The sequence below is a fragment of the Nocardia sp. BMG111209 genome (assembly GCF_000381925.1).
In the GTDB taxonomy this organism is placed as follows: Bacteria; Actinomycetota; Actinomycetes; order Mycobacteriales; family Mycobacteriaceae; genus Nocardia.
Genome location: NZ_KB907309.1, coordinates 461371 through 572924, shown reverse-complemented (window position 1 = coordinate 572924; position 111554 = coordinate 461371). Strand labels below are relative to the sequence as shown.

Genomic DNA, 111554 nt, shown 5'->3' with positions numbered 1-111554 from the left:
AGGTGGAACACGTCAGCATGGGCGTCGCCGACGTGTCACTGGAGAACTACCTGAAGTACGGCTTCCGCACGGAATTCGAGACGGTGTCGAATCCGGACAAGATCGCCGCCAACATCACCGGCGAGATCCCGCGCTACGAGGAGTACGCCCGCAACGGCGATATGGTCGAGGTAGCCGTTCCGGACCACGTTCGTGCCGCCTACGAGGCGGTGAAGGACATATTCCGGCCGCTTCCGCCCAAATTCTGAGCGCCGCAACCTATTTCGCGATCGCGGGCAGCGTCACCACCTGACCCGCGTAGGCCAGGCCCGCGCCGAATCCCAGCAGCAGCGCGGTGTCGCCCGGTCGTGCGGCGCCGGTGCGGAGCAGTTCCTCCATCGCCATCGGGATCGAAGCGGCGCTGGTGTTACCGGTTTCGGCGATGTCGCGGGCGACGACGACGCTGTCGGGTACGTGCAACGCCTTGATCAGCGCCTCGGTGATGCGAATGTTGGCCTGGTGCGGTACGAATGCGTCCAGCTGGTCGACGGTGACGCCGGCCAGGTCCAGGGCGTCGCGGCATGCCTTCTCCAGAAAGGTCACCGCCCAACGGAATACGGCGGTGCCGTTCATCCGGATGTACGGCCGCACCGTGGTGCCGGCGCTCGCCTCCGCCGCCGCGACCTCGGCGAAATACTGCTGGAAGTCCTTGTCCTGCTTGATCGCCGCGGTCTGGCTGCCGTCCGAGCCCCAGGCCACCGGGCCGATGCCCTCCTGCTCGGCGCGGCCGACGATCGCCGCGCCCGCACCGTCGGCGAAGATGAACGCACAGGTGCGGTCGCTGGTGTCGAGCAGATCCGACAGCCGCTCCACGCCGATGACCAGCACGTTGCGTGCCTGCCCGGCGCGCACCAGATTCGCCGCGTTCGCGAGCGCGTAGCAGAATCCGGCGCAGCCCGCGGAGACGTCGAAGGCCGCGGTGTCGTGCATCCCGAGCGTGTCGGCCACCACCGCACCCGCCGACGGACCCAGCACCATCTGCGAGGACGTGGCCAGGATGACCGCGTCGACCGCCTCCGCCCCGAGATTCGCGGCGGCGAGCGCGCCGCGGGCCGCCTCGGCACTCATCGAGACGATCGTCTCGCCGTCGTCCGCCCAACGGCGAGAAGCGATTCCGGAGCGGCTGCGAATCCACTCGTCCGAGGAGTCGATCCGTTCGATGATCTCGGCGTTGGGCACGATCCGGCGGGGGCGGTACACCCCGAGGCCGAGTAGGGCGGCGTGGGCGACGGGGGTGGCGGTGGCGATATGCGCGGGCATGACGGTCCTCTCTCATGTGAACCAATCGGTTCACACCTGCTAGATTTAACATGGAACGATCGGTTCAATCAACAGATCGGTTCATTCCAGGGAGAGGAGCGCGACGTGGCGACGGCCGGCCCGCGAGCCCGACTGCTCACGAACACCATCGCCACGGTGCAGGAGCACGGTGTGCACGCTGCCGGGCTCACCGAATTGCTCAAGCGCAGCAACGCCTCTCGCAATTCGCTGTATCAGCACTTCCCGGCCGGTAAGTCCCAGTTGGTCGAGGCCGCGGCCCGCATCGTGGCGCGCGTGGTCTACTCCCACGTGAGCGCCACCGCCGACGCCCTGCAGACCGCCGCCGGCCCCGAACAATGGCTCGACCAACTCTTCGGCTTCTGGCGGGTTCCGCTCGAGGTCAGCGATTATCGCGAGGGTTCGTTCATGATGGCCGCCGCCCTCGACGAACTCGACCCCGACGTCCAATCCGTCGCGGGCCACGCCTTCGCCGAATGGACCGCCCGCCTCGCCGACGGCCTGATGGCCGCCGGCATCGAGCAGGCCCCCGCCTGCGCCATCGCGGGCCTGCTGCTGTCGGTCATCGAGGGCGCCATCGTCCAGAGCCGGGCCCTCAAGTCCACCCGCCCCTTCGACGACGCCCGAACCCAACTCGCCCTACTCCTCAACCACCACCTGGACCGGCGCTGAGCGTGGTGGTCAGCCCCGGTGCCCGGTGATCTGCGAGACCCGCTGCGGACTGATGCCGAGGATCATCGCGGTATCGCGCACGCCCATACCGTGTTCGGTCAGCAATCGCACGGCGTCGGCGGTTCGTTGCGCGGCCTCGGCGGCGAGAGTGTCGGCGCGAGCGCGAATTTTGCGCACCGTGAGCGCGGTGGCGTCGATCAGGCGGTCGCCGGTGTCGAAGGCCCAGTCCAGCCGCAACTCCGGCAGGTTTTCCTCCGGCAGGTCCGCGGTGAGGACGATCACCTCGCGCACCGATTGCTCCAGGCCGGACAGGCTTCGCGAGAAGGTGTGCGCGCCGGACAGTTCGGGAACGTCGGCCAGCCAGTTCTTTCCCTCGCGGGTCACCACGACCAGATAGGTTCGGTCGACGTCGTTCACGGGCGCTCTCCTCTCAACCATCCTGATCCGAACGCGGGCGCGAGGTCGCGCTCGATCGCCCGCAGCGTTCCGATCGGCATATCGCCGGAATGCTGGGGCACGGTTGTGTGCGCGGTCGCCGACTGTCCAGTGTCTAGCTCATAGACGATTCGGTACCGTCTATGTGATCCTACCTGCCGGACGGACACGCCACCAAGCTGCTCGATTCTCCGATTTACTCCCCTGGCGTCCATGCCGCATGTCTACTGCCCCGGATCTTTTCTATCAAATGGATAGACGAATTTTGAGCGTGTTGTGTGGTGCGTCGAAAAAGTGGTCTGTTATGAGGATCGCGGCGGCGCTGTCCGCGGGGTTCAGGCCGTGGGCTGGGTGGTGCGCAGGGCGGCGAGGGCGTCGATGCGGGCCACGGCGTCGGTGACGATGTGGTCGATGAGTTCGGCGACGGTGGGCAGGTCGTCGATGATGCCGGTGACCTGACCGGCGGCCAGCACGCCGGCCTCCGTATTGCCTTCCACCAGACCGGCTTTCAGCAGCATGGGGGTGTTGGCGGCCATGATCACCTGGGACCAGGTGAGGTCCTTGGTCTTTCGCATGGCGAGGCCGTCGCGGATCAGGGCGGACCAGGTCATGCCGGTCATGCTCTTGAAGCGGGCGGCGTTGGCGACGGCGGCGGTCAGGCCGCGCCAGCTGCCCGAATGTTCCAGGCGGTCCACCAGTTCCGTGTTCAGGACGCGGTGGGGCATGCCGTCCACCTTCAGGGAGACGACGGTGTCCCCGAGGCCGCGGCTCAGGTATTCCTGTTTGATCGCGTCGGGGACGGTGCTCTCGCGGGTGAGCAGGAAGCGGGTGCCCATCGCGACGCCCGCGGCGCCGTAGGACAGGGCCGCGGCCAGGCCGCGGCCGTCGAAGAAGCCACCGGCGGCGACCACCGGGATGTCGACCGCGTCCAGGACCGAGGGCAGCAGCAGGGTGGTGGCGACCGGGCCGGTGTGGCCGCCGCCCTCGCCGCCCTGCACGATCACGGCGTCGGCGCCCCAGGAGGCCACCTTCACCGCGTGCTTGGCGGCGCCGATCGACGGAATCACCACCACACCGGCATCTTTCAGCCGCGCGATCAGTTCCTGCTTCGGGGCCAGGGCGAAGGAGGCCACCTTCACCTGTTCGCGGATCAGCAGTTCGATGCGCTCGGTGGCGTCGGCGGCGTCGGCGCGGATGTTGACGCCGAACGGTTTGCCGGTGTGCGCCTTGGTCTTCGCGATCGCCGCTTCGAGTTCGGCGAAGGTCATCGTGGCCGAGGCGAGGATGCCCAGACCGCCGGCGGCCGCCGTGGCGGCCACCAGCCGGGGACCCGCGACCCAGCCCATCCCGGTCTGCACGACGGGGTGTTCGATGCCGATCAGATCGGTCAGCGGGGTCCGCAGCCGCGCCGTCACGCCGAGACCTCCTTGTCGCGAAGTCCCTTGGGATCCAGCACGTTCCGGATCAGCCGCAGTTCCTCCTCGGTGGGCCACCGGGTCGGCTCGGCGGTATCCAGGCCCGCGACCTCGAAGGAGGTGTTGGCGGCGACCTCCTCGGCGGTGACGCCGGGATGCAGCGACAGCGCGCGCAACGTGTGGTCCGGGCCGCCGAAATCGAACACGCCCAGATTGCTGACCACCCGGTGCAGGTGGTGGAACCGGAACGCCGGATTCGCGGGATCGACCTTGTCGTAACCGATTCCGGAGACGATGTCGACCCGGTCGGTGAACACCCGGGTGGTGTGGCGGGGCACGAAGTAGCTGGTCGGGTGGTTGATCGTATTGCCGGGAGCGCCACGCACGCCGAACATCTGGCGCTTCGGCTGTTGCAACGGGCCGAAGGCCGAGAGGTTCTGATTACCGTGCCGGTCGATCTGGTTGGCGCCCATGACGACATGACGGCGGCCGGAGGCCACCACGTCGAAGACCTTGCCGAACGGGATCCAGCCCTCGATCGGGGCCTTGGCGCCCAGCGCGGGGGTCTCGGCCAGCAACAGCGCCTCGCCGTCGGAGATCAGCAGATCCGGTTCGAAGGTGAGCCGGGCCAGCCGGGCGCCGATGATCGGCGTCGGCGACATCGGGCTGGCCATGATCTCGCCGGCGCCGCGGAAGATCTCGGCGCAGGCGATCGCGCACACCTCGGCGCGGGTGCCGGTGGTGGTGTCGTTCACTGCTGCTCCTCGGCGAAAGTGCGGACGGCCGACTGGTATTCGGCCTCGGAGACGTCCAGGTACCGGGACTTGAACTCGGCCCACGACTCCGCGGTCGCGGCGGCGGCCACGTAGTGGCGCTGGAACCGCTCGTCGCGGCCGTAGCTGCCGGAGAAGGTGAAGTGCGCGCCGCCGGGCGCCTCGACCACCGCGTCGACCATCATCCGATTGAGGATGATCGCTTGCTGCGGAACGGCTTTCACCAGTTCCTCGGTCTCCACCACCCGGTCCACCGACAGATAGCGGCGCTCGGCCGCCAGGCAGAACAGGTCGTCCATGTACGGGTCGACGCCGGTGTAGGCCGCGTTGCCGTGCTTGTCGCCGAGGTCCAGGTGGACGAAGGCGGCGTCGAGAGGTAGAGCGGGCATGGCGATCAGGGTTTCGGTGCGGCCCTCGGCGTCCGGATAGGGGGACTGCACGGTCCGCAGTTCGCCGTCCCAGAAGTTCACGACATCGGAGCCGAGGCCGGCCCGGATCGGCAGGAACGGCAACCGCGCGGCGGCGGCCTGCAGACCGCATTTCACCATGCCCTCGTCCATCTCCCGGGCCACGATCTCGCCGCCGGTGCGGGCCGCGGCGAACCACGGATCGTAGAAGGGCGCCGAATCCAGGGATACGAAGCCGTAATACGCCTTGCGCACCTTCCCGGCCGAGCACAGCAGGCCGAGATCGGCGCCGCCGTAGGTGACCACGGTGAGATCGGTGACGTCGGAGCGCAGGATCGCGCGGACGAAGGCCAGCGGCTTGCGTCGCGAACCCCAGCCGCCGATACCGATGGTCATACCGCTGCGCAGGCCGGAGACGGCCTCTTCCAACGAGATTCGCTTGTCCCGCATATCAGTTCCCCGCCTTCCGGGCCGCCAGGTCGGCATCGAACCGGGCGCGGATCTCGTCGGCCACCCCGGCCAGATTCAGTTCGAAGGTGAAACCCTGCTCGTATCGGTAACTCCGGTGCACGTCCTGCGGGTCGATACCGTTGAGTGCGCGTTTGGCGGCCCGGATCACCCGGCCGTCCTTGGCGGCGATGTCCTTCGCCACTTCCATTGCCGCGGCGTCCAATTCGGCCCGCGGCACCACCTTGTACACCGAGCCGAAGTGGTGCAGCTGGGCGGCGGTGACGGTGCCCGCGGTGAAGAACAGCGTCCGCATGAGGTGCTGCGGTACCAGCCGGGACAGGTGGGTGGCCGCGCCGAGGGCGCCGCGCTCGACCTCCGGGAGCCCGAAGGTGGCGTCGTCGGCGGCCACGATCACATCCGCGTTGCCGACCAGGCCGATCCCGCCGCCGAGGCAGAAGCCCTGCACCGCCGCCACGACGGGGACCTCGCAGTCGTACACCGCGCCGAAGGCCGCGTAGCAGCCGGTGTTGTGGTCGATCAGGGTCTGATGCCCGGGATTGCGCTGGATCTCCTTGATGTCCACCCCGGCGTTGAAGCCGCGGCCCTCCGCACGCAGCACCACGACCTTGGTCTCGGGATCGCGACCGGCCTCGCGAACGGCGTCGGCGAGGGCGAACCAGCCCGCGGCCGGGAACGCGTTGACCGGCGGGAAGTCGATCGTGACGACCTCGATCCCCGAGGTCTCGGTGTGACGGTTGATCCCCATCGCATGTCCATTCGTTGGCCAAACAAGCAAGTGCTTGGTAGGTTAGCACGGTGGCAATCGAATTGGATCTCTCCGGATCCGTCGCCCTGGTCACCGGTGGGGTGCGGGGCGTGGGGGCGGGCATCAGCCGGGTCTTCCTGGAGGCCGGGGCGACCGTCGTGACCTGCGCACGCCGCCCTCCGCAGGCGCCGATCACCGGCGCCGGCGGTACGGCGGAGTTCCTGCCGTGCGATGTGCGTGACGCCGCCGCCGTGCAGGAACTGGTCGAGGCGATCGTGGCGCGGTACGGCCGCCTCGACCACGTGGTCAACAACGCCGGCGGAGCGCCCTTCGCGCCCACGGCCACCGCGAGCCCGAACTATCACGACAAGATCGTGCAGCTGAATCTGATGGCGCCGCTGTGGGTTTCGCGCGCCGCCAATACGGTCATGCAGCAGCAGCCCGCGGGCGGTTCGATCGTGATGATCTCCAGCGTGTCCGGGCACCGCCCGTCCCCGGCCAGCGCCGCCTACGGTGCCGCCAAGGCCGGACTGGACAGCCTGGTCACCTCGCTGGCCGTCGAATGGGCGCCGAAGGTGCGGCTGAATTCGGTGATCGTCGGCATGGTGCGCACCGAGAACAGCCATCTGCACTACGGCGACGAGGCGGGTATCGCCGCCGTCGCCGACACCGTGCCGCTGCGCCGGCTGGCCACCCCCGAGGACATCGGCCGTTGCGCGGCGTTCCTGGCCTCACCGCTGGCCGGCTACGTCACCGGCGGCACGCTGCTGGCGCACGGCGGCGGCGAGCGTCCGGCCTTCCTGGACGCCGCCACCGCGGGCAACGTGGAGACGGCCGGGCACTGAGCCGGAACACCGTTTCGCGCAACGACATCCGACAGCGCCCGAATACGCAGCGGGCACGAGGGAAACGAGAACAGCCGACATGACCGAGAACACCCCCCTGTGCGCCGGGCGCACCGTCATCGTGACCGGCGCGGGCCGCGGCATCGGCCGCGCGCACGCGCTGGCCTTCGCCGCCGCGGGCGCGAATGTCGTCGTCAACGATCTGGGCGCCGAACTGGACGGCGCGCCGAGCGCCGATTCGCCTGCGGCACAGGTGGTCGCGGAGATCGAGGCGCTCGGCGGCCGGGCCGTCGTGAACGGTGACGACGTCGCCGACTGGGCCGGGGCGAAGCGGCTGATCGCGCAGGCCGTGTCCACGTTCGGCGGCCTCGACGTGCTGGTCAACAACGCGGGCATCGTCCGCGACCGCATGCTGGTCAATCTCGGTGAGGACGAATGGGATTCGGTGATCCGCGTCCACCTCAAGGGGCATTTCGCCACCATGCGGCACGCCGCCGAGTACTGGCGCGGTGAGTCCAAGGCGGGCCGCCCCGTCGCCGCCCGCATCGTCAACACCAGCTCCGGCGCGGGCCTGCAGGGCGCCGTCGGCCAGGGCAACTACGCCACCGCCAAGGCGGGTATCGCCGCGCTGACCATCACGGCCGCAGCGGAATTCGGGCGCTACGGGATCACCGTGAACGCCATCGCGCCCAGCGCGCGCACCCGCATGACCGAGGCGGTGTTCGCCGAGACGATGGCCCGGCCGGAGGAGGGCTTCGACGCGATGGCGCCGGAGAACATCGCACCGCTGGTGGTCTGGCTGGGCAGCACCGATTCGGCCGGTGTCACCGGCCGCATGTTCGAGGTCGAGGGCGGCAAGGTGGCCCTCGCCGACGGCTGGCGGCACGGCATTCCGGTGGACCGCGGCGCGCGCTGGGAGCCCGCCGAACTCGGCGCCGCGGTCCGGGATCTGATCGCGAAAACCGCGCCGCCCGAGGCCGTCTACGGGGCCTGAACCGGCTACCAGGGCAGGGTGCCGTACTCCGTACCGTCGGAGGCGCCCCACAGGTATCCGGTGAACTGCCCGCTGGGGCCGCCCGCGGGCCGGGTGAGCGCCGCCACGATCGGCTCCGCACCCTGCGCGGCGGTGCGGAAACCGCTGTGGCCGTTGAGATCCGTGGCGGTGTAGCCCGGGTTGACCGCGTTCACCCGAATCGGGGTGTCCCACAACTCCTTCGCGTACTGCGCGGTGATCATGTTGAGCGCGGTCTTCGAGGTCGGATAGGGGATGGCCGCCATCGGCCACAGCGGGCCGGCGGGATCGGTGGTCATCGTGATCGAGCCGACCTCGCTGGACACGTTGACGATGCGGGCCGCCGGTGCGCGCCGCAGCAGCGGCAGCATCGCGTTGGTGACGGCGACGACGCCGAAGACATTGGTCTCGAAGACCTGTCGCAACGTAGCCAGGGTGGTCGTGGAGGGCTTGCCGTCGCCCTCGAACGCGCCGGTGACGGCCGCGTTGTTGACCAGCACGTCGAGTGCGCCGAAGCCGGTCTCTACCGTCGCCGCGGCCGCGGCGACGGAATCCGCGTCGGTCACGTCCAGCGGGACGAACCGGGCGTCCGCGCCGCCCGCCCGCAGTTTCGCGGCCGCGGCCTCGCCGCGCCCGGCATCGCGGGCGCCGACCAGCACGGTGAAGCCGTATTCGGCCAACTGCCGGGCGATTTCGTAGCCGATGCCCTTGTTGGCACCGGTGATCAGAGCTGTTTCGGTCATGCCCCCACTGTTCGCGCCGCACCCGGCGCGTGGGAGGACCAAGCTGTACCACCCAGGGCCGCTCCCGATCGCCGACACTGGAACGGACACCGACCGGGCGAAGGGAATGCGGATGAGTGATCGCGCCGAACTCGCGGCCTTCCTGCGCACCCGCCGTGGCCGGCTGCGTCCCGCCGACGTCGGCCTGCCCGACCTCGGGAATTCCAGGCGCACACCGGGTCTGCGCCGCCAGGAGGTGGCCCAGCTGGCCGGGCTGTCGGTCGACTACTACATCCGGCTGGAGCAGGCGCGCGGCGCCAACCCGTCCCGGCAGGTGCTGGCCGCGCTCGCCCGCGCCCTGCTGCTCACCGCCGACGAACGGGAGTACCTGTACCGCATCGCGGGGGAGCAGCCGCCGCTGATCGCGGGGCCGAATCGCACCGTCCCGCAATCGATCCGGACGATGATGGACAATCTGACCGCCACTCCCGCCTATGTCGTGGACGCCACCTACGACATCCTGGCCTGGAATGCCCTGGCGGTGCATTTCATCGGAGATCTCGACAGCCTGCCCGGGGCGGAACGCAACATGGTGCGCTGGATGTTCCAGGCGGCCGCCGCCGGTGGCGTATGGCCGGACGAGGCGGCCCTGGCCTTCGCCCGTGCCACGGTCGCCGACCTGCGCGCCGCCTACGCCCGCTATCCGGGCAATCCCGGCCTGGTCGCGATGGTCACCGAATTACTCGGCACCGCACCACAATTCGCCGAGCTGTGGGCCGCCCACGACGTGGCCGTGCGGCGAGCGCACCACAAGCGGGTGGTGCACCCCGAGCTGGGGCCGCTGGAGTTCGAATGTCAGGTCATGCACATCGCCGACACCGATCAGCGGATGATCTTCTATTGCGCCGCACCCGGTTCCCGCACCGAGGCGGTCTTCCGCGCGCTGGCGGCCCATCCCACCCCGTGATCGGTGCGCGTTGATTGCTGACGGAAATCAACAATCTCCGACGGGAAGAGATGTCTGAAAAGTAGCCGGACTCCGACTGTTCGGGGCGGCGAACCGTGTCCGGTCATTCTGAAAATGTTCGATCCGCGGGTACCTCCGCGCCGAATAACCCTGTGCGAGTTGCGATGATCGGTCGAAGGCGGTGTGCCGAACCCGGAACCCACGCGCCCCGCTGCGATCTCGTGTCCGGTTTGTTGCGCATGGGATGAGGCCGTGGCAGGTGAATCATGTTGTCGGACTCGAAAAGTGGGGCAAATCATACAAACTCGCTCACATGGCAAACGTTCGGCAGCTACGATGGCGTCGGCTCGATCGAAGTCCCGGATGAGCTCGCGGCCCGGGTGAAGTTCTGCGCTCTACACGATGAGGGGAAAGGTAAGCGCATGGCCCTGGGTCGCATGGTGCGTGTCACGGCAGTCGCCGGGATGGTCGCCGGTTACGGGTTCCTGGGGCCGCTCGCCGCCCCGGCCCGCCCCGAACCACCCTGTCCGCAGTGCTCCACCGGTGACGATCCGGGCGAACATGCCCTGCACATCCCCGGCCGCGCCGCCCCGCCGCCCGGTTCACCCCATTCCGCCCACGAGATCGAACTACCGCCCCCGACCCCAGGTCTCGGCGCCCTACTCGGCACCGGTTCGGCCGCCCTCGGTTCCGCAGCGCTCGGTTCGGCGGCCCTCGGATCCGCGAGCACCGGTTCGGCGATGATCGGCTCCATCCCCGCCGCCGTCGAATCCACCACGCCCGACCCGGAATCGACACCGGAACCCGAGCAAGCCGACCCTGGCTTCACCGTCGCGACCGCCGTACTCGCCACCGGTGCCTCCGGCTTGACCGCCCAACTCGGAGCGCTCGCCGCAGATTTCAGTTCATCCGGAACATCCGGAGCACCAACAGGTTCCGAACTACCGGGTGCGGGATCGACCGCCCTGGCGCAGTTCTTCCCTTCCCTCGCACCCGACCCGACCGACCGGTCGTTCCGTGATTCGAATCCCGAGACCACCGAGGTCGACGACTCGGCCGACCTACCCGGGAACGCACCGGCGACAGCATCATTCACGATCCGGCGGACCACCGAGCACACCGTTACGACCGATTCATCCGGTCCTGCCGCGCGTATCGAAGCGCCACAGGCGAGCCCCGCATCCGCGGCGACGAGCGCCGCCACATTACTCGGCATCCTGGGAACCGGTTCGGCCTCCGGCATCGTGCTGCCGGGTGCGCTGAGCACGGGACCCGCCGCGGCGAGCGGCATCCCGTTCCTCGGCGCGCCGGGTACCGGATCCGCTGCGCCGGACGTCGGCGACGGTGCCGTGCCGGCGGGGCCGGACGAGACGAGGTCCGACCGCGCGGAGGCGGCGGACGCCACCGCCGAGCCGGGTGATCACGGCCCTGGGCACGGCATTGCGTTGTCGACCACTTCGGAACCGGATTCGGCTGGATCAGAGGGCATTTCGGGCAGCCACAGCCGACCGGGTGCATTCGCTGCGGATCCGGACGATCCGGGCAGTGTCAGCCGGCTGTCGGGGAGGCCGGGATCGAGTCCGTCCGGGGCGACCGGCGCTGCCACCGAGTCCGTTCCGGGTGCCTCGGACCCGCGTTCCAGGGCAGCGGATTCGGTGGATGCCGCGACCGGATCGGCCCTACCGGGTACAGGTTCCGCCGCTCTGGGTTCGGCAGGTGCGGCCACCGGATCCGCGCTGCTGGGGACCGGTTCGGCCGGTGCAACTGCGGGCTCTGTGCTGTTGGGGATGCTGGGGACAGGTTCGGCGGCCGTGGGGTCCGCCGGTGCTGCTGCGGGTTCCACTCTGCTGGGAGCGTTGGGGACCGGTTCCGCTGCCGCGGGTTCGGCGGGTGCTGCCACCGGGTCCGCGTTGTCGGAGTCCGGCTCGGCGGCCGTGGGGTCCGCAGGTGCTGCCACCGGGTCGGCGCTGTTGGGGTCCGGTTCGGCTGGGGTGGGGTCCGCAGGTGCTGCCACCGGGTCGGCGCTGTTGGGGTCCGGTTCGGCTGGGGTGGGGTCCGCAGGTGCTGCCACCGGTTCCGCGCTGTTGGAGTCCGGCTCGGCGGCCGTGGGGTCCGCCGGGGCTGCCACCGGTTCTGCATTGCTGGGCACGGGTTCGGCCGGAGTCGGATCCGCGGGTACTGGTTCCGCGCTGCTGGGGACCGGTTCCGCCGGGTTGGGGTCCGCAGGTGCCGCAACGGGTTCTGCGCTGTTCAGAGCGTTGGGGACAGGTTCGGCGGCGGTCGGGTCTGCCGGTGCGGCAACCGGTTCCGGGCTGGTCGGGACCGGGTCCGCGGCGGTGGGGTCGGCGGCGCTGGCGTCGCCGCTGTTGTTGTTGCTCCTGTTGCAGCCGCCGCCCGCGCCACCGGTGCCGGAGTCGCCGTTGCTCATTCCGCCGCCGCCCGGACCGGTGCCGTCGGTGACGGCGCCCGTGCTGCCGGTGGTGGTCGTGGCGCCGCCGGCGGCGGACGAGGTGCCGGTTCCGGTGGCGCCGGGGCCCGCGCCGAAGCCCGGGTTCCGGGCGGTGCCGTCGGTGCGGCCGGCCTCGAATTCGAATGGGCTGCCGCCGGTTCAGGCGCTCGCGGTGATCGGTGGCCTGATCGCCATGGCGCTGGCGGCGACCGGGTCGGGGGCGGTCGGATTCCAGAGTGCGGCAGCGGCGCAGGCGCGCGTCGACGCCGCCCGCGCCGCATTCTTCCCGCGGGCCGGAGCGGAGCGGCAGCGATGACCCACATCCGGACCCAGAGTCGTTCTCATCGCCGGGTGGCGGCCGCGGTCGACGCGGTGTGCGCGGTGGCGGCCGACTTCGACGCGACCACGCTGGACGAGGTGGTGCTGGCCGTCTCCGCCGAGCGGCGCCGCCCGATCGAGATCGTCAGCGGCGAGCTCGCCCCGGGGGTGTGCGGGCAGCGCCGGATCTTTCCGGACAAGGAGATGATCATCCTGGCCACGGCCCTGCCCAGCCGCGAGCACACGCTCGCGCACGAGTTGGGGCACATCGTCTTCGATCATCCCGGTGAGGTAACCGCCGAGGTCACGCTGGCGGCGAGTGACGATCTGATCGCCTACATGCTCAACCGGCGCGCGTACCAGCAGATGATCGCCGACGGCCCGGACGAGCTGGCGGAATGGGAGGCGGAGACCTTCGCCAGCATGCTGATGACCAGGTTGCGGGTGTTCCACAACCGAGGCGCCGGCGTCTCGGTCCTTCGATTCGACGAGGCACTGGGATGACGTTCTGGCTGGTGGCACTGGTGATCTGGATGGCCGCGGGGGCGCGGGTGGGGCGGGTGCTGGTGAAACCGGCGACCACGGCCCGGCTCGCGATCGTGCTGGCGGTGGCCGCGGTGGCCGCCGCCGCGACCGCGGCGATCCCCGAGGTGGCGGTGGCCGTCGACCACCTGCTGCCGGCCGGTGTCGACGGTAGGCCGCTGGCCGAACGGGTGGTGGCGGCGGCCTGGCTGGTGTTCGCCGTCGCCACCTCGGTGGTCGCCGCGGCCGCCTGGCCGATCGTGTCCCGGCGCAATCTGCGCAAGATCGCGGCGGCGATCTACGCGGCCGGCCTGGCCGCCGTCGTCGCCACGGTCGGCTGGTCGTTACTGCTCGGCTGGGGAATCACGCTGCTGGCCTGCGGATTCGTCGCGATCACCGGATTGCGCAATCTGGACTGGACGGCGCTCGGACGCGGTATCGCCCTCTACACCTCCGGCACCGTCGTGGTGGGAGTGCTTGCGGCGTTGTCGATTCGGCGGCTGGCCCTCGGCGAACCACCGGCCCGGCCGGGCGCACCGGGCTGGTTCTGGATCGCCTGGCAGGTGGCGGGGCTGTCGGTCGCGCTCGGCGCGGTATGGATCGTGATCGAGCTGTGGACGCGGGCGCGCCTGCTGCTGCGGCGGATCCGGGTCCTGCACCGGACCCTGACCGGACGCTTCCCCGAGGTCGTGACCAGCGACAAGGCCGCGACCACCGCACAATTGCGGGCATCCGATCAGGTCACCCAGATCATGGACGCGATGTATCTGCAGTCCGGCGGTGGGGTGGAACTCGTGGCAGTCGGGCCGCCGCCGGCGTCGGTGACCGAGCGCGCGAACCTGGTCGCGCGCTGGGCCCGTGACCCGTCCGGCGGGGTCGCCGTCGACGCTCGCTGGATCGCGCCGCCGGAGGGTCTCAGCCCGCGCGGGTGGGTCCGAGTGATCGCCCGCGCCCTCCGGACGACGGCCGGTTGAGGCGCACCGATGGGATGCAAACGAAAAGCGTACGAACAATTGCAATCACATACTGCCGGGCGTTCGCCGGACCGACTGGTTTTATGTCATGGATCACAGTGCGGCGTTCTGTCCCTTCGTCTGTCGACCACATCGATGGTGGCGCACAGACACGGCTCACACCGAAGCGGGTCACGCTTCGGTGTGAGCCGAAATCACCCCCAAAACAAACACAGCGCGGTGGTCACCGCACTGTGTGTTGCCTCGAGGACCCTGCTATTCCGTGCCGTCCGGCGGGATCTCGGGCAAGCCTTCGCTCGCCCGCAGCTTCTCGGCCATCGAGGTCAGGAGGTTCTGCGATTCCTCCGACAGATCGAAGGCCCTACTCGACAACCGACGAAGTCCGTAGCCCTGCAGCTGGGACAGCAGCTCGAGATCGTGATCGATCTTGGCCGCGTAGATGTCGTTGAAGAAGTAGTCCGGCTTGACCTTGAAGAACTTCGCCAGCGCCGCCACCGTCTCGTCGGACGGATTGGTGCGCTGTCCCGACCGCAACTGCGAGAGGTACGGTTTCGAGATCGGATGGCCGGAGGCCGTCAAGGCAGCCGCCACCTCCGCGTTGGTGTGCGGCTTGCGCCCCGGGGGATGCACGGTTTCGAACAGCTTGTTCAGCCGCGCCGCGAAATCAGCCATTGTGAGCCGCCCAATTCCCTTCGCTGTACTAACAGTCGTTATCTCGGATACGTATCATTGATATTAGCGGCTGAGTAACTGAAAACCTACGCCTGATTCGCGATTTCCTTGAAGCTTCCAGACGTCCGGTTCCGGAACCGATGTCGGTCGCGGCGTTTGCGGGGTACCCCAACGGCACTGGAGAACCGCAGGCCGGAGTGGGTTTTCGCCCGTCGCGGGGGTGCTCGGGACCCATCGAATGGTAACGCAAAGATAGCTGACGTCTCATACGAGACTCTGTACCGCATATTGTGTGGCGTACGCCACCCGAGGGTCCACGGGGATGAACGTTCAACAACGCCCACGTGAAGCGCCTGTTTCTACAACCTCTCCAAGATCGTGCCGGTCGCAAGTGCGCCACCGGCGCACATGAGGACCATCGCCGTGGTCCCGCCCGTCCGCTCCAGTTCGTGCAGCGCGGTGGTGATCAGTCGCGAGCCCGTGCTGCCGACCGGATGGCCGAGTGCGATGGCGCCGCCGTTCACGTTGACCTTGTCGAGATCGGGTCGATGCACCGAGGCCCAGGACAGCACCACCGAGGCGAAGGCCTCGTTGATCTCGAACAGATCAATATCACCGATGCTCATGCCCGAACGTTCGAGCAGTCGGGTGGTCGCCTGCACCGGACCGTCCAAATGGAATTCCGGTTCCGCGCCGACCAGCACTTGTGTGCGGATTCGCGCCCGCGGCCGCAGTCCGTGCCGAGCGGCGACCTCCTCGTCCATCAGCAGTACGGCGGCCGCGCCGTCGGAGATCTGCGAGGAGGTACCGGCGGTGTGGATACCGCCCTCGAGGACCGGCTTCAGCTTGGCCAGGCCCGCCGCGGTGGTGTCGCGCAGGCCCTGGTCGCGCGCGACGTCGAGCTTCTCGCCGGTGAGCACGCCGGTCTTGTCGACCTGCGGCGCGGTCACGGTGAGCACCTCGCGCTCGAACCGGCCCTCGGCCCAGGCCCGCGCGGCCAGTTGTTGTGAGCGCAAGCCGAATTGGTCGATGTCCTCGCGAGTGATGCCGCGCCGCTTGGCGATTCGTTCGGCCGCGCCGAACTGGTCCGGCATGTCCAGGGTCCAGGACGCCGGTCGGCGCGGTCCGGCCTGTTCGGTGTTCAGGTTGGCGCCCAACGGAACATGGCTCATCGCCTCCACACCGCAGGCGATCCCGATCTCGATCGCGCCGGTGGCGATCAGGCCGGCCACCAGATGATTGGCCTGCTGGGCCGATCCGCACTGCGCGTCGATGGTGGTGGCCCCGGTCTGCCACGGGAGTCCGGCGTGCAGCCACGCGGTGCGGGTGACGTTGTTGGACTGCTCGCCGGCCTGGGTGACGCAGCCGCCGACGATCTGCTCGACCAGCGCCGGGTCCAGATGGGCGCGCTCGAGGACGCCGCGCTGCGCGGCTCCCAGCAGTTCGGCCGCGTGCAGTCCGGCCAGCAGGCCGCCGCGCTTCCCGATCGGGGTCCGTGCCGCCTCGACTATCACGGGTGTGCCCATGAGCCTTCCTTCCCCTTGTATGCAGCAAAAACTGAAACAAGTTCGATGCTAACTCAGGCCGAAAATGCCGGTGTCTTTACTAGTCGATCCGCCTGTGCTGCAATGGCCGTAGAACGTGTTCCAATTACTGGAGGAGTCAGCTGGTGGTAGAGGCTGGTGCCGCGCGGCCGAACGTGCCGGACGGTTTCGACGTCACCGATCCCGCGATGTGGGAGCAGCGAGTGCCGGTCGAGGAGTTCGCCGAACTCCGCCGCGCCGCGCCGATCTGGTGGAATCCGCAGTCCCCGGAGATCGGCGGTTTCCACGACGAAGGGTTCTGGGTGGTGTCCCGGCACGCCGACGTCAAGGAGGTCTCGCGGCGCAGCGAGGTGTTCTCGACCTACGAGAACACCGCGATTCCGCGTTTCCAGGACGACATTCCGCGCGAGAACATCGAGATGCAGCGGCTGATCCTGCTCAACATGGATCCGCCGGAGCACACCAAACAGCGCAAGATCATCGCCCGCGGCTTCACCCCGCGCGTGATCAACGGCCTGCGCGCGGAACTGTCCGCGCGCGCCGAGCGAATCGTCAAGGCGGCGGCCGAATCCGGGACCGGCGACTTCGTCGAGCAGGTCGCGTGTGAGCTGCCGTTGCAGGCCATCGCCGACCTGATCGGCGTGCCGCAGGAGGACCGGATGAAGGTCTTCACCTGGTCCAACGAGATGACCGGCTACGACGATCCGGATATGGACGCGGATCCGGTGATGGCCTCGGCGCAGCTGCTGGGCTACGCCTACCAGATGGCCGAGGACCGCAAGGCGAATCCGGCCGGGGATATCGTCACCGATCTGGTGCAGGCCGAGATCGACGGCGAGGCACTGACTTCCGAGGAGTTCGGCTTCTTCGTGATGCTGCTGGCGGTGGCGGGCAACGAGACCACCCGCAACGCCATCTCGCACGGTATGCACGCCTTCCTGGAAAATCCGGACCAGTGGGAGCTGTTCAAGGCGCAGCGTCCGGCCACCGCGGCCGACGAGATCATCCGCTGGGCCACCCCGGTGAGCATGTTCCAGCGCACCCTGCTCGCCGACGCCGAACTGTCCGGGGTGCAGATGCGCAAGGGGGAGCGGCTGGTGCTGTTGTACCGCTCCGCCAACTTCGACGAGGACGTGTTCGAGAATCCGTACGCCTTCGACATCCTGCGGGATCCCAACCCGCACTTGTCCTTCGGTGGTACCGGCGCGCACTTCTGCATCGGCGCGAACCTGGCCCGGCTGGAGGTCGACCTGATCTTCAACGCCATCGCCGACCACCTGCCCGATATCACCGCCGTCGCCCAGCCGCGCCGCCTGCGCTCCGGCTGGCTCAACGGCATCAAGGAATACCGCGTGGACTACAAGCACTAGGGCGGTAGTGCCGCGAAGGGGGCCACCCACCGGGTGGCCCCCTTCGGTCGTCGCGAGCCGCTACGCCGGTCGCATGGTGGCCATCGCGCGCTCGGTCTCCCAGAACGCGCGCAGGGCGGCGATCTTGCCGGAATCGTCCACGCGATAGGTGAATACGCCGTGCGCGTCGACGATCTGGCCGCCGATGGCGGTGCGGATGAGGCCGGTGTAGGCGACCTCGTGACCGCAGGCGAACGAGTCGTCGAAGAGGAATTCGATCGAGTCGGCCATCGCGATCGCCTTGTCCCAGAACGCCGCGATGGCGTCCCGGCCGCGATGGCCGACACCCTCGGGGTCGAACAGCGAAGGGCCGACGGGATCTTCGACGATGCCGTCGGCGGCGAACAGATCCAGCCAGGCGGCCTTGTCCCGGGCGCGGACCGCCGCCTGCGAGGCGCGGCCCGCGACCCGCGCGGGATGATCGAGTGCGGTGTCCGTCATGGCTTCTCCGATCCCACTACCCACATCGAAAAGTATTGCGAGCCACCGCCGTACGCGTGGCCCAGGGCCTTCTTCGCGCCCTCGACCTGGTAGTCGCCGGCCCGCCGCATGACCTGTTTGGCGGCCTCGGCGAAGCGGATCATGCCGGACGCGCCGATCGGATTCGAGCTCAGCACGCCACCGGAGGGGTTGACCGGCAGCTTCCCGCCGATCTCGGTCTCCGCGGACTCGGTGAGCATCCAGCCCTTGCCCTCCGGCATGAAGCCGAGGTTCTCCAGCCACATCGGCTCGAACCAGGAGAAGGGCACGTAGATCTCGGCGGCGTCGATCTCTTCCAGCGGGTCGGTGATTCCCGCCTGTTTCCACAACGCCGCCGCCGCGTCCCGGCCGGCCTGCGGATTCACCTGGTCGCGGCCGGCGTAGGCGAGCGGTTCGGTGCGCATCGCGGTGCCGTGTATCCACGCCACCGTGCGGCCGTCCGCCTCGGCCGCCGCCGCGGCGGTCTCGTTGCCGAGGACGAGCGCGCACGCGCCGTCGGAGGACGGGCAGGTCTCGTCGAAACGGATGGGGTCCCAGAGCATCTGGGAGGCCAGCACCGATTCCATGGTGATGTCGGCCTGTTGTAGATGGGCGAGCGGATTCTTGGCGCCGTTGCGGCGGTCCTTCACCGCGACCATGGCGCCGACGTGCAGGGGAGCCCCGGAGCGGCGGATGTAGGCGCGCACGTGCGGTGCGAAGTACCCACCCGCGCCGGCGCCGACCGGTTTGGTGAACGGCACCGGATTCGACAGTGCCCACATGGCATTGGATTCCGACTGCTTCTCCCAGGCCACGGCCAGCACCCTGCCGTGTACGCCGGCCTGGATCAGGTTGGCGGCGACGACACCGGTGGAGCCGCCGACCGAGCCGGCGGTGTGCACCCGCAACATCGGTTTTCCGGTGGCGCCCAAGGCATCCGCGAGGAACAGCTCGGGCATCATCGAACCCTCGAACAGGTCCGGCGCCTTGCCCACCACGACCGCGTCGATGTCGGTCATCGTCAGCTCGGCGTCGGCCAGTGCGCGATCGATTGCCTCCCTGCACATTCCGGCCATCGACACATCGGCGCGTTTCGTCACATGATGGGTCTGGCCGGTGCCGAGTACTGCGGCGAGTTCAGTCATGCTGATGTCTCCCGATGATGATTCGTCTCCTGGTGGTGCTCATCGCGCTTCCAGGGTGGCGACGAGGTTCTGTTGCAGCGCCGGGCCGCTGCTCGCGTGGGCGAGGGCCCGGTTCGCGCTGCCGTCGATGATCGCGGTGGCGGCGTAGCCGATGCGCTCCAGACCGGCCGCGAACATGGGGTTTCCGGCGAGCGCGCCGCCGGAGGGGTTGATCCGGGTGCCGCCGCCGAGTCCGATGGCCTGCTTCAGGATCAGCTGTTCGTGGCTGTACTGCGCGTGCAGTTCGGCGACGTCGAAGCCGGAGGCGTCGCCGTCGGTGACGGCGCGGGCCGCGGCGCGGGTGGACGGCGAATCGGTCAGATCGCGGGCGCCGAGCACCGGGGTGTCGATGCGGTGCGCGATACCGGTGAGCCAGGCCGGCCGCTCGCACAGTTCGCGGGCCCGGTCACCGGTCGCCAGCACGATCGCGGCGGCGCCGTCGGTGATCGGGGCGATATCGTGCGCCCGCAGCGGATCGGCGACATACGGTGCGGCCAGCCGCTTCTCGATCTCGGCCGCGTCGGCGGCGCCGACCGCGGCCAGATCGCGTTCGGTCCAGCGGCCGCTGTCCAGCCCGGCGCGGGCGGCCATCCCGGCGATCGAATCGGCGTCCGGCCACAGCGGGCCGACCAGATACGGATCCAGCTGCATGGTCAGCACCTGGCGCAGCGTGCCCGCCGACGGCTTGCCGAAGCCGTACACCAGTGCCGTATCCGCTTGTCCCGAGCGGAGTTTCACCCAGGCCTCGTACAGGGCCCAGGCGGCGTCCATCTCGACGTGCGATTCGTTGATCGGCGGTACCGCGCCGATCGAGTCGATCGCCGAGATGAACGAGAAGGCCCGTCCTGCCAGGTAATCCGAGGATCCGGAGCACCAGAAGCCGATATCGGCGACGGTGATGCCCAGCTTGTCGTACAGGTTCCGGAAGCACGGCGTCAGCATCTCCACGCCGTTGGTGGTGCCGAAGGTCTCCCGGACGTGCGGCGCGTGGGCGAAACCCACCACCGCGATATCGGTTGCTTTGTCGCTCAAGGTAATCCGCTCTCTACAAATGGTGCGAGTAGGTCTCGTATTCGGCGTCCGGCTCACCGGTCGGCTCGAAGTGCGAGACGTTGTCCAGCCCGTCGTAGGTCCACTCCGCGCGCGGCTTCCAGGAAGCCTTGACCCGCATGCCCATTCGGACCTCGTGCACATCGCAGCCGAGCACCAGGTGCAGGAACGGGATGTCGGCGCCGTCGAGCAGTACGTACGCGGCCACATACGGCGGTTTGATGCGCTGGCCCTGGAACGGCACGTTGACGATGCAGAAGGTGGTGACGATGCCGGCGTCGGACAGTTCGACATAGTCGTCGGTGGCCTCACCGGTGCGCGGATCGGCGCCACGCGGCGGGAAGTACACCTTGCCGTCGGTGGCGCGCGCGCCGAGCAGCCGGCCGTCGGCGATGGCCTTCAGGAATTCGGTCTCCTGCGGCGAGGCGGTATGCTTGTAGCGCAGATCGACCGGGGTCACGATCGCGGTCACCGGTGCGCCCTCGTCGGCGGAATCGACAGGGGCCGTGGATATTTCGCCGGGCTCGAAACATTCGATGTCGTGGATGCCGCCGCTGCGCGCGGCCGCCCAGCGCGCCCGGACCCGCAGGCCGGTGTGGATGTCCCCGGGAGAGGCCACGTCCACCGCGTGCAGCAGGCCGGTGTCGGCGCCGTCGAGCCGGATCAGGGCGTAGGCGAACGGACGGTCGAAGGGCTGGCCCGGTAACGGTTCCCGCACCCACGACCAGGTCTGTACGGTACCCACATCGGCGACGTCGACGAAGTCGGTCAGCGGTGCGGCGGTGACCGGATCGTATTCGGCCGGCGGCACCAGAACCCGGCCGTCGGAACCGCGCACGCCCACGACCCGCCCGGCACGCAGCCCGGTGAGGAAGCGTCCGATGGTCGGACCGACGGATCTGGTGTAGTCGAAGGTGAGCCGCAGCTCCGCGGCGAGCACCTCCGGCGTGGCGCCGCCGTCGTCGGAGATGGTGCCGGCAATGGTGTTCCCCTGAGTCACGACATCGAGTAGAACAGGTTCTTATTCTGGAGGCAAGGGTTCCCGGGCATAGTAGGAGCCGTGCAGGTGAAGGCGGCAGGCCGTGATCGAGGCCCCGCGAGAAAGGACATGGCATGCGTTTCGGATTGCAGCTCGGGTACTGGGGTGCGCAGCCGCCGGCGAACGCCGCGGAATTGATCACGGCGGCCGAGGAATCGGGCTTCGACGCGGTGTTCACCGCCGAGTCGTGGGGATCGGACGCGTTCACGCCACTGGCCTGGTGGGGATCGTCGACCCGGCGGGTGCGGCTGGGTACCTCGGTGGTGCAGTTGTCCGCGCGCACGCCCACCGCGACCGCGATGGCCGCGCTCACCCTCGACCATCTCAGCGGCGGCCGGGCGATCCTGGGACTCGGGGTGTCCGGGCCGCAGGTGGTGGAGGGCTGGTACGGCGAGCCGTTCGCGAAACCGTTGGCGCGCACCCGCGAATACGTCGGCGTGGTGCGGCAGGTGCTGGCCCGCGAGGCGCCGGTGGTGAACGACGGTTCGCACTACCCGCTGCCCTATCGGGGCCCCGGCGCGACCGGACTGGGCAAGCCGCTCAAGCCGATCACCCATCCGCTGCGCGCGGATCTGCCGATCTGGCTGGGTGCCGAGGGGCCGAAGAATGTCGCGCTCACCGCCGAGATCGCCGACGGCTGGCTGGCCATCTACTACACGCCGCGGCTGGCCGGGACGTACAACGAATGGCTGGACGAGGGTTTCGCCCGGCCCGGGGCCCGGCGCACCCGGGCGGATTTCGAGATCGCCGCGACGGCGCAGGTGATCCTCACCGACGACGTGGCCGGGGAACTCGATCGGCTGCGGCCGTTCTCGGCCCTGTACATCGGCGGGATGGGGGCCGAGGACGTCAACTTCCACGCGGAGGTGTACCGCCGCATGGGATACGGCGAGGTGGTCGACGAGATCACCGCGCTGTTCCGGTCCGGTCGCAAGGCCGAGGCGGCGGCCGCGGTACCCGACGAACTGATTCTCGACACGACCATCATCGGCGACGAGGCGCACGTCCGGGAACAGCTCGGGGTATGGGAGAAGGCCGGGGTGACGATGCTGCTCGTGGGGGCGCGCGACATCGAGCAGGTGCGGCGGCTCGCGCCCCTGCTAGCGCATTAGTAAACCCCGTAAATCAAGTCTTGTCAGCCGAGTGAACACGTTCTATTTTTGTCGTGTGGGTTACAACATCGCTGATCTTGTCGAACACGCCATCGATCTCGTGCCGGAACGTGTCGCGCTGGCCGACGACACCCGCTCGGTAACGTATGCCGAATTGGAGGAGCGAACCAACAAACTGGCGCACTACCTGCAGGAACATGGTGTGCAGCCGGGCGACAAGGTCGGCATCTACTCGCGCAACACGATCGAGGCCGTGGAGGCTATGGTCGCGGTGTTCAAAGCGCGCGCCGTGATGATCAACGTCAACTTCCGCTACGTCGAGAACGAGTTGCAATACATATTCGAAAATTCGGATATGGTCGCGTTGATCCACGAGCGCCGCTACACCGATCGGGTGGCCGGTGTGCGCTCGAATGTGCCCAAGTTGGGGACGGTTCTGGTCGTCGACGACGATACCGCCGGGCAGTTCCCCACCGCGCCGGATTCGGTCGAATACGAAGCGGCGCTGGCCGCTTCGTCCGGTGAACGGGACTTCGCCCCGCGCTCGCCCGACGACATCATGATGATCTACACCGGCGGCACCACCGGCCTGCCCAAGGGCGTGATGTGGCGGCACGAGGACTGGTGGCGGGTGCTCGGCGGCGGCATCAACTTCGTCACCGGCGAGGTCGTCCAGGACGAGTGGCAGCAGGCGAAGGTCGGCGCGGGTAATCCACAGCTGGTGCGGTATCCGATTCCGCCGATGATCCACGGCGGTTCGCAGACGGCCACCTTCCACAGCCTCTTCGACGGCGGCAAGGCGATCATGCTGCCGGAGTTCAGCGGACACGGGGTGTGGCAGGCCATCGACCGGCACACCATCAACCTCATCTTCGTCACCGGTGATGCGATGGCCCGGCCGATGCTCGACGCGCTGCAGGCCGGCAACCCGGAAACCGGTGAGCCGTACAAACATTCGAATCTGTGGGCGATGGCCTCCAGTGCCGCGCTGTTCTCGCCGGCGCTCAAGGACCAGTACCTGGAACTGCTGCCGACCACGATGATCACCGACTCGATCGGCTCCTCGGAGACCGGTTTCGGCGGCCTGTCGGTGGCGGCCAAGGGCGCCACCCACACCGGTGGCCCGCGGGTGAAGATCGACGCCTCCACCGATGTGCTCGACGAGGCGGGCAATCCGGTCGCGCCGGGCTCCGGGCAGGTCGGGCTGCTGGCCCGCCGCGGGCACATCCCGCTGGGCTACTACAACGACCCGGTGAAGACCGCCGCGACGTTCAAGGAGTTCAACGGGATTCGCTACTCCATCCCCGGTGACTACGCGCGGGTGGAGGCGGACGGGTCGGTCACGATGCTCGGCCGCGGTTCGGTGAGTATCAACTCCGGTGGCGAGAAGATCTACCCGGAGGAGGTCGAGGGCGCGCTGAAATGTCATCCGGACGTCTTCGACGCGCTGGTCGTCGGCGTGCCCGACGAGCGCTGGGGGCAGCGGGTCGGCGCGGTGGTGCACTGCCGCGACGGCAAGCGGCCGAGCCTGGAGGATCTGCGTCCGGTGCTGACCCGGGAGATCGCCTCCTACAAGCAGCCGCGCAGTCTCTGGTACGTGGACGCGATCCAGCGCAATCCGGCCGGCAAGCCCGATTACAAGTGGGCGCACGCGGAGGCCGAATCCCGGCCCTCGGACGAGGACGCACCGGCGTCGACCGCGAAATAAACCTGCTTTCCGGACAATTCACCCTCCGTTACCCGGTCTGTCCCTGATACGCCGTGGACGTCCGGTCAGGATGTCTGCGGTTTCGGGGATTACCTGTCGGTGCCCTGTGCCACAGTGGGACCAGAGCGGGGGTGCTGCGCGGCGATCGCGCACCGGACCGGGCCCAGAGGCCCCCGCTCGTGCGACGAGAGGAACGACGAGCATGAGCACCAGCGGGGGCGCCACCGGGGTCGAGGAGATCCTGCCCGAATTCGAGGGCTACCGGCGCGAACTGTGCGCCTACGCCTATCGGATGCTGGGTTCGTCCTTCGAGGCCGAGGATGCGGTGCAGGAGACGCTGACCAGGGCGTGGAAGGCCTACGACTCGTTCGAGGGCCGGTCCAGCCTGCGCTCCTGGTTGTACCGCATCGCCACCAACGTCTGCCTCGACATGCTCGACGGGCCGCAGCGGCGCGCCATGCCGATGGACCTCACCGGTCCCTCCTCGGCCGATGCGCAACTGCCGCCGCCGCGCACCGATCTGCCCTGGATCGAGCCCATTCCCAACGGGCTGGCCTTCGGCTCCGACCCGGCCGATCGGGCCGCCACCAAGGATTCGCTGCGGCTGGCCTTCCTGGCCGCCATGCAGCATCTGCCCGCCACCCAGCGCGCGATCCTCATCATGCGCGAGGTGCTGCGTTTCTCCGCCAACGAGACCGCCGACATGCTGACCATGTCGCCCACCTCGGTGAACAGCGCACTGCAACGGGCCCGCGCCACCATCGCCAAGGTGCAGCCGACGGCCGAGAAGGCCTACGACGAGACCGACGACGAGCAGCGCAAATTCGTCGAGGCGTATGTGCAGGCATTCGAGGCGTTCGACATGGACGCGCTCACCGCCCTGTTGAAGAAGGACGTCGACATGCAGATGCCGCCGTTCGACTTCTGGGTGCGCGGCCCGCAGGAGGTCGCGGCGTTCATGCTCACCATCGGATCGGCTTGCCGCGGTTCGAAACTCGTCCCGCTGGCCGGTGCCAACGGCCTGCCGGCCTTCGGCCACTACAAGCCGAGCGAGCACGATCCCGCGGTACTGGAGCCGTGGTCGATCACGGTGCTCGAACTCGACGGCGATCGTGGCATCAGCGGGCTCAACTACTTCCTGGACACCGAGAAGCTGTTTCCGCTGTTCGGCCTGCCGCCGGAGCTGCGGGTGTAGGGCGCGGGCGGAAGGGTTGTGCCACAACCCGTTCGCGCGCTGGATGCGTCACTGACCGCGCATCCAGAACGCTTCCCACTGATGACCGTCCGGATCGAGGAAGGTGCGCCCGTACATGCCGATCGCCATCTCCTGCATCCGCCGGTCCGGGTGCAGCTCCTCGACTCCGCCCGCGGCCACCGCGGCGGAGACCAGAGCGTCGACGGCGTGCACACTACCCAGCGCCAAGGCGTAGACCGCGCCCACGGTGGCGGTGGTGATCGCGCGCGGTCGCCGCGCGAAGTTGTGGAAGAAGTTCTGCGACAACAACATCACGCTGATGTTGTCGTCGATCACCACACAAGCGGCGGCATCGTCGGTGAACTCCTGATCGATCTTCCAGCCCAGCCGCTCGTAGAAGCCCTTCGACCGCTCCAGATCGGCCACCGGTAGGTTGAGGAAGATCATCGTGCTCGGCATACCCGAGTCCTCTCGGCCATGGGACAGTACGGACAGGTATATCGACGGTTCAACCAACCAGAACTCATCGCTGCTGTGTCCGATTGCTTCGGCTCCGCCTCGCTGGTTTGCGGCCTGTAACCCCGGCGTTCCGGCACCCGCTGCCTGCTCCTTCGTCGCATCGCATCGGGCACCGGAACGCCGGGGGCGGCCGCAAACCGCGCGGGGGTACCAGGGTGCGCAGCACATCGGGATTCGGGTCGGCCGTCGGGTGGACACCGCTGGCCGGTGAGCGGCTACCGTACCGGCATGTCCGATCCCGATAGCGGCGTGTACCTGATCACCGGGATTCAGGCGGCCGGTAAGTCGACCGTGGCGCAGGCGCTGGCCGAGCGGCTGCCCCGCTCGGTGCATGTGCGCGGGGATGTGTTCCGGCGCTTCGTGATCGGTGGCCGGGCGGAGATGTCGCCCGATCCGTCGGACGAGGCGCTCGACCAGTTGCGGCTGCGTCATCGTCTCGCCGCGCGGGTCGCCGACGACTATGCCGCCGCCGGATTCACCGTGGTGCTGCAGGACGTGGTGCTGGGTGCGATGCTGCCGTACCTGATCGGGCACATCCGGACCCGGCCGCTGCGGGTCGTCGTCCTGGCGCCGCGGCCGGAGGTGGTGGCGCGGCGTGAGGCCGGTCGTCCGAAGCGCGCCTACGGCCCGTTCACCGTCGAGGATCTGGACGCCGGTCTGCATCGCGATACGCCGCGGCTGGGTCTCTGGCTCGACACCTCGGACCTCACCGTCGAGCAGACCGTCGACGAAATCCGTACCCGCGCACAGCCGCTGGTGGTGGACTAGCGCGCGGGCCGGATCGGCCGGATCAGCCGATGCGCAGGGCTACCTCCACGCCGGGCTGGGTGGCGGAGGAGAGGTAGCCGGGGCCGCCGCGCAGGTATTCCATCAGTTCGGGGCTGGAATCGGAGTTGTCGGCGATGACGAGGGCGCCGGGGGCGAGGCGCGGCTCGAGCAGCCGCACGATGTCCAGGTACATATGCTTGGCGCCGTCCAGGAACAGGATGTCGACGCCGGCGGGTACATCGCGGGCCAGGGTCTCCATGGCGTCGCCGAGCCGGATCTCCACCAGATCGTCGAGCTGGGCCTCGGTCAGCGAGGCGAGGGCCGCCTGCGCCTTGGATTCGACGAATTCGGTGCCGATCACGCGGCCGCCGCCGTTGTCCCGGACCGCCGCGGCCAGGCACAGGGTGGACAGGCCGAAGGAGGTGCCGAATTCCACCACGGTCTTGGCGTGCCGGGTGCGGGCCAGGATGTACAGCAACTTCGCGGTCTCGGGACGGACCGCGAGGTACAGGTCCTTGGCGTCCTCCTCGAAGAAGGTCCGCCAGTTCTCCGGCTCGGGACGTCGCCCCTGGTCGGCGGACCAGTTCTCCCAGCGGGCGCGCATCGTCTCGCGCTGGTCGTCGACGTCGGCCTGCATCCGGGCGAGGACATCGGCCGCGGGGGAGCTCGTCAGAGTCGTCATGGCTACCAGCATCACACGACTCGGCCGCCGCGCGGTGTCCCAGCGGCCGTTCACAGCAGACCCGAAGGTCTCATATGCGCGCCGGGCCGGTGATTCAGTCGCGGGCCAGCAGCGCGCCGAGGGCGCGCAGATGGTCGGTGGCGCCGCCGAGCGCGAACTCGTTGTGCTTGGCGGCGATGAAGTAGTTGTGCACGATGTGGTCGCGGTCGATGCCGACACCGCCGTGCACGTGGACGGCGGTGTGGGCGACGCGGTGACCGGCGTCGGCGGCCCAGAACTTGGCGGTGTGGATCTCGGCGGTGGCGTCGAGCTCCTCGGACAGCCGCCAGGCCGCCTGGGTCACGGCCAGGCGCAGGCCCTGGACGTCGATGTAGCCGTCGGCGAGGCGCTGCGCGACCGCCTGGAAGCTGCCGATCTTGCGGCCGAACTGCTCACGCTCGCGCGCGTAGTCGGCGACCAGTTCGAGCGCGCGCTCCACCGTGCCGAGTTGCCCGGCGGCCAGGCCGAGCCAGGCGCGGTCCAGCAGCCAGGCGACCGCGCCGTCGTCCACGGCGCCGATCAATTCGGCCGGGGCCGAGTCGAATTCGAGTTCGGATTCCGGGGTCTTGTCCACCACGAGCTGTTCCGCCGACCGGACGCCGGGGCCGGCGGGATCGGCCAGGAACAGCGCGACCTGTTCGCCCGAGGTGCCGGATATCGTGGCGGGCACCAGGATTCGCGAGGCGTGGGCCGCGTACGGGACCGCGGTCTTGGCGCCGGTCAGCAGCCAGCGGTCGCCGTCGGCGGTCGCGTGGGTGGTCGGCCGGGCCGGATCCCAGTTGCGTTCCTCGGCCAGCGCCACGGTCAGGATCTCCTCGCCCGCAGCGGCTTTCGCGGCCCGCTCGGCCTGGGCCGGCGAGCCGAAGCGGGCCAGCGCGGCGGCGCCGAGCGCGATCGACCACAGGTACGGCACGGCGGCGACGTGGCGGCCCAGTTCGCGCAGGATCGCGGTCTGCTCCAGCACGCCGAAATCGCTGCCGCCCAGCGCCTCCGGCAGTGTCGATGCCAGCACCCCGGTCTCGGCCAGCGACCGCCACAGCGGTTCGTCGAAACGGGCCGGCGCGTGGTCGAGTTCGCGCAGGCGGTCGGCGGTGACGAGTTTGCCGCACACTTCACCGGTCAGCCGGGTGAGATCCTGCTGAGCTTCGGTCGGCGTGAAATCCATTGTGATTACCTGGCTTTCGAGATCAGCGGGCGGCGGCGGGCTGGCGCAGGGCGGTCATGGCGATGATGTCGCGCTGCACCTCGTTGGTGCCGCCGCCGAAGGTGAGGATCAGGCAGGAGCGGTGCATCCGTTCCAGCCGCCCGCGCAGCAGTGCGCCCGGCGAATCCTGGCGCAGGTAGGCCTGCGGGCCGAGCACCTCCATCAGCAGTCGGTAGGCCTCCGTGGCGAGTTCGGTGCCGAGGACCTTGCAGGTGGAGGCATCCCACGGCCGCGGCGCGGACACGGGGGCCGACGCGATCTCCCAGTTCAGCAGCTTCAGGTATTCGACCTTGGCGTGCACCCGGGCCAGATTGATCTGCACCCATTCGCTGTCGATCACCCGCGCGCCGCGGGCGTCGCGGGACTCCCGGGCCCAGTCCAGGGTCTGGGCCAGGGCCAGTTGCAGCGAGCCCGCCGAGGTCAGCGCCACCCGTTCGTGATTGAGCTGATTGGTGACCAGCGACCAGCCGCCGTTCTCCGGGCCGACCAGCGCGGTCGCGGGGACCCGTACGTCCTGGTAGTAGGTGGCGCTGGTGTCGACCCCGGCCATGGTGTGCACCGGGGTCCAGGAGAAGCCCTCGGCCGTGGCCGGCACGATGAACATGCTGATGCCCTTGTGCTTCTTGGCCGTCGGATCGGTGCGCGCGGCCAGCCATACGTAGTCGGCGTAGGGGATCAGGCTGGTCCACATCTTCTGGCCGTTGATGATCCAGTCGTCGCCGTCGCGCACGGCGGCGGTGCGCAGGCTCGCGAGATCGGTGCCGGCGCCGGGTTCGGAGTAGCCGATGGAGAAGTGCAGTTCACCCGCCGCGATCTTGGGCAGGAAGAACTTCTTCTGCTCCGCGCTGCCGTAGTGCATGATCGTCGGCGCCACCGAGTTGATGGTCAGGAACGGCACCGGGGCACCGGCGATCGCGGCCTCGTCGGCGAAGATCAGCATGTCCAGCGTCGGGCGGTCCTGCCCGCCGTACTCCTTCGGCCAGCCCAGCGCGAGCCAGCCGGCCTGTCCCATCTCGCGGACGACCTCGCGATAGACGTTGCCGGTGCCGTATTCGCCGGTCTGCGCGGACAGCGCGGCCCGCCGCTCCGGCGTGATCAGCCGCGCGAAGTACTCGCGGAGTTCGGCACGCAGTTGCTCCTGCTGCTGGTTGTACGCGATCCGCATGGGTCACCTCGTCGTCGGTGGTCGTTGGGCCGATCATTGCACAAGGACTGGAACATGTTCCAGTATGAGGGTGCGATTCGGCACGATGGGCCGTCTCGGGCCGAACCGGGCTTGTAGGCTGGCGTCACCAGCGGCAAAGGAGTCATCAATGAAGCTCATCGTGGATTTCGACCAGTGCGAGGCCAATGGCATCTGCGTCGGAATCGCCCCGGACATCTTCGAACTCGATGATCAGGACTACCTGAACGTCAACGTGTCCGACGTGCCCGACGATCGCCTCGACGCGGTCCGCGAGGCGGTCGCCCAGTGCCCGAAGGCGGCGCTGCGGCTCGAGTGAGCCGCTCTTGCCGATAACTGAAACACGTTCTAGAGTCGGGCTCGTGAGCGAGCATGACGTGGACCTCTCCGGTCGAGTGGCAATCGTGACCGGAGCCGGTGCGGGCCTGGGGCGAGCCGAGGCGCTCGCACTGGCTCGCGCGGGCGCCGCGGTCGTGGTCAACGACCTGGCCGAGACCGAGGCCACCGCGGCCACCCTGGCCGAGATCCGGGAGCTCGGGGCGAAGGCCGAATTCGTGGCCGGCAGCGTGGCGGATCGCGCCACGGCCGATGCATTGATCGCAACGGCGGACGAAACGTTCGGCGGCGTGGATATCGTCGTCAACAACGCCGGAATTACGAGGGATCGAATGCTTTTTAATATGTCCGATGAGGATTGGGACGCGGTGATCGCGGTCCATCTGCGCGGGCATTTCCTGTTGTCGCGCAATGCCGCCGGGTACTGGCGTGGCAAGTCGAAAGAATCAGGTTCTCCGGTGTTCGGCCGGTTGATCAACACCTCTTCCGAGGCAGGTTTGACCGGTTCGCCGGGACAGGCCAACTATGCGGCGGCGAAGGCCGGTATCGCACAGTTGACCGTGTCGGCCGCGCGCGGTCTGGCCCGGATCGGCGTGCGGGCCAATGCCATCTGCCCGCGAGCGCGCACGGCGATGACCGAGCAGGTCTTCGCGCCGGCGCCGGACGCCGAGGTGGATCCGCTGTCGCCCGATCATGTCGCCCGGCTGGTCGCCTACCTGGCCACACCCGCCGCCGACGCGATCAACGGACAGGTCTTCGTCGTGTACGGCTCGACCGTCGCGTTGATGGCCGCGCCGGAGGTCGAGCGGTGGTTCGAGGCGGACGGTCCGCAGTTCTCGATCGCGGAACTGGCCGGCGCGCTCGGCACGCACTTCGCCGAACGGCCCGCCGAACGGATGTTTTCCGCGGCCGCCGCACTGCGACTCTGACGAATTTCCACACCGTCGCACGGAGACGGTCGTCGCCGAAAGGCGGTTGATCGGCGCTCGGGTCCTTGGTAGACATGGGGGTCGATGGCGCACTCGGGTTATTCGAACGGCATACTGTACGCCGTATGAACCTGTTCCAGTCCGTTGCACCGAGTCGGCAAGAAAAGAACAGCTGAAAAACGAGAATTCGCCTCCACATAGCGCGGTGAACGTGTTCTAATTGTGCAGGCGGGGCGGGGCAGTAACTCTTCGGAGCGGCCCGCTGCTGGGGTTCGATGCGCGACGCTGCGCAGGCACGGCAAGGAGGAATCGCGGAATGAACGAGGTCCTTGCCGTCCCGTTACGAGCGGTCGGCGGGTTCTTCGAACTCACCGCCGACGTGGCTCGCGCGGCGGTCCGGCGGCCCTTCCAGCGACGCGAATTCATCGATCAGGCCTGGTTCGTCGCTCGCGTCTCCATCGTTCCGACTCTGCTGGTGGCGATTCCGTTCACCGTGCTGGTGAGCTTCACCCTCAACATCCTGCTGCGGGAGATCGGTGCGGCCGATCTGTCCGGCGCGGGTGCGGCATTCGGGTCGATCACCCAGGTCGGGCCGATCGTGACGGTACTGATCGTGGCCGGCGCCGGCGCCACCGCGATCTGCGCGGACCTCGGCGCCCGCACCATCCGCGAGGAGATCGACGCGATGCGGGTACTCGGCATCGACCCGATCCATCGGCTGGTGGTGCCCCGCGTACTGGCCTCGATGTTCGTGGCGGCCTTGCTGAACGGGCTGGTCTCCACGATCGGCATCCTCGGCGGCTTCCTCTTCTCCGTCTTCCTGCAAGGGGTCAATCCGGGTGCGTTCGTGAACGGCATCACACTGCTGACGCATCTGCCCGAGCTCGTCATCTCCGAGGTGAAGGCCACGCTGTTCGGTCTGGTCGCCGGGCTGATGGCCTGCTACCTGGGCCTGAACGTCCGGGGTGGGCCCAAGAGCGTCGGCGACGCGGTCAATCAAACGGTGGTGTTCTCCTTCATGGCCCTGTTCGTGGTCAATGTCGTGGTCACCGCCGTCGGGATCAAGTTCACAGCGCGGTGATGGCATGGCCTTCGTGATCGAATCCAGGTTCCCGCGTACGGTACGTCGAGTGCGCAGGATGTCCGACTCCCTCGATGGTGTCGGCAGACACGCACAGTTCTACGCGAAGTCGCTGGCCTCGGTGCCGCGCGCGCTGATCCACTACCGCACCGAGACCATCCGGCTGATCGCCGAGATCAGCATGGGTACCGGCGCGCTGGCGGTGATCGGCGGCACGGTGGTGATCGTCGGCTTCCTGACCCTGTTCGCCGGCGGCACCATCGCGGTGCAGGGATACAGCTCGCTGGGCAATATCGGCGTCGAGGCGCTGACCGGGTTCTTCGCCGCCTTCATCAACGTCCGCATCGCGGCGCCGGTGATCTCCGGCATCGGTCTGGCCGCCACCATCGGCGCCGGCGCCACCGCGCAACTCGGCGCGATGCGGGTGGCCGAGGAGATCGACGCGCTGGAGTCCATGGCGATCCGGCCGGTGCCCTTCCTGATCGGCACCCGGGTGCTGGCGGGCATGATCGCGATCGTCCCGCTGTACGCACTGGCGGTGATCGCCTCCTTCGTCGCCAGCCGGTTCGCGACCGTCGACATCTACCACCAGTCCGCCGGCGTCTACGACCACTACTTCTCCACGTTCCTGATTCCCAGCGACATCCTCTGGTCGTTCGTGCAGGCGATCTTCATGGCCCTGGCGGTCATGCTGATCCACACCTACTACGGCTATCACGCCACCGGCGGTCCGGTCGGCGTCGGCGTCGCGGTCGGCAACGCGGTGCGCGCGTCGCTGGTCGCGGTGGTGACGGTGACCCTGCTCGTCTCGCTGGCCATCTACGGCACCTCCGGCAACTTCCATCTCTCGGGGTAGGCATGGCGGCGAACAAATTGGTCGAAAAGGACGGTGCTGGAAGAGTTTTCGGTGCCGGATGGAGTGTGAAACTGGCCGGGCTGGGCATGGTGCTGGCGCTGGTGGCGATCGTCGCGGTCGCGCTGACGATGTTCGCCGGCGGGTTCACCTCCACCGAGGCGGTCTACATCGACACCTCGCGCGCCGGACTGGTGCTCGATCCGGATGCCAAGGTCAAGATCCGGGGCGTGGAAATCGGCCGCGTGCAGAGTGTTTCGTACGCCGGTGACCGGGCCCGCCTGCGGCTGGCGATCGATCCGCACGAGTTGACGCTGGTACCGGCCAACGCCACCGTGGACATCCGCTCCACCACCGTGTTCGGCGCGAAGTACGTGAATTTCGCGGTGCCGGAACAACCCTCGGCGGACCATCTGCGGCCCGGCGCCACCGTGTCCGCGCAGGCGGTGACCGTCGAATTCAACACGCTGTTCCAGCATCTCAGCGATGTGCTGGCGAAGGTGCAGCCGGAGAAGCTCAATGCGACCCTGACCGCCCTCGGCACCGCCCTGCAGGGCCGCGGCGACGAACTGGGCCGGCTGCTCGCCGACTCCGATCACTATCTGCGCGACATCAATCCGAGCCTGCCGGACCTGCAACGGGATCTGCAGACCTCGGTCCCGGTGACGGAGCTGTACGCAGACACCGCCCCCGATCTGCTGCGGACCACCGACAACGCGGCGGTGACGAGCCGGACGCTGGTGCGGCATCAGGACGATCTGGACGCGGTGCTGCTGAACGTGATCGGCCTCGCCGACACCACCGGATCGGTGTTGCGGGACAACGAGACTCAACTGGTCAGCGCGCTGGATCTGTTGCGGCCCACCAGCGAACTGCTCGACGAGTACAGCCCGGAGCTGTACTGCCTGGTCGTCGGCGTGGCCGATGCGCTGCCGGTGGCGAACCAGATCTTCGGCGGGCAGGGCCCGTGGGTGAATCTGAACGCCAGCTTCATGCCCGGCGGCGAGCCGTACAAGTACCCGAAGGACCTGCCGAAGGTGAACGCCACCGGCGGCCCGCACTGCGAGGGCATCCTGGACCGGGTGCCCGGCAGCCATTCCGACTACCTGGTCACCGACACCTCGCAGGGTGAGGTGTGGACGCCCAGCCTGGACTCGCATTCCAACGGGGCCAGGGTGTTCCAGTTGCTGTTCGCCGGACTGCCGGGGGTGCCCAACCCATGAGAGTCAAACCGCACGCCAGCACCGTGAAGCTCGGAATCTTCACCCTGGTGATGCTGCTCGTCCTGGCGCTGCTGGCGGTGATCTTCAGCCAGATGCGGTTCGCCCGGGAGAACGGCTATCACGCGGTGTTCACCAGTTCGTCCGGGATGCTGCCCGGTGCGAAGGTGCGCATCGCGGGTGTCCCGGTGGGCTCGGTGTCGCGGGTGTCGGTGGGCCGGGATCATCTCGCGCACGTCGACTTCGACGTCGATCGGCAGTACCGGCTGTACACCAGTACCCGGGCGACCATCCGCTACGAGAATCTGGTCGGCGACCGGTATCTGGAGCTGATGGAGGGGCCGGGTACCGCGCAGACCATGTCGTCCGGCGGCACCCTCGGCGTCGACCGGACCAAACCGGCGCTGGATCTGGACCTGCTGCTCGGCGGCTTCAAACCGTTGCTGCGCGGGCTGGATCCGGCGCAGGTGAATGATCTGACCAGCGCGCTGTTGCAGGTGTTCCAGGGTCAGGGCGGCACGCTGGTCGCGCTGCTGAACAGCTCGGGCTCGTTCGCGAAGACCCTCGCCGATCGGGATGCGCTGATCGGCAGCGTCATCGACAACCTGAAGACGGTGCTGGCCACCCTGGACAGCCGCGACAAGGAATTCGACACCACGCTCACCGAACTGCAACGGCTGGTCAGCGGGCTGGCCGCGGACAAGGATCCGATCGGCGCGGCACTGCCGCGGCTGGCCGGTGCGACCGGTGACCTCACCGCCCTGTTGCAGGAGGCGCGGCCGGATCTGAAGGCGGACTTCGATCAGCTGGGCCGGTTGTCGGGCAACCTCGACGAGCGCTCCGCCGACGTGCAGTGGGTGCTGGACAAACTGCCGGACACCTACAAGAAGCTGGTGCGTATCGGTTCCTACGGGTCCTTCCTCAACATGTACGTCTGCGGCACGAACTTCCTGATCGACGGCCCGGACGGCAAGCCGATGCATGTGAACCTGCCCGGATTACAGACCACGGGGAGGTGTTCCGACCAGTGAGCGAGCAGCGTTCCACCCTGGCCACCGTCGGCATCATCGGCATCGTCGTCGCGGCGACCGTCTCGCTGTCGGCCCTGCAGTTCGACCGGCTGCCGTTCGTCCGCTCCGGCGTCGAGCACTCCGCCTACTTCGCCGATGCCGGTGGGCTGATGGACGGCGATCCGGTGCAGGTCGCGGGGGTGCGCTCCGGCCGGGTCGAACGGGTGCGGCTGGCCGGCGCGAAGGTGCTGGTGACCTTCAGCCTGGACGATTCGATCGTGCTGGGTAAGCAGACCACCGCCGCGATCAAGACCAACACCGTACTGGGCCGCAAATCCCTCGAGGTGGTACCCACCGGCGACGGGGTGATTCGTGGTGACGATCCGATTCCGTTGGCGCGCACCACTTCTCCGTATTCACTGAACGACGCGCTGGGTGATCTGGCCGGTACCGTCAAGGGCCTGGACACCGATCGGGTGAATCAGACCCTGGACGCCCTCTCCGGCGCCTTCGCCGACACCCCGGCCCCGCTGCGCGGCGCGCTGGACGGCGTGACCGCCCTCTCGCGCAGCCTCAACGCCCGCGACAAGGCGCTGACCGAACTGCTGGCGCACGCGCAGGACGTCACCAAGGTGCTCGCGAGCCGCTCCGATCAGATCAACGCACTGCTGCTCGACGGCAACGATCTGCTCGGTGAGCTCAACGCTCGCAGGGCGGCGCTGAGCCAGCTGATCGTGAACGTGAACGGGCTGGCCCAGCAGCTGAGCGGATTCGTCGCCGACAACGAGGCCTCGTTGAAACCCACACTGGACAAACTGAATTCGGTGCTGGCGCTGTTGCAGCGGAACAAGGACAACCTCGGCAAGGCGCTCGACTCGCTCGGGCCGTTCGCCGCCGCGCTGGGGGAGCAGGTCGGCAGCGGGCCGTACTTCCAGGCGTACGTGTCCAACGCGACCAGCCTCACGCTGCGGGTGCTGGTCGACGCGCTGGTATGGCCGGATCACGTGCCGGAGTCGTTGAACGACTACATCAATCACCCGCCGTTGTCGGTCGGTCCGTCGATCCAGGAGCCGCCGCGATGAGCATGGTCAGCAGGGTCCGGGATTCGCGGGTGGGCCGGTTGCCGCGGTGGGTGCGGATCGCCGCCGCGGTGGTGGTCGTCGCGCTGGTCGGCTGGGGCGCCTACGGCGTACTCGCCGATATCGGGAAGAAGCATGTCACCGCGTATTTCACGAGTACCAACGGGTTGTACGCCGGTGACGAGATCCGGGTACTCGGGGTGAAGGTCGGGCGGATCGACTCGATCCGGCCGGGCCGCGACCGCGCCACGGTGAAGCTCACGGTGGATCGCGGCGTCGACCTGCCGGCGGACGCGCGCGCGGTGATCATCTCGCCCTCGCTGGTGTCGGCGCGGTTCATCCAGCTCGCGCCCGCCTACACCGGCGGCCCGAAGTTGCGCGACCGCGCAGAGATCCCGGCCGAGCGCACCGCGATCCCGGTCGAATGGGACGACATCAAGGCCGAACTGTCCAAGCTGTCCCAGGCGCTCGGCCCGATCGGCGACGACAAGCAGGGTTCGTTCGGGCGGTTCGTGAACACCGCCGCCGACAATCTCGCCGACGGCAACGCGCAGGCGTTGCGCGACACCCTGCACGAACTGTCCAGCACGTTGAACACCCTCTCGGACGGGCGCACCGACCTGTTCGGCACCGTGCGCAATCTGCAGCAGTTCGTCGACGTGCTGTCCAAGAGCAACGACCAGATCGTGCAGTTCGGCGGCCGGCTGGCCTCGGTCTCCTCGGTACTGGCCGGGGTGTCCACGGATCTCGGTACCGGACTGGACAATCTGGACTCCGCGGTGGCCGATGTGAAGCGGTTCCTGGACGAGCGCGGCGGGCAGCTGACCGAGAGCGTGCAGCGACTCGCCGATGCCACCCAGGTGCTCGCCGACAAGCGCGACGATCTGGCGCGGGTGCTGCACGCGGGCCCCACGGCGCTGGCGAACTTCTACCAGATCTACAAGCCCGCACAGGGTTCGCTGACCGGCGCGGTGGTCGGCGTCAATGCCGCCAATCCGTTCGCCTTCCTCTGCGGGGCGATCGAGGGTATCGAGAACCACGACTCCGATCGGTCCGGTGCGCTGTGCCGGCAGTACCTGGCCCCGGTGATCCAGTCGCTGATGATGAACTATCCACCGCTGCTGGTGAATCCGGCCTCCGGGCAGGGCGCGTTCCCGAATCAGCTCACCTACAGCACGCCCGATCTGGCCGACCGGATGCAGGCGCAGAACCAACCGCCCGCCGCACCGGTCTCGGTGCCGACGGACTTCCTGGGTCTCGCGATTCCGGGAGGTACGCGATGAACACTCGAATCCGGCTGGCCGGGGCCGTGATCGGCCTCGCGGTCCTGCTGACCGCGACCGGCTGTCAGTGGGACGGGCTGAACACGCTGCCGATGCCGGGTGCGGCCGGCACCGGCGCGGGGTCCTGGCAGGTACGCATCCAGATGCCGAATGTCACGACGCTGACCCGTAATTCGCCGGTGAAGGTGGACGACGTCACCGTCGGCACGGTCACCGACATCACGGTCGAGGGCTGGCACGCGCTGGTCACCGTGAGCCTGGACAAGGATGTGCGGTTGCCGGAGAACGCCACCGCGCGGATCGGCCAGACCAGCCTGCTGGGCAGTAATCACGTCGAGCTGGCGGCCCCGAAAGATGTTGCGCCGCAAGGACAATTGCACAACGGTGACGTGATACCGCTGGAGCGGGCGGGCGACTATCCGACCACCGAGCAGGTGCTGTCCTCGTTGTCGGTGGTACTCAACGGCGGCGGTATCTCGCAGCTGGAGACCATCACCCACGAACTGGACGCCACCTTCCACGGCCGCCAGGACGACATCCGGGATCTGCTGCCCCAATTGTCCACGCTCACAACGACGTTGAATCAGCAGACTGCCGACATCATCGCGGCCATGAGCGGCCTGGACCGGTTCGCCGGGGTCCTGGCCCGGCAGAAGGACGACCTGACCACCGCGATCACGCAGATCCACCCGGCGCTGACCGTCCTCGCGGACCGGCGGGAGAACATCACGAAAACCCTGACCGCGCTGGGCGATCTGAGCGATGTGGTGCAGCGGATCATCGCGAACTCCGGCGCGAACCTCACCGCCGATCTCGCGCATCTGCGGCCCGCGTTGCAGTCGCTGGCCGATACCGGGACCAAACTGGCCGACTCGCTGCAGATCCTGCTCACCTTCCCGTTCCCGTTGAAGAATCTCGACAACGCGTTGAAGGGTGACTACCTGAATCTGCTGATGACGGTGGACATCACGGGTGCGCGGCTGGATTCCAACTTCCTCACCGGAACCGCGCTCGGCGGCCGCTTCGGCGGGGTGGAGGGCGCGCTCGGCGCCTTCGCCGGAACCGCGGAGGGTAAGGGCGATCCGGTGACCGGGCCGTTGCAGGCGCCGCCGCCCACGCCCGCGCCGGCCCCGAGTATTCCCGGGCTGCCGCCGATTCCGGGCCTGCCCGCGATTCCGGGGCTCACGGTGCCCGCGCCGCAGGCGCCCGCGGCCGCACCCGCACCGCCGGATTCCGCACCGGCGCCGGGACCCGATTCCGCACCGGCGAACCCGGCTCCCGACGTGCCCGGAGGGGGGACGGATCGATGAAGCTCACCCGGTTCGTACGCAATCAGCTGGTCATCTTCGCGGTGCTGACCGTCGTCGGCCTGCTCGTGATGGCGGGCAGCTATGTGCATCTGCCCGCGATGTTCGGGGTCGGCCGCTACGGGGTCACCGTGCGGCTGAGCGCGACCGGGGGCCTGTACCCGAGCGCCAATGTCGCGTACCGCGGCACCAATATCGGCAAGGTGAGCGACGTCCGGCTCACGCCGACCGGGGTGGACGCGGTGCTGTCCATCGACAGTGACTACAAGGTGCCCCTCGACAGCGATGCCTACGTGCGCAGCGTCTCCGCGATCGGTGAGCAGTACGTGGATCTGGTGCCCGTCGAGAATCCCCAGGGCGGCATGCTGCACAACGGTTCGGTGATCGAGGTGGGGCGCACCCGGCTGCCGCAGGATGTCGGCGCGATGCTGGACCAGGCGGATCGGCTGCTGACCAGCGTCGCCGACACCAAACTGCGCGAGGTGATCGACGACGCCTTCGTCGCCTTCAACGGGGCCGGGCCGGACCTGCAGAAGTTCATCGACTCGGCGTCGCTGCTGGTGCAGGAGGCGCAGGCGAACACCGGGCAGACCAAGGATCTGCTGGAACGGATCGGGCCGCTGCTCGACACCCAGAACCGGTCCGCGGATTCGATCCGGGCCTGGACGCAGAACCTCGCGACCGTGACCGACCAACTGCGGCAGCATGATCCGTCGCTGGGGCAGCTGCTGGAGCGGACCCCGTCGGCGGCGCAGAAGGTGAGCTCCACCTTCCAGCAACTGAAACCCACACTGCCGCTGCTGTTGTCGAATCTGGTCAGCGTCGGGCAGGTCGGCGTCACGTATCACGCCGGGCTGGAACAGATCCTGGTGATCTATCCGCCGCTGATCGCCGCGCTGCTGACGGTGATCCGCGGCCCGGTCGAATACGGCGCGACGGTCGACTTCATGCTGGGCCTCAACGATCCGCCCGGCTGCCTGACCGGCTTCCTGCCCACCGGCCAGTGGCGTGCTCCCACCGCCACCGACCACCCCGACATCCAGGGCGATCTGTACTGCAAGGTGCCGCAGGACGCCAAGGAAGCGGTGCGCGGTATCCGCAACACCCCGTGCGCGGATGTGCCCGGGAAGCGCGCGCCGACGCCGGAGCTGTGCCACGACCCGCAGGGCTATGTTCCGGAGGGGGACAACCCGCCGTTCCAGACGCCTGCCGCGGCGGGCTCGCCGCCGGACGACCAGCCGGGCGCTCCGGGGCAGACCCATCCGGCGGCCGTGTCCACCTCCCGGGACCCCGTCAGCGGAACCTTCGTCGGCCCCGACGGCCGGACCTATCACCAAGGTGACGTCGGTCCCGACGGATCCGGGAGAGTACCGTCCACCTGGCAGGCGATGTTCGAGGAGCCACTGCGATGAGCGACAGCAGAAGGAACAGCGGACTATCCCGGCGGCGCGCGAGCCGCCGGGCGGGGCCTCCGGTGGAGGAGCCCGGCACCGCCGTCGCATCGGGGAGCGGCCCGGTCAGCGGGTCGACTGCGGCTCGTACCGATTCGGCCACCGCTTCGGCTCCGACCGCGCTCGATTCGGCCACCGCTTCGGCTCCGACCGCGCTCGATTCGGCCACCGCTTCGGCTCCGACCGCGCTCGATTCGGCCATCGCTTCGGCTGCGGCCGGGCCTGGTCCGGCTATCGCTTCGGCTGCGGCCGGGCCTGGTCCGGCTATCGCTTCGGCTGCGGCCGGGCCTGGTCCGGCTATCGCTTCGGCTGCGGCCGGGCCTGGTCCGGCTATCGCTTCGGCTGCGGCCGGGCTTGATCCGGCGACCGCTTCGGCTGCGGCCGCGCTCGGTCCGGCGACCGCTTCGGCTCCGGCCGGGCCCGGTCCGGCCATCGAATCCGCCGAGTCCGATCCGGCGACCGAGTCTGCGTCAGCGCATGGTGTTCCGGAGCCGGGGAAGGTCTATCGGTCCACGGGTGTGGATGCGGAGGCCGAGGATGCCGTCGACGAGGGCGAGTCGGCGTGGACCTACATCGACCTCACGACGGCTCGACCGGCGCCGCGGCCGGATGTCGCGACAGCGGCGGATCCCACCGCCGACAGCGCGACCGTCCACCGGAGCCTCGGGGTGCTCGGCTGGGCCGCCGCGGTGGTGGCGGTGTTGTCGCTGGTGCTGCTGCTGGGGGCCGGTGGCGTGTTCGTCTATCACCAGCGGCACGCGGATGCGATGGCGGAGCGGCGCACCGAATACGTGCAGACCGCCAAGCAGGCCATCCTCAACCTCACCAACATCCAGGACGATACGGCCTCCGCGGATATCGACCGGGTGCTGTCGGTCTCGTCCGGGCAGCTGAAGGCCGAATACTCTTCGCAGAAGGACGCGTACGCGAAGGTCGTGCAGCAGGCCAAGGTGAAGGCGCACGGCGAGATCGTCGAGGCGGCGCTGGAGAGCGAGGACGCCGGCACCGGCCGGGTGCTGGTCGCCGCGACCCAGACCCTCACCAACGCCGGATCGGCCCAGCCGCAGCAGCGCACCTACCGGTTCCGGGTCACGGTGACCCGCGACGACAGCGGCACCGTCACCGCCTCGGAAGTGGAGTTCGTGGCATGAACCTCGGAACGAAACGCATCGTGCTGGTGGTCACGGCGGTCGTGCTGTTCGTCGCCGCGGTCGCGACCTCGGTGGTCGTCGGCTACCGATTCTGGTCGGATCGGGAGGCCGAGCAGGCCCGCGCCGCCTCCGCCACCGCCGCCCAGCGCACGCTGGAGTCGATCTTCACCTACGACTACCGGACCGTCGACAACGAATTGCCCAAGGCGGCAGACAATCTCACGCAAAACTTCCGCCACGACTACCTCATCCTGATCAAGAACGACATCGCGCCCGGGGCGAAGGAGAAGGAGCTGACCGTGCGGGCCACCGCCGAGGCGGTCGGCGTGATCTCCACCGAACGTTCGCACGCGGTGGTGCTGGCATATCTGAATCAGGTACTCACCAGCAAGGATTCGCCGCAGGGCTCGGTACTCAACACCAGGGTGCGGGTCAACCTCGACAAGGACGACGGGCACTGGCTGGTCCAGCGGATCGACCCGATCTAGCTCCCGGCGGCCTCCTCAGCGGCCGACACTACTACTCGGAGTCGTCGTCGCTGAGTAGGGCGCTGCCTGCGACGCGGTCCTGGGCCAGCGCCTCCAGGAAGGCTCGGGCCCAGCGGTCCACGTCGTGCGCGAGAACCTGCCGCCGCAGTGCGCGCATCCGGCGCCGGCGGGTGTCGGCGTCGTCGCCGATGGCGTGCAGGATCGCTTCCTTCACGCTCTCCAGATCGTGCGGATTGCACAGGTAGGACTGCCGCAATTCCGCTGCCGCGCCGGTGAATTCGCTCAGCACCAGGGCGCCGTTGAGGCCGCTGTGGCAGGCCACGTACTCCTTGGCGACCAGATTCATGCCGTCGCGCAGCGGCGTCACCAGCATCACGTCCGCGGCGACGAAGAACGAGACCAGTTCCTCACGCGGGATCGGCCGGTGCAGATAGTGCACGAACGGGTAACCGACGCGGGAGAATTCGCCGTTGATGCGGCCCACCTGGCGTTCGATATCGCTGCGCATCTGGATGTAGCTCTCGACGCGCTCGCGGCTCGGGGTGGCGAGCTGCACCATCACCGTCTCCGCAGGGTCGATCTTGCCCTCCTGCAACAACTCCTCCAGCGCGGCGAGCCGGATGTCGATGCCCTTGGTGTAGTCGAGCCGGTCGACGCCGAGAAGGATGTTCTTGGGATTGCCGAGTTCCGCGCGGATCTGCGCGCCGCGCTCGCGCACCGACCGCCGCCGCGAGTACTCGTCCAGTTCGGCCGAGGCGATCGAGATCGGGAAGGCGCCCACCCGCACGGTGCGGAAACCCACCTGCACCACACCCATTTTCGCGCGCACGCCGACCGTGCCGCGCGAAGTGGGCTGCCCGGCAAGTCTTCTCGCGAGATACAGGAAGTTCTGCGCGCCGCCGGGCAGATGGAAGCCGATCAGGTCGGCGCCGAGCAGGCCCTCGACCAGCTCTGTGCGCCAAGGCATCTGGAGGAACAGCTCGATCGGCGGGAACGGGATGTGCAGGAAGAAGCCGATGGTCAGATCGGGCCGCAGCATGCGCAACATCTTGGGCACCAGCTGCAACTGGTAGTCCTGCACCCACACCGTCGCGCCCTCGGCGGCCACCTTCGCCGTGTACTCCGCGAAACGGCGGTTCACGTCCACGTAGGCGGTCCACCAGCGGCGGTGGTACTCCGGCCGCACGATCACGTCGTGGTACAGCGGCCACAGCGTGCCGTTGGAGAACCCCTCGTAGTAGTCGGCGACCTCCTCGGCCGACAACGGCACCGGATACAGCTCCAGGCCGTCCTCGATGATCGGGTCCACGTCGACGTCGGGGACGCCGGCCCACCCCACCCAGGCGCCGTTGTTGCTGCGCAGCACCGGTTCCAGCGCCGTGACCAGACCGCCCGGGCTGCGCTTCCAGCGCTTGGTGCCGTCGGGCAGCCGCTCCAGATCAACCGGCAGACGATTGGCGACGACCACGAATCCGGAACCGGCGCTGCCGTGTCCTCCGGTCTCGGCGGCGTCCTCGTCCGGTTCGCCGGGTAAGGATAGGTCGGTCGGGGATTGGCTCATCTGGTCCACTGCTGGATCCTCCGGTCGCCGGGCCGTCTCGGCGTTGAAGTTGTACTGAAGTGAGGTCTTCGGCGGAGACCCGTGCGGTTCAGTCGCCGCGGCCGCTGGGCGCGATGCCGAGCATCGACAGCAGCATCCGGCATTCGTCGGCGTCGGTTGCGTAGGCGGCCACCACGCGCTGGGCCTGGCGGGCGGTCTCGTCCGCCAGCGGCTCCAGGTCGTCGTCCGCGATGTCGTTGGCGCCCTTCGCGGCCATCGTCGTGTCCTCTCGGCTCGGGCTGCGATCACACAGCTCGGATTGTCACGGTTCTCGAGAGTCCATGGTATCGGGCGGCGACCTGGGTACTGTCGCCTCGGGCATACCTCGCCCGAACTGCAACGGCCGCAACGCCCGGGCGAAACACCCGAGCCCGGCCAACCTATACCGTGGGGTAGGGAATGCAGAAGGTAGCAGAAAGGGTCCGAAGCTCATGCCGTTGGCCACGGTGAACGGAATCGCGCTGAACTATCAGGTGAAGGGGGACAGGGCGCAGGGCACCGACACCAAGGGCGCGGCGCCGCTGGTCGTGCTGATCATGGGCACCGGCAGCCCCGGCCGCGTGTGGGAGCTGCATCAGGTGCCCGCGCTGCTGGCCGCAGGGTACCGGGTGTGCACCTTCGACAACCGCGGCATCGCGCCCTCGTTCGAATCGACCGCCGGGATCGCCATCGAGGACATGGTCGCCGACACCGCGGCCCTGATCGAACTGCTGGACGAGGGTCCGGCGCTGGTCGCGGGCACCTCGATGGGCGCCCGGGTCGCCCAGGAACTGGCGCTGGCCCGGCCCGACCTGGTCCGCAAGGCCGCCTTCCTGGCCGGTCACGCCCGCCTGGACCTGTTCCAGAAGACGCTGTCGGAGGGCGAGCACGAACTCGACGCGAGCGGTGTGCGGCTGCCCGCCAAGTACGACGCGGCGATCACCGCAGTGATGAATCTCTCTCCCGCGACGCTCGCCGAGCCGAATGCCGCCCGCGACTGGCTGGATCTGTTCGAATTCACCGGCGGCCCGGTGACCCCGGGGGTGCGCGCGCAACGCCGCATGGATCACGATTTCGATCGTTTGCAGGCATATCGCGGGATCCGGGTGCCGTGCCTCGCCATCGGCTTCGCCGACGACCGGATGATCCCGGCGTACCTGTGCCGGGAACTCGCCGAGGTCATCCCCGGAGCGCGCTACCAGGAGATTCCCGACGCGGGCCACTACGGCTACCTGGAGCGGCCGGAGGCCGTCAACAAGGTCCTGCTGGATTTCTTCGCAGGTTCCCGCTGATTGCGAACCGCGTTACGGGCTCGAGGCGAGCCGCACCCACGTAACGTTGAGCTTGCTAGGGTCGACACACGCGTCACGGGGTTCGCCCCAGGTCGGACACCCGACCGCGTAACCGTACACAGCGCCAGTATCCAGTGAGGTGAGATGAGCACCAACCCCTTCGACGACGAGGACGGCCGCTTCTTCGTTCTGGTCAACGACGAAGAGCAGCACTCGCTGTGGCCCGCCTTCGCCGAGGTCCCGGCCGGGTGGCGAGTGGTTTTCGGCGAGGACAGCCGGGCCGCCTGCGTCGAGTATGTCGAGAAGAATTGGACCGATATGCGGCCCAAGAGCCTGCGCGACGCGATGGCGGCCGACGACGCGGCCCGCCAGGCCGCACAGTCCTGACTCGCGGAACATCGGAGATACTGCGCGGATACTGCGCGCGCTCACGGCCGGCGGTGCGAATGCGACCCCGAGGGGCCCATACGCATCGCCGGCCGGTCCGTGCCGGTACCCGGTGACCTCCGCCTTTTCCGCCCCACCGGCCACCCCGGTTATGATTGGCCCGCTTTTCCCGCCTCCTTAGCTCAGTGGTAGAGCACTCGCCTTGTAAGCGAAAGGTCGTCAGTTCAATCCTGACAGGAGGCTCTCCTGATTCTCGCTGGTCAGACCTCATTCAGCGGAGGCCGATCGGTGCCAGCGGACGCAGCCTCACCACCGTCGATGTCACGCTTTGTCACAACGGTCTGCCATGCGAGCGCCGCGGCAACCAGCGCGCCATCCTGAGAATGGACGTAGGTACGCATGGTGAAGGCGTTGTCCGCGTGTCCGAGCCACGCCGCGATGACGGCAGTCGGAACCCGCTCCAGGTGCATCAGCGTGCCGCAGGTGTGCCGAGCATCATGCAGCCGGATCCGCCGAACCCCCGCCGTCCGGCACATCCGATCCCAGTAGTCGCTGAGCGTGTCCGGGTGATACGGGTGGCCGGCGGGATCGCAGACGACGTGCGTCCCGGGTCCGTAGGCATTGCCGAGAGCTTTTTTCTCGCGAACCTGGATACGGTGCGCCCGCCGGAGCGCGTCAGCGAGGGAATCCGTCAGCGGAAGCGCGCGAATGGACTTCTCGGACTTCGGATCGCCTTCAACGGGTTGGCCGTTGGCGCTCACGCGGTTGTTCCGGATCCGGAGCACCTTCGCGCCGAAGTCGACATCCGACCACCGAAGCCCGCCGATCTCACCGCGCCGCAGCCCGGACAACGCCAAGTGCCAGGCATGGCCGTTGCGATCATCGTCGGCTGCCGACAGCAATTGCCGAACCTCCGCCGTGGTGAAGGTCTGCATCTCCTTCTTCGTACCCGGCACCCGATCCACCAGAGACGCGACATTGCGGACCAGCAACCCCTGATCGACCAGGCCCCGCAGCATAGCGCCGATATGGTTGAGCATCGGGTTGACTGTCTGCGGACTCCACGACCGGTGCGTACGACCACCGGAACCGACGAACGCACCGGCGACCAGATCGTTCACGAGGTCGTCAAGGTGCTTCTTGGTGAGCTTCTGGACCGGCAGGTCACCGTGACGGGTCCGTAGCGGCAGCAGCGAGTGTGCGTAGGCGGACATCGTGGTCTTGCGGACCCGCTTACCGGCTAACCATTCAGCGCACGCCTGCTCTACCGTCAGCTCCGATGGGGAAACGTACGTTCCGCGCGCAACCGTGGCCGCCAACTCCGCCAACGCCGATCGTGCTTCTCGCTCCGTCCGGTACCGCTTGCGGGTCTGGCGTCGCTTGCCGGTCTTCGGGTCAACACCCGCCTCCGCGGTGACCTGGTACCGGACCGAGCCGTCCTTGAGTGTCACCTTCTCGATCTGCGGTGGCAGCTGCCGCCTGCTCATGCCGCCGCCTGATCCAGACCGGCGATGTAGTCCGCGACCGCCTGTTCCGTGACGAACCGCCGCCGGCCGATCTTCACCGACCGCAGAACGCCCGACCCGATCAGCTCGTAATACTTGCTGTGCCCGACCGGAATCAATTTCCGGACATCCGCTTCGGTCAAGAGCTTCGACATGTCCATCCCCTTCCCTATGCCGCGACCGGCATATCCGAAATCCGTTGCGCGCCTGGTGGACTTATGAGCCCGAGCGCTTCGTTGTAGTCGTTCTGCCATGCGGTTCGGTTGGCGATCTCGCCGAAGATGAACTGTTCGCGGGTCGGGACGTTCGGGTCGTCCGGTTCGGTCAGGCGCACGATCCAGCCTTCGGACTGGGCTTGCTTGGCTTTGCCGACCGCGGCGAGGACCCGGCGGACGAACTCCACCCGGTCCGCCTTGTGATCGGGCAGGGTCTTGTTGCTCCAGCGGCGCGACACCAGCACCCGACGCCCCCGCAGGCCGAGGGTGTCCCGCCGGTGCGCCTTGCCCTTGCAGCGGCCCGGTTGGGTCTTCGCGGACGCGTTCCGGGGTGAGATGCCGTAGCGCAGCCACACCGCGCAGGTCTCCGAGCACGGGGTGCGCTGCAACTCCGCGTGCAGGCGTTCATAGTGCCGGCGGGTCCGCTCGTTCGGGGCCTCCAGGACTTCGCCGATGGATTTGGTGAGATATTTGGTGAGGTAGCCGATGAGCCGGTTCGCGTCCTTGCTGCCGCCGAGGACGCCCTTGGCCTTGTTCGGCCGGACCGGGCCACGCTCGCCGTCCGCGTCGAGGTCGTACCCGTCGCCATCGACATCGACGGTTTTGGCCTGGACGCCCCACTGGATCACGTGCGCCGGCTCCACGTCGTCCACCGAGTCCATCACCGCGCGAGCGTCATCGAACGACGGCAGGATGTAGCCGGTGTCCGGATCCACGAACCCACCCGTCCGGTAGTCCCACACCGGCATCCGCTCATCGGTGTAGACCTCGTGGTCGAAATGCGGCCACCACAAGCTGTGATACGTCCCCGCCAACAATTCCGTGATCACCGCGTGCGGGTCGGTACCACGGGCGGCGATATGCGCGTGCGGGGCACCACGACGCTGAGGCTCCACCGTCGCGAAGTACTGGACAGCACGGCCAGTGACCCGCCGCCAGTTCTTCATCGTGGAATCGAACAGCTTCGGGAAAAACATCGCGTCACGGGCCGCACGCCGATAGTCGTAGCTATCCGGGTCAACCGGGGAACCATCCCCGCACACCTGCCCCTGCTTGTTCACCGCGCCATCGGAATGGCAACGGCCATACGACGGCAGGGTCACCGTGAGGAACGTCGAGGGCTGGTGCTTGCCGGCGAACGTCCGGCCGGTGGTGTCCTTGGAGACCTTCTTGTGGGGCAGGTTCGGGAACTCCTGCCGGCGCCGCGTAGACTTCACCCGGCGCGGTTTCGCCACCGCGTCGATACCTGGAATGCGGCCGCGGATCCCCGACTCCCGCAACTCCCGATCCAGGTCCGCGATCACCTCCCGGAACCCCTGCGCCGTCTCCTCATCCTCTGCGGCACGCGCAGCCTTGTACTCGGCGAGCAGATCCGCCCGCGCAGTCAACAACGCTGTCTGATGCTCGGTCGGGGACCGATGCTCGTCGGTCGGGTTGGCGGTCATGTGCCAGCCCTCGTTGCACTGGGTCACCCGCAGCGCCTTCGCCTTCGCCGCACAAGCCGGGCAATCCGACGCCCGCGTCGTCTTACACGCCGCCCCCACATATTTCGACTCACCGGAGGCAGGATGGAACGCTCGCATCGGGATCGGACGCTTGCACACATGGAACTTCTCCGCCGCGGCCTGAACGATCTCCATCAGGTTCGGCCGGGCACGCCGATCCGCCGCCGTGACCCGCTTCGGTGCCTCATCCGCAGAGCCGACCGAAACGGCCCCACCGTTGTCGGTGGAGCCGCTCAGGACGACGGCAGTGTTTCCGCCGCTCACGCCACATCCTTTCTGCTGGTTGATGATTCGATGTTCCTGGTCACCTGTCACGTTCCAGGTCGAGATCCCGGCTCCGGAACCGACTTGCTAGTCATCACGCACCGGAGCCCACAGGTGCGTGGACATCGTTTCCAGGCTCGGGAGCTCCGCAGCCAGCCGGCGCACCACCGAAGTGCCCAGCGACAGACTCAGAATCGACCCGCTACCAGCAACCCCGACATGCACGACCAGACGCGGAACGCCGGCCGGATCGATATCCGGGTAACAGGTCATCGGACCGAAACCCTGTACACCGGGCGCTGCATAGAACACCAGGTCTTCGGAACTACGGTCATCCATCACGCCACATCCTCTCTGCCGGTGTCGAATTCGGGGTGTCTCGTCACCGTTCGCGCTCCGTACCACGGTCCCGGTCCCGTTCCTGTTCGCGTTCGGCGCGCCGCTGCTGGCGGTAGTTGCGTTCCTCATCCCGTCTCGCGTACTCGGTCGCGACGTGCAGGATCGCGGTCATGTGCTGCGCTTCGCCGGCGGTCAAGGTGATGACGGTTTCGCCGTCGCGGTCACGGACGCCCAGCTTCACCTGTTCGCCCTGCACCAGCACCAGCGCATGACGATCGTTCGTGTCGTCGCTGACACCATCCCACTCGTCGCCCCACTCCTCCGGGTCGTTGTCGTACTCGTCGTAGTCCGGTTCGATCATCACGAATCTCCTTGTCTAAGTGTTGTTTTGGTGGTCACCACACGCCGCGTTCGAGGGCGCGTTCGCGGTCACGCTCCAGCTGCATCCGGCGGCGATGCCACCGTTCCTGGTCGCGTTGAGCGCGATCGGCCGCGAGACTGAGAAGGCGGCTCAGCTCACGGGCTTCCGCAGCCGACATCGTGACCACGGTTTCGATGGCCGCGTCACGCACGGCGATCTTCACCTTGTCGCCCTGGAACCGCACCACCGCGTGCCGCTCCTCGGCCTCACTGCCGATCCCCTCCCAATCACTGCCCCGGTCCTCCTCCTCGTCCCAGTCGTCCCAATCCGGTGTCATCGTGAATCTCCTTGTCTCCGTGGTGTTTTCTGGTCACGCCAGGACGGGCGGTGACGCGGGAGTGAACAAGCCCGCCTCGTGGGCGGCGTCGAGGTCGGTGGGCAACGGCCGCAACAGGGTCTTGTGGCCGGCAGCGCAGTACTTGAACGGCCCCGACACGCTCAACAGGGCCGACATGTGCGGTTCACAGTCACCCAGCCACCAGCCACTCACCCGCGCCGCGGTCGTAGCCAGTTCGCGGGTCCGCCACAACAAGGTCAGCCGCTCCACCGCTTCCGGGTGGCACCACCACTGCCGGCACCACACCGTGTCGATCGTGTCGGTGACCTGCCGCGCGTACACCACCGACAGATAGCCGGTCACGAACTCCCCCAGCGACGACCACGACCGCCGCGGCAACTCCCCGTCCTCACGAATCGAACCCAGCCGCAACGGTTTCCGGGTCGGAATGCTGGTCATTCGGTCACCTCCGAGGGATCGAACAGCGACAGCTGATCGCGGCAGGTCCACCGCGGCAGCTCCCTCGCTTTCGTCGGCCGTTTCTTCTTCGACCGCCGGACCTGATCCGCAGCCGCCTGCACCATCGGATTCACCTTTCGCGCAGCGGGTTTCGGCTCGCGATTGTCGTTGCTGGTCATGCCGCCGGCACCTCCACATCCACGCCAAGGTGGCGCAGCAGGTGACCGCCGAGGAACTGGGTGTAGGCAGGTGGGATCGCTTCGGCCAACGACCGGCGGTTGCTGGTCCAGTCGATCCCCATCGCGGCCTGCCAGTCGGAGACCGAGCCTTTGCCGCCCCCTGAGCCGTACACCGCGACGTACGGACCGTCGAACCGGTCCCCGTGCCGGTAACCGGCCACCCGACCGCGATGACGCAGATGCACCGGTTGCGCAGCAGTCCAACCACCGAGTTCGAACACCCGATGCCGGATCACATTGAGCCCGAACATCTCCCCGCACAACACGACATCCCGGCGCAGCTTCGCCCCCTGCACGTTCTCCATCACCCACGGCCGCCCCGACTCGATCAGCGCCGCACGGGTCGCCGGAATCAACTGCGGGTACTTGCCGGCGAGCGCCTGATTCGTACCCGCCGTCAACGCCGAGGACGCCTGACACGGGGGCGAGGCATGGACCGCAGCAAACTCACCACCATGGGAGGTCAGATACTCGATCGCATCGGCGCGATGGAACTCGAACGGATAGTCCGGCTGATCGCAGATGTCGACGCCGACCACATCGAAACCGGCCCTGTGATACCCGACCGCAGCACCACCAGACGCGCAATACAAGTCCAGCAGCCGGGGCCGGCCCGAGTGCCCGAACGAGCACCCGAACCAGTCCAACACCTGCTGCACACCCACCACCGCGGTCATGCCACAGCCTCCAAATCGTCCGGGGACTGCACGCCGCACAGGCCCCGGCGTTCGGCGAACTCCCGCAACCAGATCCGGTCATCGAGGGCCGTGTCGAGCTCGTCGTAGCGGTTCATGCCGCCACCGCGATTCCGGACTCGCCCTTGTCATCACCGGCCGTGTCATCGGCGTCGATGACCAGCGGGCGGGGTTGCGGGGCGTAGGCGGTGACGATCGCGTCGATATCGTCATCGGTGACCAGGTACGACCGGACCCGGATGATGTCGGAGGAGCCGTCCTGTTCCACGTAGGCGACACCGGGAGTCGAGTCGGGAATTTCGGTGCAGCGAGCACCCCGCTCCACCGCGCCCGGTCCGAAGATCATGGCGACCTGGGTCGGTTCCGACAACTTCATCCCGATCCGATACGGGAACAACTGACGTTGCGGCACAGTGTCCTTCGACGGATCGATCACCGTCTCGATCACCGAGAACCCCGGAGCACGACCCTTCGACAGCAACAAGCCGTGCAGCTCCTCGAACCGCTCACGCTGCTTACGGTTCGCGAACGCCGACAACGTGGCCGCCTCATCGATGAACACGACCACCAGCGGGTCATCCACGGTCGGGACCAGTTTGCGCAGACCCTGTGCCTTCAGACGGGACTGCCGCTCGTCCAGCTCGTGCACCGCTTCGGCCAGCAGCGCGAGCATGTCCTCGATCGTCGCGAACGCGAACCGGGTGAACAGCTTCTCCCCGCGGCCGAACTCCATCCCGCCCTTCGGATCGATCACCCACAGGTCCACCAGGCCCGCACGGATCGCCGGAGCCAGGCCCGCGAACAAGGCTTGCACCACCCCCGACTTGCCCGAACCGGTCTTCCCGGACAGCAGCAGGTGAGTACCGAGAACCGGGATCGTCCAGACATCACCGTTCTCCGTGACACCCAACGGCACCGCCTCCAGATCCGGGACCGCCCCGAAGCCCACACCGTTGTGGACCGTGACCGGCAACGCTGCCGGTGCGGCGAGCGTGTCGAACACGCGCACTTCGAGACGGACGAACCCCGGATCCGGATGCGATGCCGTCACCTCACGGGCACCCAGCGAATCCGCCAACGCCGCCAGCACCACCGGAGTGGTCCAGTCCTTCATCGACTGGCCGGGCAACAGATGGAACTGGGCAGTGAGCCCGTGACGGCTGTAGTTCCACCACTCCAAGGTGGGGTAGCCGATCTTCGGCGACGCCAGACCCACCGACGCCAACATCATGTTGGTGACCATCGGCTCGGCGAAGGTCAACACCGCCGCCCGCAACGCCACCGGGGCCTGACCAGCGATATCCGCCGAGGAGATCGACTGTGCGGGAACCGATTTCGACCAGAACGCCATCCGGGCCGCCATCACCAGCGCAGCACCACCAGACACCAGCACCGGGGCCAACTCCGCGGCACTCACCGGACACCGCCTTCGGTCGGGCGGATCACGTCGCAGAACAACCGGCACCCGGAGGCATCCGCCGGCGGCAACGGCGGCTCATCGCAGAACATCACGCACGACGGAGCACCGGCCGAGACCGGAGCCGGCACCGGCGCAGAGGCCATCGCGGGAGCGGGAACCTCCGTGGTCATGACCGTTGTGGTCGGGGCTTCGGTGGTGACCGGAGCCGACGAATGGGCGGCAGTGGCCGGGCGGATCAGGGCCAGACCGAGACCGGCCGCGATCACCACCGCCCCGGCACCGGTCACGATCTTCGGCACCAGGCCGGGACCGGACGAAGACATGGAGACAGACATCACCCCTCCTCAGGGCGGAACATGTTCGAAGACTTGACGATCGGAGGCCGGGCGGCCCCGGTTCACGCGTTGGCGACCGGGACCGCGAGCGGCAACATCGGCTGCACCACCGCCGCCGGACGACGACGCACCGGAGCAGGGACAGGAACAGGAACAGGGATCACCTCAGGCACCGGAACCGCAACGGGTTCGGGCACGGTGATCGGGTCGGGGACCGGGATCGGCTCCGGCACAGTCTCATCCACCGACACAGAAGCCGGTTCGGTGACCGGTTCGCGAGTGCGGACCGGAGTACGGAGCAGCAGCGCGAGACCGTGAGTGTCGACCAGCAGGCCGACCGGGGCGATAGCCGCCACCACCGCACACGCCCACCCCGGGAGTTCGTGGCCGTTGGCGATCGCATGGAGGCTGTTACCGGCCACCGACACGATTGCCCCGACCACCAACACCCCGGTGAACCAGCGGCGCTCCTTCGACTTCGCCAACACCAGCACCGCCGCCGTAGCCTGCACGATCGTGCCGTCGATGATCAACGGCAGCAACCAGGCATCCGACGCCGGCACGTGAGCGAGTTTCGCGAGATCGCGCAGAGTCGCGAAGGACAGGCGGAATGCGGCAGCACCGACACCCACAATCACCAGGACCGCGAACACCCGCGCCCACCGCATCGCCTTCTGATTCATGACAATCACGCCACCTTCGAGGTATCAGAGGTCGGGGTGGACGGGATCGCCTTCTCCGCGGCCAGACGCTCCGCGGCATCGTGCAACATCAAGAGCTGCGACATCTGGTCCGCGACCAGCCGAGCGTCCTCGATCGACAGCACCAGATCGGCCCTGCTGTTCTTCAACTCCAGCTCGATCGACACGAACGCGGGAACAGAAAAGGCGCGGCCCTGAGTCTGCGGATGGTATTCGACCTTCACCGCGGTGCTGTAGCCGGTGGACACGTTCATGAACGACATGACGATCACGCCGCCTTCTCGGCCGCCGGCCGCTTCGCACCCGAGGTATCACCCATGATCCCGCTCGCCCGCACATTCCAGGCGATCGACTTGAACTCGCCCTGACCGGCCATCTTCGGCTTCACATGCAGACCCTCCAGCACGATCGGCCGCATACCCGGCGCGATCTCATCCGCCGACGGAACCGGCTGGACGTTCGCCACGAAGACGACCTCGAAGCTCGCTTGCTTGTGGGACTGCGCCGACGGATCGGTCACCGTGCCCTTCCACAACCGCAGCCCGGTGCCGTTGCCGTCCCGGTCGTAGTCCTGCTTCTGGATCTTCGGCGCATTCCGGTCCGTGCTGTACTCCGTCACCGCCTGAATCTCACCCAGCAAGAACAGACCCATCGGGTACGCCACCTGAAACGGCACCTCGAACCACACATCCTTCAAAGCCATCTCTGAATCTCCTTGTATTAGTTGGTATTACGCGGCAGTTGTTATGCTGATACATATCAGTATATATCGGTATGCATCAGTCCGCAAGGTGCTGACCTATGTCGGTAGCGGTCGGTTTTCGTACAATGGTGGGCATGAACTCCCAGCGCGCCGGACTGGCCGCCTACCAGCAAGTCGCCGAAGACATCAAGCGGGACATCGTCGGTGGACAGCGGAAGCCGGGGGATCGGTTGCCCGGAAATCGCCAACTGGCCGACGATTTCGGCGTGTCGCTAGGCACTGCGCAAAAGGCTCTACAGCTACTCCAGCATCAGGGGTGGCTGGTCGCGACGCCGGCCGTTGGCGTGTTCGTCGCAACCGAACTGCCCGCTGGCGATGAACTGACCTTGGATTCCCTTCGTGATGAGTTGCGCCAACTCCGGGAGCAGACGGCCGACCTGGCTTCTCGCGTCGAGAAGCTCGAGCAGGATGCCGCCGAGGGCTGAGTTGAGCCAGTCTCGGTTGCATGTCTCGCTGTCACCTCCTTGCCTGTTGCCTGCTCTGCTTCCAGGTAACGACAAGCTGGTGTTTCGCTGCGACCCCGCGAGTGTCTCGTCTTGAACGTCGTTGTCGCGCCAGGGTGCAAGACTGTCGCTTCTGTGTCGCCTCTACTACCCTGGTATCACGATCGGTTCACCGACGCAGGGGGTCACGATGACTCAGTCGATACGGCTGAAAAAGCTTCTGAGAGAGCGGCATTGGCAGAAGTATGCAACGTTCTGCCGTGAGTACGATCGCGTTGCCGTCGCGCTGGATCCCGATCTTGTGGGTTCTGCCCCCAGTCGAGGCCAGCTTCATCGTTGGCTGGCCGGTGACCTCAAAGGGCTGCCCTATCCCGATCACTGCCGCATCCTGGAAAAGATGTTCCCCGGCTGGACGGCCGAGAACCTCTTCGAGGTAATCTCCGACGATGTCCCCGTGACGGATTCGGCCGTTGGGCAGTTGATCCAGGCAGTAAGCCAGGCTTTTCAAACGCCCGATGCGCATCGCGCAGAATGGGCGCCGGCCGGATCGGTCCACGACGCCGGAGAGGCAATCACTCTTGACGGAGCGATCAACTCCTCCGGGCACGACATTCCGAACTCACTCCACAAGATTGCCAAGAAGCTCGTAGCGCTCGCGCGAGTACTCCGACTGGACGCCAACGAAACCGCTCGCCTTGCCAGTCTGGCCGGACAGGTCGTTGAACTTGAGATGCAAGTGGATATCTCCATTTCCAAAGGAGGGCACTCGCGCATAGTCTATCGGCACGAACTGTTCAATATGAGCAATCAGCCGCTTGCGCGAATTCCACGCGAACTATGGTTCGAGCATACGCCGAATAGAATCGAAATATCTCCATTAGAAGGCGGATCTCGAAAAGTGCTAATTCAACGCACTCACGATGTTCCAGGTCTGGCGAAGTTCGCTTGCCAAATCTCACCGCCTATCCAATCTGGTGAGACCGGCATAATCTCGTATGAATGCACTGGAGGTCAATTCGTCAGCGACCACTACTGGAGGCAGGGCTTACCACGCTACACGCGGCATGTCACAATCATGTTGCAGCACAACGAGGTTGGGAAGCTTCTGTCATACTCGGCACTTGAAGAACAATTGAGCGGTTCAGAGCGGTCCGTCTCGGAAGATGTTATCTGGGACAATGACGGCAATGATGTGCTGCTGACTCTGACCCGAGACTATCTACGGCCAGGTCAATCAGTAACAATCCGCTGGGACGTAGAACACATTGAGCGAAGCCAGTAAGCGGGACTCGCGCCCGGAGAGAGGAATCCCCATGGCATCAGCAACGGCCCGAGTGCATATCGGTAGAGCAGATGTTCTTGGCACGCAAGGGATCTCATCGTCTGCCACCATGCCGCTATTTGCGTACGGCACCCTCCAGGCCGGCGAAGTGCTGCACACCCTCATAGGGCGAATTCCTGAAACAACACCCGGCGTCGCAAATGGCTGGAGAATCGCTCGGCTACCGGATCGGGTCTACCCAGGTCTTGTACCGAGTGCAGGCCATACCGCAGCCGGCAGGGTCATCACGGGCCTTACCCCTCAGGAGTGGCTTCTCCTCGATCGTTTCGAAGACGAAGACTACGACCTTGAGTTGCTGACGCTGGCTGGCGGATTCAATGCCTGGGCCTACGTCTGGAAACGCGCCGTTGAGCCCACCGACTGGGACCTCGATGAGTTCAGTTCATCTGACTTGCCAGCTTACGTTGACCGTTGTGCAGCCTGGCTGGTCCGGGACGCGAACCGCCAAAGCTAACGTAGACCGACACTGGCGGGACGCTCACGCTTGGCATCTCCGCGATCAATTGCCGAATTTCGCTGTATAGGTTCAAGAGCGGCAGCGGCCCTGCGGGCCGCCGCCGCCACGCTACGGCGCACCTTCACTGCGCAAGCTCCGTTCAGGCGCACCGGCGCGTCGGCGGCCACCCTCCAGGCCGCAACCGCCCAGACCCTGAATCAGGCCATTCCCGCAACGACCACGGCGACGCCAGGCAGGCAGCAGCCACGCCACGGCCACAGCTCCCCGCCGGCCGGACGATCCGCCGAGCCCCGCCGGTCTACCGCGGTCCGGATCGCCGAGCACGAGCATCCCGAGCACCCGGCACGTTCCCGGCGTGGCATCGGATCACGTTGGCAACCCCACCCTTCCTCATAGCCGAATCGTCTCGCTCCGCCCGCACGAGTCAAGGACCACCCTCCGGGCGTCCGCTACGCGGTGCTACGCATCCTTGACACGCACGAGCTCCACAGAGGGCGGCCTGTATGAGGAAGGCCGGGGAAAAGCAGTCAGGAGGTGCGGATAGACAACCTATCCGCCGAAAAGCGTTGCACTGCAACGGTTTCACGTGAAACGCGCAGGTCGCGAGGCGTATTTCGGTCGTTGGGAGCACTCGGCTTGTCACGATGTTGTCACAAGTTGCGCGGACGACCCCGGACGCGCCGGAACTCCCACGGAGGCGCATCAGCACCGCACGCAGGAGTGCAGACGTCCGCGATACTCACGCGGACACGATGTAGTCGACTTGTAAGCGAAAGGTCGTCAGTTCAATCCTGACAGGGGGCTCTTGCCGGTCGCGGTCGTCCGTTTTCTCGCGGCGACTGTTCGTATTGCCCAGTGGCAGAGCTGGTTTCGGCTCGGGTGGGGTGTGGCCGAATCCCGTCGGGTGTTGACAGCAGGCTCGGACCACAGGGGGAGGGGCTTCCCAGAAAACTCCCAGAGAAGGTTCAGCGACTTCCCGATGGTACGGGGCACGATTGTCCTATGAATGGTGCTGCCGACCGAACCCCAGAGGCCCGCGTGCTCGTGGTCGACGACGAACCGATGATCGTCGAGCTCATCTCGGTGAGTCTGCGCTATCAGGGCTTCGAGGTCGCCACCGCGGGTAACGGCGCGGAGGGGTTGGACAAGGCGAAGAGCTTCCGGCCCGACGCGATGATCGTCGACGTCATGATGCCGGGTATGGACGGGTTCGGGCTGCTGCGGCGGCTGCGGGCCGACGGCATCGACGCGCCGGTGCTGTTCCTCACCGCGCGCGACGAGGTCGAGGACAAGGTCACCGGGCTGACCCTCGGCGCCGACGACTACGTCACCAAGCCCTTCAGTCTCGAGGAGGTGGTGGCGCGGCTGCGGGTGATCCTGCGCCGCTCCGGTCACGTGGTCGAGGAGGCGAAGTCGTCGCGGCTGCGGTTCGAGGACATCGAACTGGACGACGACACCCACGAGGTGTGGAAGGGCGGGGAGCCGGTCTCGTTGTCGCCGACCGAATTCACCCTGCTGCGGTACTTCATGGTCAACGCGGGCACGGTGCTGAGCAAGCCGCGGATACTCGACCACGTCTGGCGCTACGACTTCGGCGGCGAGGTGGGCGTCGTCGAAACCTATGTGTCGTACCTGCGCAAGAAGGTCGACACCGGGCCGGACCGGCTCATCCATACGCTGCGCGGCGTCGGGTACGTGATGCGCGCACCCAGCCGGAGCAAGTCTGCGAGATGAGCACCCAGGTCGACGAGGCAGCGGCCACCCTCGGAGCTTCGGCAGGCCCGTCGTCCCCGTCGTCGGCACAACGGTCCCGATCGATCGCCCACCTGATCCGATCGCGATTCGCCGCAATCCCGCTGCGGGTGACCCTCGCGGTGGCGTTGTTGCTGTTGTCGGCGCTCGGACTGCTCGTGTCCGGCGTCGCGGTCACCTCCTCGATGCACCGCGTGCTGCTCGATCGGGTCGATCGGCAGCTCGTCGAGGCGTCGCACACGTTCGCGCGCCCGAGCCAGCCGTTGCCCGAACCGCAACCGGCGCCGCGCGGGGAACGCCCCCCGACGCTGTTCTATGTGCACATCATCGATCCGAACGGGAATCTCCGCACCGAATTCCTCTCGGGCACAACGATTCCCGACATCCCCTCGGATCTGGACCGGCATCCCCGGACCATCGGCTCGGTGGACGATCCGGACCAGCACTGGCGGGCACTGCGGGTCGTGGGCTCGGACGGGTCCACCAGCATCGTGGCGCTGCCGCTGAACGAGACCGACAACACCCTCGACCGGCTGGTCGGGCTGCAGGTGGTGGTCGGCGTCATCGTGCTGGCCGTGCTCGCGGTGGTCGCGCAGTTCACGATCCGGCGCAGCCTGCGGCCGCTGCGCGAGGTGGAGAAGACCGCCGCCGCGATCGCCGGCGGCGACCTGCATCGCCGAGTTCCGGTGCGCGGCACCAATACCGAGGTCGATCTGCTGTCGCAGTCGCTGAACGGGATGCTGTCCCAGATCCAGCAGGCGTTCGCCGCCACCGAGGCCTCCGAGGAGGCGGCCCGCCGGTCGGAGGCGAAGATGCGGCGGTTCATCGCCGACGCCAGCCACGAGTTGCGCACTCCGCTGACCACCATCAAGGGCTTCGCCGAACTGTATCGGCAGGGTGCGATGGCCGATCCGCGGATGTTCATGGATCGCATCGAACGCGAGGCGAACCGGATGGGTGTGCTGGTCGAGGATCTGCTGATGCTGGCCCGGCTGGACGCGCAACGGCCCCTGGACCGCCGGCCGGTGGATCTGCTGGCCCTGGCCAGCGACGCCGTGCACAATGCGCGCGCGCTCGACGCCGCCCAGCGGCCGGACGGCCCGCCGCGGCCGATCGATCTGGTGATCCGCACCGGTGCCGGCACGCTGGAACTGCTCGGTGACGAGGCGCGGCTGCGTCAGGTACTCGGCAATCTGGTCAACAACGCGCTGATCCACACCCCGCCGGAGGCCGCGGTGGAGGTCCGCCTCGCCCCGGCCGCGGACGAGGTCCGGCTCGAGGTCGCCGACACCGGTCCGGGCCTGCCGCCGGACCAGGCCGAACGCATCTTCGAGCGGTTCTATCGCACCGACTCCTCGCGGAGCCGCGACAGCGGCGGCACCGGACTGGGCCTGTCCATCGTGCAGGCCCTCGTCGGCGCCCACGGTGGCACCGTCACCGTGGACAGCGCTCCGGGCGAGGGCACCACCTTCACCGTCCGGCTGCCGCGCCCGGCGGCGTGATCCCTATTCGGGGACGTTGCCGCCGAAGCCGAGGTCGCGGAGGGCCTTCTTGATTTTGGACTGGGCCTCGTCGAGGGATTCCTTGCTGGGCTCCTGATCGGCGCCGGAGATGTCGAAATCGCCGAGTTCGAACGCCGGGAAGACGTGGACGTGCAGGTGGGGCACCTCCAGACCGGCGATCAACAGGCCCGCGCGGGGCGCGTCCCAGGCGGTGCGGACGGCGCGGCCGAGGGTCTGGGCCACCGCCATCAGACGGGCGAAGGTGGCGGGATCGAGATCCTGCCACTGGTCGATCTCCTGGCGGGGCACCACCAGCGTGTGACCCTGGGTGACGGGGGCGATGGTGAGGAAACCGACGAATTCGTCGTCCTCGTACACGAACCGTCCGGGCAGCTGACCGGCGATGATCGCACTGAAAACGGAAGCCATGGTGAGTATTCTGCCGCCCCCTCGCCCGATGCGCCGGTGACCCCCGCGGCCGCGTGCCCGATACCCGTCGGGGTCGATCGGCACGTCCCCTAAGCTGTCTGCCGTGCGCGTACTCGTCATCGGCTCCGGAGCTCGTGAACACGCCCTCGTACTGGCCCTGCGCCGGGATCCGGGAGTGCGGGCGGTGTTCGCCGCGCCCGGCAATCCGGGGATGGCGCAGCAGGCCGAGCTGCGGGCGGTCGATCCGGTGAACGCCGACGCCGTGGCGGCGCTGGCGCGGGAGGTCGCCGCCGATCTCGTGGTGATCGGCCCGGAGGTGCCGCTGGTGCTCGGGGTGGCGGACGCGGTGCGCGCGGCGGGGATCGCGTGTTTCGGGCCGTCCGCCGCGGCCGCGCGGATCGAGGGTTCGAAGGCGTTCGCCAAGGACGTCATGGCCGCCGCCGGGGTGCGCACCGCGCACAGCGAGGTGGTCGACCACCCGGGTGAGCTGGACGCCGCCCTGGACCGGTTCGGCCCGACCTGGGTGGTGAAGGACGACGGCCTGGCCGCGGGTAAGGGCGTCGTGGTCACCGCCGACCGGCTGGCCGCCCGCGACCACGGCGCCGAGCTGCTGGAGCAGGGACATCCGGTACTGCTGGAATCGTTCCTCGACGGGCCCGAGGTGTCGCTGTTCTGCCTGGTCGACGGCGAGACGGTGGTGCCGCTGCTGCCCGCGCAGGACCACAAGCGCGTCGGCGACGGCGACACCGGGCCGAACACCGGTGGGATGGGCGCCTATACGCCGCTGCCCTGGCTGCCCGCCGAGACGGTCACCGAGATCGTCGAGGATGTCGTGAAACCCGTTGCCGCGGAGATGGTTCGCCGCGGCGTCCCGTTCTCGGGGCTGCTCTACGCCGGCCTCGCGATCGGGCAGGCGGGGCCGGCGGTGGTCGAATTCAATTGCCGCTTCGGCGATCCGGAGACGCAGGCGGTGCTGGCGCTGCTGGCGAGCCCACTCGGCGAACTGCTGTACGCCACCGCCACCGGCACCCTGGCCGCGGCGGCGCCGCTGCGCTGGCGCGACGGCGCCGCGATCACGGTCGTGCTGGCCGCCGAGAACTATCCCGGCCGGCCCCGCACCGGCGACGTGATCACCGGCACCGAGCCCGGCGAGCCCGGTACCGATGTCCTGCATGCCGGTACCGCGCTGCGCGACGACGGCGCGCTGGTGTCCGCCGGTGGCCGGGTGCTGAGCATCGTCGCCGCCGGCGCCGATCTGGCCGAGGCCCGCACCCGCGCCTACGACCGGCTCGCGGCCGTGAAACTGCCCGGCGCACACTGCCGTACCGATATCGCGCTCGCCGCCGTGGAGGACCGCATCTCGGTTCCGGCGCGCGTCTGAGCTGTCGCGGTGCCGGAACCCGTTGCGGCACCGGTAGTTACGTGGCACCGTGAGTGCCTTCCGGCCGGGATCGGTTGCGCCGGGCGGAATTCGGCCGCGTTCAGGAGATCGCGATGCCGTGCAGGGCCAGCCAGGGCTGGGGATCCACGTGCTGCCCGTTGATCAGCACCTCGAAATGCAGGTGCGGGCCGGTGGAGTCGCCGCGGTTGCCGACGCGCGCGATCTGCTCGCCGGCGTGGACGCGCTCCCCGACGGAGACCGAGAAGTCGTACATGTGGCCGTAGACGGTGATGGTGCCGTCGTCGTGGCGCAGGCGCACCCACAACCCGAAACCCTGTGCGGGCCCGGCGTCGATGACCGTGCCGTCGGCGACGGCGTAGATCGGTGAACCGATCGGCGCCGCGATATCGATGCCGTAATGGAAAGTACCCCAGCGGTTTCCGTAGCCGGAGGTGAACACGCCGCGCGCGGGGAGGGCGTAGCCGCCGATCCCGGGGGCGATACCGGGCAGGGTCGCCGGGCCGGGCAGCCAGGGCGCGGGCCGGCCGGCGGCCGCGGCGGCCGCCTCGGCCTTGGCGCGGTCCAGGGTGGCCCGCGCCGCCGCGGCCACCACCTGGGATTCCCGGATGCGCTCACCGTTGTCGACCGCGTCGAGGTAGCGGCGGGCGGATTCCGGCGGGGCCTGGTTCTCCAGCCCGTAGGCGACCGGGATACGTTGCGTCGCACCGACTTCCAGAGCGATGTCGACGGTGCCGGGGGCGCGGTCGTCGGCCGCGGCGAGAATCGCGGTGCAGCACAGGCCGATCAGCAGTGCCCGATGGGTTTCGGCGAATCGGCGGGTGCGCTGTGTGGTGTCGCGCCAGTCGGTACGCCAGTCGCGGGTGCGCGCGGCGCGCCACAGCCGGGCCGCGGTGGTACGGGCCGCCGCCGCGCGGCGCAGGCCCGATCGGGCCCGGCCGGCCAGTCGTCGCGCGCGCTGCCGCGGCGTGGGCGGACGCGGGCGGGAACGCCGATCGGGGCGGATCACCACCACCGTGCGCACCCCCTGAACCGCGTCGATCAGTCGCCCGACCCGGGCATACCGCCGACGATAACAGGGTGATCTCGCAACCGGGAGGGAGCGGACGGGCGCGCGTGTTCTACCGTCGACCGGGTGCGCAGTGAATCGCTTCGTTCCACCATTCCCACCTTCTACGTCATGGACGTCTGGAAGGCCGCGGCCGAACGAGCCCGCACCCACGGCGACGTCCTGGTGCTCGCGGCGGGGCAGCCGTCCACGCCGGCCCCGGCGCCGGTGCTGCGGGCCACGAAGCTGGCGATCGACAACGAACTGCTCGGCTACACTGAGACCTTCGGCATTCCGGAGCTGCGCGAGGTGATCGCCGCGTACCACCGCGACGGCTACGGTGTCGACGCCACCGCCGACGACGTGGTGATCACCACCGGCTCCTCGGGTGCGTTCACGCTGATCTTCCTGGCCGCCTTCGACCCGGGCGACACCGTGGTGGTGGCCCGGCCCGGATATCCGGCCTATCGCAACACGCTGACCGCGCTGGGCTGCCGGGTGGTCGAACTGGACTGCGGGCCGCAGACCCGGTTCCAGCCGACCGTGGCCATGCTCGAGGCGCTGCCGGAACCGCCCGCGGGCCTGATCGTGGCCAGTCCGGCCAATCCGACGGGCACCATGATCGACCCCGGTGAGCTGGCCGCGCTGGCCCGCTGGTGCGACGAGCACGGCACGCTGCTGATCTCCGACGAGATCTACCACGGGATCAGCTATGCCGACACCGAGCCGACCGCCTCGGCCTGGGAGACCTCGCGCGAGTCGATCGTGGTGGGTTCGGTCTCGAAATACTTCTCGATGACCGGCTGGCGGCTGGGGTGGATGCTGGTGCCCGCGCGGCTGCGGCCGGCGCTGCAGCGACTGGCCTCGAATATGACGGTGTGCCCGCCGGCGGTCTCGCAGTACGCCGCGGTGCACGCCTTCGATCCGGAATCGCGCGCCGAGCTCGACCGGCACGTCCACCGCTACGCCGACAACCGGGGGTTGCTGCTCGACGGTCTGCCGAAACTGGGTATCACCGAACTCGCACCCGCCGACGGCGCGTTCTACGCCTATGCGGATATCGGCCACCTGACCGACGATTCGACGCGCTGGTGCGCCGATCTGCTGGCGCACACCGGTGTCGCACTCGCCCCCGGAATCGATTTCGACACCGAAAACGGAAACCATACGGTCCGCATTTCTTTTGCCGGCGCCACCACGGACATCGAGGAGGCATTGGTCCGGATGGGGCGCTTTCTGTGACCTCGGTCGCATCGGACTGCCCAGTCCCCCAAAGTCTTTCCGTTCCCGGCCCCCTACCGGCCGCCGATGCGGTAGAAAAAGTATGGTGTGTTTTCGCACCGCACCTTCTCGTTCACCCGCGGCCGGATCGGGACATCCCACCGCCGGGCCGGCGCATGCAATCCGCCGGGTCGGCACAGGCAATCCGGAGCGGGTCGGCGCGCGCAATCAGGAACCGGCAGAAGAAGACCGACAAAGTACGTACCCACAGCGATCGCACCGATTTGGCACGGATGAACCGATGACGACTGGCACGATGACACGGTGATAACCGCGACGACTCCGAAAGGCGAACGGCGTCGCCAGGCTCTGGTTGCGGCTGCCGCCGAGCTATTGCTCGAAGGTGGTTTCGATGCTGTCCGGCACCGCTCGGTGGCCACGCGGGCCGATCTACCCTTGGCGTCGACTACGTACTATTTCCAGTCCCTCGAGGATCTGATCGCGCGCGCGGTCGAGTTCAGCGGCAATGCCGAACTCGACGCGATGCGCCGCCGGGTCGGCGAGGTGACCCACCGCCGCCGCGGCGCGGAGGCGACGGTCGAGCTGATCCTGGACCTGCTCGTGGGTACCGACGGATACGACGAATTCGCGCGCGGGCAACTGCTGGCCCGATACGAGCGCTCGGTCGCGTCGGCCCGCCACCCCGAACTGCGTGAGGTGCAGCTGCGACTACGCACCCAGCTCGAGGATCTGCTCGCCGACGTGCTGCGCCGCTCCGATCGGGTGGTCCGCGGCGAGCAACTGCGGCGGCTGGTGGCGGTGGTCGACGGGGCCGTGGTGGCCGCGCTCACCGAGCCCGAACCGCAGCCGCGCCGCACCGCGCGCGGCGCCCTGCTGGAGCTGATCGACGTGATCGCACCGGCCACTCCCCAGCAGACCATCCTGCACCCGCATACCTCCGGCAATCGGGTCGGCACCGAACACTAGACTCGACCGACGTGAGTGTTGTCCCGAACGTCCTCGCCAACCGGTACGCCGGCCCGGAGCTGCGGCATCTGTGGTCCCCGGAGAACAAGATCGTGCTGGAGCGCCGGCTGTGGCTGGAGGTGCTGCGGGCACAGGCCGAACTCGGCGTGGACGTGCCGCCGGGTGTGGTCGAGGACTACGAGCGGGTGATCGACCGGGTCGACCTGGCCTCGATCGCCGAGCGCGAGCGGGTGACCCGCCACGACGTGAAGGCGCGCATCGAGGAGTTCAACGCGCTCGCCGGGCACGAGCACATCCACAAGGGCATGACCAGCCGCGATCTCACCGAGAACGTGGAACAGTTGCAGATCCGGTCCTCGCTCGAGCATGTGTACCGGCACGGGGTGGCCGTCGCCGCCCGGCTGGCCGAGCGGGCCGCCGAATACGGGCCACTGGTCATGGCGGGTCGTTCGCACAATGTGGCCGCGCAGGCCACCACGCTCGGCAAACGCTTCGCCTCCGCCGCCGACGAGCTGCTCATCGCGCTCACCCGGCTGCGTGAGCTGATCGACCGGTACCCGCTGCGCGGTATCAAGGGCCCGATGGGCACCGCCCAGGACATGCTGGACCTGCTCGGCGGCGACGCGGCCAAGCTGACCCTGCTGGAGCAGCGGGTCGCGCGGCATCTGGGCTTCGCGAGCGTGCTCACCAGCGTCGGCCAGGTGTATCCCCGGTCGCTGGACCACGACGTGCTGTCCGCGCTGGTGCAGGTGGGCGCCGGGCCGTCCTCGTTCGCGCACACGATCCGGCTGATGGCCGGGCACGAGCTGGTCACCGAGGGTTTCCAGCCGGGCCAGGTGGGTTCGTCGGCGATGCCGCACAAGATGAACACCCGGTCCTGCGAGCGGGTCAACGGCCTGCAGGTGGTGCTGCGCGGCTACGCCTCGATGGCCGCGGAGCTCGCGGGGGCGCAGTGGAACGAGGGCGACGTGTTCTGCTCGGTGGTGCGCCGGGTCGCGCTGCCGGACGCGTTCTTCGCCATGGACGGCATGATCGAGACCTTCCTGACCGTGCTGGCCGAATTCGGCGCCTATCCGGCCGTGATCGAGCGGGAGCTCAACCGCTACCTGCCCTTCCTGGCCACCACCCGCATCCTGATGGCGGCCGTGCGCGCCGGGGTCGGCCGGGAGTCGGCGCACGAGGTCATCAAGGAGCACGCGGTCGCGGTCGCGCTGGCCATGCGGGAACAGGGCCGCGAACCGGATCTGCTCGATCGGCTGGCCGGCGACGATCGGCTGCCGCTGACCCGCGCCGAACTGGAGACCGCGCTGTCGGACCGGTCCGCATTCGTCGGCGCGGCGCAGGCACAGGTGGCCGATGTGATCGCGCAGGTGCAGAAGCTGGTGGACGCCGATCCCGCGGCCGCGCACTACACTCCGTCGCCGATCCTGTAGCGCCACGGGCGGTTTCGCGACGTAGGCTGCGTCCATGAATCCGTACACGATCTTCGGCGATATCGTCGCCGGCCGTGCCCCCGCATCGAAGGTGTACGAGGACGAGGATGTGCTGGCGTTCATGGACATTCGGCCGGTGACTCCCGGCCATCTGCTGGTGATCCCGAAGACGCCGGCGCGCAGCCTGGCCGAACTCGATCCGGAGCTGGGCGGCAAGCTCTTCCGGGTCGGGCAGCGACTGGCCGCGGCGCTGCGGGCCTCCGAGGTGGGCTGCGACGGCGTGAATTTCTTTCTGGCGGACGGGGTCACGGCCGGGCAGGAGGTCTTCCACGTGCACCTGCACGTGATTCCGCGTACCCCGGGCGACGGTTTCGGCCTGCGCGCGCGGCCCACCCATCCGGCGCGGGCCGACCTCGATTATCTCGCGGGGTCGATCCGCGGGGTGCTCGAGCGCGCGGCGGGATAACCCGTTCGCGCAGTGCATTTTCCGAACACGGACCGCTCGGTTTTGCCCAAGGGGTGCGGCAACGAGAAAGTACTGCCGTGACCTCCGGCCGTGAGTTACGTTGGGACGACTCGGGCTGGGCTGATGGAGGTGAGGCATGCGCTTCAGTGTCGTTGCTGCCGTTTTGCTTTCGGTGGCTACCGGACTCTGCGTTCCGGGCGCCGGGCGGTTGCCCACGGCGGCCGCCGACCCCGCGCCGGGGGCGCGGATCGTCGCGGAAAATCGGCTGAGCCCCACGCGGTCGGCGCTGCTCGTCGACTCGCCCGCGATGGGTCGCGCGGTTCCGGTGGAGGTGCTGCATCCGCGCGCCGGCGGCGCGCGCCCCACCTACTATCTGCTCGACGGCCTCGATCCCGGGGAACAGCAGAGCACCTGGACCAACGCGACCGACGCCGAACCCTTCTTCGCCGACAAATCGGTGAATGTGGTGCTGCCGATCGGCGGCCAGGCCAGCTATTACACGGATTGGCAGGCCGACGATCCCAAATTCGGCCACTACCGCTGGGAGACCTTCCTGACCCGGGAGCTACCCCCGCTGATCGATGCGGCGTTCGACGGTAACGGCGTCGACGCGATCGGCGGCCTGTCGATGGGCGGTATCGCGGCATTCGTTCTGGCCGTACGCAATCCGGGCCGATATCGCGCGGTGGCCGGGTACAGCGCATGTCCGGATCTCGGTATGGCCCAGGGCTCGATCGAATTCTCCATCGCGAATCGGGGCGGCAATCCGGCCGATATGTGGGGTCTGCCCGGCGATCCGGCCTGGGCCGCACACGATCCCGCGCTGCTCGCCGAGAATCTGCGCGGGACGACGATCTTCCTGTCCACCGGCACCGGCATCCCGGGCCCGCACGAGGCCGAGGTGAAACCGCAACTGCCGGAGAACATCTTCTTCGGCGGGCCGATCGAGGCCGGGGTCGACGCCTGCGTCACCTCGTTCGAGCAACGACTACGCGGGCTCGGCATCCCGGCGCGGATCGAGGAGAATCCGGTCGGCACCCATTCGTGGTCGTACTGGCAGGACACCCTGCATTCGTCCTGGCCCACCATCGGCCCGGCGATCGGCGTCTGAGCCGGCAAGCGGAATCAGGCGGAGGGGCGGTTGAACTCCCCGTCCCGGGCGCCGGCGACGAAGGCCGTCCACTCGGCGGGAGTGAAGACGAGGATCGCGCCGCCGGGATTGTTCGCGTCGCGCAGGCCGACGTTGCCGGAGGCGAGGAAGGTGACCTCGACGCCACCGGTCCCGCCGCCGCTGCGGTGCCATACGGCATCGGGGTCGATATCGCGATTCTTCGCTTCCACATCTGCTCCTGTACGCCGGCCTCGCGATGAGCGAGTCGGCTTGGCTCGGTGCGGGATTCGGTGATCTCGGCCGCAATTCACAGTAGTCGTGGCGACAGGGGTTTATCCGGCAATCGAAGCGGAAACATCTGTTGCTGTGGCGGAACCGGATCGCGATTCGGTCAGACGGACCGCAATCGTGCATTCCGCCCTCGACCAGGCACGACAAGGACAGAGCGCCGATGGCACCGGAATACGACACCTGCTCGGTGGTGCCCCTACACCTCACCGTCGAGCTAGCGCACCACATCCTGCACGTCCACCGCAGTTGCCCGCCCGACCAATGCTCGCGCCGCAAAGCGGCCCTCTACTACCTGATGGACACCCGGCGGGTGAGCACGCGCCGGGCCGGTCTGCCGGGTTCGGCGCGACGCACCGGACTGGGATAGCCCGGACGTCGCCCGGCGGCGCCACGCGATTACCGTGGACCGCATGGCTCTCGACAGTGGTACCGGAACGGTCCCCAGCCCCGGCGACGCGACGCCGGGCACCGCCGCCGCGGTGACGCCCCCGGTGGCGAAGCGGGTACCCGCCGAGCGGTTACACCACGGCGACACGGTCGTCGACGAGTACGAATGGCTGCGCGACAAGGAAAGCCCCGAGGTCATCGCGCACCTAGAGGCGGAGAACGCGTACACCGAGTCGCGCACGGCCCATCAGCAGGCGCTGCGGGAGGCCGTCTTCGACGAGATCAAGGCGCGCACCCAGGAGACGGACCTCTCGGTCCCGACCCGGATGGGCGACTGGTGGTACTACACCCGCAGTTTCGAGGGCAAACAGCACGGCGTGCACTGCCGGTGCCCCGTGGCCGATCCGGACGACTGGGCGCCCCCGGCGCTCGAGGCCGACGCCGAGATTCCCGGTGAGCAGGTGCTGCTGGACAGCAACATCCTCGCCGAGGAGCACGAATTCTTCTCGCTGGGCGCCTTCTCCATCAGCCACGACGGCACGCTGCTGGCCTTCTCCACCGATGTCGTCGGCAACGAGCGGTATCTGCTGCGGTTCAAGGATCTGCGGACCGGGGAGATCCTGGCCGACGAGATCGCGGATATCGGCGGGGGCGCGACCTGGTCGCTGGACGGGACCCACCTCTTCTATCAGACCGTCGACGAGGCCTGGCGTCCGGATACGGTGTGGCGGCACCGCCTGGGCACCCCGAGGGACAGCGATGTCGTCGTCCATCACGAGCCCGACGACCGGTACTGGGTCGGCATCGGCGCCACGCACTCCGAGAAATATCTGATGATCTGGGTGCATTCGAAGATCACCAGCGAGGCCCGGGTGCTCGAATCCGACGACCCCGAGGGCGAATTCCGGGTGCTGCTGCCGCGCCGCGAGGGCGTGGAGTATTACGCCGAGCACGCCGTGATCGCCGGTCAGGACCGATTCCTGTTCCTGCACAACGACATCGTGGACGGGGTGAAGGCCGAGAACTTCGTGCTGGCCGAGGCGCCGGCGGACGATCCGGCGAATCAGACCGTCCTGATCCCGCACCGCGACGATGTGCGGCTGGAGGACATCGACTGCTTCGCCGACCATCTGGTGCTCTCCTACCGTCGCGAGGCGCTGCCGCGAGTCGCGGTGTGGCCGTTGACCTCCGACGCCTCGGGCGTGCCCGGCGCCGGATACGGGGAGTTGCGCGAGCTCGAGTTCGGCCTGGAGCTGTTCTCGGCGGGGCTGGGCTCGAATCCCGAATGGGCGCAACCGACCCTGCGCATCGGGCTGACCTCGTTCATCACCCCGATGCAGGTGTTCGACTACGTACCGGCCACCGGTGAACTGATCCTCCGCAAGGAACAGCAGGTGCTCGGCGGTTACGACCCGAACGAGTATGAGCAGCACCGGGATTGGGCGGTGGCCGAGGACGGCACCCGGATCCCGATCTCGATCGTCCGCCGCCGCGATCGGGCCGGCGCGGGCCCGGGTCCCGTCCCCGCACTGCTGTACGGCTACGGCTCCTACGAGGCGAGTATCGATCCGGGCTTCTCGGTGCCGCGCCTGTCGCTGCTGGACCGGGGCATGGTGTACGCGGTCGCGCACGTGCGCGGCGGCGGCGAGATGGGCCGGCTCTGGTACGAGAACGGCAAGACGCTCACGAAGAAGAACACCTTCACCGATTTCGTCGCCTGCGCCCGGCATCTGATCGATACCGGCGTCACCACCCCGGACCGCCTGGTCGCCGACGGCGGCAGCGCGGGCGGGCTGCTGATGGGTGCGGTCGCGAATATCGCGCCGGAGTCGTTCGCGGGAATCCTGACCAGCGTGCCGTTCGTGGACCCGCTCACCTCGATCCTCGATCCGTCGCTGCCGCTGACGGTCATCGAATGGGACGAGTGGGGAAATCCGCTGGCCGATCCCGAGGTGTACTTCTACATGAAGTCGTACTCGCCGTACGAGAACGTCACGGCCCAGCACTATCCCGCGATCCTGGCGACGACCGGCCTCAACGACACCCGGGTGCTGTACGTCGAACCCGCCAAGTGGGTGGCCCGGCTGCGTGCCACCGCGACCGGCGATGCCCCGCTGCTGTTGAAGACGGAGATGAGCGCCGGTCACGGCGGCGTCAGCGGCCGTTATCCGAAATGGAAGGAAATAGCGTTCGAATACGCGTGGGTGCTGGATCTCGTGGGGCGCGGCGTCTGACCGCGCTCCCGGGTCGGGCTCGGATCAGCCCTGCGGCGGCGGGGCGAAACCGCACGCGTTGATCAGGTTGACCAGGTCGCTGTGCTGCTGACCCTGGAAGAGACCGTAGCCGGGCACCTTCGCCGCCATCTGCGCGTCGTACGCGGTGGCGATCTGCTCGGGGGTGACGGCATCCGGCTGGGTGGTGTGCACGGAGTCGATGATCTTGCTGGTCGTGTCGCACAGCTGATCCGGGCTCTGGGACTGACCCGGCATGATGTCGGCGGGCGGCGGCGCGGGCTGGGCTCCGGCCACGGCCGGGACGGCCATCAGGAACGGAACGGCGAGGGCGGTGAGGAGTGCAGCTTTCACGCGGCGCAGTCTAGTTACGGTTGCGTTGTCGTGTACATCCTGCATCAATGCGAAAACGGCGCGTCCACTTCGGCGTGTCCCTGTCGGCGCCGATATCGTTCGGTTACCCGGTGGGGCATATCACACTGTTGTGGTGCTGTTTCGGGAGAAATCGGCGGAATCCGCCGGTGAATTCGCGGGGCGGCCGACTCACGATTCGGTAGCGCGAATTCGTCGGGAAGTCACCGGAGCAGCACGTCACGGACATCTGTTCACCACACAGTGGAAACATGAGCGGGTCGCAGTTGATCGTTTCGGTTTCCGGTATTCGTGACACCACACGAGCGGCGGCGATGTCCTTCGCCACGGAGATGGATCGCCGGGGCGTTCCGCTGTCGCTGCTGGTGGCCCCCCGGCTGAAGGGCAAATATCGCCTCGTCGACGATCCCGCCACCCAGGAATGGCTGCGGGCCCGGCGCACGGTCGGCGATGCCGTCGTCCTGCACGGCTACGACCAGGCGGCCACCAAGAGCCGCCGGGCCGAATTCGCCGATCTGCCCCGGCACGAGGCCCGGCTGCGGCTGATGGCCGCCGACCGGGTGCTGGAGCAGGTGGGCCTGCGCACCCGGCTGTTCGCGGCGCCGCGCTGGAACGTCTCCGAGGGTGCGCTCGCGGCGCTGCCGGAGGTCGGATTCCGCCTGGCGCTGACCCTCACCTCGATCCACGACCTGGAGCGGCAGACCGTGCAGCGGGCCTGGGTGCACGGGATCGGCGAGGGTTTCCGCGCCGAGCCGTGGTGGTGCCACGCCCTGGTGATGAGCGCGGTGCGGACCGCCCGCCGCGGCGGTCAGCTGCGCCTGGCCGTATCGGCCGCGCAGCTGAGCCGGTCCGGACCGCGGCAGGCCATGATCGACGCGGTCGACCTGGCCCTGTTCCACGCCGCCACGCCCGACGTGTACCGCTGGGACCCGTTCGAGATCGCGCGGGCCGCCTGAACCCGTGCGGCTCAGGCCGAACGCGGCGTCGCGTCGTGGGTGAACCCGCCGGCCTCCTTGCGGGTGAGCGAGGTTTCCAGCGGATGCCGGTGCAGGTGTTCGATACTGCGCCGGACGTCGGCCAGCAGCAGATCGACCATGTCGTGGGTGAAGCCGTGCCGGATCACCGCGCGCATCACGGTCTCGCCCTGCCGGTTCGCCGGTAGCGGATAGGCGGCGATCAGCCAGCCCCGGCTGCGCAGCCGGTCCGACAGGTCGTAGAGGTTGTAGTCGGTCTCCTCGGTCATCCGCCAGGACACCGCGGTGATACCGCGCAGCGGATCGCCGTCGTGGATCAGCTCGAACGGCCCGGCCTGTTCGACACCCCGGGCCAGCTGCCGCGCGACATGGTGATGCTGCTCCTGCACCGCCGTGTAGCCGATCCGGCCGAGCCGGATGAATTCGTAGTACTGCGTGATGGCCTGGCCGCCGGGCCGCGAGAAGTTGAGGTTGAAGGTGGCCATGCTGCCGCCGAGATAGTCCACGTCGAAGATGAGCCCCTCGGGCAGATCCGCGGTCGCACGCCAGATCGCCCAGCCGCAGCCCAGTGGCGCCAGGCCGGTCTTGTGTCCGGAGGCGTTGATGGACCGCACCCGCGGCAGCCGGAAATCCCAGATCAACTCGGGTGCGGTGAACGGCGCGAGGAAGCCGCCGCTGGCGGCGTCGACGTGCAGCGGGATGTCCAGGCCGGTGCGCTGCTGCATATCGTCGAGGGTCGCGGCGATGCCGGCCACATCCTCGTACAGCCCGGTGAAGGTCTGGCCCAGTGTCGCCACCACCATGATGGTGTTCGCATCGCAGTGCGCCTCGATATCGTCCGGATGCAGGGTGAACCGATCGGCCCGCAACGGCACCCGCCGGATCTCGACGTCGAAGTAGCGCGCGAACTTCTCCCAGCACACCTGCACCGGGCCGCAGACGAAATTCGGCACCCCCTTGGCGGCCGCGTACGGGCCGTCGGTGCGGGCCCGCCAGCGGAATTTCGCGGCCAGCCCGCCCAGCATGGCGGCCTCACTGGATCCGGTGGTGGAGGTGCCGGCGGTGTCGTCGGGATCCGGCGCGTGCCACAGATCGGCGACCATCCGCACGCAACGCTGCTCGAGCTCCGCGGTCTGCGGGTATTCGTCCTTGTCGACGATGTTCTTGTCGGTGGTCTCGGACATCAGCCGGCGGGCCTGGTCGTCGAGCCAGGTGGTGCAGAAGGTGGCCAGATTCATCCGGGAGACGCCGTCGAGCAGGAGTTCGTCGTGCACGATCTGATACGCGGCCTGGGCCGGGATCGACAGTTCGGGGAATCGGTTCTTGGGTGCGCCGTGGGCCAGCGCGGGGAGGGTGAACAGATCTTCGGACTCGTCGCGCACGGACATCGAAGCCTCTCTCGCTGGCGGCAGGTACCGGTCGTCACCCATCATGCCCGCCGCGGACGGTAGAAAGGATGATCATGACCGACGACTCCCGGACCGCCGCGCTGCGCGCGCGGGTGCAGGCCCTCATGCCGCGAGCGAAAGCCGATCTGGCGGAACTGGTTTCGTTCCGTTCCGTGGCCGATCCGCGGCAGTTCCCGGCCGCGGAGTGCGAGCGTGCGGCGCACTGGGTGCGCGACGCCTTCCGGGCGGCCGGGCTGACCGAGGCCGGACTGTACGAGACGCCCGACGGCACATCGTCGGTGGTGGCGCGGTATCCGGCGCCGCCCGGTGCGCCGACGGTGCTGCTGTACTGCCATTACGACGTGCAGCCGCCGCTGGACGAGGCCGCCTGGGTGACTCCGGCCTGGGAACTGCACGAGCGCGACGGCCGCTGGTACGGCCGCGGCGCCGCGGACTGCAAGGGCAATCTGGTGGCCCACCTGACCGCGCTGCGCGCATTGCGGGAAGAGTTGGGCGGCAACGATTTCCCGGTCGGCATCACGCTGGTGTCGGAGGGTTCGGAGGAGCAGGGCGGCGCCGGGCTGGAACAGTTCGTGCCCCGCAACGCCGAACTGCTGCGCGCCGACGCGCTGGTGATCGGCGACTGCGGTAACTTCGCCGCCGGCGTGCCCACCTTCACCCAGACCCTGCGCGGGACCGTGAACGTGCTCGTCACCCTCGAAACCCTGTCCGGCCCCTTGCATTCCGGCATGTTCGGGGGCGCCGCGCCGGATGCGGTGACGGCGCTGGTGCACCTGCTGGCGACGCTGCACGACGAGCGCGGCAACACCACCGTCGACGGCCTGACCGCCGATCAGGTCTGGGACGGCGTGCAGTATTCCGCCGGGCAGTTCCGCGCCGACGCCGGGGTACTCGACGACGTGGCGCTGTTCGGCGACGGCACGATCTCCGACATGCTGTGGGCGCGACCGGCTCTCACGGTGCTCGGGATGGATGTGCCGCCGGTGGTCGGCTCGGCGGCCGCGCTGCAGCCCCGGGCCCGCGCCCGGCTCAATCTGCGGATCCCGCCCGGCCTCGAACCGGACCGGGCGTTGCGGGAGCTGACCGCGCACCTGCGGGCGCACACGCCGTGGCGGGCCCGGCTGACCGTGGAGACCGAGGCCGTCGGCGCGCCGTTCCGGTCGGGCACCGGCGGCCCGGCCCGTGCCGCGATGGAGGCGGCGCTGGCCGCGGCCTACGGCCGGCCGGCCACCACCCAGGGGCAGGGCGGATCGATCCCGCTGTGCAACGTGTTCGCCGAGACCTATCCGGACGCGGAGATCATGCTCGTCGGCGTCGAGGAACCCGCCTGCCTGATCCACGCCCCCAACGAGAGCGTGGACCCGGCCGAGATCGAGCGGATCGCGCTCGCCGAGGCGCTGTTCCTGGCCGGCTACGCGGTGGCCAGGTCGGCCTGATCCTCGGGCTGGATGACGACGAAATCGCTGTCCACCGGCCGCATTTCGGACAGCCGGCCGAAGTAGATGCCCTGGGCCGCGGGGCTGATGATCCCGTAGTGGATGGGCAGGGCCGTGCGCGGATGTACCGCGCGCAGGTAGTCGACGGCCTCGCTGATCTTCATCCACGGCGCCACCGCGGGCAGGGCCAGCACGCCGACCGGCACCGACGGCACCCACAGGCTGTCGCCCGGATGGACGAACCGCGCCGGATCCGCGGGGGTGCCCAGCTGGAACACGGTGTTGTCGATCACCGGGATCTCCGGGTGGATGACCGCGTGCCGGCCGCCACCCCCGGTGATCTGCACCTCGCCCACGGTGAGCACGTCGCCGGCGTGCACCGCCTCCCACGGCTCGCCGCGCTGCTGGGCGGTCTGGGGGTCGCTGAGCAGGCGGGCGCCGGGATTGCCCTCGATCAGGGCCTCGATCCGGTGGGCGTCGATGTGGTCGGGGTGCTGATGGGTGACCGCGATCGCGTCCAGCCCGGTGACGCCCTCGAATCCGTGCGAGAAATTGCCCGGATCGAAGAGAATCTTGACGCCGTCGAGTTCGACGAGAACACAGGAATGTCCGAAGTGTGCGACGCGCATACGGCCAACGTACAAGCCCCACCCGCGCCGTGCCGCGCGGAACTCGCCGACTACGCTGTGCCGGTAATCCCCCCACAGCTGAGGAGCAACGCGTGGCACGAGTCGTGGTCGAGGTGATGCCGAAGGCCGAGATCCTGGATCCGCAGGGTCAGGCCATCGTCGGCGCACTCGGGCGCCTGGGTTTCCCGGGTGTGTCGGATGTCCGGCAGGGCAAGCGATTCGAACTCGACGTCGACGACAGCGTCGACGACGCGGAGCTGGCGAAGATCGCGGAGGCCCTGCTCGCCAACACGGTGATCGAGGACTGGAAGGTGGTGCGACTGTCGTGACCGGCAACGCTCGCATCGGTGTGATCACCTTCCCGGGCACCCTCGACGACGTCGACGCCGCCCGCGCGGTCCGGCTCGGTGGCGCCGAGGCGGTGGCGCTGTGGCACGGCGACGCCGACCTGCGCGCGGTCGACGCGGTCGTGGTCCCCGGCGGCTTCTCCTACGGCGACTACCTGCGGGCCGGCGCCATCGCCCGGTTCGCCCCGGTGATGGGCAAGGTGGTCGAGGCCGCGGGCAAGGGGATGCCGGTCCTGGGTATCTGCAACGGGTTCCAGGTGCTGTGCGAGGCCGGACTGCTGCCCGGCGCGCTGACCCGCAATCAGGGCCTGCACTTCATCTGCCGCGACGAATGGCTGCGGGTGGAGCGCACCGACACCGCGTGGACCTCCCGCTACGAGCCGGGCGCGCAGATCCTCATCCCGGTCAAGAACGCGGAGGGCCGTTACCAGGCCTCGCAGCGTGTGCTCGACGAGTTGGAGGGCGAGGGCCGGGTGGTGTTCCGCTACGGCGAGAACCCGAACGGCTCGCAGCGCGACATCGCGGGCATCTCGTCCGCCGACGGCCGGATCGTCGGCCTGATGCCGCATCCCGAGCACGCCACCGAGCCGCTGACCGGTCCCAGCGATGACGGCCTCGGCATGTTCCTCTCCGTGGTCGACACGCTCGTCGCGGCCTAGGGATCGTCCGCACCGGCAGTACGGCGATCGCCGCCCCGGCGGCGTAGGGACCACCCGCGCGACGGCGTGGTGGTCCCGGCAAATCCCGGTCTATCGCCCCGCAATCGTGCACGTGCAGGTTGCCGGCAAACTCTGCAATTGCATCCGTTCACGCATCGACGCAATTCCCGGCGGTTCTCGGAACGAGGGAACGCATTATCTCGTTCGGGCACTCACCGCACGAGTACATTCGGTACCCTCTCACTCGTCCTGGCGGAAATGATGGGCGGAATCGATGTCGACCATTGTGAGCGGATTTTCTACGCTGCACGGGGCGCTGCGTGCCGCGGAACGTTGCTGGCTGCGCCACCTCGATGCGGCGCTGTGTGCCCGGCAACTTTCCGCCGATCAGTGGGCGATGTTGTCGAATCTCTCCGACGACAGCGGCATCACGATGACCGACCTGGCCGCCCGCGCCCAGTTGCCACCCTCCTCGGCGACCAGGCATGCCGATTCCCTCGCGGATCGCGGCCTGATCTTCCGGATCGCCGCGGCGGAGGATCGCCGGCGCATCCTGATCGGCCTCAGCGATCTCGGCGTCGCCCTCGTGCACTCGGTACGCGCCGAGGAGTCGCGGGTGGAGGAGGAATTGCGGAAACGGATCGGCGCGGAACGGCACGCCGACCTCTTGCGGCTGCTGGAGCAGGTCGTCGAGGCGCCGGCCCTCGGCTGATTCGCCTGATATGCCCGGAGTGAAATGCGAAACTCCGCGGTGCCCGTCGTGTGGTGAGAATTCGCGGGAATTGTAAAGCCCCCTAGGATCGCGGTATGCCCGTCTCGATCACCGCGAGCGCGTCCGGACTGTGTGCCTTCATCGACGCGTCACCCTCCCCGTTCCATGTGTGCCGAACCGTCGCAACGGAATTGGCGGCGCACGGATTCATCGAACTCGTCGAGTCCCGGCCGTGGGAGCATGCCGGCACGGGCCGGTACTTCGTGGTGCGCGGGGCCTCGCTGGTGGCCTGGGCGGAATCGGGCGAGGCCGACGCCGCGCGCGGATTCCGGGTGGTCGGCGCGCATACCGACAGTCCCAACCTGCGCGTCAAACAGCATCCGGATCTGGCGGTCGCCGGCTGGCAACTGGTCGGCCTGGAACCGTACGGCGGCGCCTGGCTGAATTCGTGGCTGGATCGCGACCTGGGCTTGTCCGGGCGGCTGACCGTCCGTGACGGGGATGCCGTGCGGCAGGTGCTGGTCCGGATCGACGAACCGCTGTTGCGGGTGCCGCAGTTGGCGATCCACCTGTCCGAGGATCGCCGCGGGGTCACGCTGGATCCGCAGCGGCACGTCAACGCCGTCTGGGGTCTCGGCGGCGAACCGCGCTCGCTGGCCGAGTACGTCGCGGACCGGGCCGGGGTCGAGCCCGGCACGTTGCTGGGCTGGGAGTTGATGACCCACGATCTCGCACCCAGCGGCACGGTCGGCCGGGACCGTGATCTGATCAGCGCGCCACGCCTGGACAATCAGGCCACCTGCTACGCGGGTCTGCACGGTTTCCTCGCCGCCGTGTCCGGGGCGCGTCCCGGCGCACCCGCCCCGGTGCTGGCGATCTTCGACCACGAGGAGGTCGGCAGCCAGTCCGACCGCGGCGCACAGTCGGATCTGCTGCCCGCGGTACTGGAACGGATCGTGCTGGCGCGTGGCGGTGGTCGATCGGAATACCTTGCGGCACTTGCCAGTTCGATCTGTGCATCCGGCGACATGGCCCACGCTACGCATCCCAACTATCCGGAGCGGCACGAGCCCGCGCACCGGATCGAGGCCGGCGGCGGTCCGGTGTTGAAGGTCAACCAGAACCTTCGCTACGCCACCGACGCGGTCGGCGCCGGGGCCTTCGCGCTGGCCTGTGCTCAGGCGCGAGTTCCGTTGCAGCGCTATGTGCATCGCGCGGATCTGCCCTGCGGATCCACCATCGGCCCGATGACCGCGGCCCGCACCGGGATGCCGACCGTCGACGTCGGCGCGCCGCAACTGGCGATGCATTCGGCCCGCGAGTTGATGGCCGCGGCCGATGTGCCGGCCTACGCGGCCGCGCTGGCGGCGTTCCTGGCGCCGCGATAACCGCGCCGGAAGCAGACCGCCGCCACCGCCAGCCCCGCGAACGTGAGCAGCACATAGCTGCTGCCGATCGCCTGCTGCCACAGCGCCCAGCCGTGCTCCCGATGGGCGCTGTGCGGCAGCAGCCAGTGCGGGCCGATCAGGAATATCAGCGCGATGGCCGCCGCGACCGCGAGCCGGGCCCGGGTGAATCCCGCGCGGCGCAGCCACGCCAGCGCCACCGGCACCGCCGGCGCCACCCACACCCAGTGGTGCGACCAGGACACCGGTGAGACCAGCAGTACCGCGAGCGCGTTCACCAGCAGGGCGGTGGCCTGTTCCAGGCCCGTCGGCCGCGCCTGTTCCGGGCCCGTCGGCCGCGCCTGTTCCGGGCCGATCGGCTGCGGCGTCTGCACCAGCCGCCACATCACCACCGCCGCCAGCGCGACCGCGACGACCGCCAGCGTCAGCCACAGCCGGGTGGCAGCCTGCTCGCCGAGCCCGAGCCGGAACACCATGCCCTTCAGCGACTGATTCCCCGCGAACGCGGGCGGGCCGATCCGGCCGGTGTCGCGGATCACCCGGGACCAGTACTCGGCGGACTCCCGCGGGAACAGCGCCACCCCGATCGCGATGGTGGCCAGCGCGGACAGCACCGTGGTGAGCATGGCCCGCCAGTCCCGGCGCACCAGGAAGTACAGGAGGAATCCGGCCGGGGTGAGCTTGACCGCGATCGCGATGCCGATGAGCATCCCGCGCGGCCAGCCGGGCCGCCGGACCAGCACATCCAGCACGATCGCGGTCATCAGGACCAGATTGACCTGGCCGAAGTTGTAGGTCTGCCGGACCGGTTCGGACAGGCCGAGCAGGCCCACGCCACCGATCACGAGCGCCCATCGGGTCGTCCGGTCCGGGGTGGAGTCCAGCGCGTTCAGCACCACCCACAGCGTGAGGCCGAGGCAGATCAGCGAGACCAGGACCGTCGCGGGCCCGGCCAGCCACAACGGCATCAGCGCCAGCGGGATGAAGAACAGCGCCGCGGGCGGCGGGTAGGTGAACGGCAGTCCGAGCCCACCCGACGGCGGCAGCGGCCCGTACAGATCGTGACCGTCGAGCCACACCCGGGCGCCGTTGCGATAGACCTGCAAATCGATGTAACCGGCCCATTGCCGGGCCACGATCTCGATGAGTGCGGAGAGCAGGAACAGCCCGACCGCGATGCGCCACATTCGGCGACGGCGAGCGGCTCGGAGATCGTCGGGCACATCACCCGAGGCGGCGAGCCGGGCTCGATCGTTCACCGAATCAGCGTACTGGGTCGGCCGCCCAGGTCCATACCGCCTTTTTCGCGGGTGTGGCCGGACTCACCGGATCGTCGCGGCAGGTGGCACCGCGACTGCGGGGCCGTCGGATGCTGCTTCTAAACTGAGCTCGTCTCCCGTATCCGCGCCCGGGCGCCGCGTTCGCCTGTCCGCCGAAAGGACCCCGGTACTCACAGTGACCGTCCATGTCGACACCGTCAGCACCGCCGCCGCCACCCCGGACACCGCGCAGCCCTACAAGGAGCTGGGGCTCAAGGACGACGAGTACGCCCGTATCCGGGAGATCCTCGGCCGCCGGCCGACCGATGCCGAGCTGGCGATGTATTCGGTGATGTGGAGCGAGCACTGCTCGTACAAATCCTCCAAGGTGCATCTGCGCTACTTCGGCCAGACCACCACCGACGAGATGCGCGCGTCCATGCTGGCCGGTATCGGCGAGAACGCGGGCGTGGTGGACATCGGCGACGGCTGGGCGGTCACCTTCAAGGTCGAGAGCCACAACCACCCCTCGTACGTGGAGCCGTATCAGGGGGCGGCGACCGGCGTGGGCGGCATCGTGCGCGACATCATGGCGATGGGTGCGCGGCCGATCGCCGTGATGGATCAGCTGCGCTTCGGCGCCGTCGATCATCCGGACACCCGGCGCGTGGTCGACGGCGTGGTGCGCGGGGTCGGCGGCTACGGCAATTCGCTGGGCCTGCCCAATGTCGGCGGCGAAACCGTATTCGATCCGTCGTACCAGGGCAATCCGCTGGTCAACGCGCTGTGCGCGGGTGTCATGCGGGTGGAGGATCTGCATCTGGCCTTCGCCTCCGGCGCCGGTAACAAGATCATTCTGTTCGGCGCGCGCACCGGCCTCGACGGTATCGGCGGCGTGTCGGTGCTGGCGTCGGACACCTTCTCCGGGGACGAGTCGGGTACCGGCCGCAAGAAGCTGCCGAGCGTGCAGGTGGGCGACCCGTTTGCCGAGAAGGTGCTCATCGAGTGCTGCCTGGAGCTGTACGCCGCCGATCTGGTGGTCGGTATCCAGGATCTCGGCGGCGCCGGATTGTCTTGTGCCACTTCGGAACTCGCGGCCGCGGGCGACGGCGGCATGCAGATCGACCTCGATCTGGTGCCGCTGCGCGCCACGCACATGACCCCCGCCGAGATCCTCTCCAGCGAATCGCAGGAGCGGATGTGCGCGGTCGTCACCCCGGACAATGTCGACGCCTTCCTGGCCGTCTGCAAGAAGTGGGATGTGCTGGCCACCGTGATCGGCGAGGTCACCGACGGTGAACGCCTGGTCATCACCTGGCACGGCGAGACCGTGGTGGATGTGCCGCCGCGGACCGTCGCGCACGAGGGCCCGGTCTACGAGCGGCCGGTGCGCCGCCCCGACGAGCAGGACGCGCTCGTCGCCGACACCCCCGACCGGCTGTCCCGCCCGCGGACCGCCGACGAACTGCGCGCCACGCTGCTGAAGATGATCGCCAGCCCGCAGCTGTGCAGCCGCCGCTGGATCACCGAACAGTACGACCGCTACGTGCGCGGCAACACCGTGCTCGCCGAACACGCCGACGCCGGTGTGATCCGCATCGACGAGGTCGGCGGCCGCGGTATCGCGCTGGCCACCGATGCCTCCGGCCGCTACACCAAACTCGACCCGTACACCGGCGCGCAGCTGGCGCTGGCCGAGGCGTACCGCAACGTGGCGACCACCGGCGCCACCCCGAAGGCCGTCACCAACTGCCTCAACTTCGGCTCCCCGGAGGATCCGGGCGTGATGTGGCAGTTCCAGCAGGCCGTCCGCGGCCTCGCCGACGGCTGTGTGGCACTGGGTATTCCGGTCACCGGCGGCAACGTCAGCTTCTACAACCAGACCGGGCAGACCGCGATCCTGCCGACCCCCGTGGTCGGCGTGCTCGGCGTCATCGACGATGTGCACCGGCGCATCCCGACGGGTCTCGGCCTCGAGCCCGGCGAGACGCTGATCCTGCTCGGCGACACCCGCGACGAGTTCGGCGGCTCGATCTGGGCACAGGTCGAGCACGACCACCTCGGCGGCGTGCCGCCGCGGGTCGACTTCGCCCGCGAGCAGCTGCTGTCCGAGATCCTCACCGCCGGTTCCCGCGACGGCATGATCAGCGCCGCGCACGACCTGTCCGAGGGCGGCTTGGCGCAGGCGGTCGTCGAGGCCGCGCTGGCCGGTGAGACCGGCTGCCGGATCCTGCTGCCCGAGGGCGCCGATCCGTTCGTGGCGCTGTTCGCCGAATCCGCCGGCCGGGTGCTGGTCGCGGTGCCGCGGTCGGAGGAGACCCGCTTCACCAAGATGTGCAGCGCGCGCGAGCTGCCGTGGGTGCGCATCGGCGTGGTCGACCAAGGGGCCGACTCCGTCGAGGTGCAGGGGCAGTTCTCGGTCACCCTGGCCGAACTGCGGGCGGCCTTCGAGGGCACGCTGCCCGCGCTGTTCGGCTGAGTGCCCGTTCCGGCCGGCCCGGAAGCCGCGCACCCGAGTGTTCGACTGCTCGGGATCCGGCCCGCGGTCCCGCAGTGTTCGCGGCGAGTTGGCCGGTCACCGTGCGGTGCCCGCGTTCGCGGCGCCGGGTTGGCCATACTTGACGGGTGCCGGAAGCCTCCGAGATCGCGGAATCGACGACCCCGCAGCGCGTACGCGGCGGGGTCGTCGTCCGCCGGAGCCGGTCGGCGGGGCAGCGCGCGGTACGGGTGTTGCGCCGCATCGAGATCGACGTGATCGGCCTGAACTATGTCGGCCTGGTGGTCGGGACGGTGTTCTTCGCCTGGTCGGTGACGCCTTCGCTGGTTCCGCGGGACTGGTTGTTCCAGGGATTGATCAGTGGGATCAACGCGGCGATCGGCTACGGCGCGGGCTGCCTGCTGGAGTGGGGATTCCGGCGCTGGGTGCGGCCGCGGCTGCGTCGGCGGCCGCTGCCGATCCCCGGGCAGTACGCGCTGAAGATCGTGATCCTGATCGGCTGCGGACTGGTCGCCGCCTACATGCTGGTGCTGTCGGCGGACTGGCAGCGGCAGATCTACACGCTGATGGATATGCCCGGCACCACCCGCGCGGCATATCTGCGAACCGGCGGCTTGAGCCTGGCGGTCGGCATCGCCGTGGTGGCCGGCTACCGGACGCTGCGGGAGATCGTGCGCTTCTTCGCCCGCGAGCTCAGCCGCTGGGTGCGGGTGCCGCCACGATTCGCGCCGGGCGTGGGCGCGGCACTGCTGGCGGTGCTGATCGTGCTGTTGTTCAACGGCATCGCGACCCGGGCGTTCTTCGCGGTCGCCAACTCGGCGTTCAGCGTCCGCAACGACAAGGTGACCCCCTACGCCGTCCAGCCGCGGGCGCCGGAGCGTTCCGGCAGCCCGGCGTCGCTGGCCGCCTGGGACACCCTCGGCTCCGAGGGCCGCTGGTTCGTCTCGCACGGCCCGGACCCGCTGCTGATCTCGGCGGCCACGAATGCCCCTGCGCGGCAGCCGATCCGGATCTACGCCGGCCTGGACTCGGCGACCGGCGGCCGCACCCAGGAACAACTGGCGGTGGCCGAACTGGAACGAACCCACGCCTTCGACCGGAAGGTGCTCGCGATCGTCACCACCACCGGCACCGGCTGGGTGAACTCGACCGCCGCGGCCGCGCTGGAGTACCTCTACCACGGTGACACCGCGATCGTGGCGTCCCAGTACTCGTATCTGCCGAGCGTGCTGTCCTTCCTCGCCGACCGGCAGAAGGTGGCCGCGGCGGGCCGCAAGATGTTCGACGCGGTCTACACCGCCTGGTCCGCGCGACCACCGCAATCCCGGCCGAAGCTGGTGGTGTACGGCGAGAGCCTGGGTTCACAGGGTTCGGAGGCGGCCTTCGGCGGACTGGGCGACCTGCGCGACAAGGTCGACGGCGCACTCTGGGTGGGCCCCCCGAACTCGAACCGGCTGTGGAGTCAGTTCGTCGCCCGCCGCGACCCGGGCACCCCGGAGGTGGAACCGGTCTACGCCGACGGCCTGGTGGTCCGATTCGCCTCCGCCACGGACGAATTGAACCAGCCCTCCGCCGACTGGCGGCAACCGCGCATCGCCTACCTCCAGCACGCCTCCGACCCGATCGTCTGGTGGTCACCGGACCTCATCTTCTCCCGCCCCGCCTGGCTGTCCGAACCCCGCGGCCCCGACGTCTCCCGCCAGATGCGCTGGTGGCCGTTCGTCACCTTCTGGCAGGTGGCCGCCGACCTGACCAACGCCCAGAGCGTCGCCGACGGCCACGGCCACAACTACGGCAGCCTGGTCCTCGACGCCTGGGCCGCCGTCCTGCGCCCCCCGGACTGGACCCCGCAGGAGAACGAGCGGATCCGCACCGACCTGGAACTGGCCGAAACCTACGAACGCGTCGTCAAGTGAGATCCCGGGCCGCCGCGAACCTCCTCGCCGCCACGGCCTTACCGCCGCTGTGGAACAACCTACTGTTGCCGCGACTGCATTTCGGCCCGCGCGGCCGCACCACCGCCAACGTCCTGTTCGCCACCACATATGCCGCCGCCTTCGGCAGTCGGGTACTGCCGGGATCCCGGTCTCGACACGGTAGGGGTACGGGTGGCGATAATACCTTGCAGCACAGGCGATTCGGAGTTTCATCAGGCACAGGCACAGGCACAGGCACAGGCACAGGCACAGGCAGCCGTAGGGAGAGCAGTCGCCCGCCGCGCCGACCCGTAGGCGCTGATCGACGCGGCATGGCTGTCGTGCTGCTCCCCGCGGTTCTCGTCGTTCTCGGTTATGTTGTGGCGCTGGCAGTTCCGGCCTCACGAACCCGGCTCGCACAGATCCCGGATCGATCACCGGATGTCTCGCTCGCCGAATGGGCGGGGGTGCAGATTCCGTGGGGGACCGTCTATCCGGAGGAGCTGATCTTCCGCGCGACCCTGGATCCGCTGCTGGAATCCACCCTCGGACCTACCGGAAATATCATGGGCGCAATGCTTTTCGGGCTGTGGCACATCGAACCGGCGCGGGCGGCCGGTGACGATGTCGCCACGACCGTGGCCGCCACCGCCGTCGCGGGGGCGGCCCTGTCGGAACTGCGCCGCCGCACCGGCACCGTCCGCGCGCCTGCCCTGCTGCACCTCGCCGTCAACGCCGGAGGTGCGATCGCGCCTCGCCTGGCAGTGCGGCTTGCGCGCCGGGCGGCTCGCGCCGCGTAGAAACCCTTGGAACCGTGGGGATGTCGGACCTGGCCTGCGCCGTGCCGACCATCAGGATCGGCACGGCGATCAGCTGCACGAGATTGGACAGGTACAGATAGGTCGCCTGGCGCCCCGGATCGATGAGCGGAGCCAGGCCGAACACCGCGAGGCCGTAGCAGGCCCACATGGTGCCGAGCGCCCTCGTTCCCGCGACCGCGAGACGATCGTTCATCCACCGGATCCCACCGGCCAGAGCGGTGAGACTACTTGTGTCCCAGATTATTTCGATGTCGGGCGAAGTCGCTCGCCCGGCCGTCGGCACGACGGTGAGATCGGACATGATCACACCTTCACCGTGAGCCGACGTGCGCGACCGCGGGAGCCGGGGCGCCGGCATCGGGCGATGTCTGGGCGACGGAGACCATCGCCAGGAATACCCACACGATGGTGGCGCCGAGCGCGAGGAATCCGCGGACCAGGGTTTCGACTTCCACCGGAGGCGGTGCGGCACCACCGATTCCGCTCTCCGCACCGCGATCTGCCGGCGCCTGCGAGGTGAACGACCGTGTTTCTGCTGAATTCATGGGTGAGAACCTCGTTCCGTGATCCTGCCGGATTCCTTCTTACGAAAGACCTGGAGAAGTCCCCGGGAGGCGGTACCCCTCGTCCCGCCACCCGGGAACGTGTGCGACCGTCGACACCGGGTGGGGATGGCACCCGGACGCAACGGCGACGTGTCGAGAATGGCCGCCGAGCCCGCACATCACGAGCCGATGCGGGTGTTTTCGCGGTATGCGGATGGATTCTGCACGCATCGCGTGCAAGACATTTCCCGACGTCGACAGGGTAGGAGCGCGGGGTTAGCATCAACGACAGTGCAACCGGCGGGGCCCAGGGGATGGATGGTGCACATGGCGGTAAGCCCACACTCGATGCGTTGCGCGCGTCGGGTCGCTCGCGAGGTCAAGAATTCCGGCGGTTCCGATCACGACGCCGCCCGCGCGGTACACCGGCATTGCGCGGTGTCGCTGTTGCGGGCGCATCGGGCGGCCCGGGGCTACACCCTGGTCGAGGCGGTCGAGGCGCTGAAGCAGGTACTCGCCGAACGCGGTACTCCCGCAGACGGTCTGGGGCATCAGCGGTTGTCGCAGTGGGAACAAGGGCAGGACGTCCCGTCACCGCACTACATGGATGCGCTGTGTTTCTTGTATCAGAGCCGGCCGGACCGGCTCGGATTCGGGAGCGACTACTCGGAGGAGGATTCGTTCCCGCGGAACGAACCCGAGGACGCCATGAATCGTCGCAATTTCACAGGACTCGTCGCTGCCGGTGCGACACTCGTCCCGGCCGGGCTGTTCGGCGGGACCTTCGACCCGCCGAGTGGGCGCCATGCGGGCGCGGGGTATGTCGGCCTGCTCGAAGAACTGGTCGAGCAGAGCGGTCGGCAGTTGCAGTCGGCCCCGCCCGCGGAGTTCATTCCGGCGCGGATGATGGACCTGGCTCGGGTCCAGGCGGGATTGCTGACCACGAGCGGTGCGGCGATGCGGCGCAGACTGCAACGGGTCTACGCGAAGAACGCCGGGTTGATCGCGATCCGGCTCTCCGATGTCGGCGCGGTCGCCGACACCTTCGAATGGTTCGGGATCGCGCGCCGGGCGGCCCGGGCCGCAGAGGACGAGACCGTGCAGGCCTGGATCGCGGGCTGGACCGGTGACGCGTGCGCTTTTCACCGGCAGTTCAAGCCGGGCCTGACCGCGGCGCTGGCCGCGCAGGCGGCGGGCGCGGACCGGCCCTGCGGGGTGGCGGTCCTGGGATATCTCGCCGAGGCGGGTATCCAGGCCCGCCTGGGTAACCGGCGGGCCACCTTCGCTGCGGTGACGCGAGCGGATCGGATGTTCGCGCTGCTGCCGGACGAGGAGATCGTCGCCGACGGATTCCACGTCAGCGAGTATCTGCTGCGCTGGAACCAGGCCAATGCGCTGGCCCTGTGCGGAGCCCATGCCGAGGCTGCTCCGTTGCGCGATCGGGTGCTGGAACTGCCGCCGTCGCGCCACGATCTGGTCGGTCGTTCCCTGCTGTACCTGGATGCGGCCGCGGCGCACGTCGACCGAGGGGAGCTCGAGGGTGCATGCCGGACCATCACCACGACATGGCTGCGGCTGCCGGAGGAGTTCCGGGTCGGCCAGGTTCCGGAGCGGGTGCGGGAAATCCTCGCGCCGTTGCCCGACCGCTCCGTCCCCCCGGTGGCCGAGGCGCGCGAACTCATCGGATCCGCGGCCTCGAACAGCTGACGCCGGGCCGGCGCCGGCCGTCGGCCCGGGTGTGTTCGCGGCGCAGATCCAATGTGACGCAATGCAATCCGCCGCCCATGGTGCGCGCGTGGCGCAGTTTGTGGGGCGCGACATCGATGCCGTGGCGGCGCAGGGTGGCGATGAGTTCCGGCTGACCGGCATCGACGATGGCGAGGTCGGGCCGCACCATCAGCAGGTTCATCCCGATCCACTCCGACGACAACGGATGACCGGGCGGGGTGGGTGCCGGGGCCATCGGCGGGCACCACAGGTGTTCCCACGATCGCAGTGGCTCGGGCAGTTGGGCGAGATCGTGGATCCGGTCCGGGTTCAGCAGGACCAGGCCCTCACGCAGCAGGCTGATCGTGGAATCGATGTGGGTGTAGGGATAGACGCCGCGGATCCGGTGCACGCGGTAGTCCCCCAGCGCGGAGACCGTGTTCCGCAGCCAGCGGTATCCGAGTTCGTTGCCGCTGCCGGAGACCTGGTAGAACAGGTCGCGGCCGCAGCGGAGAATGTTGGCGGCGTCGAACACCGGCTCGGTCTCGCCCAGCATCGGACGGCCGTGGCCGTCGTCGGGATAGAGCTCGTCGAGCAGTTGCGGCGGCGGCGCGGCGATCCAGGCCGAGCCGCCGAGCATGCGCTGCTGGAACAGCTCCCGCAACCCCGCGAGCTCGAACATCCGCGCTCGTACCGGGCTGGGTGCGGCGATGATGGTGGAGCCGATCACGATGGCGAGGTCGCGGGGGCAGTAGGAGTAGAAGCCGCTGGTCCGCCACCATGGGGTGGCGAACGCGCGGTCATGGGTCATCGGCGCGGGCCGCGCGACCCGCACGCCCAGGCTTTCCAGCAGGGCCGCCAGGCCGTCGAGATCCTCGGCGGCCTCGGCGAGCACCCGGGACGGGAAGCGTCCCACCCTGACTCGTGCCAGTTCGGCGGCGTCGAGGTCGGGGTAGAGGTTGAGCCACGCCGAGCGGTCCAGCGGCGGTATCCGGGCACCGTCGGCGTTGCCGACGACGACCTCCAGCAGCGGGCTGAACTCGTCGTCGGAGTACGCCGGTACGGGCTCGGCGGGCACCGCGATCCTCGCGGTCGGCGATATCGAGGGATACGACATGACACCCTGCTTTCGGAGAGAGGGACGGGAGTGGTCCGGCGGTGGTCAGCCGAGCGCACGCTGTGCGCCACGGCGGCGGTGCGCCCGGATCGAGGCACAGGTCATCGCCCGCAGCAGCCAGCGGTCGGTGCCGTCGTAGCGGGGGCGAAAAGTGTTGCGGCCGTGCACCGTTCGCCGATTGTCCGCGATCAGGACGTCGCCGGGCCGCAGTTCGTGACCGATCGCGCCGCGATCCAGGGCCCTGGTCAGGGCGTGCAGCGCCGCCGCCGCGCGCTGGTCGGCGGGGTCGGCCGGACATACGTCACCCTCGCCGAAGCAGATTTCGGGGTCCTCGGCCGGGCCGGTGAGGATCGGCACCGGGGTCTGCTCGCTGATGTCGGCGTCCACATGGGCGTCGTCGGGCACGAGCAAGTACCGCGGGGCGCGCAACGTCGCGATATCGGCGGCGTCGAGGTCCAGGCGCCGGGCCGGGGACAGGACCGTGAGCACGCCGGGATGGCCGCGCAGGCACAGCAATCCGAAGTAGTCGCAGCGGTCGTCGGTGAATCCGTCCTCGACGTGCCAGCCCAGCGCCGCCGTGCTGCTCGCGCCGGTCCGGGTGGACTCGCGACCGGGCACGGGCACGACATGCTGGACCAGCCGGCCGTCGTGCAGCGACCGGAAGGTGAACGGCTCGCCCAGCGGCAGCGTCAGGGCGAGCAGCAGCAGTGCGGCGGCCTCGACGGTGCGGGTCGTCGTGCGCGGGGTGACCGTGGCGGGGGTGGCGGGCAGATCGGTGAGTACCGGGCAGATGCCACGCAGCACCAGGGCATTGTTGGGCGAGCCCTCGATACGGAAGCGGTGCAGTGCGACCACCACCTGCGCAGGCAGGCTGGTGAGCAGACTCGCGGCGAGAACGGCCGGGTCTGCGGCACGCCGGTGACGGTCCGCGGCCCGCAGCGCCGCCGACCAGGTCCGCGCGGCCTGGTCCCAGCTCGCGGTCACCACCTCGCCGTCCGCGGCGCGTGCGATTTCCGGCGCGGAGAAATACCGCCGCATGCCGTCGTGATCGGCGAATTCGATGCCTTTTTCCCGGGCGGAAACGGCGGTATCGCACCGATTCCCGAATTCGGTACGGCCGGCCGGCCGAGAGCCGTCGCCATCGGTGATATCCGTCGAAATCATCGTGTCCATTGCTGTCCTCCGGTTCGTGTGCGACCTCGTGGGCGCAGGAACAGCACAGCCGGTGGCGGCCACTGTCCGACAGCCCGGAAGACAAGCGGGCGGCTGTACGGCGCATTTCACGGCTGTCCGGCGGACAGGGAAGACATTGCCGGACACCGGAAAGCAGCCACCGACCCGATGCCGAGACTCAGAAAGACATGCGATGAGCGAGAAATCGAATCGGGAGACGACCCGGGCAGATCTGCAAGCGGTACACACCACCGCCGAATTCGGTGCGACTCTGAAACGGACCCGGGTAGCGGCCGCGCTGTCCATTCGCGCTCTCGAACTCCGGGCCGCGGCCCGGAAGGACAGCGGTGCCGCGACGTATGTCAATTTGACGAAGAACATCATCGAATCCATGGAGAAGGGGCACCGGCTCGAAGGCGGCCGGGCCGCTCCGGATATCGACAACCGACTGGAGATCTATCTGTGGTGTTGCGGTGTCCCGCGAGAGGATCTGCCGGCCTGGCTCGAGACGCGACGCCGAATTCTGCGGGAACCGCGCCCACCCGCACCGGGGACGCCGGCCCCCGAGGTGGGTCACGCGCTGCGGACCGCATTGCGCCGTGACGTGTACACCCTGATCGGACGTGACTCCGAGCTCGCGCAGATCCTGGACGCCGCGGAGTCCGGGATTCCGGTCTACACCATCGACGGTATGCCCGGTGTCGGTAAGACAGCGCTGGCGATCCGGGCCGCGCACCTGCTCGCCGATCGCTTCCCCGACGGCCGCTACTTCGTCGAATTGCATGCCCACACGCCGGGGCGCACGGTCGCCGATCCGGCGGATGTGCTGGCGGGGTTGCTGACCGGGATCGGTGTCGACACCCGCTATCTCCCCGACTCCTTGCAGGCGCGCCGCGACCTGTGGCAGGACCGGCTCGCGGGCAAGCGCGTCCTGCTGGTTCTCGACGACGCACGCGACGAGGCCCAGATCGACTGGCTGCTGCCTGCCTCCCCCGGCTGTCTCACCCTGGTGACCAGCCGGCGGCGTCTGGTCGATCTCGGCAACACCGTCCCGCTCGCGCTCGACACGCTCGCGCCGGGCTCGGCGGTGGAACTGTTCGCGACGTTGAGCCATCGCCGGATCGGCGACACGTCCGATCGCACCGCGGTCGAGCGGCTCGTGCAACAGTGTGGCCACCTGCCGCTGGCGATCACGCTGCTGGCGGCGCCGCTCGCCCACCACCCGGCCTGGACCATCGCGGACCTGTCGGCGGAATTCGGGGCCACGGCCGACCGGCTCGGCGAGCCGGACGCACGAACCCGCGCGGTTCGGGTGGCGTTCGACCTGTCCTATCAGGATCTGCCCCCCGAACGCGCGCGGCTGTTCCGGCGCCTGGGGCTGCACCACGGTCCCGACCTCGACGCCTATGCGGCGGCGGCGCTGGCCGGTATCGACGTGGCCGCGGCGCGGTCCGAGCTGGATGCGCTCTACACCGACCATCTGCTCGACGAGCCGGCCCGTGGCCGTTACCGACTGCACGACCTGCTCCGGGAATACGCTCGCGCGCTGGCGCAGACGGAGCCCGAACCCGAACGCGCCGACGCGGAGACCCGGCTGCTGGACTACTACCACCGAACCACCGCGGCGGCCGACCGCTGGATCGCGCGTCGGACCCGTCCGGACTCGACATCCGGCGACCGGGTCGGTGATCCGGTGGTGGCGCGCGAGTTCGGCGACGAGGTCCAGGCACTGGAGTGGATGCGGATGGAACGCGACAATCTGCTGGCCTGCGTCGAACACGTGGCTTCCCGCCGCCCCGCGCGGATGGTGGTGCTGATCGGACTGCTGGCGGGGCTGCTGGATCGCGACGGGCCTTGGCCGCTGGCGTGTCAGCTGCACGGGCAGGCCGCCGCCGTCGCCCACGATCTCGACGACGAGATCGAAGAGGCCGGCGCGCTCAACAACCTCGGCGCCGCGCACTGGCGGGCGGGGGATTTCCCCACGGCCACCGCGTGTTTCCAAGCGGCCCTCACCCGCTACCGCAGCCGCGGCAACGTCCTGGGGGAGGCCAACGCACTGAACAACCTCGGCGATGCCCGCGAGGAAACCGGCGACTACCCCGCGGCCGTCGCCCACTATCAGCGGGCGCTGGCCCTCTACCGCCGCTGCGGTGACGTCCTGGGCGAGGCGAGCACCTTGAACAATCTCGGCACCCTGCACGAGGAGACCGGCGACTACCCCGCGGCGGTCGGCTGCTACGAGCAGGCGCTGGCGCTCTACCACGACCTCGATTTCCGGCTCGGAGAGGCCAATACCCTCAACAACCTCGGAATCGTGAACGCCCGCACCGGCTTCAGTGAGGAGGCCGTGGCGCTGCACCAGCAGGCCCTGACCCTCTACCGGCAGCTGGGCAACCGGCTCGGCGAAGCCAATGCGCTGACCAATCTGGGCATCGTGCGCACCCGTACGGGGCACTACCGGGAGGCCGTCGATCGCCACCACCAAGCGCTGGCCCTCTACCACGAGCTGGGCAGCCTGCGCGGTGAGGCCAGCACGCTGAACAATCTCGGTATCGTCCGGACCCGCACCGGGCTCTACGACGAGGCCGTCGACCTGCACGACACGGCGCTGACCCTCTCCCGCCGCCTCGGCTATCGGCTGGTCGAGGCCGACGCCCTGCACAATCTCGGCGTCGTGCGGACCGGCACCGGACGCTACGACGAGGCCGTCGAGCTGCATCAGCAGGCCCTGACCCTGTACCACCGGCTGGGCAACCGGCTCGGCCAGATCGAGGTCCTGATCGATCTGGGCAGGCTGCTGTTCGAGACGGCGACGGCAGCCGCCGCGTCGACTACCTTCCTCGACGCGCTGGCGCTGGCGCGTCAGGTCGGCAGCTGGATCGGGGAAGCCCAAGCGCTGGAGGGGATCGCGCGGTGCCGAGTCGTCACCGGCGTCGCCGCGGTCCCGCGCGAACTGGGGCAGGCGGTCGAGATCTATCACCGCATCGGTACTCCCGACGCGGTGGCGGCCGCCACGGAGCTGCTCCGGCTGCGATCCGATATCCAATGCGCCGCAACGGGATCGGACGATACCGGAGCCGCGGCCTGCTGAGGCCGGTCAGGGCCGTCGGGCGCTCGGCGATCGCGGCCGGTCCGGTGACGCCTCGAATCCCGATCCGGTGACCTCGTCGAACAGGCATCGGTCGACTGCCATCCGGATCGCGCGGGCGCGGCTGAGGCCCGCGCCCCGGCAGAACACGGCCAGCCGGGCCAGCGTCGGTTCGTCCAGACGTACCTCACCGACCCCGAGATCCCGTTGTGCCGACTGTTCGCAGGCCGGATCGAAGTTCCGGCGCCTGCGCCGCCGGTCGGGAATGTGCTCGATTTCCACCATTGCCGCCACCACGGTGATATCGGTGTCGCGATCGATTCCGAACGAGTCGAGCAGGTCGGCGACCGCGATTCCGATCAGTGTCTCCATCGGGGTCGCTCGGTCGCGTGCCAGCGATGCCAGCGAGGACAGCACGGCCGGAGCGAAACTCACCGACATGCGTGTTCCGACCGCAGAACGGTCCATCAGCCGTACCTCGTCTTTCGGCCCCGGGCACCGAGCAATGACGCACTGAAATACAAGCGCAGTTTAAACGCTGCGCCGGAAATTCGCATCGGGCGGTCGCGCGCGGGATTCTTCCGCGCGGAGCCGGACAGCGCCTTCGCTACGAGGAATGGACGGGAGTGGGACGGCCGAAGTGGGACTCCATCCGCGGAGTGGGCCGGCGGAGCGCGAGGCCGTCCTCGACGAAGGCCGGAGCGACGGTGAATCCCGAACCGCCCAGGCCGCCGAGTTCCAGGACTCCGACCGACCCGGTCCGGTTGCGCGGAATCCATTCGGCGATAACGCGTTCGGCGAGCGGGCGAAGGCCGTACCAGTACTGGTATGCCCCCGGGGCCAGCGCCGGCCGCAGCACCGGAAGCCGTTGCAGGACACGGTCGCGGATCTCCTCGACGAGCGCGGTGACATAGGACGGCACCCGCGACGGGTCGGTGAGCCCGCGCCCGAGTTCGGTGTACTCCTCCGGCTCGGTGACCAGTCTGCCGGACGAACCACCCAGGCAGACATGCCCGCACGAGCGATGCGGGATGCTGTAGGTCAGCTCGTCGTATCGGTCGGCATCCATCAGCACGATCCGATCCAGCGGCTGCGGTACCCGGGCGAGATCGGCGAGCAGGACGACCCCCAGATCGCCTTCGATGCGCTGGTCGTCGAGCAGGAACTGGGCGCGGTCGCCCGCGGCGACGCAGGCCACCTCGGCGCCGAAATCATGTGTGAGGTCCAGTAATTCGCCGATATCGTGGATATGGCGGCGCATCGGGCGTACCCCGGGCAGTTGCGATACCGCCCGGTACAGATTCGGCATGAGGGTGCACGAGGAGACGACCGCCCCGTCGGAGATGTAGGCGGCCCGGCGGTAGAACGGCGCCGAGAACTCGCCGGGATCGACCGGGACGGGTACCGCGGGGCAGCCGCGGGGCACCGGTACCCGCTCGTCGCGGGTCAGCAGCACACTCGGCGCAGCGGCGCGGTAGTCGCCCAATCCCAACTCGGACAAGATGTTCCAGCTGTGGAACGAGCGATGCGACCAGGCGGCGATCCGCGGGTCGCCCTCGAGGAAGGGCATGTGCCATCCGCTGGCACCGAAACTGGCGACCCGCCTGTCGTGGTGATCGGCGACCCACAGAATCTGGATCGGACGCGAAACCCGTTGGGACTCAGTGAACAATCTGTGAACGACATGGTGGCCGGTGATACCGTGGCCGACGACCACCGCCCGACCGGTGCGCAGAGCCGCTGCCAGGAAGGACTCGGGCTCGGTGGCCGCATGGTGACCAGGGAGAACACTGCTGGACATCGGAGACACCTCTTCCGACGGATCAGTGGCTGGTCGCCGCGTGCGCCACAGCCCTGACATCACGAGAATGGCTCGCGAGCCAGGGCTTGTCAAGTAGCGCTTATCTACTATTCTTCCAGTGGTAAGCCGGACTTAAATCGAATACGGCTGACTCGTCACAGCTTCGCGCGCGGGGTGCGGAGTTGCCGAAAGGGGGTGGCGATGCGCGAGGTCAGGCTTCCCGCAATGCTCAAGCAACTCATCGATGACAGCGAGTCCCACGGCAACCGGCGACGGGTCGGTGAACAGCTCGGCGTCACTCCGGCTGCGTTGTCGCAGTACATCAACGGGCAGACCACTCCCACCTTCGACAAACTGCTGGCGATGGCGGAGCTGTTCAGCGTGCCGCTCGATTTCCTGGTCTTCGGCCCGGACACGACGATCGGCGGGCACGGCGGCGCCGTGGAATACGGGCCGATCACGCGCTACGTCGAAGCCGGAATCTCCTTGGTACAGGCCGATATCGCGGCGCAGGCGGCCTTCGTCGCGAAGGTGGGCGAGATCCTCGCGTCGCAGATCGACGCGGCGGCCAAGGTCGCGAGCAAACGAGCTTCGACGCTGAACGGCATGTTGGACAAGGAACAGGCCCTCGAACTGGAGCGCTACAGCGAAGAGAGCACGATCGTCACCCTGGATCTCACCGACGATCTGGTGCCGGTCGACAGCGATGTCGAGCAGGGCGTGACGGCGGGCAACTTCCTGGCGGTCACGGCCGCGAACCTGTCGCTGGGCCGTCCCTATCATTACGTGCTGTCGCCGGACATCGAAGACCACGCCACCGTCATCCACCAGTACCGCACGCTGTTACTGGGGGAGAACCTGACCGAGACCGACCTGCGACACTGCCGGTTCGACGTTGCCCAGGACAGCTTCTACGTAGGCTGTTGTCTGTTCCGCTTGGATGTCGACGGCATGCGGCGTCACAGCCCGGTGCTCCACCGCTACCTCACACCGTTCATAACCAGCGACAAACGCCTCGGCTACGTCGAACCGCCAGGATCCCCGCTGCACGCGTACTTCCTGCTCGACCCCGAACGGATCGAGACCGCCGTGCGGGTGCTCCACCGACTGGCGCCGCCCGCCACCGGCAGCTGAGCTTTCCTCACTTCCCCTCCACGTATCAATCACCAAGAACCGAGAAAGGCCGGTGGATGAACTTTTTCCGGTGGACGACCTTCGATGTGAAGAGGCTGCTACCACCCGATTGGCAGGCTCAGATCATGCAGGTCGTGAAGGAGGAAGTCGTGGAACTGACGCTCGTCAGCAGTCATTCGACCTCCCGGGAGGCGACCACCTCGGAGCAGATTCCCTGCGGAATCGTCGACGGCGTCACCGTGCGGAATCGGTTGCCGTGGCTGGCCGATCTCTACGACGGACTCTTCCTCGAGATGGCACAGTCGATCTCGGCCGAGAAGGTTTCGTCCATGTCCGATCCGCGGTTCGGCATGGTCCTCAACGTCCAGCGCGATACCGAACGCTACGAATGTCACGTCGACAGCAATCCGATCGCGGCCCTGCTGTACTGCACCAGCCACCACATCGGCGACGGCGGGGAACTCGCGGTGTCCAACCGGGGCGATGTCCGCTCGGTGGCGGAGATCGACGCCGACTGTTCCATCGTGGAACCTCGTGCGGGTCATCTCGTTCTCTTCGACGCTCGCCGGCACAGTCACTACGTCCGCCGCCTCACCACGGACGGCGCCAAGCGGGTCGTGGTGGCCATGAACTACTACACCACCTCCAGCCCGGAACTCGCGGTCCGTCCACCGGACCTGAACCGCCATCTCATCGGCGTCGACTGATACCACCGGCCCACGCAGCGAATCGCCCGACGATGCCCGGGCGGGCGCCGGTTTCGTAGGCTCGGGGGATGGCAGGGCGACAGGCGGCGGATCCGGCCGCGGTGCGGGCCGCGGTGGCGGCAGTGGCGGCGTGGTTGCGGGACGAGTCGCAGCCCGCGCCGGCGCGGGCCGAACTCGTGGCCGCGGTGCGGGGTACGGCCCGCAGTCTGGCGGCCGTGGCGCCGGGGCATTCCGTGGAGTTGCGGGTGCCGCCGTTCGTGGCGGTGCAGTGCATCGAGGGGCCGCGGCACACCCGCGGCACCCCGCCGAATGTGCTCGAGGCCGATCCGCGCACCTGGTTGCTGCTGGCGACGGGACTGTTGTCGTTCGATGCGGCCGTCGATTCGGGGGTAGTCAGTTCCTCGGGGTTGCGGGCAGCGGAGCTCGCGCACTGGCTGCCGGTGGTGCGGCTGTAGGTCAGGCCTCGTGCCGGCCGGTCGGGCGGTGGTGCAGGCCGGTGTCGGCGGGGCGGCGGTGCAGGCCGCGGCGGTCGTAGAAGCGGGTCATCACCAGGCCGACCACGATGCCGATCGCGAGGCCGACGACGGTCATCCAGAAGCCGCGAGTCAGACCGGCGGGGCCGCTCGCGTCGAAGTAGAGGATCGCGCGGACGGCCAGGAAGACCTGGTGCATCGGCTCGAAGGTGGCCAGCCAGCCGAAGTAGCGGGGGGTGGCCTCGATCGGGACGGTGCCGCCGGAGGAGGGCAGGCCGAGGATGACGAACAGGATCAGGTTCACCAGCAGGCCGGCGCTGCCGATCGCGGCCAGATTCGCCAGGCCGGTCCAGCCGACCGCGATCATCGCGAAGACGCTGTAGAGGTACAGGGCCAGCGGGCGTTCGATGGACATGCCCAGGGCCTTGCCGATGCCGAGGAACACCGCCGCGACGATGACCGCCGTGACCGCCCAGATCGCCCACTTGAGCAGCAGGGTCCGGGTCCGGGAGATCGGGGTGAACGGCAGGTGGATGAACCACGGGCCGTATTCGGTCGGCACGAAGCCCAGGGCGGAGTCGATCAGGGTGTGCACGATCATCGAGCCGACCACGCCGATCAGCAACAGCAGCAGCGCGTAGAAGAACGCGGTCAGGCCCTCGCCCGAGCCGGCGGCCAGCGGGTGGAAGGTCTGCACGTCGAGGTGCAGCGGCCGGGCCAGGGTCAGGCGGGTGGCCGCGCTGAGCGCGGGCGGGTTGCCGGCCTGGGCCAGCTGGGCGTTCACCTGATCGGTCAGCTGTTTGCCGACCTGCTCGTCGACCTGCGCGAACACCCGGTCGCCGATGCGCTGCACGGTCGCGGTGGCGAAGACGCCGACGCGCGGGTTGGTCTCCAGGGTCAGGCTCGGCCGCTCGATATCGCCGGGGACCACGCTGCCGGTGCCGAGGATGCCGAGCCGTTTGCTGAAGTCGCTCGGGATGACCAGCGCGCCGTAGACCCGGCCGTCCTGCATCTGCAGTTGCGCCTCGTCGATGCCGACCACCCGGAGATCGATCTCGCCGCCGGGCAGGGACTGTCGCAGGCCGGCGGCGACCTGCTCGCCGAAGTTCACCTGCCGTTCCTGGCCGGGCGACCCGATCGTCTCGCCGACGTCCTGGTTCACCAGGGCCATCGGGAAGTTGTGCAGGTTCTTCTCCGGATCGATGACGTAGTCCAGATACATCACCCCCAGCAGCGCGGCCAGCAGTGTTACCACGATCACCGGCATCGCCTTGCGCAGCAGCGACACCCGGCGCGTCTCCGGGACATCGGGGGCGGTCACGGGTCGCACCGTAACAGCAAACGGGTTGCGACGGCCCGAACCCGCGACGGGGTTGCCATTCGGTGACCCGTAGACTGATCAGTGCCCCCCTACCGCCGAACAGGGAGCAAACGGTGACCTCTGCCGACCTTTCGGTCCACACCCCCAATCCGCCGATCGCCGCTGCCGGAGATCAGGACGAGAACGAGCCGCGCGAGGAGTGCGGAGTGTTCGGAGTCTGGGCTCCCGGCGAAGAAGTGGCAAAGCTCACATACTACGGGCTGTACGCATTGCAGCATCGCGGGCAGGAGGCGGCCGGTATCGCCGTCGCCGACGGCGCACAGGTGCTGGTGTTCAAGGATCTGGGCCTGGTGAGCCAGGTCTTCGACGAGCAGACACTGGCCGCCATGCCCGGTCACGTCGCCATCGGCCACTGCCGATATTCCACCACCGGTTCCACCACCTGGGAGAACGCGCAACCGATCTTCCGCACCACCGCGGTGGGCAGCGGCCTGGCGCTCGGCCACAACGGCAATCTGGTCAACACCGCCGAACTGGCCGCCCGCGCCCGGGAGCAGGGCCTGATCAAGGGCCGGCTGTCCGGCGCGACGGTTCCGGCCACCTCCGATTCGGATGTCATGACGGCGCTGCTCGCGCACGCCGCCGCCGACAAGAGCATCGAGCAGGCGGCCATGGAGTTGCTGCCGACCCTGCGCGGCGCTTTCTGCCTCACCTTCATGGACGAGCACACGCTGTACGCCGCGCGCGATCCGCACGGGGTGCGGCCGCTGTGCCTGGGCCGTCTGGACCGAGGCTGGGTGGTTGCCAGCGAGACGGCCGCGCTGGATATCGTGGGCGCCTCGTTCGTCCGGGAGATCGAGCCGGGCGAACTGCTGGCGATCGACGCGGACGGGGTGCGGTCCTCGCGCTTCGCCGCGCCGGAGCCGAAGGGCTGCGTCTTCGAATACGTCTATCTGGCCCGGCCGGACAGCACCATCGCCGGTCGTTCCGTGCACGCGACCCGGGTGGACATCGGCCGCCGGTTGGCCAAGGAACATCCGGTCGAGGCCGATCTGGTCATTCCGGTCCCGGAGTCCGGCACCCCGGCCGCGGTCGGGTACGCGCAGGGTTCCGGCGTGCCGTACGGCCAGGGCTTGATGAAGAACGCCTACATCGGCCGCACCTTCATCCAGCCCAGCCAGACCATCCGTCAGCTCGGCATCCGGTTGAAGCTGAATCCGCTGCGCGAGGTCATCCGCGGTAAGCGGCTGATCGTGGTGGACGATTCGATCGTGCGCGGCAACACCCAGCGCGCGCTGATCCGGATGCTGCGCGAGGCCGGCGCGCTGGAGATCCACGTCCGGATCGCCTCCCCGCCGGTGAAGTGGCCGTGCTTCTACGGCATCGACTTCGCCTCGCGGGCGGAGTTGATCGCCAACGGATCCGGTCCCGACGGCGCCGAGTCGATGGACGACCTGGTGGAGAATGTGCGTCGCTCGATCGGCGCCGATTCGCTCGGCTACATCTCGCTGGAGGGTATGGTCGCCGCCACCGAACAGCCGCGCACGCGGCTGTGCTGCGCCTGCTTCGACGGCGAGTACCCGATCGCGCTGCCCACCGAGGCATCGATCGGCAAGAACGTGCTGGAAGGTTTGCTCGCGGGCAAGTCGGAGTTGTTGAGCGGCAACGCGAATGCCAGTGCGCTGAGCCGTCCGTAGTCCGTCCGCCGCGGCGCCGTACGGCGCCGCGGCGGCTCGTTCTGCGCCGCGTGACCTGCTGTCGCGCGCATTGCCATTTATTTTGTTGCGAAACGCAACATATCGGCAATGCGTTGCCGGTACTGTCCCCGCATACCGAAGTCACCGCGGTCGTACCCGGGCCGTGATCCGGTCCGGGCGCCGCGAGCGAAAGTGGGGCAGTTATGCGGACCTTGGCGACACGGCCGTCGGCGATCCGGTCGGATCGAGTGAAATGCGTTGCGGCACTGGGAATGGCGAGTCTGGCGGTGCTCGCGGTCGCCGGGTGCGGCGCCGGCCGCACCGGCGGGAGTTCCGGTGGGGGGCTGACGATCGGCACCACCGACAAGATCTATTCGCTGGATCCGGCGGCGGCCTACGATCAGGGCTCCTATGTGCCGGAGACCCAGATCTATCAGCATGTGCTGAATTTCGCTCCGGGACAGGCGGTTCCGCAGCCGGATGCGGCGGAGAAGTGCGCGTTCGCGCAACCGGTCGTGTACACCTGCACGATCCGGTCCGGGTTGAAGTTCGCCAACGGCGACCCGCTCACCGCGCACAGCGTGAAGTATTCGTTCGATCGGATGGTGAAGATCAACGATCCGAACGGCCCGGCCTCGTTGCTGGACAACCTCGATCACACCGACGCCCCCGACGATCACACGGTGTCGTTCACGCTCAAGGTGGCCAACGATCAGACCTTCCCGGCCATCCTGCCGACCCAGGCCGGGCCGATCGTGGACGAGAAGGTGTTCCCGCCGGACAAGACGCTGGCCGACGAGGACATCGTGAAGGCGAAGCCGTTCTCCGGCCAGTACGTGATCACCAGCTACGACAAGAACAAACTCGTGCAGTACCAGGAGTATCCGGATTACGACGGGCTGCTGGGTAAGCCGAAGACCGCGACCGTCTCCACGAAATACTATGCGGAGGCGTCGAATCTGAAGCTGGACGTGCAGAACGGCGCGATCGATGTCGCCTACCGCAGTCTCACCCCGACCGATCTGGATTCGCTGCGGGGCAACGACAAGGTGCAGGTGCTCAGCGGCCCCGGTGGCGAACTGCGCTACATCGTGTTCAACCTGAACACCATGCCCGGCGGTTCGCCGGAGCAGAAATTGGCCGTCCGCAAGGCCGTCGCCTCCTCGGTGGATCGGGACGCGCTGGCGACCGGCGTGTACAAGGGCCTGTTCAAGCCCGTGTACTCCTCGGTCCCAAAGGGTTTCACCGGCGCCACCGAACCGTTCAAGGAGATCTACGGCGCCGGGCCGAACAAGGAGCAGGCCGCGAAATTCCTGACCGATGCCAAGGTGCCGGTCCCGGTGCAGATCAACCTCCAGTACAACCCCGATCACTACGGCAGCTCCAGCTCCGAGGAGTACGCGGCGATCAAGAATCAGCTGGAGTCGACCGGGCTGTTCAAGGTGAACCTGCAGTCCACCGAATGGGTCAGCTACAACAAGGAACGCACCCAGGACGGCTATCCGGTGTTCCAGATGGGCTGGTTCCCGGACTATCCGGATCCGGACGACTATCTGACCCCGTTCTTCGGGCCGAACAACTTCCTGAAGAACCACTTCGAGGACCCCGGCGTGACCGCGCAACTGTCCGCCGAGGTGACGCAGCCGGATGCGGACAAGCGCAAGGCGATTCTCGCGCAGGTGCAGCACGATCTCGCGCAGAACTTCGTCTCGATCGTCCCGCTGCTGTCCGGTGAGGCGGTCGCGGTGGTCGGCAAGAATGTGTCCGGCGCCGACAAGACGCTGGATCTGTCCACCAAGTTCCGTTACGGCGTGCTGAGCAAGTGACCGCCGAGGTGACCGCGCCGCCGTCCGGACCGGATGCGGCGCCGAGCCGGAACAGCCAGGGCCGCAGCACATCCCGCTCCGGGATGCTGCTGCGGTACCTGGCGCTGCGGCTGCTGCTGATCGTGCCCACGGCCTGGATCCTGGTGACGGCCGTCTTCTTCCTGATGCGGGTGATCGGTGATCCGATCAGCGCCGCGATGGGCGGCCGGCTACCGCCGGAGCAGATCGCCGAGCGCAAGCGCGCCGCCGGCCTGGACCGGCCGATCCTGGCCCAGTACCGGGACTATCTGGTCCGGTTGCTGCACGGCGATTTCGGCCGCTCCCAGGACAATCGGGCGATCGGCACGGTGGTGGTCGATTACGGCGCGGCCACCCTGGAACTGGTGTTCTGGGCCCTGCTGGTGGCCTTCGCGATCGGCATACCGCTCGGCAGATATGCCGCGACACATCGTGATTCGGCCGCCGATGTGGGCCTGCGGCTGTTCGCGGTACTGGTCTACGCGGCGCCGGTGTTCTTCGTCGGCCTGCTGCTCAAGCTGGTCTTCGCGGTGAAACTGGGCTGGCTGCCGGTGGCGGGCCGGGCCGACACCGACGTGGAACTGGCCTTGCAGCACGTATCCCCGAAGACCAACATCCTGCTGATCGACGCGATCCTCTACGGCGATCCCGGTTATGTGCTGAACGTGCTGGAACACACTGTGCTGCCGGCGGTTTCGCTCGGCCTGCTGACCGGCGGGGTGTTCCTGCGGCTGGTGCGGATCAATCTGATCCAGACCCTGCGCACCGATTACGTCGACGCCGCGCGAGCGCGGGGCCTGTCCCGGCGCGTGGTCACCGGCCGGCACGCCTTCCGCAACGCGCTGATCCCGATCGTCACGGTGATGGGGATGTACATCGCCATGATGCTCGGCGGCGCGGTGCTCACCGAGACCACCTTCGAATGGAAGGGGCTCGGCTACCAGCTGGCCCAGTATCTGCAGGCGCGCGATTTCGTGGCGGTTCAGGGCATCGTGGCGTTCATCGCGCTGGCGGTGGCCGTCGTGAGCTTCGTGGTGGACGTGATCGTGGCGCTGATCGACCCGAGGGTGAGGTTCTGATGACGGCACCGGAGGTGGTCACCGAGCCGGCCACGACCCCGCTCGCCGCCGGGCGCGGTGCGCCGAGTCTGCTCCGGCTGATCCGATCGACCGGCGGCCCGCAGCGTGCCGTGCTGGTCGCGGGGCTGGTGCTGGTCGGGCTGTTCGTGCTGCCGGCCCTGTTCGCGCCGTTGATCGCACCGTACGGATTCTCCCAGAGTTCCTCCGGGGGAGTCGATTTCGTGCGGCAGCAGGCGCCGAGCGCGCAGCACTGGTTCGGCACCTCGGTGCGCGGTGAGGACGTGCTCTCCCGGGTGATCTTCGGCGCGCGAACGGCCTTGGTGGTCATCGCGATATCGCTGGTGCTGTCCATGTTCGTCGGTGTGCCACTGGGTTTGGTGTCCGGCTACGTCGGCCGGTGGCCGGACCGCGTCCTGGTCCTGATCACCGATGCCATGTACGCCTTCCCGACCCTGCTGCTGGCCATCGTGGTGTCGATCGTGGTGGCGGGCGGCAATTCCAGCGGGGTGGGCGGCGTGCTGTCGGCGGCGGTGGCGATCACGGTGATCTTCGTGCCGCAGTACTTCCGGGTGGTGCGCAACGCGACGGTGGCGGTGAAACAGGAGCCGTTCGTCGACGCGGCCCGGGTCACCGGCGCCTCCACCGCGCGCATCCTGTTCCGGCACGTCCTCGCCAATGTGACCGGATCGCTGCCGGTACTGATCACGCTCAACGGCGCCGAGGCCATCCTCACGCTGGCCGGGCTGGGCTTCCTCGGCTTCGGCATCGAGCCCACCCAGGCGGCCGAATGGGGCTACGACCTGAACAAGGCGTTGTCCGACGTGTCCAACGGGATCTGGTGGACCGGCGTATTCCCCGGCGCGGCAATCGTTCTCGTGGTGCTGGGGATGACGCTGGTCGGCGAGAGCCTCAACGAGGTGCTCAATCCGCTGCTGCGCACCCGCCGCATCCCCGGCGCGGCCGTCGCGGCGGCCGGTGACGGCGCGACCGGCTCCGAAGCGCCGCCGGAACACGCGGGGCCACAATCGAATTCGACCACGACACCGACCGGCGGGGAGGCGTGACCATGACCGAGGTACCGGCGGAACACACCGCGCCGCAACCGAACCCGACCCTGACCGTGGCGGCGCTGTCGGTCTCCTTCGCCACCGACGCCGGCGCGGTGGACGCGGTGACCGAGGTCTCGTTCGAGGTGTTCCCGGGTGAGGTACTGGCGATCGTCGGCGAATCGGGTTCCGGTAAGTCGGTCTGCGCCCGCACCGCACTGGGCCTGCTGCCGGATACCGCCCGGGTTCACGGCGCGGTGCTGCTGGGCGATCGGCCGATCACCGCGATGTCCGAGAAACAACTGACCGCGATCCGCGGCGGCCGGATCGCCATGGTGTTCCAGGAGCCGGGTGCGGCACTGGATCCGCTGTTCACCGTGGGCTTCCAGATCGCGGAGGCGATCCGTGCCCACGGCGGCGCCACCCGCGCCGCGGCCCGGACGCGCGCGATCGAACTGCTGCGCACCGTCGGTCTCCCGGATCCGGAACACCGGGTCGATTTCTATCCCCATCAACTGTCCGGCGGGCAGAAACAGCGCGTGATGATCGCGATCGCGATCGCCTGCGAACCCCAGGTGATCATCGCCGACGAGCCGACCACCGCGCTGGACGTCACCGTCCAGGCCGAAATCCTGGAGCTGCTGCGGGATCTGCGCGACCGGATCGGCGCCGCGATCGTGCTCATCACCCACAACATGGGTGTGGTCGCCGACCTCGCCGACCGCGTGGTCGTGATGCGGTACGGCCGGGTCGTCGAAACCGCTACCGTGCACGACCTTTTCGCCACACCCCGCGCGCAGTACACCCGGGACCTGCTGGCCGCCGTGCCCCGGATGCACACCGGCGCATCCTCGGGCGACGCCGAACGACTCCCGCGCGAGGAGGTCGCGACACCCCGAACGCCCGCGTCGGCAAGCGTTGCCGCCGAACAGCTTCCGGCACCCGATGCCGCGGTACTGACCGTCGAGGACCTGGTGGTCGAATTCCCGGGATCGTTCGGCCGCCGGCCGTTCCGCGCGGTGGACCGGGTCTCGTTGCGGCTCGCCCGCGGCGAAACCCTCGGCCTGGTCGGCGAATCCGGCTCCGGCAAGACCACCATCGGCCGCTGTGTCGCCGCACTGCAACGGCCCACCTCCGGAACGATCCGGATGCTCGGCACCGAGCTCACCGGCCTGTCCGAGCGTCGGCTGCGGCCGTTGCGCAAGCGGCTGGGCTTCGTCTTCCAGGATCCGGCCACCTCGCTGAATCCCCGTCTGACCGTGGGCCGTTGCGTCGCCGAGCCGTTGATCGTGCACCGCGCGGCCAACGGCCCGGCCCTGCGCACCCGGGTGCGGCAACTACTGGACGCGGTGCAACTGCCCGCGGGTACCGAGAACCGTTATCCCCACGAGCTGTCCGGCGGCCAGCGCCAGCGCGCCAGCCTGGCCCGCGCGCTCGTCCTGAATCCGGACCTGTTGATCGCGGACGAACCGACCAGCGCCCTGGACGTCTCGGTCCAGGCCACGGTGCTGGAGCTGTTCGCCGACCTACAGGGCGAATTCGGCTGGGCCTGCCTGTTCATCAGTCACGATCTCGCCGTCGTGGACCAGTTGGCCGCCCGAATCATGGTGCTGCGCAACGGTTCCGTGGTCGAACAGGGTTCGGCGGACGAGATCCTCCGCCACCCGGCCGAGGAGTACACCCGCCGCCTGGTCGCCGCCGTCCCGGTGCCCGACCCGGTCGAACAACGCCGTCGCCGCAGCGCCGCCGTCGGCGAATAGGGCCGCACCGCAACCGAATCGCCGTCGACCGGATCAGCGCAGTCGCGGAGCGACCGGTTCCCCGAAACGGGTGATCGAGTCGATGACCGGTCGTTCGGGCAGCCCACCCCGGTCGGTGCGGACCTGGAGCCGGTCGAATCCGGTTGCGTCGGAAAGGCGTCGCAGTTTGCGGGATGCCGGGGTCGTCGAGCGGATCGTGCTCGATCGGCGACCGGTGCAGATCAGCTACGCGCTGACGCCGATCGGCCTGCGCTCGGCCCCGGTGCTCGCGGCGGTGGCGGACCGGAGCAACGACCGGGCGGTCGCGGCCCGGCGGCACGGAGCCGGATGATCGTGAGCCGTTGCGGCTCAGTCGGTTTCGGGTGCCCGTACCAATCCGGAGATCAGCAGCATCAGGCACTGTTCCGCCTCGGCCCGAGCGGTGTCCGGATCCTCGGCGTGCGCGACGATCATGCCGGCCTCGGTGACGGCGCTGAGGATCAGCTGTGCCATCACCGGCACCGGGACCGGCGCGACCAGGCCGGCGTCGACGGCGCCCTGCAGCGCGGCGGTGATCATGCCGAGGCCGTACCGGGCCTCCATGTCGCGCCAGTGTTCCCAGCCGAGCACCGTCGGGCCGTCCATCATCGCGATGCGCACGGTCTCCGGCCGGCGGCTGACGTCCAGGAAGGTGCGCAGGCCCGCGGCCATCGCGGCGATCAGATCGGCGGGATCGGGCAGGCCCGCGATGGCGGCCGCGATCATGGCGGTGTTCTCGGTCTCCAATTTCTCCAGCACCTCGATGAACAGCCCTTGTTTGTCGCCGTAGTGGTGGTGCAGTGCGCCGCGGGTGACTCCGGCCTCGGCGACGATCTCCTCGGCCGAGACGCCCGCGTAGCCGCGCTCGGTGAACAACCGGCGACCGGCGTCCTCGAGCGCGGCCCGGGTGGTACGGGATCGATCCTCCTGGCTACGGCGCGGCATGTTGCCGAGTGAACTCCACAATCAACTCGGCGAGCAACTCCGGACGGTCCTCCGCGCTGAAGACGTAGGAATCGTCGATCCAGCGCAGTTCGGCCTGCGGCAGATCCGCGGCCAGCCGTTCCGCGAAGTCCGGCCGGAAGACCTTGTCCTCGCGTGCCCAGGCCAGCAGCACCGGCACATCCACCTCGGCGAAGTGCTCGGCGGCCGCGAGGGTGTACCGCTTGTGCACGCCGCGCAGCATGCGCCGCAGATCCGCCCGGACGGCCGCCGACCGCCGGGTCGGCAGCAGATACGAATCGGCTACCTCGGGGGGAATCGGCCGCTTGGTCATCAGACCGAGCGCCAGCGATGAGCGCTGTGCGGGCCGGAAGCGCATGAGCTCGGCCATGATCCGCAGCACCCCCGGTACGGCGGCCACCCGCGGCAGCGCGGTGAACGGCTGCGGGAAGAACTTGTCGTAGGCGTCGCAGTCGGTCAGCACGACGCGCGCGATGCGGTCCCGGTTGCGGGTCAGCAGGATCTGGGTGATCGCGCCCCCGGTGTCGTTGGCGACCAGCGTGACCTCGCGCAGATCGAGGACGGACAGGAAATCGGCGATCAGATCGGCCAATCCGGTGGGGGAGAGGTCCGCGCCCGGCACCGGGACGGAATGCGCGCCCAGCGGCCAATCGGGGGCCAGGCAGCGGTGCCCGGCGGCGGCCACCGCCGGGGCGACGGCCCGCCACAGGTCGGCGTTCACCAGCAGACCGTGGACGAAGACGACCGGCGCGCCGGAGCCGATGTCGTGATAGCGGATCCGCCCGCCTGCCAGTTCGACATCGTGGATCGGGCCGAGTGCGGTGCTGTTACCCATGTCGTGCCTCCGGGAAGTCGGGAATCGGTCACCATCGACAATTACATACATACCGTATGTACGTCAATGGCGGGATCGGCCGTGACCGCACGGATGCCGTTCCTCCGCGGATTTGTCAAGCGGAGAACTCGAGACCGGTGCGGTCTCGTTATCCGACTCCGGTAGCGTGTTCAGGCATCTATCCGCCGATTCGGTTTGGAGCTTTCCCCGAAAATGACTGAGCAGACCCCGAGTGGAGCCGGTGCTGCCTCCTACGCCGCGGCCGGAGTCGACATCGAGGCCGGTGACCGCGCCGTGGAGCTGTTCGCGCCGCTGGCGAAGAAGGCGAGCCGGCCGGAGGTACAGGGTGGGCTCGGCGGTTTCGCCGGCCTGTTCGCGCTCAAGGGCGGCTACCGCGAGCCGCTGATCGCGGCCTCCACCGACGGGGTGGGCACCAAGCTCGCGGTGGCGCAGGCGCTGGACAAGCACGACACCGTCGGCCTCGATCTGGTCGCCATGGTGGTGGACGATCTCGTCGTGTGCGGCGCCGAGCCGCTGTTCCTGCAGGACTACATCGCCGTCGGCAAGGTCGTGCCGGAGCGGGTCGCGAGCATCGTCTCCGGCATCGCCGAGGGCTGCATCCGGGCCGGTTGCGCGCTACTGGGCGGCGAGACCGCCGAGCATCCGGGCCTGATGGGCCACGACGACTACGACATCTCCGCCACCGGCGTCGGTGTGGTGGAGGCCGACGCCGTGCTCGGCCCGGACCGGGTGCGCCCCGGCGACGTGGTCATCGCGATGGGTTCCTCGGGCCTGCACTCCAACGGCTACAGCCTGGCCCGCCGGGTGCTGCTGGAGATCGATCACATGTCGCTGACCGGGCATGTCGAGGAATTCGGCCGCACCCTCGGCGAGGAGCTGCTGGAACCGACCCGGATCTACGCCAAGGACTGCCTGGCGCTGGTCGCCGAGACCGAGGTGCGCACCTTCGCGCACGTCACCGGTGGCGGGCTGGCCGGCAACCTGGCCCGGGTGCTGCCCGCGGGTATGGTCGCGGAACTCGATCGCGACACCTGGAATCCGGCGCCGGTGTTCAAGCTGATCGCCCAGCGCGGCCGGATCGAGCGCGCCGAGATGGAGAAGACGTTCAACATGGGCGTCGGCATGGTGGCCGTCGTGGCGCCCGAGGACGCGGACCGGGCCCTCGCGATCCTGACCGCCCGGCACATCGACTGCTGGGCCCTGGGTTCGGTGAAGAAGGCCAAGGACCACGACGCCGATCGGGTGACCCTGCGCGGCGAGCATCCGCGGTTCTGATTCGGCCGAATCATCCTGTTCGACAACGAAAACCCGCTTCCGGCAATCCGGAAGCGGGTTTTTCGTTTCACGGCATCCGATCGGGCCGTGAGTCGAATCGAACAGCAAAGAGCACCGACGTCCCGACCACGATCATCGGGATATCGGTGCTGTCGCAAGCCCGGTGGTGGGGGACCAGCCGGCCGGTGCGCGGGCCTCACATCGACAAACGAAGGGGAAGGCTCCTGAGGCCTCCCCCGTCAGTGCGTCGATTCGGGTCAGCGACGCCAGTCGTCGTAGTCCTCGTCTTCCTCCCAGCGCGACCGCGGAACATCCGCGTCGTGCTCGTCGGAAAGCACACCACTGCGCTGCGAGTCGTGGGAATGTCCCGACAGGTCGTGGGGACCTCCCGACAGCTCGCGCTGAAGGCTCGCGAAGTCGGTCGACGGCGAGCTGTACTTCAGCTCGCGTGCGACCTTGGTCTGCTTTGCCTTAGCCCGGCCACGGCCCATGGCTGACCCCCTCGCGTCACTGCGGGGCGGCCTGGGGTGGTTGGCGGCCCCGTTCGAATTAATACTCTTCCTGACAGACACTCTAGCGTGTGTGTGGCGGTCGCGCTTCCAGGAGTGGCGGAAGACGCCCGAACCGGGAGAGTTTGCCCGGTTGTCGCCTGTGGAAAACCCGGTTACAGCAGACCCGGAATTGCCCGCACCACACCCACCCGTGCACCGCCACCGAGTACCGGCGGGGCCGCCAATTCGGCGTGCGCGTCGGTCCAGTCGACCCCCATGTGGTGCAGAATCGCCTGCGTCAGCGGCATTCGGGCCCGGTCGTGACCGTCATCGATCTTGTAGGCGAAGGCGCGGCCGTCCGGCAGCGCGCCGGCGTGCACACCGTCGGCGCCGATCTTGCACAGCAGCCCCGGAGTTGCCCGCATGGTCAGCAGATCGGGGCCGTCCGTGCCGGAAATCACTCGCGGATGCGCGCGGACGGCGTCCGCGACCCGCCGTTCCGGCGAACCCGGTGTCGCAGTCGCGATCTCGGCGTAGGCGCGGGCCAGATTGGTCAGCGAGACCGGCACGATGGGCAGGCCGCAGCCATCGATGCCGAGGTCGGTCTCCGGCTCACCGGTGAGGTCGGCGATCGTGGCGGTCACGGCCTGCTGCAACGGATGTGCGGGATCCGGATATCCGGTGGTCGGCCACCCGTTGATCAGGCAGGTCGCGAGCATGGCGGCATGTTTACCCGAACAGTTCATGTAGATGCTGCGGGCCGCCTCGGCCGGATCGTGCCCGGCCAGCACCTCGGCGCGGGCCCGCTCCGCATACGGCAGATCCGGCGGGCACGCGAGCCGGTCCTCGGTCAGGCCGAAGCGGTCCAGCAGCCGCCGGACCAGCGCGATGTGGTCGGGTTCGCCGTGGTGCGAGGCGGTCGCGATCGCCGTCTCGGCCTCGTCGATCGGCTCGAAACCGTTGCGCAGCAAGGTGATCGCCTGCATCGGCTTATTGGTCGAGCGGGGGTAGATCGGCAGGTGTACCTCGCCGAGCGCGACGGCCGGCTCGCCGTCCGGGTCTAGGATCACCAGTGAGCCGCGGTGCACGCACTCCCGGAAGCCGGATCGGACGACCTCGACCAGTTCGACGCTCACGCGGTGCCTTCCGCGACGGCGGCCGGATTCCGGTGCCGCGCACGGTCGTTCGCGGCCGCCGCGCGCCGCGCGTGCCGATCCACCTGCATCCGGACGTCGTCGGACACCGTCGGTTCCGCGGTCAGCAGCAGCCGCAGCCGATCCGGATCGGCGCCGGTGAACAGGTCGCGCACCGTGACCCCGTGTGCCGGAACATGATCCACCCGGACCTCGTCGCCCGCGCCGACCGTGCCCTCGGTGCGCACCCGCAGATAGGCGCCGGTGTTCGCGCGCAGGGTGAAGCGTTTGACCCAGTGTTGTTCGTCGGCCCAGTGCTGGAAGGTCGCACACGGCACTCGCGGCGCCGACACCTCGAGGACCGCGTCGCCGATCAGCCAGCGTTCCCCGATGACGGCGTCGCTGACCGGCAGGCCGGTGATGCGCAGATTCTCGCCGAACCAGCCGGCCGGCAGCGGGCGGCCGAGTTCCCGGCTCCAGGCGTCGGCATCCTCCTCGGCGTACGCGTACACGGCCTGATCGATACCGCCGTGATATTCGGTATTGCAGACATGGTCGCCGTCGAGGCCGAGCGCGCGAGCGTGCACCCGCCCGCTGACCGGCCGCTTGTCGATGGCGGTGCGGCCGACCCGGCCGATCGTGTGCGGCAGTTCGACCTCGGCGTGTACGACGCAGACCGCGAGCACCCGCCCGCTGCCGGCGATCATCGGCCCCGGAGCCTCTCCACGGCCAGCCGGCCCGCCTGCGGTTCGTCGTCGACGGGCATCGAATCCGGGTCGATCGCCGCCGCCATCGGGCCCACGAGGAGCTGGGTATCGGCCGGTACGGTGCGCTTGACCAGGGCCAGGGCGATCGGGCCGAATTCGTGGTGATCGATCACCGTGCCCAGCCGGCCGACCGTGCGGCCGCCCGCGGTGACCGGATCGCCGACGGACGGACGCGCGTCGGCGGAGCCGTCCAGATGCAGCATCACCAGGTGGCGTGGCGGTTTGCCG

Annotated in this window: 115 protein-coding genes and 1 tRNA gene (2 of these 116 only partly in view); 62 read left to right on the top strand and 54 right to left on the bottom strand. The window is 68.5% G+C overall.

Going from position 1 to position 111554, the window contains the following annotated elements; all coding sequences use genetic code 11:
• On the top strand, nt 1-248 hold the final stretch of the coding sequence (locus G361_RS0133780; protein ID WP_196814714.1) for a YdcF family protein. 613 nt of this gene lie to the left of the window's left edge; 248 of the gene's 861 nt are visible here — the last part of the coding sequence; its start codon lies beyond the left edge, outside the window; it ends in the stop codon at nt 246-248.
• A gap of 10 nt (nt 249-258) precedes the next feature.
• Here G361_RS0133780 and G361_RS0133775 read toward each other — a convergent pair whose 3' ends face one another.
• A complete protein-coding gene (locus G361_RS0133775; protein ID WP_019931565.1) occupies nt 259-1299 on the bottom strand; it encodes a beta-ketoacyl-ACP synthase III in 1041 nt (346 codons plus the stop codon).
• A 105-nt stretch (nt 1300-1404) separates the two neighbouring features.
• On the opposite strand from G361_RS0133775, the gene G361_RS0133770 reads away from it, so the two are divergent.
• Nucleotides 1405-1989: a TetR/AcrR family transcriptional regulator gene (locus G361_RS0133770; RefSeq protein ID WP_019931564.1), complete on the top strand. Its 585-nt coding sequence runs from the start codon at nt 1405-1407 to the stop codon at nt 1987-1989.
• Between the two features lie 9 nt (nt 1990-1998).
• On the opposite strand, the gene G361_RS0133765 is transcribed toward G361_RS0133770, so the two are convergent.
• From G361_RS0133765 to G361_RS0133745, 6 genes are all read right to left on the bottom strand, one after another.
• The gene (locus tag G361_RS0133765) at nt 1999-2406 is read right to left on the bottom strand and encodes a type II toxin-antitoxin system HicB family antitoxin (RefSeq protein ID WP_019931563.1); all 408 of its coding nucleotides are present in this window, start codon (nt 2404-2406) and stop codon (nt 1999-2001) included.
• Nucleotides 2403-2639: a type II toxin-antitoxin system HicA family toxin gene (locus G361_RS48795; protein WP_019931562.1), complete on the bottom strand. Its 237-nt coding sequence runs from the start codon at nt 2637-2639 to the stop codon at nt 2403-2405. The genes G361_RS0133765 and G361_RS48795 overlap by 4 nt, the downstream gene beginning before the upstream one ends.
• 120 nt (nt 2640-2759) lie before the next feature.
• Nucleotides 2760-3839 (bottom strand): nitronate monooxygenase family protein, encoded by a 1080-nt coding sequence (locus tag G361_RS0133760; RefSeq protein WP_019931561.1) that lies wholly within the window; start codon nt 3837-3839, stop codon nt 2760-2762.
• Complete coding sequence (locus G361_RS0133755) at nt 3836-4594, bottom strand: CoA-transferase subunit beta (RefSeq protein WP_019931560.1); 759 nt, start codon at nt 4592-4594, stop codon at nt 3836-3838. Before G361_RS0133755 ends, G361_RS0133760 begins: the two co-directional genes overlap by 4 nt.
• Nucleotides 4591-5469 carry a CoA transferase subunit A gene (locus tag G361_RS0133750; RefSeq protein WP_019931559.1) on the bottom strand — a complete coding sequence of 293 codons (879 nt, stop codon included), beginning with the start codon at nt 5467-5469 and terminating at the stop codon, nt 4591-4593. The genes G361_RS0133755 and G361_RS0133750 overlap by 4 nt, the downstream gene beginning before the upstream one ends.
• 1 nt (nt 5470) lies before the next feature.
• On the bottom strand, nt 5471-6235 hold the full coding sequence (locus G361_RS0133745) for an enoyl-CoA hydratase family protein (RefSeq protein ID WP_019931558.1): 765 nt from the start codon (nt 6233-6235) through the stop codon (nt 5471-5473).
• Nucleotides 6236-6291: 56 nt separating this feature from the next.
• Here G361_RS0133745 and G361_RS0133740 point away from each other — a divergent pair, with 56 nt between their 5' ends.
• Nucleotides 6292-7080, top strand: a complete 789-nt coding sequence (locus tag G361_RS0133740) for an SDR family oxidoreductase (protein ID WP_026343825.1) — start codon at nt 6292-6294, stop codon at nt 7078-7080.
• Between the two features lie 79 nt (nt 7081-7159).
• Complete coding sequence (locus tag G361_RS0133735) at nt 7160-8074, top strand: SDR family oxidoreductase (protein ID WP_019931556.1); 915 nt, start codon at nt 7160-7162, stop codon at nt 8072-8074.
• 5 nt (nt 8075-8079) lie between these two features.
• Here G361_RS0133735 and G361_RS0133730 read toward each other — a convergent pair whose 3' ends face one another.
• Complete coding sequence (locus G361_RS0133730) at nt 8080-8835, bottom strand: SDR family NAD(P)-dependent oxidoreductase (protein WP_019931555.1); 756 nt, start codon at nt 8833-8835, stop codon at nt 8080-8082.
• 112 nt (nt 8836-8947) lie between these two features.
• Between G361_RS0133730 and G361_RS0133725 the strand changes: the two genes are divergently transcribed.
• The 4 genes from G361_RS0133725 to G361_RS0133710 all read left to right on the top strand — a co-directional run bounded on the left by G361_RS0133725 (nt 8948) and on the right by G361_RS0133710 (nt 14044).
• Nucleotides 8948-9781, top strand: coding sequence for a helix-turn-helix transcriptional regulator (locus G361_RS0133725; protein ID WP_036496339.1), 834 nt, complete (start codon nt 8948-8950; stop codon nt 9779-9781).
• Nucleotides 9782-10047: 266 nt separating this feature from the next.
• Entirely contained in the window at nt 10048-12546 is a 2499-nt protein-coding gene (locus G361_RS49915) for a hypothetical protein (RefSeq protein ID WP_155981944.1), read from the top strand.
• Nucleotides 12543-13052 carry an ImmA/IrrE family metallo-endopeptidase gene (locus tag G361_RS0133715; RefSeq protein WP_026343823.1) on the top strand — a complete coding sequence of 170 codons (510 nt, stop codon included), beginning with the start codon at nt 12543-12545 and terminating at the stop codon, nt 13050-13052. The genes G361_RS49915 and G361_RS0133715 overlap by 4 nt, the downstream gene beginning before the upstream one ends.
• On the top strand, nt 13049-14044 hold the full coding sequence (locus G361_RS0133710; protein WP_019931552.1) for a hypothetical protein: 996 nt from the start codon (nt 13049-13051) through the stop codon (nt 14042-14044). Before G361_RS0133715 ends, G361_RS0133710 begins: the two co-directional genes overlap by 4 nt.
• A 255-nt stretch (nt 14045-14299) precedes the next feature.
• On the opposite strand, the gene G361_RS0133705 is transcribed toward G361_RS0133710, so the two are convergent.
• On the bottom strand, nt 14300-14716 hold the full coding sequence (locus tag G361_RS0133705; protein ID WP_011207048.1) for a helix-turn-helix domain-containing protein: 417 nt from the start codon (nt 14714-14716) through the stop codon (nt 14300-14302).
• 359 nt (nt 14717-15075) lie between these two features.
• The gene (locus G361_RS0133700; protein WP_019931551.1) at nt 15076-16242 is read right to left on the bottom strand and encodes a steroid 3-ketoacyl-CoA thiolase; all 1167 of its coding nucleotides are present in this window, start codon (nt 16240-16242) and stop codon (nt 15076-15078) included.
• Nucleotides 16243-16448: 206 nt separating this feature from the next.
• Between G361_RS0133700 and G361_RS0133695 the strand changes: the two genes are divergently transcribed.
• Nucleotides 16449-17630 carry a cytochrome P450 gene (locus G361_RS0133695; RefSeq protein ID WP_052172974.1) on the top strand — a complete coding sequence of 394 codons (1182 nt, stop codon included), beginning with the start codon at nt 16449-16451 and terminating at the stop codon, nt 17628-17630.
• A 60-nt stretch (nt 17631-17690) separates the two neighbouring features.
• Here G361_RS0133695 and G361_RS0133690 read toward each other — a convergent pair whose 3' ends face one another.
• Genes G361_RS0133690 through G361_RS0133675 form a run of 4 tightly spaced genes read right to left on the bottom strand, consistent with a single transcriptional unit; the run spans nt 17691 to nt 21332 of the window.
• Nucleotides 17691-18110 carry a nuclear transport factor 2 family protein gene (locus G361_RS0133690; protein ID WP_019931549.1) on the bottom strand — a complete coding sequence of 140 codons (420 nt, stop codon included), beginning with the start codon at nt 18108-18110 and terminating at the stop codon, nt 17691-17693.
• Nucleotides 18107-19273 (bottom strand): thiolase domain-containing protein, encoded by a 1167-nt coding sequence (locus G361_RS0133685; protein WP_019931548.1) that lies wholly within the window; start codon nt 19271-19273, stop codon nt 18107-18109. Before G361_RS0133685 ends, G361_RS0133690 begins: the two co-directional genes overlap by 4 nt.
• Nucleotides 19274-19312: 39 nt before the next feature.
• Nucleotides 19313-20344 (bottom strand): thiolase domain-containing protein, encoded by a 1032-nt coding sequence (locus G361_RS0133680; protein ID WP_036496169.1) that lies wholly within the window; start codon nt 20342-20344, stop codon nt 19313-19315.
• Nucleotides 20345-20357: 13 nt separating this feature from the next.
• Nucleotides 20358-21332 carry a Zn-ribbon domain-containing OB-fold protein gene (locus tag G361_RS0133675; protein WP_026343821.1) on the bottom strand — a complete coding sequence of 325 codons (975 nt, stop codon included), beginning with the start codon at nt 21330-21332 and terminating at the stop codon, nt 20358-20360.
• A gap of 143 nt (nt 21333-21475) precedes the next feature.
• On the opposite strand from G361_RS0133675, the gene G361_RS0133670 reads away from it, so the two are divergent.
• The 3 genes from G361_RS0133670 to G361_RS0133660 all read left to right on the top strand — a co-directional run bounded on the left by G361_RS0133670 (nt 21476) and on the right by G361_RS0133660 (nt 25416).
• Nucleotides 21476-22513 carry an LLM class F420-dependent oxidoreductase gene (locus G361_RS0133670; RefSeq protein ID WP_019931545.1) on the top strand — a complete coding sequence of 346 codons (1038 nt, stop codon included), beginning with the start codon at nt 21476-21478 and terminating at the stop codon, nt 22511-22513.
• 55 nt (nt 22514-22568) lie between these two features.
• On the top strand, nt 22569-24221 hold the full coding sequence (locus G361_RS0133665; protein WP_019931544.1) for an acyl-CoA synthetase: 1653 nt from the start codon (nt 22569-22571) through the stop codon (nt 24219-24221).
• Nucleotides 24222-24423: 202 nt separating this feature from the next.
• Nucleotides 24424-25416 (top strand): sigma-70 family RNA polymerase sigma factor, encoded by a 993-nt coding sequence (locus G361_RS0133660; protein ID WP_019931543.1) that lies wholly within the window; start codon nt 24424-24426, stop codon nt 25414-25416.
• Between the two features lie 48 nt (nt 25417-25464).
• Here the strand turns inward: G361_RS0133660 and G361_RS0133655 are convergent, their stop codons facing one another.
• Nucleotides 25465-25875 carry a VOC family protein gene (locus tag G361_RS0133655; protein WP_019931542.1) on the bottom strand — a complete coding sequence of 137 codons (411 nt, stop codon included), beginning with the start codon at nt 25873-25875 and terminating at the stop codon, nt 25465-25467.
• 288 nt (nt 25876-26163) lie between these two features.
• On the opposite strand from G361_RS0133655, the gene G361_RS0133650 reads away from it, so the two are divergent.
• Nucleotides 26164-26703 (top strand): AAA family ATPase, encoded by a 540-nt coding sequence (locus tag G361_RS0133650; RefSeq protein WP_036496337.1) that lies wholly within the window; start codon nt 26164-26166, stop codon nt 26701-26703.
• A 22-nt stretch (nt 26704-26725) separates the two neighbouring features.
• On the opposite strand, the gene G361_RS0133645 is transcribed toward G361_RS0133650, so the two are convergent.
• From G361_RS0133645 to G361_RS0133635, 3 genes are all read right to left on the bottom strand, one after another.
• Nucleotides 26726-27385, bottom strand: a complete 660-nt coding sequence (locus G361_RS0133645) for an O-methyltransferase (RefSeq protein ID WP_026343820.1) — start codon at nt 27383-27385, stop codon at nt 26726-26728.
• A gap of 94 nt (nt 27386-27479) precedes the next feature.
• A complete protein-coding gene (locus G361_RS0133640) occupies nt 27480-28589 on the bottom strand; it encodes an acyl-CoA dehydrogenase family protein (protein WP_019931539.1) in 1110 nt (369 codons plus the stop codon).
• A 22-nt stretch (nt 28590-28611) separates the two neighbouring features.
• Entirely contained in the window at nt 28612-29793 is a 1182-nt protein-coding gene (locus G361_RS0133635) for an acyl-CoA dehydrogenase family protein (protein ID WP_019931538.1), read from the bottom strand.
• Nucleotides 29794-29941: 148 nt separating this feature from the next.
• On the opposite strand from G361_RS0133635, the gene G361_RS0133630 reads away from it, so the two are divergent.
• The 12 genes from G361_RS0133630 to G361_RS0133575 all read left to right on the top strand — a co-directional run bounded on the left by G361_RS0133630 (nt 29942) and on the right by G361_RS0133575 (nt 41999).
• Nucleotides 29942-30130 carry a ferredoxin gene (locus tag G361_RS0133630; RefSeq protein ID WP_019931537.1) on the top strand — a complete coding sequence of 63 codons (189 nt, stop codon included), beginning with the start codon at nt 29942-29944 and terminating at the stop codon, nt 30128-30130.
• A gap of 43 nt (nt 30131-30173) precedes the next feature.
• Entirely contained in the window at nt 30174-31076 is a 903-nt protein-coding gene (locus tag G361_RS0133625; RefSeq protein WP_026343819.1) for a 3-oxoacyl-ACP reductase, read from the top strand.
• Between the two features lie 316 nt (nt 31077-31392).
• The gene (locus G361_RS0133620; RefSeq protein WP_019931535.1) at nt 31393-32157 is read left to right on the top strand and encodes an ABC transporter permease; all 765 of its coding nucleotides are present in this window, start codon (nt 31393-31395) and stop codon (nt 32155-32157) included.
• 4 nt (nt 32158-32161) lie between these two features.
• Nucleotides 32162-33013, top strand: coding sequence for an ABC transporter permease (locus G361_RS0133615; RefSeq protein ID WP_026343818.1), 852 nt, complete (start codon nt 32162-32164; stop codon nt 33011-33013).
• Nucleotides 33014-33099: 86 nt separating this feature from the next.
• Nucleotides 33100-34233 carry an MCE family protein gene (locus G361_RS0133610; protein WP_231387215.1) on the top strand — a complete coding sequence of 378 codons (1134 nt, stop codon included), beginning with the start codon at nt 33100-33102 and terminating at the stop codon, nt 34231-34233.
• Nucleotides 34230-35261 carry an MCE family protein gene (locus G361_RS0133605; protein WP_019931532.1) on the top strand — a complete coding sequence of 344 codons (1032 nt, stop codon included), beginning with the start codon at nt 34230-34232 and terminating at the stop codon, nt 35259-35261. The genes G361_RS0133610 and G361_RS0133605 overlap by 4 nt, the downstream gene beginning before the upstream one ends.
• A complete protein-coding gene (locus G361_RS0133600; RefSeq protein WP_019931531.1) occupies nt 35258-36322 on the top strand; it encodes an MCE family protein in 1065 nt (354 codons plus the stop codon). Before G361_RS0133605 ends, G361_RS0133600 begins: the two co-directional genes overlap by 4 nt.
• Nucleotides 36319-37602, top strand: coding sequence for an MCE family protein (locus tag G361_RS0133595; RefSeq protein WP_019931530.1), 1284 nt, complete (start codon nt 36319-36321; stop codon nt 37600-37602). Before G361_RS0133600 ends, G361_RS0133595 begins: the two co-directional genes overlap by 4 nt.
• The gene (locus G361_RS0133590) at nt 37599-38912 is read left to right on the top strand and encodes an MCE family protein (protein WP_019931529.1); all 1314 of its coding nucleotides are present in this window, start codon (nt 37599-37601) and stop codon (nt 38910-38912) included. The genes G361_RS0133595 and G361_RS0133590 overlap by 4 nt, the downstream gene beginning before the upstream one ends.
• Nucleotides 38909-40321: an MCE family protein gene (locus tag G361_RS0133585; protein WP_019931528.1), complete on the top strand. Its 1413-nt coding sequence runs from the start codon at nt 38909-38911 to the stop codon at nt 40319-40321. Before G361_RS0133590 ends, G361_RS0133585 begins: the two co-directional genes overlap by 4 nt.
• A gap of 557 nt (nt 40322-40878) precedes the next feature.
• Nucleotides 40879-41511: a hypothetical protein gene (locus G361_RS45835; RefSeq protein ID WP_019931527.1), complete on the top strand. Its 633-nt coding sequence runs from the start codon at nt 40879-40881 to the stop codon at nt 41509-41511.
• Entirely contained in the window at nt 41508-41999 is a 492-nt protein-coding gene (locus tag G361_RS0133575) for a hypothetical protein (RefSeq protein WP_019931526.1), read from the top strand. The genes G361_RS45835 and G361_RS0133575 overlap by 4 nt, the downstream gene beginning before the upstream one ends.
• Nucleotides 42000-42030: 31 nt before the next feature.
• On the opposite strand, the gene G361_RS0133570 is transcribed toward G361_RS0133575, so the two are convergent.
• Entirely contained in the window at nt 42031-43560 is a 1530-nt protein-coding gene (locus G361_RS0133570) for a trehalose-6-phosphate synthase (RefSeq protein WP_036496332.1), read from the bottom strand.
• A gap of 88 nt (nt 43561-43648) precedes the next feature.
• Complete coding sequence (locus G361_RS50575; protein WP_019931524.1) at nt 43649-43816, bottom strand: hypothetical protein; 168 nt, start codon at nt 43814-43816, stop codon at nt 43649-43651.
• A 214-nt stretch (nt 43817-44030) separates the two neighbouring features.
• Between G361_RS50575 and G361_RS0133560 the strand changes: the two genes are divergently transcribed.
• From G361_RS0133560 to G361_RS0133550, 3 genes are all read left to right on the top strand, one after another.
• Nucleotides 44031-44870 carry an alpha/beta fold hydrolase gene (locus tag G361_RS0133560; protein ID WP_019931523.1) on the top strand — a complete coding sequence of 280 codons (840 nt, stop codon included), beginning with the start codon at nt 44031-44033 and terminating at the stop codon, nt 44868-44870.
• 144 nt (nt 44871-45014) lie between these two features.
• Nucleotides 45015-45257, top strand: a complete 243-nt coding sequence (locus G361_RS0133555; protein WP_019931522.1) for an MbtH family protein — start codon at nt 45015-45017, stop codon at nt 45255-45257.
• 171 nt (nt 45258-45428) lie between these two features.
• A tRNA-Thr gene (locus tag G361_RS0133550) sits at nt 45429-45500 on the top strand.
• 17 nt (nt 45501-45517) lie between these two features.
• Here the strand turns inward: G361_RS0133550 and G361_RS0133545 are convergent.
• From G361_RS0133545 to G361_RS0133475, 14 genes are all read right to left on the bottom strand, one after another.
• Entirely contained in the window at nt 45518-46744 is a 1227-nt protein-coding gene (locus G361_RS0133545; RefSeq protein WP_019931521.1) for a site-specific integrase, read from the bottom strand.
• Entirely contained in the window at nt 46741-46917 is a 177-nt protein-coding gene (locus tag G361_RS45830) for a helix-turn-helix domain-containing protein (protein WP_231387181.1), read from the bottom strand. The genes G361_RS0133545 and G361_RS45830 overlap by 4 nt, the downstream gene beginning before the upstream one ends.
• 14 nt (nt 46918-46931) lie before the next feature.
• Complete coding sequence (locus G361_RS0133535; RefSeq protein WP_019931519.1) at nt 46932-48746, bottom strand: replication initiator; 1815 nt, start codon at nt 48744-48746, stop codon at nt 46932-46934.
• Between the two features lie 87 nt (nt 48747-48833).
• Nucleotides 48834-49088, bottom strand: coding sequence for a hypothetical protein (locus tag G361_RS0133530; RefSeq protein ID WP_155981943.1), 255 nt, complete (start codon nt 49086-49088; stop codon nt 48834-48836).
• A 40-nt stretch (nt 49089-49128) separates the two neighbouring features.
• Nucleotides 49129-49446: a hypothetical protein gene (locus G361_RS0133525; protein ID WP_019931517.1), complete on the bottom strand. Its 318-nt coding sequence runs from the start codon at nt 49444-49446 to the stop codon at nt 49129-49131.
• 34 nt (nt 49447-49480) lie between these two features.
• Entirely contained in the window at nt 49481-49783 is a 303-nt protein-coding gene (locus G361_RS0133520) for a hypothetical protein (protein ID WP_019931516.1), read from the bottom strand.
• A gap of 33 nt (nt 49784-49816) precedes the next feature.
• A complete protein-coding gene (locus tag G361_RS45825; protein ID WP_019931515.1) occupies nt 49817-50242 on the bottom strand; it encodes a DUF4913 domain-containing protein in 426 nt (141 codons plus the stop codon).
• Complete coding sequence (locus G361_RS0133510; protein WP_019931514.1) at nt 50239-50421, bottom strand: hypothetical protein; 183 nt, start codon at nt 50419-50421, stop codon at nt 50239-50241. Before G361_RS0133510 ends, G361_RS45825 begins: the two co-directional genes overlap by 4 nt.
• Entirely contained in the window at nt 50418-51158 is a 741-nt protein-coding gene (locus G361_RS0133505; RefSeq protein WP_019931513.1) for a hypothetical protein, read from the bottom strand. Before G361_RS0133505 ends, G361_RS0133510 begins: the two co-directional genes overlap by 4 nt.
• Before the next feature lie 112 nt (nt 51159-51270).
• Nucleotides 51271-52593 (bottom strand): FtsK/SpoIIIE domain-containing protein, encoded by a 1323-nt coding sequence (locus G361_RS45820; RefSeq protein WP_019931511.1) that lies wholly within the window; start codon nt 52591-52593, stop codon nt 51271-51273.
• A complete protein-coding gene (locus G361_RS0133490) occupies nt 52590-52931 on the bottom strand; it encodes a hypothetical protein (RefSeq protein WP_019931510.1) in 342 nt (113 codons plus the stop codon). Before G361_RS0133490 ends, G361_RS45820 begins: the two co-directional genes overlap by 4 nt.
• Nucleotides 52932-52993: 62 nt before the next feature.
• A complete protein-coding gene (locus G361_RS45815) occupies nt 52994-53614 on the bottom strand; it encodes a DUF2637 domain-containing protein (protein WP_019931509.1) in 621 nt (206 codons plus the stop codon).
• Nucleotides 53615-53619: 5 nt separating this feature from the next.
• On the bottom strand, nt 53620-53904 hold the full coding sequence (locus G361_RS0133480; protein WP_019931508.1) for a hypothetical protein: 285 nt from the start codon (nt 53902-53904) through the stop codon (nt 53620-53622).
• On the bottom strand, nt 53901-54335 hold the full coding sequence (locus G361_RS0133475) for a hypothetical protein (protein ID WP_026343815.1): 435 nt from the start codon (nt 54333-54335) through the stop codon (nt 53901-53903). Before G361_RS0133475 ends, G361_RS0133480 begins: the two co-directional genes overlap by 4 nt.
• Nucleotides 54336-54469: 134 nt before the next feature.
• Here G361_RS0133475 and G361_RS0133470 point away from each other — a divergent pair, with 134 nt between their 5' ends.
• The 5 genes from G361_RS0133470 to G361_RS0133450 all read left to right on the top strand — a co-directional run bounded on the left by G361_RS0133470 (nt 54470) and on the right by G361_RS0133450 (nt 59891).
• On the top strand, nt 54470-54820 hold the full coding sequence (locus tag G361_RS0133470; RefSeq protein ID WP_036496326.1) for a GntR family transcriptional regulator: 351 nt from the start codon (nt 54470-54472) through the stop codon (nt 54818-54820).
• A 208-nt stretch (nt 54821-55028) separates the two neighbouring features.
• Nucleotides 55029-56120 (top strand): hypothetical protein, encoded by a 1092-nt coding sequence (locus tag G361_RS49910; protein WP_155981942.1) that lies wholly within the window; start codon nt 55029-55031, stop codon nt 56118-56120.
• Between the two features lie 31 nt (nt 56121-56151).
• On the top strand, nt 56152-56634 hold the full coding sequence (locus G361_RS48775) for a gamma-glutamylcyclotransferase family protein (RefSeq protein ID WP_196814713.1): 483 nt from the start codon (nt 56152-56154) through the stop codon (nt 56632-56634).
• A gap of 1005 nt (nt 56635-57639) precedes the next feature.
• Nucleotides 57640-58371 (top strand): response regulator transcription factor, encoded by a 732-nt coding sequence (locus tag G361_RS0133455; RefSeq protein ID WP_081635717.1) that lies wholly within the window; start codon nt 57640-57642, stop codon nt 58369-58371.
• Nucleotides 58368-59891 (top strand): HAMP domain-containing sensor histidine kinase, encoded by a 1524-nt coding sequence (locus tag G361_RS0133450; protein ID WP_019931502.1) that lies wholly within the window; start codon nt 58368-58370, stop codon nt 59889-59891. The genes G361_RS0133455 and G361_RS0133450 overlap by 4 nt, the downstream gene beginning before the upstream one ends.
• A gap of 3 nt (nt 59892-59894) precedes the next feature.
• Here G361_RS0133450 and G361_RS0133445 read toward each other — a convergent pair whose 3' ends face one another.
• The gene (locus G361_RS0133445) at nt 59895-60320 is read right to left on the bottom strand and encodes an HIT family protein (RefSeq protein WP_019931501.1); all 426 of its coding nucleotides are present in this window, start codon (nt 60318-60320) and stop codon (nt 59895-59897) included.
• A gap of 103 nt (nt 60321-60423) precedes the next feature.
• Between G361_RS0133445 and purD the strand changes: the two genes are divergently transcribed.
• Entirely contained in the window at nt 60424-61701 is a 1278-nt protein-coding gene (gene purD / locus G361_RS0133440; protein ID WP_019931500.1) for a phosphoribosylamine--glycine ligase, read from the top strand.
• A gap of 100 nt (nt 61702-61801) precedes the next feature.
• Here purD and G361_RS0133435 read toward each other — a convergent pair whose 3' ends face one another.
• Nucleotides 61802-62743 carry a M23 family metallopeptidase gene (locus G361_RS0133435; protein WP_019931499.1) on the bottom strand — a complete coding sequence of 314 codons (942 nt, stop codon included), beginning with the start codon at nt 62741-62743 and terminating at the stop codon, nt 61802-61804.
• Nucleotides 62744-62854: 111 nt separating this feature from the next.
• Here G361_RS0133435 and G361_RS0133430 point away from each other — a divergent pair, with 111 nt between their 5' ends.
• The 5 genes from G361_RS0133430 to G361_RS0133410 all read left to right on the top strand — a co-directional run bounded on the left by G361_RS0133430 (nt 62855) and on the right by G361_RS0133410 (nt 67985).
• Nucleotides 62855-64009, top strand: coding sequence for a pyridoxal phosphate-dependent aminotransferase (locus tag G361_RS0133430; RefSeq protein ID WP_196814712.1), 1155 nt, complete (start codon nt 62855-62857; stop codon nt 64007-64009).
• Between the two features lie 303 nt (nt 64010-64312).
• Nucleotides 64313-64975: a TetR/AcrR family transcriptional regulator gene (locus G361_RS0133425; protein WP_026343812.1), complete on the top strand. Its 663-nt coding sequence runs from the start codon at nt 64313-64315 to the stop codon at nt 64973-64975.
• A gap of 11 nt (nt 64976-64986) precedes the next feature.
• Nucleotides 64987-66408 (top strand): adenylosuccinate lyase, encoded by a 1422-nt coding sequence (gene purB / locus G361_RS0133420; RefSeq protein WP_019931496.1) that lies wholly within the window; start codon nt 64987-64989, stop codon nt 66406-66408.
• 34 nt (nt 66409-66442) lie between these two features.
• Nucleotides 66443-66874, top strand: a complete 432-nt coding sequence (locus tag G361_RS0133415) for an HIT family protein (RefSeq protein ID WP_019931495.1) — start codon at nt 66443-66445, stop codon at nt 66872-66874.
• A 136-nt stretch (nt 66875-67010) separates the two neighbouring features.
• Nucleotides 67011-67985, top strand: a complete 975-nt coding sequence (locus G361_RS0133410; protein WP_026343811.1) for an alpha/beta hydrolase family protein — start codon at nt 67011-67013, stop codon at nt 67983-67985.
• Nucleotides 67986-67999: 14 nt separating this feature from the next.
• On the opposite strand, the gene G361_RS0133405 is transcribed toward G361_RS0133410, so the two are convergent.
• Nucleotides 68000-68215: a DUF397 domain-containing protein gene (locus G361_RS0133405; RefSeq protein WP_019931493.1), complete on the bottom strand. Its 216-nt coding sequence runs from the start codon at nt 68213-68215 to the stop codon at nt 68000-68002.
• Between the two features lie 221 nt (nt 68216-68436).
• On the opposite strand from G361_RS0133405, the gene G361_RS0133400 reads away from it, so the two are divergent.
• On the top strand, nt 68437-68643 hold the full coding sequence (locus G361_RS0133400; protein ID WP_019931492.1) for a hypothetical protein: 207 nt from the start codon (nt 68437-68439) through the stop codon (nt 68641-68643).
• A gap of 112 nt (nt 68644-68755) precedes the next feature.
• Entirely contained in the window at nt 68756-70897 is a 2142-nt protein-coding gene (locus G361_RS0133395) for a S9 family peptidase (RefSeq protein ID WP_026343810.1), read from the top strand.
• 24 nt (nt 70898-70921) lie between these two features.
• On the opposite strand, the gene G361_RS0133390 is transcribed toward G361_RS0133395, so the two are convergent.
• Nucleotides 70922-71248: a hypothetical protein gene (locus G361_RS0133390; protein ID WP_019931490.1), complete on the bottom strand. Its 327-nt coding sequence runs from the start codon at nt 71246-71248 to the stop codon at nt 70922-70924.
• Nucleotides 71249-71517: 269 nt separating this feature from the next.
• Between G361_RS0133390 and G361_RS0133385 the strand changes: the two genes are divergently transcribed.
• On the top strand, nt 71518-72222 hold the full coding sequence (locus G361_RS0133385; RefSeq protein ID WP_026343809.1) for a DUF2334 domain-containing protein: 705 nt from the start codon (nt 71518-71520) through the stop codon (nt 72220-72222).
• 11 nt (nt 72223-72233) lie between these two features.
• Here the strand turns inward: G361_RS0133385 and G361_RS0133380 are convergent, their stop codons facing one another.
• A complete protein-coding gene (locus G361_RS0133380) occupies nt 72234-73628 on the bottom strand; it encodes a glutamate decarboxylase (RefSeq protein WP_019931488.1) in 1395 nt (464 codons plus the stop codon).
• A gap of 74 nt (nt 73629-73702) precedes the next feature.
• Here G361_RS0133380 and G361_RS0133375 point away from each other — a divergent pair, with 74 nt between their 5' ends.
• Nucleotides 73703-75085: a dipeptidase gene (locus G361_RS0133375; RefSeq protein WP_026343808.1), complete on the top strand. Its 1383-nt coding sequence runs from the start codon at nt 73703-73705 to the stop codon at nt 75083-75085.
• On the opposite strand, the gene G361_RS0133370 is transcribed toward G361_RS0133375, so the two are convergent.
• Nucleotides 75061-75714 (bottom strand): MBL fold metallo-hydrolase, encoded by a 654-nt coding sequence (locus G361_RS0133370; RefSeq protein WP_019931486.1) that lies wholly within the window; start codon nt 75712-75714, stop codon nt 75061-75063. The genes G361_RS0133375 and G361_RS0133370 overlap by 25 nt on opposite strands.
• A 92-nt stretch (nt 75715-75806) precedes the next feature.
• On the opposite strand from G361_RS0133370, the gene purS reads away from it, so the two are divergent.
• The 4 genes from purS (at nt 75807) to G361_RS0133350 (ending at nt 78820) form a co-directional block, all read left to right on the top strand.
• Nucleotides 75807-76043 (top strand): phosphoribosylformylglycinamidine synthase subunit PurS, encoded by a 237-nt coding sequence (purS, locus tag G361_RS0133365; RefSeq protein WP_019931485.1) that lies wholly within the window; start codon nt 75807-75809, stop codon nt 76041-76043.
• Complete coding sequence (purQ, locus tag G361_RS0133360; RefSeq protein WP_019931484.1) at nt 76040-76720, top strand: phosphoribosylformylglycinamidine synthase subunit PurQ; 681 nt, start codon at nt 76040-76042, stop codon at nt 76718-76720. The genes purS and purQ overlap by 4 nt, the downstream gene beginning before the upstream one ends.
• Nucleotides 76721-76994: 274 nt before the next feature.
• The gene (locus G361_RS0133355; RefSeq protein ID WP_036496166.1) at nt 76995-77432 is read left to right on the top strand and encodes a MarR family winged helix-turn-helix transcriptional regulator; all 438 of its coding nucleotides are present in this window, start codon (nt 76995-76997) and stop codon (nt 77430-77432) included.
• Nucleotides 77433-77527: 95 nt separating this feature from the next.
• Nucleotides 77528-78820, top strand: a complete 1293-nt coding sequence (locus G361_RS0133350) for a M18 family aminopeptidase (protein ID WP_019931482.1) — start codon at nt 77528-77530, stop codon at nt 78818-78820.
• On the opposite strand, the gene G361_RS0133345 is transcribed toward G361_RS0133350, so the two are convergent.
• The gene (locus tag G361_RS0133345) at nt 78781-80097 is read right to left on the bottom strand and encodes a glycosyltransferase 87 family protein (protein ID WP_026343807.1); all 1317 of its coding nucleotides are present in this window, start codon (nt 80095-80097) and stop codon (nt 78781-78783) included. The genes G361_RS0133350 and G361_RS0133345 overlap by 40 nt on opposite strands.
• Before the next feature lie 196 nt (nt 80098-80293).
• On the opposite strand from G361_RS0133345, the gene purL reads away from it, so the two are divergent.
• The 3 genes from purL (at nt 80294) to G361_RS45805 (ending at nt 85310) form a co-directional block, all read left to right on the top strand.
• Nucleotides 80294-82576, top strand: coding sequence for a phosphoribosylformylglycinamidine synthase subunit PurL (purL, locus tag G361_RS45810; RefSeq protein WP_019931480.1), 2283 nt, complete (start codon nt 80294-80296; stop codon nt 82574-82576).
• 146 nt (nt 82577-82722) lie between these two features.
• Nucleotides 82723-84510: an alpha/beta-hydrolase family protein gene (locus G361_RS0133335; RefSeq protein WP_019931479.1), complete on the top strand. Its 1788-nt coding sequence runs from the start codon at nt 82723-82725 to the stop codon at nt 84508-84510.
• Between the two features lie 332 nt (nt 84511-84842).
• Nucleotides 84843-85310 carry a CPBP family intramembrane glutamic endopeptidase gene (locus G361_RS45805; protein WP_019931478.1) on the top strand — a complete coding sequence of 156 codons (468 nt, stop codon included), beginning with the start codon at nt 84843-84845 and terminating at the stop codon, nt 85308-85310.
• Here G361_RS45805 and G361_RS47525 read toward each other — a convergent pair.
• Nucleotides 85240-85632, bottom strand: a complete 393-nt coding sequence (locus G361_RS47525) for a hypothetical protein (RefSeq protein ID WP_155981941.1) — start codon at nt 85630-85632, stop codon at nt 85240-85242. The genes G361_RS45805 and G361_RS47525 overlap by 71 nt on opposite strands.
• Nucleotides 85633-85642: 10 nt before the next feature.
• Nucleotides 85643-85876 (bottom strand): hypothetical protein, encoded by a 234-nt coding sequence (locus G361_RS49905; protein ID WP_155981940.1) that lies wholly within the window; start codon nt 85874-85876, stop codon nt 85643-85645.
• A 327-nt stretch (nt 85877-86203) separates the two neighbouring features.
• Between G361_RS49905 and G361_RS0133315 the strand changes: the two genes are divergently transcribed.
• A complete protein-coding gene (locus G361_RS0133315) occupies nt 86204-87583 on the top strand; it encodes a helix-turn-helix transcriptional regulator (protein ID WP_155981939.1) in 1380 nt (459 codons plus the stop codon).
• On the opposite strand, the gene G361_RS45795 is transcribed toward G361_RS0133315, so the two are convergent.
• Together G361_RS45795 and G361_RS47520 are read right to left on the bottom strand one after the other, a co-directional pair.
• Complete coding sequence (locus tag G361_RS45795) at nt 87555-88700, bottom strand: hypothetical protein (RefSeq protein WP_019931474.1); 1146 nt, start codon at nt 88698-88700, stop codon at nt 87555-87557. The two genes, G361_RS0133315 and G361_RS45795, sit on opposite strands and share 29 nt — an antisense overlap.
• 45 nt (nt 88701-88745) lie before the next feature.
• Nucleotides 88746-89873, bottom strand: a complete 1128-nt coding sequence (locus tag G361_RS47520; protein WP_019931473.1) for a TauD/TfdA family dioxygenase — start codon at nt 89871-89873, stop codon at nt 88746-88748.
• A gap of 193 nt (nt 89874-90066) precedes the next feature.
• Between G361_RS47520 and G361_RS45785 the strand changes: the two genes are divergently transcribed.
• The gene (locus tag G361_RS45785; protein WP_019931472.1) at nt 90067-92964 is read left to right on the top strand and encodes a tetratricopeptide repeat protein; all 2898 of its coding nucleotides are present in this window, start codon (nt 90067-90069) and stop codon (nt 92962-92964) included.
• Between the two features lie 6 nt (nt 92965-92970).
• On the opposite strand, the gene G361_RS0133295 is transcribed toward G361_RS45785, so the two are convergent.
• Both G361_RS0133295 and G361_RS0133290 read right to left on the bottom strand, forming a co-directional pair.
• On the bottom strand, nt 92971-93429 hold the full coding sequence (locus G361_RS0133295) for a hypothetical protein (protein ID WP_155981938.1): 459 nt from the start codon (nt 93427-93429) through the stop codon (nt 92971-92973).
• A 139-nt stretch (nt 93430-93568) separates the two neighbouring features.
• Nucleotides 93569-94762 (bottom strand): FAD-dependent oxidoreductase, encoded by a 1194-nt coding sequence (locus tag G361_RS0133290; protein ID WP_019931470.1) that lies wholly within the window; start codon nt 94760-94762, stop codon nt 93569-93571.
• Between the two features lie 201 nt (nt 94763-94963).
• On the opposite strand from G361_RS0133290, the gene G361_RS45780 reads away from it, so the two are divergent.
• From G361_RS45780 to G361_RS0133275, 3 genes are all read left to right on the top strand, one after another.
• Complete coding sequence (locus tag G361_RS45780; protein WP_019931469.1) at nt 94964-95896, top strand: helix-turn-helix domain-containing protein; 933 nt, start codon at nt 94964-94966, stop codon at nt 95894-95896.
• 125 nt (nt 95897-96021) lie between these two features.
• Nucleotides 96022-96603 carry a 2OG-Fe(II) oxygenase gene (locus G361_RS0133280; RefSeq protein ID WP_196814710.1) on the top strand — a complete coding sequence of 194 codons (582 nt, stop codon included), beginning with the start codon at nt 96022-96024 and terminating at the stop codon, nt 96601-96603.
• A gap of 68 nt (nt 96604-96671) precedes the next feature.
• Entirely contained in the window at nt 96672-97058 is a 387-nt protein-coding gene (locus G361_RS0133275) for a sterol carrier family protein (protein ID WP_019931467.1), read from the top strand.
• A gap of 1 nt (nt 97059) precedes the next feature.
• Here the strand turns inward: G361_RS0133275 and G361_RS0133270 are convergent, their stop codons facing one another.
• Entirely contained in the window at nt 97060-98397 is a 1338-nt protein-coding gene (locus G361_RS0133270; protein WP_019931466.1) for an ABC transporter permease, read from the bottom strand.
• A 113-nt stretch (nt 98398-98510) separates the two neighbouring features.
• Between G361_RS0133270 and purF the strand changes: the two genes are divergently transcribed.
• The 6 genes from purF (at nt 98511) to G361_RS49900 (ending at nt 106154) form a co-directional block, all read left to right on the top strand.
• A complete protein-coding gene (gene purF, locus G361_RS0133265) occupies nt 98511-100094 on the top strand; it encodes an amidophosphoribosyltransferase (RefSeq protein WP_019931465.1) in 1584 nt (527 codons plus the stop codon).
• Nucleotides 100095-100366: 272 nt separating this feature from the next.
• Nucleotides 100367-101920: an ABC transporter substrate-binding protein gene (locus G361_RS0133260; RefSeq protein WP_019931464.1), complete on the top strand. Its 1554-nt coding sequence runs from the start codon at nt 100367-100369 to the stop codon at nt 101918-101920.
• Between the two features lie 83 nt (nt 101921-102003).
• Nucleotides 102004-103017, top strand: a complete 1014-nt coding sequence (locus tag G361_RS0133255) for an ABC transporter permease (protein ID WP_155982012.1) — start codon at nt 102004-102006, stop codon at nt 103015-103017.
• Nucleotides 103017-104081, top strand: coding sequence for an ABC transporter permease (locus G361_RS0133250; RefSeq protein ID WP_019931462.1), 1065 nt, complete (start codon nt 103017-103019; stop codon nt 104079-104081). Before G361_RS0133255 ends, G361_RS0133250 begins: the two co-directional genes overlap by 1 nt.
• Before the next feature lie 2 nt (nt 104082-104083).
• Nucleotides 104084-105823, top strand: a complete 1740-nt coding sequence (locus G361_RS0133245; RefSeq protein ID WP_026343803.1) for an ABC transporter ATP-binding protein — start codon at nt 104084-104086, stop codon at nt 105821-105823.
• Between the two features lie 82 nt (nt 105824-105905).
• Entirely contained in the window at nt 105906-106154 is a 249-nt protein-coding gene (locus G361_RS49900; RefSeq protein WP_155981936.1) for a winged helix-turn-helix transcriptional regulator, read from the top strand.
• Between the two features lie 17 nt (nt 106155-106171).
• Here G361_RS49900 and G361_RS0133235 read toward each other — a convergent pair whose 3' ends face one another.
• Both G361_RS0133235 and G361_RS0133230 read right to left on the bottom strand, forming a co-directional pair.
• On the bottom strand, nt 106172-106786 hold the full coding sequence (locus tag G361_RS0133235; protein WP_019931459.1) for a TetR/AcrR family transcriptional regulator: 615 nt from the start codon (nt 106784-106786) through the stop codon (nt 106172-106174).
• The gene (locus tag G361_RS0133230) at nt 106773-107639 is read right to left on the bottom strand and encodes an alpha/beta fold hydrolase (RefSeq protein ID WP_019931458.1); all 867 of its coding nucleotides are present in this window, start codon (nt 107637-107639) and stop codon (nt 106773-106775) included. Before G361_RS0133230 ends, G361_RS0133235 begins: the two co-directional genes overlap by 14 nt.
• Before the next feature lie 213 nt (nt 107640-107852).
• Here G361_RS0133230 and purM point away from each other — a divergent pair, with 213 nt between their 5' ends.
• Nucleotides 107853-108935 carry a phosphoribosylformylglycinamidine cyclo-ligase gene (gene purM / locus G361_RS0133225; RefSeq protein ID WP_019931457.1) on the top strand — a complete coding sequence of 361 codons (1083 nt, stop codon included), beginning with the start codon at nt 107853-107855 and terminating at the stop codon, nt 108933-108935.
• A 257-nt stretch (nt 108936-109192) separates the two neighbouring features.
• Here the strand turns inward: purM and G361_RS0133220 are convergent, their stop codons facing one another.
• From G361_RS0133220 to G361_RS0133205, 4 genes are all read right to left on the bottom strand, one after another.
• Nucleotides 109193-109426 (bottom strand): DUF3073 domain-containing protein, encoded by a 234-nt coding sequence (locus tag G361_RS0133220; protein ID WP_019931456.1) that lies wholly within the window; start codon nt 109424-109426, stop codon nt 109193-109195.
• Between the two features lie 173 nt (nt 109427-109599).
• The gene (locus G361_RS0133215; protein WP_019931455.1) at nt 109600-110562 is read right to left on the bottom strand and encodes an asparaginase; all 963 of its coding nucleotides are present in this window, start codon (nt 110560-110562) and stop codon (nt 109600-109602) included.
• The gene (locus G361_RS0133210) at nt 110559-111266 is read right to left on the bottom strand and encodes an MOSC domain-containing protein (RefSeq protein ID WP_019931454.1); all 708 of its coding nucleotides are present in this window, start codon (nt 111264-111266) and stop codon (nt 110559-110561) included. Before G361_RS0133210 ends, G361_RS0133215 begins: the two co-directional genes overlap by 4 nt.
• On the bottom strand, nt 111263-111554 hold the 3' end of the coding sequence (locus G361_RS0133205) for a folate-binding protein YgfZ (protein ID WP_019931453.1). The gene runs 827 nt beyond the window's last position; only the last 292 of its 1119 coding nucleotides appear in the window; the start codon falls outside the window, past its right edge — the gene reads right to left on this strand; the stop codon is at nt 111263-111265. The genes G361_RS0133210 and G361_RS0133205 overlap by 4 nt, the downstream gene beginning before the upstream one ends.

Bases quoted from the DNA above. Each gene is read 5' to 3' on its own strand.
- G361_RS0133775 (WP_019931565.1), bottom strand. From the start codon at position 1,299: ATGCCCGCGCATATCGCCACCGCCACCCCCGTCGCCCACGCCGCCCTA.
- G361_RS48795 (WP_019931562.1), bottom strand. From the start codon at position 2,639: ATGGACGCCAGGGGAGTAAATCGGAGAATCGAGCAGCTTGGTGGCGTG.
- G361_RS0133750 (WP_019931559.1), bottom strand. From the start codon at position 5,469: ATGCGGGACAAGCGAATCTCGTTGGAAGAGGCCGTCTCCGGCCTGCGC.
- G361_RS0133745 (WP_019931558.1), bottom strand. From the start codon at position 6,235: ATGGGGATCAACCGTCACACCGAGACCTCGGGGATCGAGGTCGTCACG.
- G361_RS0133735 (WP_019931556.1), top strand. From the start codon at position 7,160: ATGACCGAGAACACCCCCCTGTGCGCCGGGCGCACCGTCATCGTGACC.
- G361_RS0133730 (WP_019931555.1), bottom strand. From the start codon at position 8,835: ATGACCGAAACAGCTCTGATCACCGGTGCCAACAAGGGCATCGGCTAC.
- G361_RS0133725 (WP_036496339.1), top strand. From the start codon at position 8,948: ATGAGTGATCGCGCCGAACTCGCGGCCTTCCTGCGCACCCGCCGTGGC.
- G361_RS49915 (WP_155981944.1), top strand. From the start codon at position 10,048: ATGTTGTCGGACTCGAAAAGTGGGGCAAATCATACAAACTCGCTCACA.
- G361_RS0133715 (WP_026343823.1), top strand. From the start codon at position 12,543: ATGACCCACATCCGGACCCAGAGTCGTTCTCATCGCCGGGTGGCGGCC.
- G361_RS0133710 (WP_019931552.1), top strand. From the start codon at position 13,049: ATGACGTTCTGGCTGGTGGCACTGGTGATCTGGATGGCCGCGGGGGCG.
- G361_RS0133705 (WP_011207048.1), bottom strand. From the start codon at position 14,716: ATGGCTGATTTCGCGGCGCGGCTGAACAAGCTGTTCGAAACCGTGCAT.
- G361_RS0133700 (WP_019931551.1), bottom strand. From the start codon at position 16,242: ATGGGCACACCCGTGATAGTCGAGGCGGCACGGACCCCGATCGGGAAG.
- G361_RS0133695 (WP_052172974.1), top strand. From the start codon at position 16,449: ATGTGGGAGCAGCGAGTGCCGGTCGAGGAGTTCGCCGAACTCCGCCGC.
- G361_RS0133690 (WP_019931549.1), bottom strand. From the start codon at position 18,110: ATGACGGACACCGCACTCGATCATCCCGCGCGGGTCGCGGGCCGCGCC.
- G361_RS0133685 (WP_019931548.1), bottom strand. From the start codon at position 19,273: ATGACTGAACTCGCCGCAGTACTCGGCACCGGCCAGACCCATCATGTG.
- G361_RS0133670 (WP_019931545.1), top strand. From the start codon at position 21,476: ATGCGTTTCGGATTGCAGCTCGGGTACTGGGGTGCGCAGCCGCCGGCG.
- G361_RS0133660 (WP_019931543.1), top strand. From the start codon at position 24,424: ATGAGCACCAGCGGGGGCGCCACCGGGGTCGAGGAGATCCTGCCCGAA.
- G361_RS0133655 (WP_019931542.1), bottom strand. From the start codon at position 25,875: ATGCCGAGCACGATGATCTTCCTCAACCTACCGGTGGCCGATCTGGAG.
- G361_RS0133650 (WP_036496337.1), top strand. From the start codon at position 26,164: ATGTCCGATCCCGATAGCGGCGTGTACCTGATCACCGGGATTCAGGCG.
- G361_RS0133645 (WP_026343820.1), bottom strand. From the start codon at position 27,385: ATGACGACTCTGACGAGCTCCCCCGCGGCCGATGTCCTCGCCCGGATG.
- G361_RS0133640 (WP_019931539.1), bottom strand. From the start codon at position 28,589: ATGGATTTCACGCCGACCGAAGCTCAGCAGGATCTCACCCGGCTGACC.
- G361_RS0133635 (WP_019931538.1), bottom strand. From the start codon at position 29,793: ATGCGGATCGCGTACAACCAGCAGCAGGAGCAACTGCGTGCCGAACTC.
- G361_RS0133630 (WP_019931537.1), top strand. From the start codon at position 29,942: ATGAAGCTCATCGTGGATTTCGACCAGTGCGAGGCCAATGGCATCTGC.
- G361_RS0133620 (WP_019931535.1), top strand. From the start codon at position 31,393: ATGAACGAGGTCCTTGCCGTCCCGTTACGAGCGGTCGGCGGGTTCTTC.
- G361_RS0133615 (WP_026343818.1), top strand. From the start codon at position 32,162: ATGGCCTTCGTGATCGAATCCAGGTTCCCGCGTACGGTACGTCGAGTG.
- G361_RS0133610 (WP_231387215.1), top strand. From the start codon at position 33,100: ATGGTGCTGGCGCTGGTGGCGATCGTCGCGGTCGCGCTGACGATGTTC.
- G361_RS0133605 (WP_019931532.1), top strand. From the start codon at position 34,230: ATGAGAGTCAAACCGCACGCCAGCACCGTGAAGCTCGGAATCTTCACC.
- G361_RS0133595 (WP_019931530.1), top strand. From the start codon at position 36,319: ATGAGCATGGTCAGCAGGGTCCGGGATTCGCGGGTGGGCCGGTTGCCG.
- G361_RS0133590 (WP_019931529.1), top strand. From the start codon at position 37,599: ATGAACACTCGAATCCGGCTGGCCGGGGCCGTGATCGGCCTCGCGGTC.
- G361_RS0133585 (WP_019931528.1), top strand. From the start codon at position 38,909: ATGAAGCTCACCCGGTTCGTACGCAATCAGCTGGTCATCTTCGCGGTG.
- G361_RS0133575 (WP_019931526.1), top strand. From the start codon at position 41,508: ATGAACCTCGGAACGAAACGCATCGTGCTGGTGGTCACGGCGGTCGTG.
- G361_RS0133570 (WP_036496332.1), bottom strand. From the start codon at position 43,560: ATGAGCCAATCCCCGACCGACCTATCCTTACCCGGCGAACCGGACGAG.
- G361_RS50575 (WP_019931524.1), bottom strand. From the start codon at position 43,816: ATGGCCGCGAAGGGCGCCAACGACATCGCGGACGACGACCTGGAGCCG.
- G361_RS0133560 (WP_019931523.1), top strand. From the start codon at position 44,031: ATGCCGTTGGCCACGGTGAACGGAATCGCGCTGAACTATCAGGTGAAG.
- G361_RS0133555 (WP_019931522.1), top strand. From the start codon at position 45,015: ATGAGCACCAACCCCTTCGACGACGAGGACGGCCGCTTCTTCGTTCTG.
- G361_RS0133545 (WP_019931521.1), bottom strand. From the start codon at position 46,744: ATGAGCAGGCGGCAGCTGCCACCGCAGATCGAGAAGGTGACACTCAAG.
- G361_RS45830 (WP_231387181.1), bottom strand. From the start codon at position 46,917: ATGTCGAAGCTCTTGACCGAAGCGGATGTCCGGAAATTGATTCCGGTC.
- G361_RS0133525 (WP_019931517.1), bottom strand. From the start codon at position 49,446: ATGATCGAACCGGACTACGACGAGTACGACAACGACCCGGAGGAGTGG.
- G361_RS0133520 (WP_019931516.1), bottom strand. From the start codon at position 49,783: ATGACACCGGATTGGGACGACTGGGACGAGGAGGAGGACCGGGGCAGT.
- G361_RS45825 (WP_019931515.1), bottom strand. From the start codon at position 50,242: ATGACCAGCATTCCGACCCGGAAACCGTTGCGGCTGGGTTCGATTCGT.
- G361_RS0133510 (WP_019931514.1), bottom strand. From the start codon at position 50,421: ATGACCAGCAACGACAATCGCGAGCCGAAACCCGCTGCGCGAAAGGTG.
- G361_RS0133505 (WP_019931513.1), bottom strand. From the start codon at position 51,158: ATGACCGCGGTGGTGGGTGTGCAGCAGGTGTTGGACTGGTTCGGGTGC.
- G361_RS0133490 (WP_019931510.1), bottom strand. From the start codon at position 52,931: ATGTCTGTCTCCATGTCTTCGTCCGGTCCCGGCCTGGTGCCGAAGATC.
- G361_RS45815 (WP_019931509.1), bottom strand. From the start codon at position 53,614: ATGAATCAGAAGGCGATGCGGTGGGCGCGGGTGTTCGCGGTCCTGGTG.
- G361_RS0133475 (WP_026343815.1), bottom strand. From the start codon at position 54,335: ATGGCTTTGAAGGATGTGTGGTTCGAGGTGCCGTTTCAGGTGGCGTAC.
- G361_RS0133470 (WP_036496326.1), top strand. From the start codon at position 54,470: ATGAACTCCCAGCGCGCCGGACTGGCCGCCTACCAGCAAGTCGCCGAA.
- G361_RS49910 (WP_155981942.1), top strand. From the start codon at position 55,029: ATGACTCAGTCGATACGGCTGAAAAAGCTTCTGAGAGAGCGGCATTGG.
- G361_RS48775 (WP_196814713.1), top strand. From the start codon at position 56,152: ATGGCATCAGCAACGGCCCGAGTGCATATCGGTAGAGCAGATGTTCTT.
- G361_RS0133455 (WP_081635717.1), top strand. From the start codon at position 57,640: ATGAATGGTGCTGCCGACCGAACCCCAGAGGCCCGCGTGCTCGTGGTC.
- G361_RS0133450 (WP_019931502.1), top strand. From the start codon at position 58,368: ATGAGCACCCAGGTCGACGAGGCAGCGGCCACCCTCGGAGCTTCGGCA.
- G361_RS0133445 (WP_019931501.1), bottom strand. From the start codon at position 60,320: ATGGCTTCCGTTTTCAGTGCGATCATCGCCGGTCAGCTGCCCGGACGG.
- G361_RS0133415 (WP_019931495.1), top strand. From the start codon at position 66,443: ATGAATCCGTACACGATCTTCGGCGATATCGTCGCCGGCCGTGCCCCC.
- G361_RS0133410 (WP_026343811.1), top strand. From the start codon at position 67,011: ATGCGCTTCAGTGTCGTTGCTGCCGTTTTGCTTTCGGTGGCTACCGGA.
- G361_RS0133400 (WP_019931492.1), top strand. From the start codon at position 68,437: ATGGCACCGGAATACGACACCTGCTCGGTGGTGCCCCTACACCTCACC.
- G361_RS0133385 (WP_026343809.1), top strand. From the start codon at position 71,518: ATGAGCGGGTCGCAGTTGATCGTTTCGGTTTCCGGTATTCGTGACACC.
- G361_RS0133380 (WP_019931488.1), bottom strand. From the start codon at position 73,628: ATGTCCGTGCGCGACGAGTCCGAAGATCTGTTCACCCTCCCCGCGCTG.
- G361_RS0133375 (WP_026343808.1), top strand. From the start codon at position 73,703: ATGACCGACGACTCCCGGACCGCCGCGCTGCGCGCGCGGGTGCAGGCC.
- G361_RS0133370 (WP_019931486.1), bottom strand. From the start codon at position 75,714: ATGCGCGTCGCACACTTCGGACATTCCTGTGTTCTCGTCGAACTCGAC.
- G361_RS0133355 (WP_036496166.1), top strand. From the start codon at position 76,995: ATGTCGACCATTGTGAGCGGATTTTCTACGCTGCACGGGGCGCTGCGT.
- G361_RS0133350 (WP_019931482.1), top strand. From the start codon at position 77,528: ATGCCCGTCTCGATCACCGCGAGCGCGTCCGGACTGTGTGCCTTCATC.
- G361_RS45805 (WP_019931478.1), top strand. From the start codon at position 84,843: ATGGCTGTCGTGCTGCTCCCCGCGGTTCTCGTCGTTCTCGGTTATGTT.
- G361_RS47525 (WP_155981941.1), bottom strand. From the start codon at position 85,632: ATGTCCGATCTCACCGTCGTGCCGACGGCCGGGCGAGCGACTTCGCCC.
- G361_RS49905 (WP_155981940.1), bottom strand. From the start codon at position 85,876: ATGAATTCAGCAGAAACACGGTCGTTCACCTCGCAGGCGCCGGCAGAT.
- G361_RS0133315 (WP_155981939.1), top strand. From the start codon at position 86,204: ATGGCGGTAAGCCCACACTCGATGCGTTGCGCGCGTCGGGTCGCTCGC.
- G361_RS45795 (WP_019931474.1), bottom strand. From the start codon at position 88,700: ATGTCGTATCCCTCGATATCGCCGACCGCGAGGATCGCGGTGCCCGCC.
- G361_RS47520 (WP_019931473.1), bottom strand. From the start codon at position 89,873: ATGGACACGATGATTTCGACGGATATCACCGATGGCGACGGCTCTCGG.
- G361_RS45785 (WP_019931472.1), top strand. From the start codon at position 90,067: ATGAGCGAGAAATCGAATCGGGAGACGACCCGGGCAGATCTGCAAGCG.
- G361_RS0133295 (WP_155981938.1), bottom strand. From the start codon at position 93,429: ATGGACCGTTCTGCGGTCGGAACACGCATGTCGGTGAGTTTCGCTCCG.
- G361_RS0133290 (WP_019931470.1), bottom strand. From the start codon at position 94,762: ATGTCCAGCAGTGTTCTCCCTGGTCACCATGCGGCCACCGAGCCCGAG.
- G361_RS45780 (WP_019931469.1), top strand. From the start codon at position 94,964: ATGCGCGAGGTCAGGCTTCCCGCAATGCTCAAGCAACTCATCGATGAC.
- G361_RS0133280 (WP_196814710.1), top strand. From the start codon at position 96,022: ATGCAGGTCGTGAAGGAGGAAGTCGTGGAACTGACGCTCGTCAGCAGT.
- G361_RS0133275 (WP_019931467.1), top strand. From the start codon at position 96,672: ATGGCAGGGCGACAGGCGGCGGATCCGGCCGCGGTGCGGGCCGCGGTG.
- G361_RS0133260 (WP_019931464.1), top strand. From the start codon at position 100,367: ATGGCGAGTCTGGCGGTGCTCGCGGTCGCCGGGTGCGGCGCCGGCCGC.
- G361_RS0133255 (WP_155982012.1), top strand. From the start codon at position 102,004: ATGCTGCTGCGGTACCTGGCGCTGCGGCTGCTGCTGATCGTGCCCACG.
- G361_RS0133250 (WP_019931462.1), top strand. From the start codon at position 103,017: ATGACGGCACCGGAGGTGGTCACCGAGCCGGCCACGACCCCGCTCGCC.
- G361_RS0133245 (WP_026343803.1), top strand. From the start codon at position 104,084: ATGACCGAGGTACCGGCGGAACACACCGCGCCGCAACCGAACCCGACC.
- G361_RS49900 (WP_155981936.1), top strand. From the start codon at position 105,906: ATGACCGGTCGTTCGGGCAGCCCACCCCGGTCGGTGCGGACCTGGAGC.
- G361_RS0133235 (WP_019931459.1), bottom strand. From the start codon at position 106,786: ATGCCGCGCCGTAGCCAGGAGGATCGATCCCGTACCACCCGGGCCGCG.
- G361_RS0133230 (WP_019931458.1), bottom strand. From the start codon at position 107,639: ATGGGTAACAGCACCGCACTCGGCCCGATCCACGATGTCGAACTGGCA.
- purM (WP_019931457.1), top strand. From the start codon at position 107,853: ATGACTGAGCAGACCCCGAGTGGAGCCGGTGCTGCCTCCTACGCCGCG.
- G361_RS0133220 (WP_019931456.1), bottom strand. From the start codon at position 109,426: ATGGGCCGTGGCCGGGCTAAGGCAAAGCAGACCAAGGTCGCACGCGAG.
- G361_RS0133210 (WP_019931454.1), bottom strand. From the start codon at position 111,266: ATGATCGCCGGCAGCGGGCGGGTGCTCGCGGTCTGCGTCGTACACGCC.